The sequence below is a fragment of the Thalassospira sp. CH_XMU1420-2 genome, assembly GCF_037029325.1.
GTDB lineage: Bacteria > Pseudomonadota > Alphaproteobacteria > Rhodospirillales > Thalassospiraceae > Thalassospira > Thalassospira povalilytica.
Genome location: NZ_JAYMEG010000003.1, coordinates 689,635 through 804,977, shown reverse-complemented (window position 1 = coordinate 804,977; position 115,343 = coordinate 689,635). Strand labels below are relative to the sequence as shown.

Sequence of the window (115,343 nt, the reverse complement as noted above, 5' to 3'; positions counted from 1 at the left end):
TTTAACGCTGTCATCGATCAGGGCGGTGTGCGGTGCGCCGTCATAGCCGGTCGTATCGATACTGATCGAATAGCCCTTGCACGGGTAAATCGGCAAATTGATGCCAAGCGGCCTGACCAGAAGCGGACTGTAACTGCCAAGACTGACCAAAAAGGCATCAGCGTTAATCTGCCCCTGATTGGTCTGGACTGCCGTGATCTTGCCATTGTCATGGATCAGCCGGTCAATCGTGGTGTTGAATTTGAAATCGGCACCACGGGCACGGCAATGGCCGGTCAGTTGTTCGGTGAATTTTCGGGCATCGCCACTTTCATCATCGGGGGTGTAGCTGCCCCCGACAATCGGGGCCGTGCTTTGACGCAAGGCAGGTTCAATTTCGTAACATTCCTGCGTGCTGACCAGTTTTCGGCCAAGACCGAGTTCCTGCATCTGTTGGGTCGCACGCGCAACCGCAGCCATTTCGCCATCATCGCGGCAAATATGCAGGATACCCCGTTCGCTGTGATCGTATTGCAGGTCTAGCTGACCGCGCAACGCACGCAGGCAATCACGGCTATAGGTCGCAACCCGCAAGGCCTTTTCAAGATTGATCTGCGCACGTTTATCCGTGCAATTGGCCAAAAACCGCAATCCCCATGCAAACAGTTGCGGGTCAAAGCGCATTCTGATCAGAAGCGGCGCTTCTTCGCGACCAAGCCATTTCAGGATTTGCCCCGGCGTACCTTTGTTGGCCCACGGGGTTGCATGACATGCAGAAATCTGACCGCCATTGGCAAAGCTGGTTTCCTGCGCGCTGGCATGTTGGCGGTCAATTACCGTGACCTGATGACCATTTTGCAAAAGATACCAGGCCGCTGTCGTCCCGATGACGCCAGCACCCATAACGACAACATGCATGTGGGCAAAGCCTTGTTGCGGAAAGTGCGTGATCTTTGCAGACCAGAAAGATAACCCTATGTGCTAACTGTCTGATGTGCGAATTTTGGTGCAATATACTGTTACATCAGGAAAATGGCTACCGGTGACTTGCCATGTCCGGTGACCGGACAGGCAGGCGGCAATTCCGCCATGCGGGTTGATGCTGCCGCGCAAAGCTGACGGGGTGAAATGTTCGAAATTCTGACCACAGACCAGATGTATGAAGCAGATCGTCGCACCATCGATGGCGGGATTGCCGGTGATGTGCTGATGGAGAATGCCGGACGTGCGGTGTACGAAGAAATCGTGCGCCACTGGTCACCGCGATCGGTATCGGTTCTGTGTGGGCCGGGCAATAATGGCGGGGACGGTTTTGTCATTGCGCGTTTGCTGCGCGAGGCGGGCTGGTCTGTAAGGCTTGGGCTGATGGGGGATGTCGCGGCCCTTAAAGGGGATGCTGCACATCATGCCGCGCGCTGGGAAGGTGCATCCGAACGCCTGTCGCCGGCGCTGGTTGTCGGGGCGGATCTTGTTGTCGATTGTATCTTTGGTGCCGGGCTTGTCCGTGACATCACGGACGATATTGCGGTGCTTGTCACCACGATCAATTCAAGTACGGCTTCTGTGGTTTCGGTTGATGTGCCCTCGGGCGTTGATGGCAATACCGGCATGATCCGCGGATGTGCGATCAAGGCGGATCTGACGGTTACGTTTTGCCGGGCCAAGCCGGGGCACTATCTTTTGCCGGGGCGATTGATGTGCGGTGAACTGGCCATTCGCGATATCGGGATTTCCGATCAGATCATTTCGGAAATCCGGCCGAATTGCTGGCGCAATGATCCTGTTTTGTGGCGGGCGGGCATTCATTGGCCCGGTCTTGACGGGCATAAATATCATCGTGGTCATCTTCTGGCTTTTGGTGGGGCTGCCATGACCGGGGCGACCCGGCTTGTCGCGCGGGCCGCACGGCGGTCCGGTGTCGGATTGTTGACGGTGGTATCCGATCCCGCAGTCTTGCCGATATACGGGGCCGATAGCCCCGGCGTGATGACCGCACCGATCGGGCAGATCGAAACGCTTTTGAATGATTGTCGGCATAACGCCTTTGTCATCGGGCCCGGATACGGGGTTGGCGACGATACAAGAAGCCTTGTTCTCAAACTTTTGCATCAGTGCCGTTCAACGGTTCTGGATGCGGATGCGCTCACAAGTTTTGCCGATGATCCGTCTACATTATGTTTTGCGGTTCAGGGGCCGACGGTATTAACCCCGCATGAAGGGGAATTCGGCCGTCTGTTCCCCGACATCGAAGGTGACAAACTGACCCGGGCGCGGGCGGCGGCGAAACGAAGTGGTGCGACGGTTCTGATCAAAGGTGCCGATACGGTCATTGCCGCCCCGGACGGGCGCGCGGCCATCAGCGCCATTGAAGCCCCCTGGCTGGCAACGGCCGGTTCCGGCGACGTGTTGGCAGGGATTATTTGCGGGCTGATGGCACAGGGCATGGAAATGTTTGATGCGGCCTGCATGGGTGTCTGGTTGCATGGCCGGTGCGGTGCGGATATTGGCCCGGGGCTGATCGCCGAAGATATTCCGGACCATCTTCCCGTCATTCTGCGCGAATTGTGGCTGGCCTCGCGGAAGAAAGCCTGATCATTTCGCCATTGATCCGGGTGATTGCGCAAAGCGCGTTTTGCACCAAATTTGTGACAAGTACCAACAGGTGCTGGATGTTTGGTGCCTACCTTCCGATATAAATGTCAGACAGGCCGCATAAAGCCGCATAAAAAGTGATGCAACCGACATCTCCTGCATGTCTTACGTGGTGCGAAAAAACAACGGTCAGTCGTGGTCTGCCCGGATCATGGCCGGGCTGTCAAACTGCTGGATGTGGGGGACAATCATGTCTCAAACCTTTCTTGACAGAACCATCGATAACCTTCGTCTGGCCTGGCGTGAATTGCGCGACAGTTCGGTTGTGCGCAGTCTTGGTCTGGATGAAGGCCAAAGCCGTCAGGATCGCTGGCGCCGCCAGATCGCAGATTGTCTGGCCCGGCGCGGTGGTGCGGTATCGGCGCGATCACGTGCGGCGGAACTTGGACATGATTTTCTGCGCCTTGATGATGCGGGCAAACGTGCGTTTCTGCATTTGCTGGTCAATGAATTTGGCGTGGATCGCGATCATGTTTCGGCGGTCATGGCAGACTGGAGCATGGCTGATGATCTGGCTGAACAGGCGCTTCTGGAGGCGGAGCTCAGAACCGCACTTGTGCCGCCATTTCGCATGATCCTTAAGGAATTCAACTCCTTGCCGCAGGGGGTGAAGTTTCTGGTTGATCTGCGGGCTGATCTTTTGCGTTGGCGCAAGGAGGCACCGGGACTTGCGATTCTTGAACGCGATCTCAAGGAATTGCTGGCAAGCTGGTTTGATATCGGTTTTCTGGAATTACAGCGCATTACGTGGAATTCATCAGCAGCCCTTCTGGAAAAGCTGATCGCTTATGAGGCCGTTCACGCGATCCAGAGTTGGGATGATCTTAAGCGCCGGCTGGCCCCGGATCGCAGATGTTTTGCCTTTTTCCATCCGGGAATGCCCGATGAACCGCTGATCTTTGTCGAGGTCGCACTGGTTAACGGCATCGCCGGAAATGTCGATGCCCTGATCCAGGGCGATCAGGACGCACATGAACATCAGGACGATCAAGCAGGCGCGGTGGCCGATACCGCGATTTTCTATTCGATCTCGAACGCACAGGCCGGGTTGGCGGGGATCAGTTTTGGCGATTTCCTGATCAAGCGGGTGGTGGGTGAGTTACAGCGCGATTTGCCCGATCTTAAACAGTTCAGCACCCTGTCACCGATCCCGGCACTGCGCGGCTGGATGAACAAACAGCTTGATGCAATGGCGCAAAAACAGGAAATCGGCCTGCCCAAGGCGATCGAGGCGGCCTTGCGTGATTGTGATGACTTGATGGGGCCAAAGCCGCCTGCCAAACATCCCGACGAGGTAAGCGAACGCACGCGTGCCAATATCGAATATCTTGCCGCATGGTATTTGTTGAATGCCAGACGCCCGGAAACCGGGTCGGCATTTGATCCGGTGGCGCATTTCCACCTGACCAACGGGGCCCGGGTCGAACGGCTTAACTGGAACGGCAATGGCAAGGAAAACGGCTGGCTGCAGTCATTCGGTGTGATGGTGAACTATCTTTACGACCTTTCGATGATCGAAAAAAATCACGAAAGCTATGTCGGGCTGGGCAAAATTGCCGCATCTGGCGCGGTCAAACGTCTTTTGCGCTAGTTTCTTTTTTCACGCAAACCGTTGAAAGTCGCGCGATAGCGCCGCCGTTTGCCGGTTAATTTCGACAAGAATGCATTTGTCGAAAAGGCGATGCTTGCATGAGGTGAGCGAAGTTTGTATTAAGGCGCACTCATTCCGGTCTTACCGGCGTGATTTGCGTGCTTGTGTGCGGGCGTGGCGGAACTGGTAGACGCGCTGGATTTAGGTTCCAGTGGAGCAATCCGTGGGGGTTCGAGTCCCTTCGCCCGTACCACTTGCAGGCTTTAAAATTAGATCAGGTTTTATATTCGTTTAGTCATATTGACTTTCTGACGTCCGGACTGCGTCGCGTAACGGACATTATTCGAACCAAGCAAAAGAGTTATCTATGCAGGTTACTGAAACCAAAAACGAAGGCCTGGCGCGCGAGTTCAAAGTCGTCGTGCCCGCCGCACAAATCGAAGAAAAAGTCGTCGCCAAGCTTGACGAGATCAAAGACCAGGTTCGCCTGCCGGGCTTCCGTCCGGGCAAAATTCCGGCGAAACTCCTGCGTCAGCGTTATGGCCAGGCCGTCATGGGTGAAGTTCTTGAAGCTGCTGTGAACGAAAACACCGGCAAAGTTCTTTCCGACAATGACCTGCGTCCGGCTGTTCAGCCGAAAATCGAAGTCACCAAATTCGACGAAGGTGGTGATCTCGAGTTCGATATCGCTGTTGAAGTTATCCCGGCAATCGAAGCCATGGACTTCAAAAAGCTGAAGCTGACCCGTGAAGTTGTTGAACTTGACGAAGCCAAGGTTACCGAAACGCTTGAGCGTATTGCTGCTGCACAGGGCACCACCGAGCCGCTCGCACGCAAGCGCAAGTCGAAAAAAGGTGACGTTGTTGTCATCGACTTCCTCGGCAAAATCGACGGTGAAGCATTCGACGGCGGCAAAGCCGAAGATTACGAACTCGAACTGGGTTCGGGCTCGTTCATCGATGGTTTCGAAGATCAGCTGACCGGTGTGAACGCTGGTGACGAAGTTGTCGTCAAAGTGAAATTCCCGGAAGCTTACGGTGCGGCTGAACTCGCAGGCAAAGACGCCGAGTTCGACGTAACCGTCAAGGAAATCAAAGAAAAGAAACCGGCTGAGCTGGATGACGAACTGGCCAAGAAACTCGGTCAGGAATCGTTCGAAGCCCTCAAGGACGCGATCCGCAAGGATTACGGCCGCGAGTACGAATCGGTTTCCCGTCAGAAGCTGAAGCGTGAACTGCTTGACGCCCTTGCAGAAAACCACAGCTTCGAACTTCCGACCTCGCTCGTTGAAAACGAACTCGAAGGCATCATTGGTCAGATCAAACAGGCCCGTGAAGCTGGTCAGGAAGATGACGAAACCAAAGGCAAGTCCGAAGAAGAGCTGACCGAAGAGTTCCGCGAAATCGCAGAACGTCGCGTTCTTCTGGGTCTTCTGCTGGCAGAAGTCGGCCGTGCAAACGACATCCAGGTTACCCAGGAAGACGTGAACAAGGTCCTCGTTGCCGAAGCTCAGAAGTACCCGGGCCAGGAACAGCAGGTTATTGAATTCTATAAAAATAACCCGCAGGCCTTGCAGGCGCTTCAGGGCCCTGTATATGAAGACAAGGTCGTGGATTACATCGTCGAACTCGCCAAGGTTGAAGAAAAGACCGTTACGGTCGAAGAACTTCTGAAGCCGGAAGAGGAAGACGAAGCTCCGAAGAAGAAATCGGCTGCCAAGAAAGCACCGGCGAAAAAGGACGCAGAGAAAAAGGCTCCGGCCAAGAAAGCTGCTGCCAAGAAGCCGGCTGCGAAGAAAAAAGCAGCTGACAAATCCGACGAGAAGTAATCCGACCGGACACGGTTTAGGATAATGTAGGGAGTTGCAGTTGATGATTAGAGAACAGATGAATTCGCTTGTACCGATGGTGGTTGAACAGACCAGCCGGGGCGAGCGTGCCTACGACATCTTTTCGCGTTTGCTCAAGGAGCGTATCGTTTTCATCAACGGCCAGGTCCATGACGGCATGTCGTCGCTGATCTGTGCGCAGCTCCTGCATCTCGAATCGGAAAATCCGGACAAGGATATTTCGCTTTACATCAACTCTCCGGGCGGTGTTGTGACCTCGGGTCTCGCCATCTATGACACCATGCAATACATCCGTTGCGATGTTTCGACGGTGTGCATGGGGCAGGCGGCATCCATGGGATCGCTTCTTCTGATGGCCGGTGCAAAGGGCAAGCGTTATTGCCTGCCGAATGCACGCGTCATGATCCACCAGCCGTCCGGCGGTTTCCAGGGCCAGGCATCGGATATCGAAATCCATGCCCGTGAAATCCTGGCACTGCGTCAGCGTCTTAACGAGATTTATGTCGAACATACAGGCCGTGATCTCAAGACGATTGAAGATGCGATGGAGCGTGACAACTTCCTCACCCCGGATCAGGCCAAGGAATTCGGTCTGATCGACGAAGTGGTGACCTCGCGTCCGAAGCCGGAAGGCGATGAAAAGAAAGACTGATTGCCGTATCGCAATCGGTGAAAACGCCCCGGTCAATGGCCGGGGCGTTTTTTTATGTCTTGCCTCATGGCAGTTTTAAGTCATAGACAGGTAATTAGCGCGTGCGACAGGCCGACGTCTGGAACTTGTGGGTCGCTCGAACGTTCGGGTGATTAATGCAAGGGGTTTCGCAACCACGATGGCGGACCCATATCAAACATGACGCCATAACGTCGAAAAGCGCAGATTAAACGTTGAGATCGGTATCGTTTACCGGCTAACATGGCGATAAAAGATAACGTCAAACGTAATTGGGGTTTGTATGAGCAAATCGAATAGCGGGGACTCCAAGAACACTCTGTATTGTTCTTTCTGTGGAAAGAGCCAGCACGAGGTTCGCAAGCTCATCGCCGGTCCAACCGTATTCATCTGTGATGAATGCGTAGAGCTTTGCATGGACATCATCCGCGAAGAGCATAAAACCCATCTCGTCAAATCGGCAGACGGGGTGCCTTCTCCGCAAGAGATTTGCAAGGTCCTTGATGACTATGTCATCGGTCAGGGCCATGCGAAAAAAGTTCTCTCGGTCGCGGTTCACAACCATTACAAACGCCTGCATCACGCCAGCAAGAATGAAGACATCGAACTGGCGAAGTCCAACATCATGCTGGTCGGTCCGACCGGTTGCGGTAAAACGCTTCTGGCCCAGACCCTGGCCCGTATTCTTGATGTGCCCTTCACCATGGCGGATGCCACCACCCTGACCGAAGCCGGTTATGTGGGTGAAGATGTCGAGAACATCATTCTCAAGCTGCTGCAGGCTGCGGATTACAATGTCGAGCGCGCCCAGCGCGGCATCGTCTATATCGACGAGGTCGACAAGATTTCGCGTAAATCCGACAACCCGTCGATCACGCGCGATGTCTCGGGTGAGGGTGTGCAGCAGGCATTGCTCAAGATCATGGAAGGCACTGTTGCATCGGTTCCGCCGCAGGGCGGCCGCAAGCATCCGCAACAGGAATTCCTGCAGGTCGACACCACCAACATCCTGTTCATCGTCGGTGGCGCGTTCGCCGGCCTGGATAAGGTGATTTCACAGCGTGGCAAGGGCAGCGCAATCGGCTTTGGTGCCGATGTTCGCAGCCCCGATGACCGCCGTACGGGTGAAGTTCTGCGTGAAGTCGAACCGGAAGATCTTCTAAAGTTCGGTCTGATCCCGGAATTCATCGGTCGTCTGCCGGTTCTGGCAACGCTTGAAGACCTCGACAATGATGCTCTGGTCAAAATCCTGACCGAGCCGAAAAACGCACTGATCAAGCAGTATCAGCGCCTGTTTGACATGGAAGATGTGAAGCTCACCTTCCAGCCGGACGCGCTCAAGGCGATTGCCGACAAGGCAATCGAACGCAAGACCGGTGCACGTGGCCTGCGCTCGATCATGGAAGGTATCCTGCTTGATACCATGTTCGATCTGCCGACCATGGAAAGTGTCGAGGAAATCGTCATCAATAATGACGTTGTCGAAGGAAAGGCAAAACCGTTGCTGATCCATTCGGAGCGCCATGAAGGTGTCGAAAATACCGCCTGATCTTAAATCCCGCACCGGCATCCATTGCGGTGCGGGAATTTCAGCTTATCTAAGAAATGTTCGCGTTACTGGCGGGGCCTATGGCAGGACCCCAGCAACGTTTTTGGCTCAGAGTAGGGAATAGAACATAATGGTCGAATTGGCGCGTGGCGAAATTTACCCGGTGCTGCCGTTGCGCGACATTGTCGTGTTCCCGCACATGATTGTTCCGCTTTTTGTCGGACGAGAGAAATCGGTGCGTGCACTCGAAGATGTGATGCGCGAAGACAAGCAGATCCTGCTTGTTACCCAGAAGGACGCCGGTCTTGATGACCCGGCCGTCGAAGATCTCTATGAAGTTGGTACTGTCGCAACTGTCTTGCAGCTTCTCAAGCTGCCGGACGGCACCGTCAAGGTACTGGTCGAAGGCGGCAAGCGTGCCGAGATTTCCGGTTATGTCGATAACCCGGATTTCTTCCAGGCTTATGGTGCCGTGCGCGAGGACGCTGACGAAGATGACAGCGAACTTGAGGCACTGGCACGTTCTGTGGTCACACAGTTCGAGCAGTACATCAAACTCAACAAAAAAATTCCGCCAGAAGTCCTGGTTTCGGTCAATCAGATCGAAGAACCGGCAAAGCTTGCTGACACGGTGGCATCCCATCTGTCATTGAAGATTTCCGAAAAGCAGGAATTGCTGGAAACCAAGCTGGTTGGCGATCGTCTTGAGCGTATTTTCGGTTTCATGGAATCCGAAATCGGCGTGTTGCAGGTCGAAAAGAAAATCCGCAACCGCGTCAAACGCCAGATGGAGAAAACCCAGCGCGAGTACTATTTGAATGAGCAGCTTAAAGCCATTCAGAAAGAACTTGGCGAAGGCGAAGACGGCAAGGATGAAGCTTCTGAAATCGAAGAGAAGCTGAACAAGGCCAAGATGCCCAAAGAGGCAAAGGAAAAAGCCCAGGCAGAACTCAAGAAACTGCGCAATATGAGCCCGATGTCGGCAGAAGCCACCGTGGTGCGCAACTATCTTGACTGGATGGTGTCGATTCCGTGGAACAAGCGTTCGCGTGTTTCCCATGATCTGAAAAAGGCCAAGAAGGTCCTTGATAAGGAACATTACGGTCTTGAGAAGGTCAAGGAACGCATCCTTGAATATCTTGCGGTTCAGGCGCGTACCAAAAAAGTCAAAGGCCCGATCCTGTGCCTTGTTGGTCCTCCGGGTGTTGGTAAGACCTCGCTTGGTAAGTCGATGGCCAATGCCACGGGCCGCAGCTTTATCCGCATGTCGCTTGGCGGTGTGCGCGACGAATCCGAAATCCGCGGTCATCGCCGGACCTATATCGGTTCCATGCCGGGCAAGATTGTCCAGGGCATGAAAAAGGCGAAATATTCCAACCCGTTGTTCCTTCTCGACGAGATCGAAAAAATGGGTTCGGATTTCCGTGGCGACCCGGCATCGGCCCTGCTTGAGGTGCTTGATCCGGAACAGAACTCGACCTTTAACGACCACTATCTTGAAGTCGATTACGATCTTTCGGATGTGATGTTCGTGACAACGGCCAACTCGCTTCGTATGCAGCAGCCGCTGCTCGACCGTATGGAGATCATCCGGATCTCCGGTTACACCGAAGACGAGAAAGTCGAAATCGCCAAACGTCACCTGATCCCGAAACAGATCAAGGATAATGGTCTGCGCAAAGGTGAATGGAGCATTTCTGACGAAGCGCTTCGTGATCTGATCCGCTTCTATACCCGCGAAGCCGGTGTGCGTAACCTTGAACGCGAACTGGCCCGTCTGGCGCGTAAGGCGACCAAACGCATCATGCTTGAAAATATCAAGACCGTGCGTGTGACGCCGCGGACGCTTGGCAAATATGCCGGTATCCGCAAGTTCCGCTATGGCGAGACCGAGGGTGAAGACCAGGTCGGCGTTGTTACCGGTCTTGCCTATACGGAATTCGGTGGTGATCTGCTTCAGATCGAAGCCGTTACCGTCCCGGGCAAGGGCAACATGAAAACCACCGGCAAGCTCGGTGAAGTCATGACGGAATCGATCCAGGCGGCAACGTCGTTCGTGCGGTCGCGTGCAACGGAATTCGGCATCAAGCCGACCCTGTTCCAGAAACGCGACATTCACGTTCACGTGCCCGAAGGTGCGACCCCGAAAGACGGTCCGTCAGCTGGCGTGGGCATGGTGACTTCGGTTGTTTCTGTTCTGACCGGAAACCCGGTGCGCAAGGATGTGGCAATGACCGGCGAAGTTACGCTGCGTGGCCGTGTTCTGGCGATCGGTGGTCTGAAGGAAAAACTTCTCGCGGCACTGCGGGGCGGGGTCAAAACCGTTCTGATCCCGCAGGAGAACGAAAAGGATCTCGAAGAGATTCCGGACAACGTCAAACGTGGCATGGAAATCATTCCGGTGTCCCATGTTGATGAAGTTCTGAGCCATGCTTTGGTCAATCCGCTGGTCCCGATCGAGTGGGAAGAGCCCGATGATGATGTTGCCGTCAAATCAAAGGACGGTGAAGAATCGGAAATCGGCGGTGTGACGACTCATTAAGGTCCGTCACAACCGGCAGAAAACAAGGGGAGCGACCATGTCGCTCCCCTTTTTCTGTGGATAACTTTGCCCAAGAATCGGCGAAGGGCCATGTCGAGATTGGTGTAAAGCGCAAAAAAAGGAAAAAAACGTCAAAAACCGCAGAAAACTGCGTCTCTCGCATTGACGAGCTGTTTGCTACCTGCTTACACTGCCCATGCAACAGGTTTGGGGCAAACCAAATTTCCTCATAACTCCGAACGTCCAAACAAGGGGGCCAGGAAGTGAATAAAAACGATCTCGTTGGAAGTGTAGCTGCTAAAGCTGATCTGTCCAAAGCTGACGCTGCTAAAGCGGTTGACGCTGTTTTCGATTCCATCACCGATTCTCTGAAATCCGGCGACGAAGTTCGTCTGGTTGGTTTCGGTACCTTCGCTGTCGCTGCTCGCGCTGCTTCAAAAGGTCGCAACCCGCGCACCGGTGAAGAAATCGACATCCCGGCATCGAAACAGCCGAAGTTCAAGGCTGGCAAAGGCCTTAAGGATGCCGTCAACTAAGTTTGACGAAGTTCTTAGAAAAAATGCCGGTGACACACGTCACCGGCATTGCTTTTTGTAAAAACCGTGTTATGTTCCGCCCCGCTTCTGCAGGAAACAGCGCGGAAACAAATGGGTGATTAGCTCAGCTGGTTAGAGCATCTCGTTTACACCGAGAGGGTCGGGAGTTCGAATCTCTCATCACCCACCATGAAGAAGGCAGCCCTAAAGGCTGCCTTTTCTCGTATCTGGGCCGATTGCGAATCTGGTCGAATCATTTCCGAATCACTGCGAAATCTTGCACGGCATTGATTTGCCGAAATTATCGGGCGTTCAGGGATGTTTACGGGGAATTGTGGCGGGTTCAGGTTGACCAGTTGCCGTGGATAAATACCCTTGAAATAGAAGTTACATTTTTCTGCAATCAGGGCATTGCTTTTTGAAAAAACCATGGTAAGTTCCGCCCGCTTCCGCAGAAAACAGCGCGGATACGCAACGGGTGATTAGCTCAGCTGGTTAGAGCATCTCGTTTACACCGAGAGGGTCGGGAGTTCGAATCTCTCATCACCCACCATGAAAAAGGCAGCCCTAAAGGCTGCCTTTTTTCTTTGCCGGTTTTCCCTGATAGACATGAAATCAAGATCGTCATCTGCGCGTTTGGATGCGGGGTGATTTTGCGCTGCGTTACAGGGTGCGAAAAGGCCCTGTGTGGCGCATATGCTGTGTCATGACAAAGTGGATTGCTGCGTGTGCAACGGGACTCTGTTGCGGGTTTGTGCAGCTGTTGACGGCTGTTGTTTTCGGCATCCGGGTTTGTGGGTGGCTGACAGGTGTAATCCGTCCCATTGTGGTGGTGTGGTAAATATCTGTAAAAGTTGACGCTTGGGCATCTGCCGGGCAGTGTTAAGCGCAAGGCACCAGCCACTGGATAAAAGAATCGGAACCTGCACCATGAATGTTTCCCCGGCTGAACGCGTTTCAAACCTTGTCAGACGAATTCGCCGTTTGATGCTTGTGCTGTTTCTGCCGCTGGTTCTGGCAAGTTGCTATCTGCCGGACTCCTTTAATATCGACATTTCGATGGAACGTAATGGTGACTATCGCCTGAGCTATCGCGGGCTACTGGTGCAGCCAAACATTACCCAGGGGCTGTTGGACAACAGTCTTGATGAAGCCGGTGAAAAGGAAAAGGTCGCCAAGGTTCTTGCCGATCTGAAACGCGATTCGGGTGTGCGTCAGCTGACCTATAACGGTCGGGGCGTCTTCAACATGGTTTATGAGCGTCGCGGCAATATCATACGTGAAAAAAGCTTTGTGTTTGTGCGTCGGCAGTCCCGCATCCTTGAGATGTTCTTTCACAAGGATCGTAATACAGTCGAAATTCGCGGCGGCTTTGTGCCCGATCAGTATCAGGACCGTCTGAATGCGCTGGGTTATCAGATGACCGGCAAGATCGAGTTCCGGACCACAGCGGGCATCCGCAGCCATAACGCCGCCGAGTTCAAGGAAGTGGGCGGCCAGAACCGGCTACGCTGGGAAATCAGGTCAATCACCGATCCCGTCCCCAATGTGATTGTCGGTTAGGGCAGGGATCAAGACAGCATATGAAAAAAGGGACAGCTTTTGCTGTCCCTTTGAATTTGGATGGTCGTCATGCTGTGCTGGCGATTTAATAGACCATTTCGTCTTCGCCACTGCCTTCGGAAATGACGATCTGGCCCTGTGCGGCAAGTTCCTTGGCCAGCTGGACAATCATCATTTGCGATTCTTCGACATCGGACAGGCGGACCGGGCCAAGCGCATCCATGTCTTCTTTCATCATCTTGCCGGCACGTTCGGACATGTTCTTGAAGAACAGGTCGCGCATCTGATCGGTGGAGCCTTTAAGGGCCAGGGCAAGTTTGTCTTTTTCGACCTGACGCAGAAGGGTCTGAACGCCGTTATTGTCGAGACGGGCAAGATCCTCGAAGGTGAACATAAGAGCCTTGATCTTCTCGGCCGAGTCACGGTTACGTTCTTCCAGTGCGGTCAGGAAGCGATCCTGACTCTGACGGTCAAGACTGTTGAAGATATCTGCCATCAGTTCATGGTTGTCGCCGCGCGATCCGCGCGCAAGGTTCGACATGAACTCGGTACGCAGGGTTTTCTCAATATTATCAAGAACTTCTTTCTGGACAGCTTCCATGCGCAACATACGCATGATGACTTCCATCGAAAAGTTTTCCGGCAGCAACGACAACACGGAAGCCGAGTGACCCGGCTTGAGTTTTGACAGAACCACGCCGACGGTCTGCGGGTATTCGTTTTTCAGATAGTTGGCAAGGACCGCTTCGTTGACGTTGTTCAGCTTGTCCCACATGGTACGACCCGCCGGGCCGCGGATTTCTTCCATGATGCCGTTGACGCGGTCTTCGGGAAGAACTTTCGACAGCAGTCGTTCGGTCGTGTCAAACGAACCGACAAGAGAGCCGGTCGATGAAAGCTGGTCGGCAAACTCAACAAACAGACGTTCAACGATGTTGGCGCTGATGGTGCCAAGCCCGGACATGGTTTGGGAAATCTCTTTGATTTCCTCGTCATCCATCATGCTGAACATCTTGGTCGCGTGCTCTTCCCCAAGAGCAAGCATGAGAATCGCTGCCTTTTCCGGTCCGGCCAGTGATCTGTATTCTTCTTTAACGCGCCCCACGGGTGGTCTTCTCCGTCGTAATGACTCTGTCTTTCATTGAACCGACAATGCAAGAACGTGCCCCTATCGCACCGTAAGATAGGGGGAATTTGTCAACAATTCTATAAAAGCCGGCGCGTCTTTGCAAAGACCGACCGCACCTTGATGTGCAAAATGTACAGAATGGGTGAAATCGGTACAAATTCGGGCCGAAATTGCCTTTCAGCGGGTGATGTTGACTGGCGCAATTGTCGAAAGGGTTGAAAACACTGCTAGCTGCTTGACTTGGTTTGGGGGGTGGTCTAACAAAGGCCCGCCGATTGATGGTCATTTTGCGGGCGTAGCTCAGTTGGTTAGAGCGCCGGCCTGTCACGCCGGAGGCCGCGGGTTCAAGTCCCGTCGCTCGCGCCATGACCCATCATCTGTTGTCTTTTGTCGGGCGTTTCGTCTTTTCCGCGATCGCCTTTTCATGTGTTGCTTACACTGCATCGCAGGGCAGGGTCTTGATCATCTCGACATGCGCCCCGATATCGGACGGTAGTAAACGGTAAAAAGATTAGAAAGTTTCCGGTCTTAGAGCAGCTTAATCCTGCTTGAGGACTGGAACTTGTGCGGTGCATACGTTATGGTGCGCCGTAATGGGCCAGGTGGGGACCTGGTCGGGTCACAAGGCCTGTTCTTGAGAGGTCAGAGAGATGCAAGAGCTTCTTTCGGAATATCTTCCGATCCTGGTATTCATCGGGATCGCCGTCGGTCTTTCGGCGGTAATCGTCATCGCGTCGCTGGTTCTTGCCAAGCAGGCACCGGATGTTGAAAAACTGTCCGCATACGAGTGCGGGTTCGCGCCGTTTGAAGATGCGCGTATCAAGTTCGACGTCCGGTTCTATCTGGTCGCAATCTTGTTCATTATTTTCGACCTCGAAGTCGCCTTCCTGTTCCCGTGGGCTGTTACCCTCGGTGATATCGGGACTTTCGGCTTTGTATCGATGGTGATCTTCCTGGCTGTTCTGACGGTCGGATTTATCTATGAATGGAAGAAGGGAGCTTTGGAATGGGAGTGAGCACCAATACAGGCGCACCCCTGGCACCCGGTACGGATCAGGATGCACTGCTTAAGGGCGTGTTTGACGAGATGAATGACAAGGGCTTTGTCCTTGCCAATCTCGACAAGCTGGCAAGCTGGGCAAGCACCGGTTCCCTTTGGCCGATGACGTTCGGTCTTGCCTGCTGTGCTGTTGAAATGATGCATTCGGCTGCGTCGCGTTACGACCTTGACCGTTACGGTCTGGTGTTCCGCCCAAGCCCGCGTCAGTCAGACGTGATGATCGTTGCTGGTACGCTTACCAACAAGATGGCCCCGGCACTGCGTAAGGTCTATGACCAGATGGCAGAACCGCGCTGGGTTATTTCGATGGGTTCGTGCGCCAATGGCGGCGGTTACTATCACTATTCCTATTCGGTGGTGCGCGGTTGTGATCGCGTTGTCCCGGTTGACGTATACGTACCGGGTTGCCCGCCGACAGCCGAAGCGCTGATCTACGGCATATTGCAGTTGCAAAAGAAAATCCGCCGTACTGGTGTCCTGACACGCTGATCCGTAATAGGGGGCTTGCATGAGCGAACTGCTCAGCGATAACAGCGCCGCATTGAATGATCTTAAAGATCTTGTGGTGTCCCAGCTGGCCAACGAAATCCTCGAAAGCGAGATTCGTTACGGCGAGCTGACCATCGTCGCAAAGCGCGATGATATTCTTAAAGTTCTGACCTTCCTTCGGGATGATACCGGCTGCTTGTTCAAGCAGCTTATCGACGTTTGTGGTGCAGATTACCCGGAACGCCCGGAGCGTTTTGATGTTGTGTATCACCTGCTGTCGCTCAAACATAACCTGCGTATCCGCGTAAAGGTCCGCACCGACGAAGAAACCCCGGTACCAAGCTGTGTACCTGTTTTCAGCGCCGCCGACTGGTTCGAGCGCGAAGCATGGGACATGTACGGTATCTTCTTTGCCGACCATCCGGATCCCCGCCGTATTCTGACCGATTACGGTTTTGAAGGTCATCCGCTGCGCAAGGATTTCCCGCTGACCGGTTATGTTGAAGTTCGTTACGATGATGAGCAGAAGCGCGTTGTCTACGAGCCGGTAAAACTGGTTCAGGATTTCCGTAATTTCGATTTCGAAAGCCCGTGGGAAGGCATCCAGCATGTTCTTCCGGGTGATGAAAAGGCGGAGGGCAACGCCTGATGTCCGAACAAAAAATCAAAAATATGACCATGAACTTCGGCCCGCAGCACCCTGCGGCGCACGGCGTTCTGCGTTTGGTTCTGGAAATGGACGGCGAAGTCGTCGAACGTTCGGACCCGCATATTGGTCTTCTGCATCGTGGTACGGAAAAGTTGATCGAATATAAGAGCTATATTCAGGCGACCCCGTATTTCGACCGTCTCGACTATGTCGCGCCGATGAACCAGGAACATGCATATTGCCTGGCCATCGAGAAGCTTATGGGGATTGAGGTTCCCAAACGTGGTCAGTATATCCGTGTTCTCTATGCGGAAATCGGTCGTATTCTGAACCACATTCTGAACCTGACCGCGTTCGCGCTGGACGTTGGTGCGATGACCCCGCTTCTGTGGGGCTTTGAAGAACGTGAAAAGCTCATGGAATTCTATGAGCGCGCCTGTGGCGCCCGTCTTCACGCCAACTATTTCCGTCCGGGCGGTGTTGCGGCCGATCTTCCAGCTGGTCTTCTTGAAGACATTGATGCCTGGGCTGATCAGTATGACGTGTTCCTCAAGGACTTTGACCGCGTTCTGACCGGCAACCGTATCTTCAAACAGCGTACGGTTGATATCGGTACCGTCAGCGCGGAAGAGGCGCTTGACTGGGGCTTTACCGGCCCGAACATCCGTGCATCGGGTCTGGCATGGGATCTGCGTAAATCGCAGCCCTATGATTCTTACGAAGATTTCGACTTCGACATTCCGGTAGGCAAGAACGGCGATTGCTATGACCGCTTCCTTGTCCGCTTTGAAGAAATGTGGCAGTCGCTGAAAATCATCAAGCAGGCCATCAAGAATATGCCAGATGGTCCTGTTATTGTTGAAAATAACAAAGTGGCACCGCCGTCGCGCGCCGAAATGAAGCGTTCGATGGAAGCCCTGATCCATCACTTCAAACTCTTTACCGAAGGTTTCCACGTTCCGGCTGGCGAATGCTATGCCGCGGTCGAGGCACCGAAGGGCGAGTTTGGTGTGTATCTTGTTTCGGATGGCTCGAACCGTCCGTATCGCTGCAAAATTCGTGCACCCGGGTTCCCGCACCTTCAGGGTATCGACTTCATGTCCAAAGGTCACATGCTGGCCGACGTCGTTGCCAATATCGGGTCGCTAGATATCGTGTTCGGTGAGATTGACCGATGAGCCATTTGAGAAGACCAGCTCCGAAAGAGCTTCAACCTGTCAGCTTTGCTTTCACTCCGGAAAACCTGGAAAAGGCAAAGAAGATCATCGCCAAGTACCCGGAAGGCCGCCAGCAGAGCGCGGTCATGCCGCTGCTTGATCTGGCACAGCGTCAGACCGAAGGTAACTGGGTTCCGACCGTCGCAATGGATTACATTGCCGACATGCTCGAAATGCCGGCCATTCGCGTCTACGAGGTCGCAACCTTCTATACGATGTATAACCTTGCCCCGGTGGGCAAGAACTTCATCCAGGTTTGCACCACGACGCCGTGCTGGCTTCGCGGTTCTGCCGACGTTGTCGATACCTGCAAAAAGGAACTTGGCATCGGTGTTGGTGAAACGACCGAAGACGGTCAGTTCACCATGATCGAAGTCGAATGCCTTGGCGCATGTGTCAATGCACCGATGATGCAGATCAACGACGATTACTACGAAGACCTGACCCCGGAAACGACCAAGGCGATCCTTGATGCCCTTAAAAAGGGCGAGAAGCCGAAAGCCGGTCCGCAGAGCGGCCGTAAAGGTTGCGAACCGATGGGCGGTCCGAAGGTTCTGAAGGCATTCTGTGGCTGCGGCGCAGCTCCGCAGGACGCTGATGCAAGCGAAGGGGACGCCTGATATGCTGCAGGATAAGGATCGTATCTTTACCAACCTGTACGGTTTCCAGGATTTCGGCCTTAAGGGCGCGCAATCCCGTGGTAACTGGGATGGTACCAAGGCGTTGATCGAAAAAGGCCGCGACTGGATCATCGACGAGATGAAAGCATCCGGTATGCGTGGTCGCGGGGGCGCAGGCTTCCCGACCGGCCTGAAATGGTCGTTCATGCCCAAGGAATCCGATGGTCGCCCGAGCTACCTCGTCGTCAATGCCGACGAAGGCGAACCGGGTACCTGTAAAGACCGCGAAATCATGCGCAATGATCCGCATACCCTGGTCGAAGGTTGCCTTCTTGCCAGCTTTGCGATGAATGCGCATGCGGCTTACATCTATATTCGTGGTGAGTTCTATCACGAGGCCTCCAACCTTCAGCGTGCGATTGACGAGGCATATGATGCCGGTCTGATCGGTAAAAACGCGTGTGGTTCGGGTTGGGACTTTGACCTTTACCTGCACCTTGGTGCCGGTGCCTACATCTGTGGCGAAGAAACCGCCCTGATCGAAAGTATCGAAGGTAAAAAAGGTCAGCCGCGTCTCAAGCCGCCATTCCCGGCAAATGCCGGTCTTTATGGCTGCCCGACCACGGTCAACAACGTTGAAAGTATCGCAGCGGTTCCGACCATTCTGCGTCGTGGCGGTTCGTGGTTCTCAAGTTTTGGCCGTGAAAACAACCACGGTACCAAGCTGTTCGCCATTTCCGGTCACGTCGAAAAGCCGTGCACGGTCGAAGAAGCGATGAGCATTCCGCTGCGTGAACTGATCGAAAAGCATTGCGGCGGTGTCCGTGGTGGCTGGGACAACCTTCTGGCGGTTATTCCGGGTGGTTCGTCGGTTCCGTTGATGCCCAAAGACATTTGCGATGACGTCCTGATGGATTTCGACGGCCTGCGTGAAGTGGGCTCGGGTCTTGGGACGGCTGCTGTGATCGTCATGGACAAGTCGACCGACATTGTCTATGCGATCGCGCGTCTTTCGGAATTCTACAAGCATGAAAGCTGTGGCCAGTGCACGCCGTGCCGTGAAGGTACCGGCTGGATGATGCGTATGATGGCACGCATGGTCCGCGGCGAAGCCACGCTTGATGAAATTGATCTGTTGTGGGATGTGACGAAACAGGTCGAGGGCCACACCATTTGTGCGCTTGGCGATGCTGCTGCATGGCCGATTCAGGGCCTTATCCGTCATTTCCGTCCCGAAATGGAACGTCGGATCAAGGAATATCGCGCACGGATCGCGGCCTGAGAGGGGCCTGTTGAGAGGGATTGAGACATGCCGAAACTAACAGTTGACGGTATTGAAGTTGAAGTAGAAGCCGGGGCGACAGTCCTTCAGGCCTGTGAAGAGGCCGGTAAGGAAATCCCGCGTTTCTGCTATCACGAACGCCTGTCAATCGCCGGCAACTGCCGTATGTGCCTGGTTGAAATGGAACGCGCGCCCAAGCCGGTCGCGTCCTGTGCCATGCCTGCGGCAGACGGAATGGTGATCAAAACCGATTCCGACCTGGTCAAAAAAGCACGCAATGGCGTGATGGAATTCCTGCTGATCAACCATCCGCTGGATTGCCCGATTTGTGACCAGGGTGGTGAATGTGACCTTCAGGACCAGGCCATGGCCTATGGTTTTGATGCATCGCGTTACGCCGAGAAAAAACGCGCAGTGAAAGACAAGGAACTGGGCCCGATCGTCAAGACGATCATGACCCGTTGCATTCACTGCACCCGTTGCGTTCGTTTCTCCGAGGAAGTCGCCGGTGTCGGCACCATGGGTGCTGTCTATCGTGGCGAGGACACCGAGGTCGGACCGTATATCGAAGCTTCGATCAACTCCGAACTTTCGGGCAACCTGATCGATCTTTGCCCAGTTGGTGCCCTGACGTCCAAGCCGTACGCGTTCACCGCGCGTCCGTGGGAGCTGAAGAAAACCGACAGCATCGATGTGATGGATGCGGTTGGTTCGAACATTCGTATTGATGCCCGTACTGCCGAAGTTCTTCGTGTTCTTCCGCGTACGAACGAAGACATCAACGAAGAATGGATTTCGGACAAAACCCGTTACGCCATTGATGGTCTGAAGCGTCAGCGTCTGGATCGTCCGTATGTTCGCGTGAATGGCAAACTGACCCCGGCAAGCTGGGACGAAGCGTTTGCTGCGATCAAGGCGAAGGTTTCAGGCCTCGATGGCAAGAAGATTGCCGCTCTTGCCGGTGACACGGTCGATTGTGAATCCATGACCGCGCTCAAGGATCTGATGGGCAAGCTTGGCTCACCGAACCTTGATTGCCGTCAGGACGGTTCGAAGATTGGCGGCCCGCGTGCTTCCTATATCTTCAACAGCACGATTGCCGGTATCGACGAGGCAGATGCCTGCCTGATCGTTGGTGCCAATGTTCGTGCCGAAGCGCCGATCATCAATGCCCGTCTTCGCAAACGCTGGCGTTCGACCGCCGGTGATTTCAAAGTCGGTATCATTGGCGAAAAATGGGATCCGACCTACAAGAACGAGTATCTTGGCGCAGGCCCGGACACCCTTTCGGAAATTCTCGAAGGCAAGAACGAGTTCGCCAAAATTCTCGAAGCCGCTGAAAAGCCGATGATCATCGTCGGTATGGGCGCGCTGAACCGTGAAGATGGCGACGCCGTTCTGGCAACCACCCGCGCAATTGCCGAGAAGTTCGGCATGGTTGCCGGTGAATGGAACGGTTTCAACGTTCTGCACACCGCAGCATCGCGCGTCGGCGGCCTTGATCTGGGCTTTGTCCCGGGTGAGGGCGGTCTTGCAACCAATGACATTCTTGATGCCGCTGCCAAAGGCGACGTCGAGGTTGTCTACCTTCTTGGTGCAGACGAAGTCGACATGAGCAAACTGGAAAAGGCATTTGTCATTTACCAGGGTGCCATGGGGGATGCCGGTGCACAGGCAGCAGATGTTATTCTGCCCGGTGCGGCCTATACCGAAAAGAACGGCACGTATGTCAATACCGAAGGCCGCGCCCAGCAGGGCTGGCGTGCGATCTTCCCGGTTGGTGACGCGCGTGAGGACTGGGCGATTGTTCGTGCTCTTTCGGGTGCGCTTGACCAGACCCTGCCGTACAACAACATCGATGCCGTTCGCTCGCGGATGGTCGAACTCAGCCCGACCTTCGCGTCGCTGAACGTTCCGACCAAGGCGGAATGGACCGATTTCGGTAAAGCGGGTGACATGAAACCGGAAGGTTTCGCATCACCGGTTCGCAATTTCTATATGACCGACCCGATCAGCCGTGCATCGGTGACGATGGCCAAATGTACCGAGGCCTTCGTCAAGGATGCGGCTGCCGAGAAGGTTGCCTGAGTAAGATAGGCGGCGCACCGTCGTCGCCTATCCCACAAGGGGGTGTCCCAATTCTGGGACGAAACGCAAAAGATACGGTTTGACCGATGGAACTTCTTTGGGACGGATATATTGAACCGCTGGTCTGGATCGTCGCCAAGATTTTGGCGATTGTCCTCCCGCTGTTGGGTGCTGTCGCCTATCTGACCTACGCCGAGCGTAAGGTTATTGGTGCGATCCAGCTCCGCAAGGGCCCGAACGTTGTGGGGCCGTTTGGCCTTTTGCAACCGCTTGCTGATGGTTTGAAACTGTTTCTGAAAGAAACAATCATTCCAAGCAGCGCGAACAAGGGCGTGTTTATCATTGCCCCGATGCTGACTTTCATTCTCGCGATCATTGCCTGGGCGGTTATTCCGTTCGACGAAGGCATGGTTCTGGCGGATCTGAATGTCGGTATTCTTTATATTTTCGCGATTTCTTCGCTGGGTGTTTACGGCATCGTGATGGCCGGTTGGGCATCGAACTCCAAATACGCATTCCTTGGTGCGCTGCGTTCCGGCGCGCAGATGGTTTCGTACGAGATTTCGATCGGCCTGATCATCATTTCGGTCCTGTTGACCACCGGCTCCTTGAACCTGAGCGACATCGTCCGCGGTCAGACCGGCGGTATCTGGGAGTGGAACTTCGTTTATCACTTCCCGATGTTCATCATCTTCATCGTGTCCATTCTGGCAGAAACCAACCGCGCACCGTTTGACCTTCCCGAAGCGGAAGCAGAACTGGTTTCGGGTTACAACGTCGATTATTCGGCCATGACCTTTGCGCTGTTCTTCCTGGGTGAATACGCCAACATGATCCTGATGAGTGGCCTGTGTGCCATTCTGTTCCTGGGTGGCTGGAGCGCGCCGTTGCCGTTCCTCGAATTCATCCCGGGCGCGATCTGGTTCATTCTGAAGATCTGCTTCGTTCTGTTCATCTTCCTGTGGGTCCGTGCAACCTTCCCGCGTTACCGTTATGACCAACTGATGCGTCTGGGCTGGAAAATCTTCCTGCCGCTGTCCTTCGCATGGGTCATGCTGGTTGCCACGTTCCTCGTTGTTTTTGACAAGGTCCCGGCCTGATCGCCGCGCATCGGAAAGAGAGAGGTAAACGATGTCATTTATTGATCGGACGGCCCGGAGCTTCCTGCTCGCGGAACTCGTATCGGGTATGGCGCTCACCTTGAAATATATGTTCAAGCCGAAAGTGACGCTGAACTACCCGTATGAAAAAGGCCCGCTGAGCCCGCGTTTCCGTGGCGAACATGCGCTGCGTCGCTACCCGAACGGGGAAGAGCGCTGCATTGCGTGTAAGCTGTGCGAAGCAATCTGCCCGGCACAGGCCATTACCATCGAGGTAGAGCCGCGTGACGACGGTTCGCGTCGTACAACCCGCTACGACATTGATATGACGAAATGCATCTATTGTGGTTTCTGCGAAGAAGCCTGCCCGGTAGATGCGATCGTCGAAGGTCCGAACTTCGAGTTCGCAACCGAAAACCGCGAGGAGCTGTTCTATGACAAGGACAAGCTGCTGGCAAACGGCGAGCGTTGGGAAGCCGAGCTTGCTGCACGATTGGAGGCAGACGCACCTTACCGGTAAGTGTCGCGTCTGATCGTTAGAAAGAGAGTTCATGGGCCGTTGTCAGCCAGAAGGGCGGCAACGGTTCGCCAAGGGGGTACCTTATGGTCGTACAGGCTTTGGCTTTTTACCTGTTTGCTACCGTCGCGGTCCTGTCCGCGACTGCGGTTGTGACCGTTCGCAACCCGGTGCATTCGGTACTGTTGCTGATCTTGACATTCTTTAACGCAGCCGGACTTTTCGTCCTGCTGGGTGCCGAGTTTCTCGCCATGCTGTTGGTCGTCGTCTATGTCGGCGCGGTTGCAGTCCTGTTCCTGTTCGTCGTGATGATGCTGGACATCAACTTTGTTGAAATGCGCCAGGGTTTCCTGAACTACCTGCCGATCGGGGTTCTGATCGCTGTGGTTCTGTTCGTCGAACTGGCACTGGTTGGCGCTGGTTGGACCCTTACCGACGGGGCGGTTGCGGTTCTCGCACAGCCAACACCGGAAGGGGTGACCAATGTCGAAGCACTCGGTCATCTGATCTATACCGATTACGCATACATCTTCCAGGCGGCTGGTCTGGTTCTGCTTGTTGCGATGATTGGCGCAATTGTCCTGACGCTGCGTCACCGTGAAGGTGTCCGCCGTCAGAAAATCTCCGAGCAGGTCAAGCGTTCCCGCGCTGATACGCTTGAAATCAAAAAAGTTCCGGTCGGAAGGGGGATCTGATGGAAATCGGTCTTGCACATTATCTGACCGTCGCGGCGATCCTTTTCACACTCGGGATCTTCGGCATCTTCATGAACCGCAAGAACGTCATCATCATCATGATGTCGATCGAGCTGATGCTGCTGGCGGTCAATATCAACCTGGTCGCGTTCTCGTCGTTCCTTGGCGACCTCGTTGGACAGGTCTTTACCATCTTCGTTCTGACGGTTGCTGCGGCTGAAGCGGCAATTGGTCTGGCGATCCTGGTCGTCTATTTCCGTAACCGCGGCACCATCGCGGTTGAAGATATCAACATGATGAAGGGGTAAGGCAGATATGTATCCGTTGATTGTATTCCTGCCCCTGATCGCGGCTGCCATTGCCGGGACCATCACGCTGGTTGGCGCCATGTCGACCGCCAAAGATGCCCCGCATGACGCGCATGGTCATCACCATCATGGTGTTTCTTCGGCTGATCGTGTGGCACAGCTTGTCACCGTTTGCGGTGTTGTTATCGCCTTTATCATTTCGATCTTTGCCTTTGTGGACGTCGCGCTTGGCGGCAACCCGCAGACGATCGAACTGTTCACCTGGATTTCTTCGGGCAGCTTTGATGCATCCTGGGCCCTGCGTATTGATACGCTGACCTGTGTGATGCTGATCGTTGTGACCGGGGTTTCCTCGATGGTGCACATCTATTCGATCGGCTATATGTCGCATGACCCGGACAAGCCGCGCTTCATGGCGTATCTCAGCCTGTTCACCTTTGCGATGTTGATGCTGATTACCGCCGACAACCTGATCCAGCTGTTCTTCGGCTGGGAGGGTGTTGGTCTTGCATCCTATCTTCTGATCGGTTTCTGGTATTCCAAGCCGTCGGCATCTGCTGCTGCGATGAAGGCCTTTATCGTTAACCGTGTTGGTGACTTTGGCTTTGCCCTTGGTATCTTTGCCGTCTATGTGCTGTTTGACAGCGTTCAGTTCGACGTCATCTTTGGCAATGCCGAGGAAGTCGCTGGTGCGACGCTGATGTTCCTGGGCCATGAATTTTCGGCACTGGAAATTACCTGCTTCCTGCTGTTTATCGGCGCGATGGGTAAATCGGCACAGCTTGGTCTGCACACCTGGCTTCCGGACGCAATGGAAGGCCCGACCCCGGTTTCCGCACTTATTCACGCGGCAACCATGGTGACGGCCGGCGTATTCATGGTGGCACGTCTGTCGCCGATCTTTGAATATGCTGAAACCACCCTGATGATCGTAACCATTGTTGGTGCGACCACGGCTTTCTTTGCCGCAACGGTTGGCTGTGTTCAGAACGATATCAAACGCGTGATCGCATATTCGACCTGTTCGCAGCTCGGCTATATGTTCTTTGCGTGCGGCGTGTCGGCATATTCGGCTGGTGTCTTCCATCTGATGACGCACGGTTTCTTCAAGGCGCTTCTGTTCCTTGGTGCCGGTTCTGTCATCCACGCGATGTCTGATGAACAGGACATGCGCAAGATGGGCGGTATCTGGAAAATGGTTCCGCTGACCTTTGCTGTGATGATGGTTGGTACGCTTGCCATTACCGGCTTCCCGGGTCTTGCAGGTTTCTATTCCAAGGACCTTGTCATCGAAAGTGCCTATGCGGCGCATACCGGTGTTGGTCTCTATGCCTTCTGGGCCGGCATTCTTGCTGCTCTGATGACCTCGTTCTATAGCTGGCGTCTGGTGTTCATGACCTTCTTTGGTGCGCCGCGCGCCGACGAACGGACCATGGCACATGTTCATGAAAGCCCGGCTGTCATGACTGGTCCGCTGCTGTTCCTGACCATTGGTGCGGTCTTTGCCGGCTGGTTCGCCAAGGACTGGTTCGGTGGTGGCGACTATGAAGAAATGCTGTCCTTCTGGAATGGCGCCATCTTCATGGCCGAAGGTCACCAGGCGCTTGAACATGCACACCATGTTCCGGGTTGGGTCAAACTGGCACCGTTTGTTGCCATGGTTACCGGCTTTGTCATTGCGCTTGTGATGTACAAACTGGTGCCGTCGCTTCCGCGCACCCTGGCGAACACCTTCAACGGTCTGTATCGCTTCGCGCTGAACAAATGGTACTTCGACGAACTCTATGACAAGATTTTCGTCAAGCCGGCCTTTGCACTTGGCTATGGCTTCTGGAAATCGGGTGATGGTGCCATCATTGATGGTTGCGGTCCGGATGGTGTTGCTGCTGCTTGCCGTAACATCGCACGTCGCGTCAGCGCCATTCAGAGTGGTTTCGTCTATCACTATGCATTTGCAATGCTGATCGGTATTGCAGCGCTGGTCTCCTACACAATTTGGAAGATGGGTTAACGGGCGATGAGTGATTGGCCAATTCTTTCGATCGTCACCTTCTTGCCGCTGGTCGGTGCAGCTCTGCTGCTGCTGATCAATGGTGAAGAGGCGACTGTTGCCCGCAATTCCCGTTGGGTTGCGCTTTGGACCTCGGGGTTCACCTTCCTCGTCTCCTTGATGCTGTGGGTGAACTTCGATGCAACGACCGCAGATTTCCAGTTCGTCGAGCAGGCGGACTGGATGCCGGGTCTGAACATTTCCTATCACATGGGCGTTGACGGAATTTCGGTTCTGTTTGTGCTGCTTGCGACCTTCCTGACGCCGATCTGTATTCTTTCGGCATGGGAAGCAATCCAGAAGCGCGTGAAGGAATACATGATCGCCTTCCTCGTTCTTGAAACGATGATGGTCGGTATGTTCAGCGCCCTTGACGGTCTGCTGTTCTATCTCTTCTTCGAAGGCGTCCTGATCCCGATGTTCATCATCATCGGTGTCTGGGGCGGTCAGCGTCGCGTCTATGCGGCATTCAAGCTGTTCCTTTATACGCTTCTTGGCTCGGTCCTGATGCTGGTTGCGCTGCTTGCGATGTATTTCGAAGCTGGCACCACCGACATCCCGACCCTGATGGAGCACGGGTTCAGCTATAATATGCAGCTGTGGCTGTGGCTGGCATTCTTTGCATCCTTCGCGGTCAAGGTTCCGATGTGGCCGGTTCATACCTGGCTTCCCGATGCCCACGTTGAAGCACCGACTGCCGGTTCGGTTATTCTGGCTGGCGTGTTGCTGAAAATGGGTGGTTACGGTTTCCTGCGTTTCTCGCTGCCGATGATGCCGCTGGCATCTGAAACCTTCGCGCCGCTTGTTTTCACGCTGTCGATTGTTGCAATCATCTATACGTCTCTGGTCGCATTGGCCCAGCAGGACATGAAAAAGCTGATTGCGTATTCTTCGGTCGCCCACATGGGTATCGTGACCATCGGTGCATTCACCTTTAACCAGCATGGTATCGAAGGTTCGATCTTCCAGATGCTGAGCCACGGTGTGGTTTCGGGTGCGCTCTTCCTTTGCGTTGGTGTTGTCTATGACCGCATCCATACCCGTGAAATTGACGCCTATGGCGGTCTTGTTCACCGTATGCCGAGCTACGCACTGATCTTCATGTTCTTCACCATGGCGTCTGTCGGTCTGCCGGGGACGGGCGGGTTCGTTGGCGAAATCCTTGCACTGCTTGGTGCATTCGAAGCCAACACCTGGGTTGCGTTCTTTGCTGCAACCGGTCTGATCCTTGGTGCGGCTTATGCGCTGTATCTCTATCGCCGGATTATTTTCGGGGCACTCACCAAAGAGAACCTGAAAACCATCCTCGATCTGAGCCCGCGTGAATGGCTGATCTTTGCGCCGCTGGTGGTCATCGTTCTGTGGATGGGGGTCTATCCGGTCTCCTTCCTCGACATCATGCATGTTTCGGTTGAAAACCTCGTCAACCAGGTCGAAACGGCACAGGCTGCAGCGGCACATGCCGCCCAGCTGGCCGCGAATTGAGGGGAATGAACATGGGAGTTTCTATGCTCAACCTCGGGGCCGCACTGCCCGAAATGTTTATGGCAGTTTCTGCCTTGGCGCTGTTGATGCTTGGGGTTTTCGCCGGCAAGGACAAAGCGTTCCGTACTGTTTCCTGGCTGGCGGTTGCCGTTCAGGTCGTTGCCGTCATCCTTGTGATGACGGGCGAGGGCGGTACCGCGTTCTTTGGACAGTTCAGTGCTGATGCATTTGCCAAATTCTGCAAAGTCATGATCCTGATCGGTTCTGCAACCGGCATCATCATGGCGATGAACTTTGCCGAACGTGAAAATATGGCACGTTTCGAGTTCCCGATTCTGATCACCCTTGCCACCCTTGGCATGATGGCGATGGTATCGGCAACCGACATGCTGTCGCTGTATCTTGGTCTCGAACTTCAGTCGCTTGCACTTTATGTCGTTGCTGCAATTCGCCGTGACACCGTGCGTTCGACGGAATCGGGCCTGAAATACTTCATCCTTGGGTCGATCGCATCGGGCATTCTGCTGTATGGCATGTCGATGGTGTACGGTTTCACCGGTTCCACCAATTTCAGCGTCCTTGCAGAAATCCTGACGGCTGGCAACCTGCCGGTTGGTGCGATGGTCGGCATGGCCTTTATCTTTGCCGGTCTGTGCTTCAAGGTTTCCGCTGTTCCGTTCCACATGTGGACCCCGGACGTTTATGAAGGTGCGCCGACCCCGGTGACGTCCTTCTTTGCGGTTGCGCCGAAGATCGCCGGTCTTGCACTGTTCATCCGTGTCGCAATCGGCCCGTTTGGCGGTGTTGTCGAAGACTGGCAGCAGATCATCGTTCTGATTTCGATCCTGTCGATGGCTGTTGGTTCGTTCGCGGCCCTGCGTCAGGAAAACATCAAACGTCTGATGGCCTATTCGTCGATCGGTCACGTTGGTTTCGCGCTTGTCGGTCTGGCAGCAGGCACCAAGGATGGTGTTACCGGTATTCTGGTTTATCTTGGCATTTACCTTGTCATGAACCTGGGCACCTTTGCCGTTATCCTGTGCATGCGTCGTAACGACCGTATGGCCGAAGAGATTACCGATCTTGCCGGTCTTGCCAAAACCAAGCCGCTGATGGCGGCGATCACCGCGATCCTGATGTTCTCGATGGCGGGTATTCCGCCGCTGGCTGGCTTCTTTGGCAAGTTCTATGTCTTCAAGGCGGCTGTCGATGCCGGTCTTGTGACGCTTGCTGTTATCGGTCTCGTGACCTCGGTTGTCAGTGCGTATTACTATCTGCGCATCATCAAGGTCATGTATTTCGACGAGCCGGTTGAAGGGTTCGATCGCAATGGCACCGAGATGAATGTGATCATGGCTGTTGCCACGATCGTCATCCTGGCCTTTGTCTTCTTCCCGAACCTTCTGATGGACAGCGCAGCGGCTGCTGCGGCATCCCTGTTCGGAATGTAAGAATGACAGCGCGAACGATCCGTCTTCCCGAAGGGTTCCATCTTCATGAACTGGAAGCGATCGACAGCACAAATGATGAGGCCAAGCGCCTCGCAGACAAGGGCGCCCAGAGTGGCGCCCTTGTTATAGCAAGAACACAAACGTCCGGTCGCGGCCGCCGCGGTCGTGCATGGTCATCGCCGGTTGGCAATCTGTATTCATCCCTGTTGTTGCGCCCGACCTGTTCGCTGGCCGAAGCCGCACGGCTGACCTTCCTGATTGCGGTCTCGATGGCCGAGGCGGTCGAAATGGTGACCGGAAATCAGGTGCGCCCCGATTGCAAATGGCCAAACGATCTGATGGTCAATGGACGCAAGATTTGCGGTATTCTTCTGGAAAGTGCATCCAATCAGGGATCGGCGACCGACTATCTGGTGATTGGGACAGGGGTGAATGTTGCCTTTGCGCCCGATGATGCCGAACGGCCTGCCACGTCGCTTTCGGCGCTTGGCGCACCGGTTTCGGTAGACGAGCTTGTATCGACCTATCTGGCGCGGATCGCCCATTGGCTTCCAATCTGGGAAGACAAGGGATTTGGCCCGGTTCGGGAAGCCTGGCTGTCGCGTGGGTACGGGATTGGCCAGCCGGTCGTGGCACGATTGACCGAACGCGAACTTTCAGGAACGTTTGTCGGACTTGATGATGATGGTTCACTTGTCCTAAGAGAAGACAACGGAACCGAACACCGTATCGGGGCGGGCGAAGTTTTCTTTGCCACCGGATCTGAATGATTACCTTGCGATTTAGCGGAGGCCTGTAAGCATCATGTTGCTTGCGATTGACGCCGGGAACACCAACATCGTCTTTGCTGTTTTTGATGGCGATACCATCAAGGGACAGTGGCGCTGTTCAACCACCACCGAACGTACGGCAGATGAATTGGGGGTTTGGCTCCATCATCTGTTTGCACTGGCAAATGTGCCGGTTGATGCGATTACAGGTGCCATCATCGCAACTGTGGTTCCGGCTGCGGAATTCAGCCTCAAGACCCTGTGTCGCCGTTATTTCAGTGTCGAACCGATGGTGGTCGGCGATCCTGCGGTTGATCTTGATATGAAGATCATCATGGATCGCCCCAGCGAAGTCGGTGCCGACCGTCTTGTCAACGCGGTTGCCGCCCATCAATTGTTTGGTGGGCCGCTGGTCGTGCTTGATTTCGGGACGGCCACGACCTTTGACGTTGTTGATGGCAATGGTGATTATCTGGGCGGGGTGATTGCCCCGGGTGTTAACCTGTCGATCAAGGCATTGCATATGGCAGCCGCCCAGTTGCCGATGGTTGCCATCGAAGCCCCGCGCAATGTGGTCGGGAAAAATACCGTCGAAGCCATGCAGTCAGGTGTCTATTGGGGCTATGTCTCGATGATTGAAGGCCTGTTGGCAAGGATCCGGAAACAGCAAAATCTTGATTATATCAAAGTCGTGGCAACCGGCGGACTTGCGCCGCTATTTGCAAAGGCTGTAGACGAAATTGAACATTTGCACGGCGATCTGACCATGTTGGGTCTTTTGATGATTTATCGTCGCAACAGCGACAAGATTGCCAAACAGGCCTGATCAGACCCGATCAGGTTTGCGCCGGGGGCGGGCACGTTTTGCGCCCCTGATCTGAGCGTCGAAAATAAAGGATTACGGTCAGTGGATTTGTATTTGCCAAAAGACGAAGTGTTGTTCGTGCCGCTTGGCGGTTCGGGCGAAATTGGCATGAACCTGAACCTTTATGGCTACGATGACCAGTGGCTGATGGTTGACATGGGGGTTTCCTTTGGCGAGGAAGGGCTTCCGGGTGTTGATGTTGTCATGCCCGACCCGTCCTTTATCGAGGACCGCAAGGACAAGCTGCTTGGTCTTGTTCTGACCCATGCCCACGAAGATCACCTTGGGGCGGTGCCATATCTTTGGCCGCGGCTGAAATGCCCGATCTATGCAACGCCGTTTGCCGCCGAATTCCTTAAGGCCAAGCTTGCCGAAACCGATTTCGCCGATCAGGTGCCGATCCATGTGATCGAGCTTGGCGGCCGGTTCAAGCTGGGTTGCTTTGACATCGAATTTGTCACCATGACCCATTCGATCCTTGAACCCAATGCGCTTGCCATCCGCACGCCCAAGGGATTGATCGTTCATACTGGTGATTGGAAATTTGATCCCGATCCCCAGATCGGCGAAGCATCCGACGTCAAGAAGCTTGAAGCACTGGGCGACGAAGGCGTCATGGCGCTGGTGTGCGATTCAACCAATGTCTTTTCCGAGGGCAAAACCGGTTCGGAAGGTGAAGTCGCCAAAAATCTCTCGACCCTGTTTAAGGAACATCCACAGGGTCGTATTGCGGTTGCCTGCTTTGCGACCAACGTTGCCCGTGTTCAGTCGGTGATAGAAGCCGCGCATGAAAATGGCCGTTGCGTCGGACTTGCCGGGCGGTCGCTTAATCGCGTGACAGAAGCAGCCCGCGAAGTCGGTTACCTTACCGGCTATCCGAATCTGTTGTCCGACGAAGAGGCAATGGAAGTCCCCAAGGATCAGGTGCTTTTGATTTGTACCGGATCGCAGGGCGAACCGCGTGCGGCCCTTTCACGGATCGCCAAGGGCGACCATCCGACAGTGGAACTTGATCCGGGTGATACGGTTGTGTTTTCGGCCCGCGAAATTCCGGGGAATGAAAAATCCATCGGCTATATCCAGAATCTTTTGATCCGGCGCGGGATCAAGGTCATTACCGCCCGCGATGAGCCGATCCACGTATCTGGCCATCCGGGACGTGAAGACCTGACACGAATGTATCAATTGACCCGCCCGCAAATTTTGGTGCCGGTGCATGGTGAAACCCGCCATCTGTGCGAACAGGCGGCATTGGGGGCGGAATGCCAGATCCCCGAACAGGTCATTCCCCATGATGGTACGGTCATCCGGCTGTCACCGGGCAATGCGCATGTGATTGGCGTGGCGGATGCGGGAATTCTTGCCCTTGATGGTGGCCGGCTGCTGAAACGTGATGCCGATACCATCCGCAACCGTAACCGGATTGTCTGGAACGGGGTCATGTTTGTCACCGTGGTCCTGAACCAGTTTGGCGAGATGGTGAATGATCCGATGATCACCGCGCCCAGCCTGTTTGACGAACCCGATGACCAGACGCGGCTTGATCATTTTGCGGCGGAAATCGGCAACCGGATTGATCAGCTTAATGATGACGAGGTCCTTGATGATGCGGCGGTTATCCTTGCCGTCCGTCAGGCATTGCGTCGTCCGGTACGCCAGCGCCTTGGCAAACGGCCATTGATCGAAGTCCATCTGGTGCGGGTAACCGAAAAGGGCTGATGACCCAATCAATGCGACCCTGATCACAGTCCATTGGGCGGGCGCGCGGATAATAACCCTTTCGACGAAATGGGGAATTGTCTTTTGGCGTCTGCCTATCCTAGATTGTCGGTGATCGGGCTGATCATATTCGCAGGAGCAAGACCATGATTGGACGGCTGAACCATGTCGCCATTGCCGTACCGGACCTTGAAGCAGGGATCGCGCAATATCGTGATGTCCTGGGGGCCAAGGTATCAGAGCCACAGGACGAACCCGATCACGGCGTAACCGTTGTGTTTGTCGAATTGCCCAACACCAAGATCGAATTGCTGTATCCGTTGGGGGACAATTCACCGATCAAGGGATTTCTTGAAAAGAACGCGTCGGGCGGCATTCATCATGTGTGTTATGAAGTCGACGATATCCTGGCTGCGCGCGACAAGCTTCAGGCAAGTGGTGCGCGTGTGCTCGGTGACGGGGAACCGAAGATCGGCGCGCATGGTAAACCGGTGCTGTTCCTGCATCCCAAGGATTTCAACGGAACACTGGTCGAACTTGAACAGGTCTGAGCCCGCGTAATTCATCATTTGGCACCATCCGACCAATCGGGCAGGGCACATCCATCCTGCCCGTCCTATCGCACCACCATCAAAAGAGATCTTCATGAACTGGTTTTCGGGACTTCTGGTTTACATCGTTATCTGGTGGCTGGTGCTGTTCATGGTGCTGCCGTTTGGTGTGAAGCGGGCAGAAAATGTTGAACCGGGTCATGACAGCGGCGCCCCGCAAAAAGCCCATATGTGGAAAAAGGTGCTTGCAACCAGCCTGATTTCAGCGATCCTTTGGGTGGTTGCGGTTTTCGTTATCACCAGCGGCATGATCGAAGTTCGTCCGCCAAAATAATACCGGGTGCGGTCAAACCCACAAAACAGGCCCGCCAACAGAAAACCCCGCACGAAATGCTGCGGGGTTTTGTCATTTTATGCTGCAAGGGGCACCGGGATCAAAGCGGCGGGCAAAAAAAAAGCAAGATCACAAGGATCTTGCTAAGATGCTATTTTTATAGCTGTTTTCCCGTAATCTTTTTATGCTTCCTCCTAAGACCTGGGCTTCTTGGCACAGGTTTTAATTCGACGTCGCGCCTGCTTCTTGTATGCTTATTGGCAACAAAGCCTCCCGCAATTTTATGAGCGGCTGCGATACGCCTTCCGCAACGATCTTGCGTCGAAAGCGGAGGACTAAAAAGCCACATGTTTCAGTTTTATGCAAGCTGTTTTGACCAAACTTCACAAATGTTTCGATGCTGCAGTGCACACAGATAGGGTGAAACTAAGAGATGCATAATATTCCATTGGTCGAACCTATGTTAAGCCGTGGTTTTGGTCATAAAATCAGACTATTGGCGGCTGTCGCCGTATCATTGCTGGTGACGGGTCCGATATCTTCGGCATTGGCGCAGTCCGAATCCCCGCTGCCAACCAAACAGGATGAACCGGTATCGGGCGATGCTGACCCCGCGGGTGCCGGTACGGAAACCGAAAAGCCCAAAATCATTGTGTCGCGATCAGCCTGCAAGGCCCTAGTACAGCATGTTCCCGATGATGATGTTGCCTACAAACCCGGCGTCGATGTTCACGGCAACAAGGTTGTCGGTGCCGATCTGGACGGGGGCAGCGACATCACCAAATCCCTGCCCAAACAGATCGAATTTCCGGTTACGCTGGATTTCTTTGAATATAGCGGCATCGCAGTACCAAGCGGCATGAGCGGCGAGCAATCGGTCGGCAAAATCACCTATCGCAATGGCAGGGTGTATTTCAATGACCAGCCGCTGGGCGATAATGCCTATGATGATGAATTGATTGCGGCATGCCGTGCGGCGGGTTTCCGGTAAGCTGGTGATGTTGGAACTTTGGTCATCGCAGTTTTGCCATCATTGAAAATTAGGGTCCGCATTCAATTGCATGTGAACCTTATTTGGGCGGGGACCAGATAACCGAAGTTCCGGCTTGCGTTTCGGGCAGCTCTGTCGCATTTTCCGGGCAAGGTATTCAAACACCCAAATATTCAGATTTGATCATCACGAGGCATTGATGCGTCTTTCCCAGTTCTTCCTGCCGACCCTGAAGGAAACCCCGTCAGAAGCACAGATTGCTTCTCATCGTTTGATGCTGCGTGCCGGTATGGTCCGTCAGCTCACGGCCGGGATTTATTCATGGTTGCCGCTTGGTTACCGTGTTCTTAAAAAGATCGAGCAGATCGTTCGTGAAGAACAGGACGCCGTTGGTTGCAACGAATTGCTGATGCCGACCATTCAGCCGGCCGAGCTGTGGCAGGAAAGTGGTCGTTATGACGATTACGGTCTTGAGATGCTGCGCATCACCGACCGTCATGATCGCAAGATGCTGTTTGGTCCGACCAACGAGGAAGCGATCACCGATATCTTCCGCAAGGATATCCGCTCCTACAAGCAGCTGCCGCAGCTGATGTATCATATTCAGTGGAAATTCCGCGACGAGATCCGCCCGCGCTTTGGCGTGATGCGTGGTCGTGAATTCCTGATGAAAGATGCCTATTCGTTCGATATTGATTACGAAAGTTCGCGTCACGCCTATAACAAGATGTTCCTGGCCTATTGCCGCACCTTTACCCGTCTTGGTGTCAAGGCGATCCCGATGGTGGCCGATACCGGGCCGATCGGCGGTGATTTGAGCCACGAATTCATCATTCTTGCCGATACCGGCGAAAGCGAAGTCTTCTGCGACAAGAAGTGGCTGGACAAGGATCTGAGCGGCAAGGGCGTTGACCTTAATGACCGTACCGCACTTGAAAACTGGGTGCAGGGTACGCTGGTTGACTATGCCGCGACCGAAGAAAAGCATGATGCGGACAACAGCCCGATTTCCGGCGACGACCTGATTGCGACGCGCGGTATCGAAGTTGGTCATATCTTCCATTTCGGCACCAAATATTCTGAACCGATGGGCGCGACTGTTCTGGGCCCGGATGGCAAGGAAGTGCCGGTCATGATGGGATCGTACGGTATTGGCGTTTCGCGTCTGGTCGGTGCGTTGATCGAAGCATCGCATGATGAAAACGGCATCGTCTGGCCGGATGCGGTTGCACCCTACAAGGTTGGTCTGATCAACCTGCGTACGGGCGATGACGAATGCGATGCCGCCTGTGAAGATGCCTATGCCAAACTGACCAATGCCGGTATCGAGGTTCTTTATGATGACCGCGATATCCGTGCCGGCGGCAAGTTTGCCGACATGGACCTGATTGGTCTGCCCTGGCAGATCGTGATCGGTCCCAAGGGCCTTAAAAACGGTGTTGTCGAATTGAAAAACCGCAGAACCGGCGAAAAAACAGAAGTCACTTTCGAAGCGGCTCTGAACCAGATCAGCGCCTGATAGACCTTGCTCAAACGGGGCAGCGATTGCTGCCCCGTTGCCATTTCCGGTTCTGGATATATTTTAACCTGTTCAAACCGTTTCCCGACCCGCTTCCACAAGGATAGATTGCCCATGTTCAGTCCGTTCGAACGTATGGTGGCCTTCCGCTACCTGCGTCCACGTCGGCAGGAAGGCTTTGTTTCCGTCATCGCCATCTTTTCGTTGCTTGGCATCATGCTTGGTGTTGCAACGCTGATTATCGTGATGTCGGTGATGAACGGTTTCCGCGCCGAATTGCTTGGCCGTATTTTGGGGCTGAATGGGCATATTTCAGTTTATGCCCAGGGCAATGGCGGCATTGGTGATTATGCCAAGATCGAAAAGCAGATCGCGGAAAACGGCAATGTCATGATGACGGTGCCGGTGGTCGAAGGCCAGGTCATGGCGTCCAAGAATGGTCGCGCATCGGGCGCGATTGTGCGCGGCATGCGCCCCGAAGACGTCAAAAAACGCAAAACCATCGCCGACAATATCGTTTTCGGATCCCTTGATGATTTCAAGGGCGATGACACCGTGATCATGGGCGCACGTCTTGCCATGAAACTTGGGGTCGGGGTTGGCGATACGGTCAATCTGATATCGCCCAAGGGCAATGTGACGGCATTTGGTGCCGTGCCGCGGGTGCGTGCATACAAGGTCGCCGGCCTGTTTGACATCGGCATGTATGAATATGACAGCGGCTTTATCTTCATGCCGCTATCAGCAGCCCAGGTCTATTTCCGTCTGCCCGAAAAGATCACGCATTTCGAGGTGATGCTTGATGATATATCGGCGCTTGACGATACCATGGACCAGTTGCTGACAACTCTTTCCGGTGAAAGTTTGCGCCTTGTAAACTGGCAGCAATCCAATGCCGGATTCTTTAACGCGCTTCAGGTGGAACGCAATGTCATGTTCCTGATCCTGACGCTGATCATTCTGGTTGCGGCCTTTAACATCATTTCGGGCATGGTAATGCTGGTAAAGGACAAGGGGCGCGATATCGCGATCCTGCGGACGATGGGGGCAACCCGCCAGTCGATCATGAAGGTCTTTTTCCTGGCCGGGGCATCAATTGGTGTCTTGGGCACGATCAGTGGCCTGATCATCGGGGTTCTGTTCTGTCTGAATATCGAAAATATCCGTCAGTTCATCCAGAGCCTGACCGGAACCGATCTGTTTAATGCCGAGATCTATTTCCTGTCGCAGCTTCCGGCCGATATGGATGTTGGCGAAGTGGTAATGGTTTGCATCATGTCGTTGAGCCTGTCGTTCCTTGCGACCGTGTATCCGGCATGGCGCGCATCACGCCTCGATCCGGTGGAGGCCCTGCGTTATGAGTGATCTTATCAAAACCACTGCTGAACAGCGTTCGCGCAATGTCGTGCTGCGTCTGGAAAAGATTGATCGCATTTTCAATCAGGGGCCGGATCAGCTCGAAATTCTGAAATCGGTCGATCTTGAAATCCATCAAGGCGAAATTGTTGCGCTTGTCGGTCCGTCAGGTGCGGGCAAGTCAACGCTTTTGCAGATTGCTGGACTTTTGGAAAAACCCGATGGCGGGCTGGTTTCGATTGGTGGAAAGCGCAGCACGGATCTGTCGGACCTTGCGCGGACCGAAATGCGCCGGAACCATATCGGCTTTGTGTATCAGTACCATCATTTGCTGCCGGAATTTTCGGCCTTGGAAAATGTGGTCATGCCGCAAATGATCAATGGGCTGAAACAGTCCGAGGCCGAAGAACGCGGTCTCGAACTTCTGCGGTGCCTTGGTCTGGAAAAACGCGCCGATCATCGTCCGGCACGCCTGTCAGGTGGTGAACAGCAACGTGTTGCCATTGCGCGTGCGCTGGCCAATGTGCCCGATGTGCTGTTTGCTGATGAACCAACCGGTAACCTTGATCCGCATACTGCCGATACGGTGTTTGGCATGTTGATGGCACTGGTGCGTGAAACCGGTCTGGCGTCGCTGATAGCGACCCATAACCCGGAACTGGCGCGCCAGATGGACCGGGTTGTGACCCTGCGCGATGGTCATCTGATCGAACTTGACCGGGCTGAACTTTCCTAATCGGTCAAAATTCTTTAAGCTGATTTCCAGCGTCGCTTCGCATTCTTGCAAAGCGGCGCTTTACCTGCCTTTTGTCTTATTTTCCGGGGTTAGACTTCGATGGAAAACGGTTTCGTCCATCTTCGTGTTCACACCAACTATTCGCTTGCCGAAGGTGCCATCACGACGAAGGAGCTTGCCAAACTTTGTGCAGCCGATGGCCAGCCCGCCGTTGCGATGACCGATACCGACAATATGTTCGGTGCTCTTGACTTTGCCGGCGCACTGAGTGGTGGCGGTGTGCAGCCGATCCTGGGTGTCCAGATGGGGGTCGAACGGTTTGGTGACAAACCGGCCGTTGGCAAAATTGCCCGTGAACCGATGCCAGATCGACTGGTGCTGATTGCACAGAACAAGGAAGGTTATTTCAATCTTCTGAAAATCGTCTCACGCGCCCATATGACCTCCGAAGCCGGGAGCGAGCCCAAGGCACTTTATGACCATATTCGGAAATATTCCGGACATATCATCTGTTTGACAGGCGGCCCGACTGGTCCGCTGGCCCGCTTGCTGGCCGATGAACAGGTTGAAAAGGCCGAAGAATGTCTTGCGCAGCTCAAGGATATTTTTGGCAACCGGCTTTATATCGAACTGCAACGCCATGGCGAGGAACTGGAAGACCTGGTGGAACCGGGTCTGATCAAGCTTGCCTATGATCATGATGTTCCACTGGTTGCGACCAATAACTGCTACTTCCCGTCGGCAGATATGTATGAAGCCCACGACGTCTTCATCTGTATCGGGCAGGGGGCGGTTGTCGGTCAGGAAGATCGCTGGAAACTGACGCCCGATCATCGGTTTAAAACCGCAGCAGAAATGCGCGAACTGTTTGCCGATATTCCCGAAGCCTGTGACAACACGCTTCTGATCGCCAAACGCTGTTCCTGGCATGTCGAAAAAATTGACCCGATCCTGCCGCCATTTGATTGCGGCGAAGGCCGTACCGAGGTCGACGAACTGCGTCACATGTCCGAAGAGGGGCTGAAAGGCCGCCTTGAAAAATATGTCTTTACCGAAGACATGTCAGATGCCGAAAAAGAAGAAATCGCCAAACCGTATTGGGAACGTCTGGATTATGAGCTGGGCATCATCAACCAGATGGGGTTCCCGGGTTACTTCCTGATCGTTGCCGACTTTATCCAGTGGGCCAAGGACCATGACATTCCGGTCGGACCGGGCCGTGGTTCGGGTGCCGGTTCGCTGGTTGCCTATGCACTTTTGATTACCGACCTTGATCCTTTGCGGTTCTCGTTGCTGTTCGAACGTTTCCTTAACCCGGAACGTGTGTCCATGCCCGACTTTGACGTCGATTTCTGTCAGGACCGGCGCGGCGAAGTTATCGAATATGTGCAAAAGAAATACGGCCACGACCGTGTGGCCCAGATCATCACATTCGGTAAGTTGCAGGCAAAGGCAGCCGTGCGCGACGTCGGGCGTGTGTTGAGCATCCCGTATGGTTATGTCGATAAAATCTGTAAAATGATCCCGGGTGATCCGGCCAAACCGATCCCGCTTAAGGAAGGGATTGATATGGAACCGGATTTGCGGCGTATTGCGCGCGAAGACCCGGACATTGACCGACTGCTGTCGATCGCCATGCAGATCGAAGGTCTTTATCGTAACTCCTCGACCCATGCCGCCGGTGTTGTGATTGGTGACCGCGATCTTGACGCGCTGGTCCCGCTTTATCGTGATCCGCGCTCGGACATGCCGGTAACCCAGTTCAACATGAAGTTTGTTGAAAATGCCGGTTTGGTGAAGTTCGACTTCCTGGGTCTTAAGACGCTGACGGTGATTATCGAGGCCGTCAACCTGATGCGTCAGCGCAAGGATGTCCCGCAAAACTTTGATATCGGGGCAATTCCGCTTGATGACCGTGCGGCGTTCAAGCTTTTGTCTGCAGCCGAAACGGTTGGCGTGTTCCAGCTTGAATCCCAAGGGATGCAGGACGTGTTGCGCGGCCTGAAGCCAGATACGCTAGAAGACATTATCGCTGTTGTGGCCCTGTATCGTCCGGGGCCGATGGATAACATTCCCCATTACATCGCGCGTAAGCACGGTCAGGAAGAGCCTGACTATATGCATCCGATGTTGCAGCCGATCCTCGAAGAAACCTATGGCATCATGATCTATCAGGAGCAGGTCATGCAGCTTGCCCAGATCATGGCGGGTTATTCGCTTGGTGGCGCAGACCTGTTGCGTCGCGCAATGGGTAAGAAAATCGCCGAGGAAATGGAAAAACAGCGCGGGCTGTTTGTTGAGGGCTCCGAAAAGAACGGCGTCGATCGTGCGCAGGCGTCTGATATCTTTGATCAGGTCGCAAAGTTCGCATCCTACGGCTTTAACAAATCGCACGCGGCGGCTTATGCGCTGGTGGCGTATCAGACTGCCTATCTGAAGGCGAACTATCCGGTCGAGTTCATGGCTGCTCTCATGACGCTCGATATGCATAACACCGAAAAACTGGCGGTGTTCAAGCAGGAGGTCGAACGGCTTGAGATCGAAATTCTGCCACCATGTGTGAACAATTCCCAGGTGGCGTTTTCGGTTGAAAACCATGACGGGGTTCGCAAAATCCGGTACGCGCTGGCGGCGGTTCGAAATGTCGGTGATGCGGCGATGGAAAGCCTTGTCGCCGAACGCGAAGCCAACGGTCCGTTCAAGGACATTACCGATTTCGCATCACGCATCGACAGTCGCGCTGTCAATAAACGTCTGCTTGAAAACCTTGTGCGGGCAGGGGCGCTTGATTGTCTGACGCCCAACCGCAAGGTCATGTTTGAAAATGTCGATAAGGTGATTGCCGTTGCGCAGCGTGAAATGCAGGCGCGCAATGATGACCAGATTTCGATGTTTGGTGACAGCAGCGGCTTTGGTAAGGACAAGATCCGCCTGCCTGATGATCGTGACTGGGTGCCGATGGAAAAACTGACCGAGGAATTTTCCGCCATCGGTTTCTATCTGTCAGCACATCCGCTTGATACATTTGGCAAAAGCATCCAGCGGATCGGTATTGCCCCGATCAAGGAGCTGCCCGCGCGCATGCGTGCCCAGAACAAGGGCGCCATTCGTCTTGCCGGGACATTGATCAATGCGCGTGAAATGATTTCAAAAAAGAACGGGTCAAAGTTTGCCTTTGTCATGTTCTCGGACCCGACCGGAAGCTTCGAGGTTGCCTTCTGGGCAGAAGCATGGGCGGCTTATAAGGAAATCATCAATGCGGGGCGGCCCGTTCTGTTGATTGTGGCAGCAGAAATGCGCGAAGGACAGTTGCGCATTCAAGGACAGCGCGTTGAGGATCTTGAACAGGCTGTTGCTGGCGCGGCCGAGGGTATCCGTATTCGCCTAAACCGTCCTGACCCCGTACCGGAAATTTGCCAGCTTCTTGCCGATGCCGGCAAGGGACGGGGGCTTGTGACGCTTTCATCTGTCTGCGATGACGGTCGCATGGCCGAAATTGAACTTGAAGACAAATACAAGGTCGGGCCGTCACTGATCGGTGCGATTGGCGCAATTCCGGGTGTGGAATTCGCCGAAGAAATCTGATGATTTGACGTCGAAACTGTCTGCGTGTCGGTCAAAGGTTCCCGGATCGCGCAGAAATGCGTACTTTAGGGCTTGCATTCTTGTCGGGACGGGATTAAAACCCGCCCCGAACATCGCACGCGAAAGAGCGGCGACTGCCGTCATATGGCAACTCGTCCATCCGGTGTTTCATGCATGAGGCATGAGATTCCCTTTCGCGGAGGTATTAACCGGAAAAAGGTAGGAACTATTATGGCATTGCCAACCTTTACCATGCGCCAGCTCATGGAAGCTGGTGTCCACTTTGGTCACCACACCCGCCGTTGGAACCCGAAGATGAAAAAATTCATCTTTGGTGCACGTAACGACATCCACATTCTGAACCTGCAGGAAACCGTTCCGATGCTGCATCGCGCGATGCAGGCAGTTCGTGACGTTACTGCTTCTGGTGGTCGTGTTCTTTTCGTCGGTACCAAGCGTCAGGCTTCCCCGATCATCGCAGACGCTGCAAAGCGTTGCGGCCAGTACTATGTGAACCATCGCTGGCTCGGCGGTATGCTGACCAACTGGAACACCGTTTCCAACTCGATCAAGCGCCTTAAAGAACAGGAAGAAATCCTGTCTTCTGGTGCAGAAGGTCTGACCAAAAAAGAAATCCTGAACCTGACCCGTTCGCGCGACAAGCTTGAGCGCGCGCTTGGCGGTATCAAGGACATGGGTGGTCTTCCGGACATCATCGTCGTGGTCGACACCAACAAAGAATCTCTTGCCATCCAGGATGCCAAGAACCTGAACATTCCGGTCGTTGCAATCCTCGACTCCAACTCTGACCCGGCAAACATCCAGTACCCGGTTCCGGGCAACGATGATGCGATCCGTGCGATCCAGCTGTATTGCGACCTGTTCGTCGGTTCTGTTCTGGACGGTATCCAGGAAGAAATGACTGCTTCTGGCGCAGATCTCGGCGAAGCGGAAGAAGTTCCGGCCGAAGCAGCTGCCGCAGCTGACGCTGCAGAAGAAGATTCCGCATAAGTTTCATTTTGTACCTGATGAAACGGCGGCTAGCATGCCGCCGTTTTGTTAGGTGTTCACCTGATCGCGTAATAGGGGCTTAAAAAATGGCTATTACCGCTGCTCTCGTAAAAGAGCTTCGCGAAACCACCGGCGCTGGCATGATGGATTGCAAAAAAGCGCTGTCTGAAACCGATGGCAACCTTGAAGCAGCTGTTGACTGGCTGCGTACCAAAGGTCTTGCTGCTGCTGCCAAGAAAGCTGGCCGTGTTGCTGCCGAAGGTCTGGTTGCTGTTGCTGTTGACGGCACCAAAGGTGCAGTTGTCGAGCTGAACTCGGAAACCGACTTCGTTTCGCGTAACGAAGACTTCCAGAAATTCGTCAGCGAAATCGCAGTACAGGCTGTTTCGGCAAATGGCGACATTGATACCCTTAAAGCTGCTGCTTTCCCGGGTACGTCGCGTAACGTCGAAGAGCAGGTTACCCACATGATCGCCACCATCGGCGAAAACATGTCCCTGCGTCGTTCGGCTGGCCTGTCGGTGGAAAAAGGCGTTGTTGCGTCCTACATCCACTCGGCTGTTGCTGCAAACCTCGGCAAGATCGGCGTTCTGGTTGCTCTGGAATCAGAAGCTGATGCTGCTGTTCTCGAAGGCCTGGGCAAACAGATTGCAATGCACATTGCAGCAACCAACCCGGCATCGGCAACGGTTGATGATCTGGATCCGGAACTGGTCGAGCGTGAAAAAGCCGTTCTGACCGAGCAGGCCAAAGAATCCGGCCGTCCGGCAGAAATCATCGAAAAGATGATCGAAGGTCGTATCCGTAAATATTACGAGCAGGTTGTTCTGGTTGAGCAGACCTTCGTTATTGACGGTGAAAGCAAAGTCAAAGCCGTGATCGAAAACGCTGCCAAAGAAGCTGGTAAGCCGATCACCCTGAAGGGCTTTGTTCGCTTCGAACTCGGTGAAGGTATCGAGCGCGAAGAAAAAGACTTTGCTGCTGAAGTTGCTGAGCAGCTGAACAAATAAAACATCTGATCGGAATGGTGCGTTCGTCATCATTTCGTGTATGATCCAGACCGGCGAGGTCGGCAGCGCATATCCGCCCTGTTACTCGCCGGTCTTTTTATATCTGAATTTTGCATTTCCCGATCCGGGGCAGTGCGCTACATCGGCATTTAAGAGGCATTGAGATATGGCAGAAAACGGCCAACTGAAATTTCGCCGCGTTCTTCTTAAGCTCTCGGGTGAGGGGCTTTTAGGGAAACAGCAATACGGAATTGATCCTGAAACGGTTGACCGGATTGCCAGCGAAATCAAAGCCGTTCATGACATGGGTGCCGAAGTTTGCATGGTGATTGGCGGCGGGAATATTTTCCGCGGCGTCAAGGGCGCCTCACAAGGGATGGAACGCGCAACCGCCGACTATATGGGCATGCTTGCGACCATCATGAATGCGCTTGCGGTTCAGAACGCGCTTGAGCGCCACGGGGTTCAGACCCGTGTGCAGTCCGCGATCCCGATGTCCTCTGTTTGCGAACCCTATATCCGCCGTCGTGCTGTTCGTCACATGGAAAAGGGCCGCGTCGTCATCTTTGCTGCCGGGACGGGCAACCCGTTCTTTACCACCGATACCGCTGCTGCTTTGCGTGCGGTTGAAATGGGCTGTGATGCCCTGCTTAAGGGGACGCAGGTTGACGGTGTTTATACCGCAGACCCGAAAACGGACCCGACTGCGGAACGCTATGATCAGCTGACCTATATGGAAGTTTTGTCCAAAGATTTGCGTGTGATGGATGCATCGGCTATTTCTTTGGCACGCGAAAATGATATTCCGGTTATCGTATTTTCTTTGCATAATCCGGGTGCCTTTGCAGACGTTGTTACTGCGAAGGGGACGTTTACGATTATTTCGAATGGAGACTGAACGTGTCTGACGTTGCTGGCCTAAAAAAGGACCTGTCCCGCCGTATGGAAGGGGCTGTCGAAGTGTTGCACAAGGAATTCACCGGTTTGCGGACCGGACGTGCCAGTGTGAGCCTTCTTGAGCCGGTCATGGTTGAAGCCTATGGCGTTCCGACCCCGCTGAACCAGGTGGCGTCTGTTAGCGTTCCCGAGCCGCGTATGCTTTCGGTTCAGGTATGGGACAAATCCATGGTCAAATCCGTCGAAAAAGCCATTCGTGATTCGGGTCTTGGCCTGAACCCGGCTGCTGACGGAACTCTCGTGCGCGTGCCGATTCCGCCGCTGAACGAAGAACGTCGTGCTGAATTGTCCAAAGTTGCTGGCAAATACGCTGAACAGGCCAAGATTTCCGTACGTAACGTCCGTCGTGACGGTATGGATCAGCTCAAAAAATGGGAAAAAGACAGCGAGATTTCCAAAGACGAGCTGCACAGCGAAGAAAAAGAGATCCAGAAGCTGACCGACAAGGTCATCGGTGAGATCGACGAAGCGCTGTCGCACAAAGAACAGGAAATCATGCAAGTCTGATTATGGCTGTGCTTTCTTCGCAAACCCAACCGTCAGATACGCAAATTGTTCCGCGTCACGTTGCCATCATCATGGATGGCAACGGGCGCTGGGCGCGTAGCCGCGGGCGCCCTCGCACAATGGGTCATCGCGCCGGGGTCGAGGCCGTGCGTCGCACGATCGAGGCATCTGTCGAACTCGGTATCGAGTATCTGACGCTGTACGGTTTTTCGACCGAGAACTGGAAGCGCCCGGAAAGTGAAGTAAGTGACCTGATGGGCTTGCTGCGCCTGTTTATCAAGCGCGAGCTTTCCACCTTGCAGAAAAATGGTGTGAAAATCCGGATTATCGGTGACCGGTCGCGGTTTGCAGATGATATCCGTGCTTTGCTTGATAAGGCCGAAAGCGCAACCAGTGGCAATTCGCGGCTTAATCTTACAATCGCACTAAGCTATGGCGCGCGTGCCGAACTGACCCAGGCGATGCGTGAAATTGCCAAAAAGGTCGCATCCGGGGAAATTTCGGCAGACGCGATTACCGAAGATCTGATTGAACAGAACCTGTCGACAGTCGGGATTCCTGATCCTGATTTGTTGATCAGGACCAGTGGCGAACAGCGTATCAGCAATTTCCTTTTGTGGCAGTCCGCCTATACAGAATTCGTTTTCGAAGACGTATTGTGGCCGGATTTCGACCGTAACCATCTGGAAAAAGCCATTGACAACTTTGCCGGACGGGAGCGGCGTTTTGGTGCAGTCATCTGAAACCGAACGTCTCAAAGATAATAATTCCGGATTGAAGCCGCGCATTCTTTCTGCGCTGGTTATGACCCCGGTGGCTGTTGCCGCTGTGTGGTTTGGATCACCATATTTCGATATTCTGCTGTTTGCTTTTTGCGCGGGCATGATGTGGGAATGGTCGCGCATGTGCGCGCCGGCAAACTATAATGGCATTTCGGTTGTTGCAGCTGTGGCACTTGGTGTTGCGATGTTGATGCAAATGACCGGCCAGGAAGAATATATCGTGATGCCGCTTGCCATCAGCGTCATTATTGGCGCTGCCCGGTCGGGCAAGAACTGGTTCCTTGCCGGTTTTGGCATCCTGTATGTGTCGCTTGCTGCATTGGCGGCACTTTGGTTGCGCAATCAGGATCATGACGGATTGCTGACCATCATGTGGTTGTTCTTCCTTGTCTGGGCCACCGATACGGGGGGCTACGCTTTTGGAAAGATGATCGGCGGGCCAAAGCTTGCACCGCGTTTCAGTCCGAAAAAGACGTGGGCGGGGCTGATTGGTGGTATGGTATGTGCGGGTTTGATTGGCGCAATTGTCACCTATTTCAGTGCCGATGCAATCAACTGGATGATTGTTGGTGTCAGCATGTTGCTTGCTGTAGTCGCACAGATTGGCGATCTTGGTGAATCGGCGCTCAAACGTCGGTTTGCAGTCAAGGACAGCAGTAACCTGATCCCGGGTCATGGGGGCTTGCTTGATCGCGCTGACGGGATGCTGTCGGTATTTCCGGTTGCCTTTGTTATTATCTGTTTCGCAGGGCTTGCGCTGCGATAGGGCGGTTGAACCAGCGACCGCTTTTTTTACAGGTGTTTGATGAGTTTGAAGAAATCCGTCAGTGTTTTTGGCGTGACCGGTTCAATCGGGACCAGCACGGTTGATATTCTCAAAAGCCATGCGGACAAATATAGCGTCGATGCAGTGACAGCACACCGCAATGTTGAGGCCTTGGCACAAATCGCCAGGGATCTTTCGGCAAAATTCGCGGTGATTGGCGATCCTGACCTTTATGATGAGCTGTGCGATGCGCTTGCCGGATCGGGTGTCGAAGCCGGTGCAGGTGAAAGTGCCCTGATTGATGCCGCTCAGCGCCCGTCCGATATTGTTATTGCTGCTATTGTTGGTGCTGCCGGCTTGAAGCCGACATTGGCGGCGATCCGCCGCGGGGCACGTGTCGGGTTGGCCAACAAGGAAACCCTTGTCTGCGCTGGTGCCCTTATGACGGCAGAAGTCGCGCAACATGGGGCGACACTCATTCCGGTTGATTCGGAACATAGTGCTATTTTCCAGGTTCTAGAAGACCGTCCGGAACACCAGGTTGATCGCATATTGCTGACGGCTTCAGGCGGACCGTTTCGCGAATGGTCCCTGGACAACATGAAGTCGGTGACCCGTGCACAGGCGCTTGCCCACCCAAATTGGGATATGGGGGCGAAAATCTCAATCGACTCTGCGACGATGATGAACAAGGGGCTGGAGCTGATCGAAGCCTGGCATCTTTTCCCGGTACCGGAAGACAAGATCGAAATTGTTGTTCATCCTCAATCGGTTGTGCATAGTATGGTCGAATATTGCGATGGTTCGGTACTTGCGCAACTCGGTTCACCGGATATGCGAACCCCGATCGCCTATGCGCTGGCATGGCCGGAAAGGATCAAGGTCGATGTACCTCGTCTTGATTTTGCCACGATCGGGGGGTTGAACTTCCAACAACCGGATACAGAACGCTTTCCTGCATTGCGTTTGGCACGCCAGGCCTTGCAGGAAGGTGGTACACTGCCTACTGTCCTGAACGGCGCAAATGAAGTTGCGGTTGAGGCCTTCTTGCGCGATCAGATAGGGTTCCTGGATGTTGCGGGAATTGTCGAGACTGTGATGAACAAGATCGGCAGTCATCGATTGACCGATCTGGAACAGGTGTTTGAGACAGATGCGATGGTGCGCCGTGAAACGGCTGCCTGTATCGCTGCTGTTTAAGTTGAAATTTCCGGTTTTTCCGGACAAGGGACGTCTTGATGGAAACCTTACTTGCCTTTCTTTTTGTTCTGTCGGTTCTCGTGTTCGTTCACGAATACGGTCACTATTGGGTCGCCATCAAGAACGGGGTCAAAGTCGAAGCATTTTCCATTGGTTTCGGGCCGGAATTGTTCGGCTGGAAAGATAAAAAAGGCACGCGCTGGAAAGTAAGCCTGATACCGCTTGGCGGTTATGTGAAGATGTTTGGCGACATGAACCCGGCAAGTGCCGGTCAGCGCGATGATCTTGATGCCGAGGAAGAAAAATACGCCTTCCATCACAAAAGTGTTGCTGCACGCGCCGCCATCGTGTTCGCCGGGCCGTTTGCAAATTTCATCTTTGCCATCGTTGTCTTTACATTTTTGTTTGCCGCTGTTGGCCAACAGCGCGCGCTGCCGGTTGTTGGGGATGTGCTTGACGACAGTCCTGCTGCGACCGCCGGCTTGCTCAGTGATGATCAGATTACGGCAATTGATGGTGAAAGCGTTCAATGGTTCTCTGAGTTGTCGGAAATCGTTCGCGCCCATCCGGCGCAAACACTTTCGGTTACGGTTCTTCGTGATGGCCAGCAGCTTGACCTTTCTGTAACGCCAGAGGCAATCACTGCTGATGAAAACGGTCAAACTCAGACCTTTGGGCGTTTGGGCATTACAGCAGGGGCCTTTGACACCAGTCGGGACGGTGTGATCGATGCCGTAAGCCGGGCGTTTGAGACATTTTATTCACTGACAACGCAAACTTTTGCCGCCCTTGGTGAAATGATCAGCGGAGACCGCGATAGCTCCGAGCTTGGTGGGCCGATCCGGATTGCACAGATGTCGGGGCAGGTGGCCGAAGGGGGCCTGGGACCTCTTCTGTTCTTTATGGGCTATCTTTCAATCAGTCTTGGGTTGATCAATCTGATGCCGGTACCTGTTCTTGATGGCGGGCATCTTGTGTTTTACGCGATCGAGGCAATTCGCGGTAAGCCATTGGGGGCAAAAGCACAAGAATATGGTTTCCGTATCGGCGCTGGTTTGGTATTCAGCTTAATCATTTTCGCAACGTGGAACGATTTGACGCAATTGGGTGTCTTCAGTTTCCTCAAAGGACTTGCTGGCTAATGAATGACAGCAACAGGGGGGTTAACTTGCTGCGTAAGGTAAAAGCGGCCGCACTGGCTGCGGCACTGCTTGGCGGTACAGCGCCAATTGTTATTCCGGTGGCAGCATATGCCCAACAGAATTCCGGCCTGATTCGCGAAATTCAGGTTGAAGGCAATAATCGAATTGAAAGCGGTACCGTCAACGCGTATCTGACCGTTGCGCCCGGTGATTCCTATGACGCCCGCCAGATCAATGATTCCCTCAAGGCATTGTTCTCGACTGGTCTGTTTGCAGACGTGTCGTTCAGCTTCAACCAGGGTGTGTTGAAGGTAAACGTTGTTGAAAACCCGATTATCAACCGCATTGCCTTTGAAGGTAACAATCGTCTGAAAGACGACGTTCTCAGTGCCGAGTTGCAGTTGCGTCCGCGTGTTGTTTATACCCGAACCAAGGTTCAGGCAGATGTCCAGCGTATTCTTGAATTGTATCGCCGAAGCGGGCGTTTTGCGGCAACTGTCGATCCCAAAGTCATTCAGCTCGACCAGAACCGCGTTGATCTGGTCTTTGAAGTTGATGAAGGCGAAGCAACCGGTGTTCGCAAGATCAATTTCGTCGGCAACAAGGCGTTTGATGACGGTGAGCTTTCCGATGTCATCCGTACCACCGAAAGTGCGTGGTGGAAAATTCTGACATCCGATGACAACTACGATCCCGATCGAGTGACCTTTGACCGTGAATTGCTCCGTCGCTTCTATTTGTCGGCGGGGTATGCCGATTTTCAGGTTCTGTCATCTGTGGCGGAACTGACGCCGGATCGTTCCGATTTCTTCATCACCTATACGGTGAGCGAGGGACAGCGATATCGTTTTGGCGATGTAAAGATCGTATCGCAGATCGACAAAATCGATGCGGACTCCCTGTTGCCATTGGTCGAGATCGAAAAAGACGAATGGTATAACGCGACCATGGTCGATGATGCTGTTGATGCATTGACCAACAGTGTCGGCGATCAGGGCTATGCCTTTATCGATATCCGCCCGAGTGTTCAGCGCAACCGCGAAACCGGTACCATCGATTTGACCTTCACGATTGCCGAAGGACCCAAGGTCTATGTCGAACGGATTGATGTTGTCGGCAACGTCAGGACGCTTGATGAAGTTATTCGACGTGAATTCCGTCTGGTTGAAGGCGACGCATTCAGCAGTTCGAAAATGAAGCGTTCAAAGCAGCGTATTGAAAACCTGAACTTCTTCAAATCGGTTGATGTCAAAACCCTTCCGGGCCAGACGCCGGATCAAACCATCCTTGAAGTCGATGTTGAAGAAAAATCGACCGGCGAATTTTCGATCGGGGCAGGTTACGGCACGGATAACGGTGCTTTCGGGCAGTTGGGTATTCGTGAACGCAACCTTCTGGGTAAAGGCCAGGATCTGCGACTTAACTTCACTTTGGGTTCCACGGATCAGCAAATCGATTTGTCCTTCACCGAGCCTTATTTCTTGGACCGTGAAGTCGCCGCCGGTTTCGATGTTTATCGTCGTGAAGAGGATAACCAGGACGAAAGCTCGTACGATGAAGAGCAGACTGGTGGACGTCTTCGTGCCGGTTTCAAATATACCGAAGACCTGTCTCATTCGTTCCGCTACACGCTTGAGCAAAACAGCTATTCCGACATCGACGAAGATGAAGCATCCCGGCTGCTGTTGGCAGAAGAAACCGAATTCGTTGAATCCGCAATTGGTCACACGCTGACTTATGACAAGCGTGACAGCGCCGTCGCCCCGACCGAGGGCTATTTTGGGCGCCTGTCCAACGATTTTGCGGGCCTTGGCGGGGACGAGACCTATCTCCGTACCCGACTTGAGGGCGGTTATTACTATCCCCTTGATCGCGAGCACGAATGGGTTCTCTCGACCCGTGCCGGTACCGGTTATATCTTTGGTATCGGTGATGACACCCGCATTTCCCAGCGCTTCATGGTTGGTGGCTCCAACCTTCGCGGTTTCGAATCCGCTGGTGTAGGACCGCGTGATATCGCAACGGGTGACTCCCTTGGTGGCAAGATGTATTACACCGGGTCTGTCCAGATGGACTTCCCGCTTGGTTTGCCGTCCGAGTTTGCCCTGAAAGGGCGCGTATTCAGTGACTTCGGCTCATCCGAAGGCGTTGACGGTGCGCGTGCCGGTGAAATTTATGACACCGGGTCCATCCGTGGATCGGTCGGTGTCGGTGTTGGTTGGGAATCGCCGTTCGGCCCGATCGGTGTCGATCTTTCCCAAGCCATCCTGAAAGAAGACCACGACAAAGAGGAAGTGTTCCGACTTAACTTCGGAACCAGATTCTAATGATGAAAAAGTCGTTCCAGAAAATTCTCGTTGCGTCTGCACTCGTTTTTGGTGCCGCAATGGTTCCGCAGGCCCAGGCGCAAGAAACGCCAAATCCGGAAACCGTCGCATCGGTCATGATTGTCGATTATGCGGGCATCATGCGTGAAGCATCGGCCATGCAGGACGTGAAAAAACAAATTCGCGAGCGTCAGGTAACCTATCAGCAGGATATCGAAACGCGTCAGCAGGCGCTGCGCGAAGAGGAAAAGCAACTGGCGCAACAGCGCACTTTGCTTGCCGCTGACGTCTATCAGGAAAAGCAAAAGCAGTTCCAGCAAAAGGTCGCGGCATTCCAGAAGTTTGCCCAGGGACGCAGCCGTGTACTTGATCAGGCTCTTGCTGAAAGTCAGGCAACTTTCCAGAAAGCATTGAACGAGGTTATTGCCGGTCTGGCTGAAGAGCGCCGCGCAACTCTCGTCCTGCATCAGGCACAGGTGATTATCTTTGCCAATGCAATGAATGCCAGCAAGGAAGTGTTTGATCGGATCAATAAAAAAGTGCCGACGATCAAGGTTGAGTTCAAGGAAGGCTCCTGATGGCTGATTCCCGTTTCTTTAGCCGCAAAGGACCATTCAGCGTCGCGCAAATCGCCGAGCTGACGGGGGCAGATGTTGTAAATGCTCCTGATCGCGACCGGTTGTTTGATGATGTTTCGCCGCTGCAAAATGCCGACAGCACGATCCTGAGCTTCTTTGATAACCGCAAATACATTGATGCGTTTATCAATAGCAAAGCCGGCGCGTGCTTTGTCCGGCCCGAGTTTGCCGACCGTGCACCAAAGGATATGGTCCTGTTTACGACCAACGATCCGTATCGGGCCTATGCCAAGGCTGCGACGGCGTTTTACCCGTTCGAGACCGGAAATGGTTCCATTTCCGAGTTCGCGGTTGTTGACCCGTCTGCCAAGCTTGGAAAAGGTGTGCAGGTCGATGCCGGCGCAGTTATCGGTGCGAATTGTGAAATCGGTGATGGAACCATCATCGAAGCCAATGCGGTAATCGGCAAGGGTGTGGTTATTGGTGCGGGATGCCGGATCGGGGCAAATGCATCAATCAGTCACAGCCTGATTGGCAATCTTTGCCTGATTTATCCTGGTGCGCGTATCGGTCAGGATGGGTTTGGCTTTGCCATGGGTCCGCAAGGGCACGTAAAAGTGCCACAGCTGGGCCGCGTTGTAATTGGCAATGATGTTGAGGTCGGGTCGAATTCCACGATTGATCGTGGTGCGGGCCCGGATACCGTTATCGGCAATGGTTGCCGTATCGACAATCTGGTGCAAATCGGCCATAACGTCGAAATGGGTATGGGATGTGTTATCGTATCCCAGGTCGGCATTTCGGGATCGACCAAGCTTGGCAATTTTGTGGTTCTTGCCGGGCAGGCCGGGATCACCGGCCATCTTGAAATTGGCGATGGCGCCAAGGTTGCTGCCCAATCGGGTGTCATGAAAAATATCGGGCCGGGGGAAACAGTTGGCGGAAGTCCTGCTGTTCCGGTCATGGAATATCATAAACAGACGGTGGCCTTGTCCCGTCTGATACGAAAAAAGAAATAAGGGCTACACACATGACCGAATTGGTAAGTGTTGATATTCAGCGCATTCTGGAAATGATTCCGCACCGTTATCCGTTCCTGTTGATCGACAAGGTTGTCGATATTGCCGAGGGTGAATCCGCAACCGGCATCAAGAACGTAACGATGAACGAGCCGCAATTTACCGGTCATTTCCCGCAGCAGCCGATCATGCCGGGTGTTCTGATCGTTGAAAGCATGGCGCAAACTGCGGCCATTCTGGTTGTTCAGACCCTGGGTGCGGATGCCGAAGGCAAACTTGTCTATTTCATGAGCATCGATAACGCCCGTTTCCGCAAGCCGGTTACACCGGGTGATGTCATGCATATTCATGTCACTAAAAAACAGAGCCGCGGACCGGTCTGGAAGTTCGAAAGCCAGGTCAAGGTTGACGGTCAGGTCGTTGCCGAGGCCACCATCGCCGCGATGATCCGGGATAACTGATAATGTCAAAAGTGCATCCAACCGCCGTTGTCGAAGATGGCGCGCAGATTGGTCAGGATGTCGAAATCGGGCCGTATTGCGTTATTGGTCCGAATGTTGTCTTGGGTGACCGTGTCAAGTTGCACAGCCATGTTGCGATGGCCGGGCACACGACCCTTGGCGAGGAATGCGAAGTCTATCCGTTTGCTTCGGTCGGTCATGCGCCGCAGGACTTGAAGTTCAAGGGTGAGCAAAGCCGACTTATCGTCGGCAAGCGCACGAAAATTCGTGAAGGTGCGACCCTCAATCCCGGTACCGAAGGTGGCGGGATGGAGACCACCATCGGCGATGACTGCCTTCTGATGACCGGGGCCCATGTCGGGCATGATTGTCACGTTGGAAATCATTGCATTCTGGTCAATAACGGCACTTTGGCCGGGCATGTTGTGGTTGAAGATTTCGCGATTGTTGGTGGATTGTCGGCTGTGCATCAATTTGTGCGTATTGGCAAACACGCCATGATCGGTGGCATGACCGGTGTCGAAAGCGATGTGATCCCTTATGGGTCGGTGATCGGTAACCGTGCTTATCTGTCGGGCCTGAACATTGTCGGCCTGAAACGGCGCGGATTTGATCGTGAAACCATCCATTCCCTGCGCAAGGCATACCGTTTGCTGTTTGCCCAGGAAGGGACGCTGGCCGAGCGTGTAGAAGAAGTTGCCAAAGACTTCGAAGGCGTTGGTCCGGTGATGGAAATCATCAACTTCCTCAAAGCGGAAAGCATGCGTTCCGTATGTACGCCGAAATATGACAGCTCCGCAGGATAATCCGCTACCGAAACTGGGGATTATTGCTGGGGGCGGGGCGCTTCCGGCCCGCTTGGCTTCTGCTGCGCAGACAGCCGGGCGGGCAGTTTTCGTTGTGAAACTTGACCGCCACGCCGATGACCCCGAACTCGACCAATATCCTGGAATAACGGCAAGGCTGGGGGCTGCTGCCAAGATTCTGGACGCCATGCGTGACAATGCTTGTCAGGATGTCGTCCTTGCCGGCAAGGTCGCCCGTCCAAGTTTTACGGCCATTCGGCCTGATTGGCGCGCGGCCAAGCTTTTGATGAAAGTCGGCATGAAGGCGCTGGGTGATGACGGATTGCTGCGTCTGGTCGGTCAGGAGCTTGAACGCGAGGGCTTTCGACTGGTTGGTGCGCACGAAATTCTGACAGATATTGCTGTTTCAGAAGGCGTTCTTGGCACCATCAAGCCCGATGATCAGGCATTAAGCGACGCCAGACATGGCTTGCGGGTTGCCCGTATCCTTGGTCAGGCGGACGTCGGGCAGGGATGTGTCGTGCAACAGGGGCTTGTTCTGGCACTCGAAGCGATCGAGGGCACGGATGAAATGGTGCGTCGATCAGCCAATTATCGTCGTGACGGCGTTGGCGGTGTTCTGGTCAAATCATCAAAACCCCAGCAGGACAAGCGCCTTGATCTTCCGGCCATCGGTCTGACGACGGTGGAAGAAGCCCATAAGGCTGGTCTGCGTGGTATTGCACTTCTGGCTGGCGGGACAATGATCATTGACCGGTCGGCTGTGATTGAGCGCGCGGACAGGCTCGGGATGTTTGTCATTGGCATCCGTCCTGACGATGACGGGGATTCCGAAAATGACTGATGATGCCCCGGCAACCGGGCCTAAAATCATGCTTGTCGCGGGCGAGGCATCCGGTGATCAGCTGGGTGGGCGTCTGATGGCGGCAATTAAACGTCAGGAACCGGAAGCCCGTTTCATCGGTGTCGGTGGCCCGCGCATGGAAAGCGAGGGCCTTAAAAGCCTGTTTCCGATGAATGAGATGTCCGTCATGGGACTGACCGAGGTCGTGCCCCATATTCCGCATCTGCTTAAACGGATCTCGCAAACGGCGGAATTTGCCAAAACACAAAGGCCCGACGCCGTCGTTACCATAGATGCCCCGGATTTCAGTTTTCGCGTTGGTAAAAAACTGAAGGGCAAAGGCATTCCCCTGATCCATTATGTCGCACCATCGGTGTGGGCCTGGCGGGAGGGACGGGCAAAGAAGATTGCCGGATTTCTGGACCATCTTCTCGCGCTATTGCCGTTTGAGCCGCCATACTTTGAAAAAGAAGGCCTTCCAACCACCTTTATCGGCCACTCAGCGGTCGAAGAGCGTCATGACGGTAATGCTGAACGGTTTCGGGCCAAACACGATCTGGACGCGGATAAACGGCTTTTGGCGGTATTGCCCGGCAGTCGCAATTCCGAGGTAAAGCGTCTGTTGCCGATTTTCCGCGAGGTCATCGACGCCATCGCTGCAAAATATCCCGATACCCGCATTGTCGTGCCGACGGTCAGCAAGGTGGCGCAAACGGTAACCGACGAAATGCAAGACTGGCCGTTATCGCCGATTGTCGTTACGACCGATCAGGAACGGCATGATGCGTTTGCAGCGGCCAATTGTGCCCTTGCCGCATCGGGCACGGTATCGCTTGAGCTGGCGATTGCCGGTGTGCCGCATGTCATTGCCTATCAGGTCAATGCGATTACGGGCTGGATCGCCAAACGCCTGATCAAGATTGACACCGTCACCATTGTCAATCTTGTCCTGGGGCGGAAATTGATCCCCGAATTTCTTCAGGACAAATGCCGGGCAAAGGCGATTTTGCCTGCGCTTGAAGATTTGCTGAATGCGACCCCGGCACATGAAGAGCAAAAGGCCGGATTTGACGAGGCATGCCAGATGCTTGGTTTCGGGGATCGCGCGCCCAGCGAAAAAGCAGCCGAACAAATTCTGGCAATTATCGCTAAAAAATAATGGCTAACGACTGGCATCGGTCGTGAAATGCATTTAGTTTCAGGTCATTGATCAATCCATGACGGAGACATTGCTATGCGTTATTTGCACACGATGGTGCGTGTCGAAAATGTCGATGAATCGCTGAAATTCTATTGCGATCTGCTTGGCATGAAAGAGACCCGCCGTATCGAGAGCGAGCAGGGGCGTTTCACCCTGATCTATCTGGCTCCGCCGGCTGATATCGAAAGTGCCAAGGCAACCAAGGCCCCGGAACTTGAACTGACCTATAACTGGGATCCGGAAAGCTATACCGGTGGGCGTAATTTCGGCCATCTCGCCTATGAGGTCGATGACATCTATGCGACCTGTCAGAAGCTGATGGATGCCGGTGTTACCATTAACCGTCCGCCGCGTGACGGCCGCATGGCGTTTGTGCGTTCGCCTGACGGAATTTCGATCGAATTCCTTCAGAAGGGCGGCAACCTTGAGCCGGCCGAACCATGGGTAAGCATGGAAAATACCGGCAGCTGGTAACACGCTATATCTGGCGAACAGCCAAAACCTGTTCACCGGAATTGAAATGCAAAAAGGCCCGGATTTCTCCGGGCCTTTTTTTTGATCTTGTTCAGATCGTCGTCGGTACGACTTAGCGTTTGTCGACCGGAACGAACGGACGTTCTGCGACGCCGGTAAACAGCTGACGCGGACGACCGATTTTCTGCGACGGATCTTCGATCATTTCTTTCCACTGGGCGATCCAGCCGACGGTACGTGCAACCGCGAACAGCACGGTAAACATGCTGACCGGGATACCCATCGCCTTGAAGATGATGCCCGAATAGAAGTCGACGTTCGGATAGAGTTTCTTCTCGATGAAGTACTCGTCTTCACGTGCAATGCGTTCGAGTTCCTGAGCAACGTCAAGCAGCGGATCGCTGATGTTGAGTTCCTTGAGAACTTCGTGGCAGGTTTCCTGCATGACTTTGGCGCGCGGATCGTAGTTTTTGTAAACGCGGTGACCAAAGCCCATCAGACGGAACGGATCGTTCTTGTCTTTTGCTTTTGCAACGAATTCCGGAATGTTTTTCACATCGCCGATTTCGTTAAGCATCACCAGAACCGCTTCGTTCGCACCGCCGTGTGCCGGGCCCCACAGGGACGCGATACCAGCAGCAATACAAGCGAACGGGTTCGCACCCGAAGAACCGGCAAGGCGCACGGTCGAAGTCGAAGCATTCTGTTCGTGGTCGGCATGCAGGATCAGGATACGATCCATTGCCTTGGCCAGAACCGGATTGACTTCGTATTCTTCGCACGGGTTGCCAAACATCATCTGAAGGAAGTTTTCAGCAAAGCCCAGCTTGTTGTTCGGGTAGCGGAACGGCTGGCCGATCGAATACTTGTATGCCATCGCTGCGATGGTCGGCATTTTCGCAATCAGGCGATAAGCCGAGATCAGACGCTGCTGCGGATCATTGATGTCGGTGCTGTCATGATAGAAAGCAGACATTGCGCCAACGACACCGCACATGATGGCCATCGGATGCGCGTCACGGCGGAAGCCGTTATAGAAATTGCGCATCTGCTCATGCACCATGGTGTGCATGGTGATGTCGTTTTCGAACTGTGCCTTCTGGGTGGCGTTCGGGAGTTCCCCGTACAGCAACAGATGGCAGACTTCCAGGAAGTCGGAGTTTTCTGCAAGATCGTCAATCGCATAACCACGGTGGCGCAGGATCCCTACGTCGCCGTCAATATAGGTCAGCTCGGACTGGCAGGAGCCGGTCGAAGTGAAGCCCGGATCATAGGTAAAATATCCAGTTTCAGCGTACAGCTTGCGAATGTCGATAACAGACGGGCCTACGCTACCCTCAATCACCGGCATCTCGAACGACTTGCCAGTGGCATTGTCGGTCAGTGTTACGGTGTGGGAAGTCTTGGAATTCTGAGCCATGACTTATTTTTCCTTCCCTGTTTGAACGAACACGGTTTCAAGTTGGGTGCAGCATAATGCTGCGGCGCATTAAGCGCAAACAGACTATTAGTTTTTTATAATTCGCTGTTGTTATGCATCGAAATGTCGGATGCGTTTCAGCGTTTGCTCTTTGCCAAGCACGATCATTACTTCGAAGATGCCTGGTGAAGAATTGGAACCGGTAAGCACCGCCCGCAAGGGCTGCGCAACTTTTCCGAGTTTAAGATCAAGTTTCTCGGCAGTTGCACGAACACATGCGTCAACGTTCTCTTCGGTCCAGCTTTCAAGCGCTTCAAGACTGTTGGCCAATTCTGCAAACAGACCTTCAGGTGCGCTATCGATCAGGGACTGAGCTTTCTCGTTAACGGACAATACGCCGTCAGTAACATAGAAGGCCGAAGATTCGGCGAGCTCGATAAGTGTCTTGGCCCTTTCTTTAAGGCCTGACATGCCATTGATCAAGATTTCTTTTTGCGCTGCATCAATTGCATCGGTTCCAATAATGGCCGCAACCCGTTGGGAAATCTCGTCTACAAGCCGTTTATCGTCGGCCTGACGCATGTAAATGCCGTTAAGGTTTGTCAGCTTCGCAAAGTCGAAACGTGCCGCACCCTTGCCAACATCCTTGATGTCGAACCATTCGATGGCCTGTTCCTGGGAAATGACTTCATCATCGCCATGACCCCAGCCCAGACGCAGGAGATAGTTGTTCACGGCTTCCGGCAGGAAACCCATCTCGTCGCGATAGGAGTCAACACCCAGCGCACCATGACGTTTCGACAGTTTCGCACCATCCGGCCCGTGAATAAGCGGAATATGGGCAAAGGTCGGAACATCCCAGCCCATGGCGTCATAAAGGGCCTTCTGGCGGAACGCGTTGGTCAGGTGATCGTCACCGCGAATGACGTTGGTAACGCCCATATCATGGTCATCAACAACAACCGAAAGCATATAGGTCGGGGTGCCGTCACCACGCAGAATGACATAATCGTCAAGCTGTTCATTGGCGACACGGACTTCGCCCTGGACCTGATCATTGATCACGGCATCGCCATCCTGCGGTGCCTTGAGACGCACGACAGGTTTTACATCTTCCGGGGCTTCTGACGGATCGCGATCACGCCAGGTGCCGTCATATTTCATCGGGCGACCTTCGGCGCGGGCCTTTTCACGCATCGCGGTCAATTCTTCGGGCGTGCAATAGCAATAATATGCCTTGCCGGCATCCAGCAATTGTTGTGCAACTTCGGCATGGCGGTCGCGACGGGCGAACTGGAAGGTCGGTTCATCGTCTGCGGTCAGGCCAAGCCAGTTGAGCCCGTCAAAAATGGCTTCGACGGCCTCGGGCGTTGAACGTTCGCGATCGGTATCTTCAATACGCAGCAAGAATTTGCCGCCGGTGTGTTTGGCATAAAGCCAGTTATAAAGGGCGGTGCGTGCGCCGCCGATGTGTAAAAACCCGGTCGGAGACGGGGCAAAACGGGTAACAACCGTCATTCAATCTATCCGCTATCTGGATGTTGTCGCTTGTCGTATGGACTTTTGGCGTGCAGGCTATAGCACAAATGACACGCTGTTGCACCACAGCCGATGTTAGATAGAAACTAAGCTTAAGGCGGGCTATTGGACATTCGTCGCAATACTTTTACAAGAAGTATTAAAAAACAAAGGCTTGCGGGGTTTTTCTCGCAAGTCATATTTGTTGTTACAAGCCAAAGAAATAAATGGTTTCTGTCCTCTGTTATCTTCTTTGGGTTGGGATGTGCCCTTTATTTCTTGCTTCCTGCGCGCATTTCCGTTGCAGAGATTTCAGTTACCGTGATTCTTTCGGTCTGCGCGTTCTGGATGGTTCGCAGCAAAGCCTGGCTGGCATTTTTGATGCAACTGATGGCCAGTATTACAGCAGGTTGTTTGATCAGTGCCTTGCATACGGAACTGGGACCGGAAAATATCCCGACCAGAACCCTTTATTCGACCGAAATCACCGGAACTGTCATCGGTATTGAACCCCGCGGCAGTCGCATGCGCGTTACCCTTGATCCGACAAATATTCAGGGTCTTTCCAATGATCAGATCGGCTGGAATATCCGGCTCAGTTTTCTCGGTGACAGTGCGCTTTCGATCGGTGATGAGGTGCGCGTAAAGGCACGGTTGTTTCCCCTGCGCCCGCCGTCGGTTCCCGGTGATCCCGATTTCGCGCGCAACCTTTATTTCAGCCAGATCGGCGCAACCGGGTTTGCATTCGGCCGTCAGTTCGAAGTGTTGAGCGAGAAGGGTGCATATGAAAACAAAGGGATAAGGGCCGTCGTTGAACACCTGCGTCAGAAAATATCCGACGTGATCAATCGATATGTAACCGTGCCCGAGGCCGGGATTGCCAAAGCATTGATCATCGGTGAGCGCGGCGATGTCACTGCTGAAATTGCCGAGGATCTGAGAAAATCCGGGCTGGCCCATCTTTTGGCAATTTCCGGATTGCATATGGGGTTACTGTGCGGAACCGTTTTCTTTCTGGTGCGTCTGGGGTTGGCTGCGATACCGGGGATCGCATTGCGCTATCCGGTCAAAAAATGGGCGGCACTCGCGGCCGCCGGGGCGGGGTTCATTTATCTCGGATTGTCGGGGGCAACAGTGCCGACGCAGCGGGCCTTTGTGATGTTGCTGGTTGTATGGATTGCTCTGTTGCTTGATCGCCGTGCCATATCGTTACGGCTGGTGGGGGTGGCCGCACTGGTTGTTCTGGTGTTAAGGCCCGATGCGGTGCTTGGTGCCAGTTTTCAACTTTCCTTTGCGGCTGTCGGGGCACTTGTTGCCTTTTATGACGGGCCCGGCCGCCGTTGGCTTGACCGTCATGGCGGACGTCCGTGGCATGAACGTCTTGTGATCTATATGGCGGGGCTTTTGATCACCAGTGTCATTGTGACGGTTGTGACGGCACCTATTATCGGATTTCATTTCGGGCGGATATCGGTGCTTGGCATTGTTGCCAATCTGGTTGCCATTCCGATAATGGCATTCTGGGTGATGCCGTTAATTGTCCTGACGCTGGCATTGATGCCATTCGGGTTGGCGGGCGGTGTGCTTGCGCTGATGGCGCCCGGATTGACTGTTCTGATCAAAACAGCATCCCTTGTCGCCGCCCAGGAATGGGGATTGTGGTATGTGGCCGGGCTCGGTGATGTGGCAACCGCCTGTTTGTTGCTGGCAATTGCGTGGGCCGTGATCTGGCGCGATCAGGTTGCCCTTGTGGTGTCCGGGCCGCTTTTGATCATCGCCATCATTGCGCAGGTGACCCATCAAACGCCGGATGTTCTTGTATCGGGTGATCAGGAAAGCTGGGCCGTTTATGACAGGGAACAGGAAATCCTGCATGTGGCGGACGGGCTTGGTGATTTCCAAAAATCCCTGTGGATGAGCCGTTTTGGCATCCGTCCGGAAGATGAAGCCACAAGAATAAGGCATTGTAACAACGATCCCTGTCTTGTGGTCACTGGCGCTGGTGATAAGGAAACTAGGACCATTGTTGCAACCAGTCTGGCCAATCCGTTCTATGCCTGTCGTAATGCCGATCTTGTGATTACGCTAAAAAATGATTTGCCAATCCGAACCTGTCGCCAGGCCGGGGCGCGGGTGATGATTGATGATGACGTTTTGTGGTGGCAGGGCGGTGTGGCCCTTGATACGGCTAAACTTGATCAGGGAAGGTCGTCATTTGAGACCGTGCGGGCAATATCCGGTCACTGGCCATGGATTGTGATTGGCGGTAAAGCTGCTCCATCGCAACGGTAATCAGTGGTCGTACCTGGACCGGGTCGGATGCACTGATCCCGAATACAGAAAATCGCCTGTGTGAAAATCACAGCGGGCGATTTTGTGTGTGTAGTTGTCGGTGGCTTAATACTGACGCAGCAACCCGACCAGGCGGCCCTGAATGCGGACGCGATCCGGTGACAGGGCGCGGGTTTCATACCGGGCATTGGCCGGTTCCAGAAGAACCTCACCGCGCCCGCGTTTAAGGCGCTTAAGGGTCGCTTCGCTGTCATCGACAAGGGCAACGACAATCGTGCCATCATGGGCCTGCTCGCACCGCTGGATCAGGACGGTATCACCATCAAGGATGCCGGCCTCGACCATGGAATCACCCGATACTTCAAGTGCATAATGATCGCCTGATCCCAAAAGGGCAGCGGGCACCTGAACCATGGTGCTTTGATCACGCAATGCCTCGATCGGGGTACCCGCAGCAATGCGACCATAAAGCGGAAGCGAAATGGCTTCGCCGGTTTCGGCAAAGGCCGTGGGCACGGTTGCCGGACGATGGGGGGCTTTGCGCGCACTGGCAATGGATGTGACGTTGTTCGGGGTTTCGGGGGTGTCATCGTCGCTGTTCTCCGGAAGCCGGATGACTTCCAGGGCACGGGCGCGATGCGCAAGACGGCGGATAAAACCGCGTTCCTCAAGCCCGGTAATCAGACGATGGATCCCTGATTTGGATTTAAGGTTCAGGGCCTCTTTCATTTCATCGAAAGAGGGCGAGATACCGTGATCGCGAAGGTAATTGTCAATATAGACCAGCAACTCATATTGCTTGCGCGTCAGCATGATATTTCCCGAACCTGTAGCAAGAACAAAAAGGATACATAAATGTTCTACTTTAGTTCTTTTGTCGGGTCAAGCGCATCGGGCCAAAAACAACGGATTGACCGTAATTCAGGCAATAATTGCGGGTTTTGAATGGTAGCCGCCCGCCCGCAAACACCCTAATCGGCGATGAAAGTCCCCGATTTCCCGCCTTCCTTGCGGGTGACGCGGATATCGGTAATCTGCATGGCCTTGTCGACAGCCTTGCACATGTCAAATACGGTCAAGGCGGCGATAGAGGCCGCGGTCAACGCCTCCATCTCGACACCGGTCTTGCCGGTGGTCTTGCAGGTCGCAGTGATATCGACCCCGTCAACATCATCGGCCAGTTCAAGATCAACCGTCACCGATGTCAGGGGCAGGGGATGGCATAGCGGGATCAGATCGGGGGTCTTTTTTGCTCCCATGATCCCGGCAAGCTGTGCGATGCCAAGAACATCACCCTTTTTGTGGCCACGATCGGCAATCAGCTTTGCCGTTTGCGCAGACATCAATACCCGCGCCTTGGCAATGGCAATGCGGGTGGTATCGGCCTTGTCCGAAATGTCCACCATCACGGCGTTGCCACCGGCATCAATATGGGAAAGCTTGTCTGTCATGTGCTTTGCCAGTCCCAGGTCAGGCCGCAAGACCAAGGAGGTTGCGGGTTGCCGCAGTGACGTCGTCCTGACGCATCAGGCTTTCCCCAATCAGGAAGCACTGCGCACCAACCTTGGCCATGCGTGCAAGGTCTTCGGGCGTGAACAATCCGCTTTCGGCGACCAGAAGACGGTCGCTATCGACCATGCCAGCCAGTTCCTCGGTCGTGGTCAGCGAAATTTCCATGGTCTTGAGGTTACGGTTATTGACCCCGACCAGACGCGATTTCAGTTTCAGGGCACGTTCAAGTTCCGGCGCGTTGTGAACTTCGATCAGAACATCCATGCCAAGGCTGTGTGCCGCATCTTCAAGTTCGGCAGCCAGTTCGTCTTCAAGGGCTGCCATAATCAAAAGGATGCAATCGGCCCCCAAGGCGCGTGCTTCGGTGATCTGATAGGGATCAACCATGAAATCCTTGCGCAATGCCGGAAGGCCAACCGCCGCGCGCGCCGCGACAAGATAGCTGTCATCGCCCTGGAAATAGGGCACATCGGTCAGAACCGAAAGGCAGCTTGCCCCGCCAGCCTGATAGGCCTTTGCCAGTTCCGGCGGATTGAAATCGGCGCGGATCAGACCCTTGGACGGGGACGCTTTCTTGATTTCGGCAATCAGGCCATAACGGCCATCGGCAACACTGGTTTCAAGGGCCTTGATAAAGCCGCGTGGCGCTGATTGGGCTTTGGCTTCGGCTTCAAGCGTGGCAAGGCTTTTGCGGCTCTTGCAGGCGGCAACGTGTTCGCGTTTGTCGTCGCAGATTTTCTTAAGAACGTCGCTCACGCTGCGTTTCCTTCGTTGGTAATGGTGACAAGACCCTGAAGCGTTTCTGCGGCCTTGCCGCTATCAATTGCTTCGGATGCCTTTTTGATGCCATCGGCAAGATCGCTGGCAACGCCGGTCACCACAAGTGCCGCCCCGGCATTCATCAGAACGATATCGCGATAGGCATCTTTTTTCGCTGCCAGAAGGTCAAGAATGGCCTTGGCATTCACATCCGCATCGCCGCCCTTAAGGTCATCAAGCGTTGCTGTCTCAAACCCGAAATCGCCCGGGGAAATTTCAAAGGTCCTAACATTGCCGTCTTTGACTTCGGCGACAAAGGTCGGGCCCGTGGTCGAGATTTCATCAAGACCGCTGTGGCCATGAACCACCCATGCATGAACCGACCCAAGACGATTGAGCACATGGGCAACCGGTTCGACCCATTCCTTGGCAAAGACGCCAAGAACCTGGCGTTTGGTCTTTGCCGGGTTGGCAAGCGGACCCAGCAGGTTAAAGATCGTGCGTGTGCCCATTTCAACGCGGGTCGGCATCACGTGACGCATCGCCGAATGGTGACGGGTCGCCATCATGAAGCACAGCCCAATCTCGCGGAGGGCCTTTTCCAGCAATTTCATATCGGCATCAAGATTGACACCAAGCGCCATCAAAACATCAGCCGAACCCGATTTCGACGATGCCGCGCGGTTGCCGTGTTTGGCAACGGTCGCACCTGCAGCGGCGGCAACAATCGCCGCACCGGTTGAAATATTGAAGGTTCCACTGCCATCACCACCTGTGCCACAGGTATCAACCGCATTTTCCGGGGCAATGATGCCGGTGGCCTTTTCACGCATGACACGTGCCGCACCGGTAATTTCGTCAACGGTTTCGCCCCGAATGCGCAACCCCATCAGGAAAGCCCCCATTTGCGACGGGGTTGCCTGACCCGACATCAGCACGTTAAAGGCCTGTTCGGCCATGCTTTCGGTCAGCTTTTCACCATCTGCGACTTTGGCCAGAATTGGCTTCAGATCATTATCAGTCGACATTCGGGTTTCCTCGGTTTGCGGTCCGGTGTGGTTTCAGGCGCCGGTAAAGTCGATAAAATTCTTTAACAATGCGTGGCCATGTTCCGATGCGATGCTTTCGGGATGGAACTGAACGCCATGTATCTGATGGGTTTTGTGCCGAACGCCCATGATCAGACCATCCGCGCTTTCGGCCGTGATTTCAAGACTGTCAGGCAAAGTTTCGCGTTCAATCACCAAAGAATGATAACGCGTTGCTTCAAACGGGCTTGGAAGACCGGCAAAGACGCTGGCGCCTGAATGGTTCATGGCATCGGTTTTGCCATGCATGCATTCGGGGGCGCGAACAACCTTGCCGCCAAAAGCCTGACCAATCGATTGATGGCCAAGGCACACGCCCAGAAGTTTGACTTGGCCGGCTGCTTCCCTGATCAGATCAAGACAGATACCCGCGCGTTCGGGATCACAGGGGCCAGGTGAAATCACAATGCCTTCGGGCTTGAGAGCAAGCGCATCTTCAACGGAAATCTCATCATTGCGGCGCACTTCGACCTCGGGGCCGAGTTCGCGCAGATAATGCCACAAATTGAATGTGAAGCTGTCGTAATTATCGATGAGGAGATACATCGGAAAAGGCGCCTGTGCACATGAAGGTCGGCAGAGAATAAACGCCCTTGCCGCTACGTCAAGCGGAAGCAGGGTAAGGGTTTTTTCCTACAGCCGGTTGTTGTCGCCCGCGCATAAAGGATCTCTTAACCCGGTGCTAACCAGCACCGATTTAAAACATCCCGACAATATCCGACATGATCGGTCTATAATCACCATATGGGAAGGAGCTGCGAAGGTCATCTTCGCAGAGCCGACGAGCGACCCAGAAAACGATACTGGAGACCACCGCGTGGCACGCCGGGCAACGACCGCCAAACGAAAAAAGGCGGCACCCAAAAAATCCAACCGCAAAAAAGCTGCACCGAAAAAGAAATCGGGTGGCATTGGCCGCCTGATGCTGGGGGGTGCCTTTGTTGCGGGAACGCTGTCGGCCATTATTGCCGTTGGCAGCATGCTTGAACTTGACCGGGCGTCCGACGAGTTCGGCCGTGCATCCGATCAACGTGCACCCGACTACACACTTGCGGCACCCGAAACAAAGCCGATGCTGCGCAAGGATTATCAGCTTCCCGACACACCGCCCTCGGGTATTCAGGGGCGTACAGGCTATCTGATTGATGAAAACGGGCGCCAGACGGCAAATCAGACCAAAAATCAGGGGCAGGGTGGGCAAAACCTGTCCGATTTCGTCGAAAACCCGAAACCAGACTCCAAAACATCGGTCTTGCCTGGTGAAAGCGGTACGGATAGCCCGGCGCTGACAACTGCTACGCCGACAGACAATTCTGTGCCCTGGCGCAAATTTGCGGCCCTTGCCCCCGATGCCGGGCAGAAACCGGTCATTGCAATCGTGATTGATGATGCCGGTCTGGACCAGCCGCGCACCGCGCGCACGGTCAAACTGCCCGGACCGATCACGATTTCCTATTTGCCCTATGCTCGCGATTTGCAGCCGCAAGTCAATGCCGCACGCACTGCCGGGCACGAGGTCATGCTTCACATGCCGATGGAACCGTCATCTGCTGCGGTGGATCCGGGGCCGCACGCGCTGCTTGCGACCTATGATCGTCAAAAAATCCTCAGTGAAATGAACTGGATGCTTGACCGGTTTGACGGTTATGTCGGTGTGAACAACCATATGGGCAGCAAATTCACATCCGATCCGGAACGGATGCAGATCGTGATGGAAGTCATGAAGTCGCGCGGATTGATGTTCCTTGATTCGCGTACAAGCGCCACATCGGTCGGCTATTCGACCGCCAACAAATTCGGCGTTCCCGCCATCACACGTGACGTTTTCATCGATGATGCGGATGATGCGGAAAAAATCGCAGAAATGCTTGCGCGCACCGAACGTGTAGCTGCCAAACAGGGATATGCGATTGCCATTGGTCATCCCCGTGACCTGACGATCAGTGCCCTTCAAAAATGGATACCCGAAATCGAAGCACGCGGCTTTGTGCTTGTACCGGTCACGGATATCTTGCGCCGGTCATCACAAAGCGTAACCGGTTAGTTCAATATTCTGAAAAATGCAGACATAAAAGGGGCCGCAAATGATTGCGGCCCTTTGGTATTTGATCAGTTTGGATATTACGCAAATCGGTATGCTTCGCGGGCCGCGGCCATCAGTGCGCCAGCCTTGTTGCGGCATTCCTTGTGTTCAAGTTCCGGTTTGCTGTCGACGACGATCCCAGCACCAGCCTGAATATGGATTTTCTCGTCCTTGATGACGGCGGTGCGCAGCGCGATACAGGTATCCATTGATCCGTCGGCCGAGATATAGCCGATACATCCGGCATAAATACCGCGCCGTACCGATTCCAGTTCATCAATGATTTCCATGGCCCGAACTTTGGGGGCACCCGATACGGTTCCGGCCGGGAAGCCGGCCTTGAGCGCATCCATCGCGTCATATTTCGTTTCGTCAATCTGACCGACGACATTGGAAACGATATGCATGACGTGGGAATAATATTCGATCTGTTCGCGATCCGTGACGCGCACTGTGCCCGGTTTCGACACGCGGCCGACATCATTGCGACCAAGATCAAGCAACATCAAATGCTCGGATCGTTCTTTCGGATCATCCAGAAGGTCCTGGGCCATGACCTTGTCGTCTTCTGGCGTTTTGCCGCGCCGGCGTGTACCGGCAATCGGGCGAATGGTGACTTCGCCGTCGCGCAGGCGCACCAGAATTTCCGGGCTGGCGCCGACCACCTGGAAACCACCAATATCAAGATAGAACATGAAAGGTGACGGGTTGATCCGGCGCAGCGCACGATAAAACGCAAAAGGCGGCAACTGATAGGGCAGCGTATAGCGTTGCGACAGCACCACCTGGAAAATATCGCCAGCCCGGATATATTCCTTGGCCTTGTCTACCATGTCATAAAATCCGGCTTCATCCACGCTGACCTTCGGATCGGGCAGGGTATCGGGCACGGATTTGGAACGGCGATCGATGAACAGATTGCGCTGGAACTGCATGACCACGTCATTCAGACGCGCACAGGCCAGATCATAAGCCGCATTGGCATCAATGCCGTCTTCCGGGCGGACCGGGGTGACGACGGTTACAGTATCTTCGATGGTGTCAAAGCTTGCCGTGACGGTAGGGCGAATGAAAATGCCATCAGGTACGCCAAGTTCATCCTTGTTGCTGTCTGGCAGCTTTTCCATCAGGCGCACTGTGTCATAGCCCATATAGCCAACCAGACCAGCACTCATTGGCGGCAGGCTGTCGGGCAGTTCGATATGGCTTTCGGCAATCAGCTTTTTCAGGCTTTCAAGCGGGGCTTCGCCTTCGTCGACGAAGGCGTCGGCATCAGCCATCGCACGGCGGTTCAGTTCGGCCTTGTTGCCAAAACACCGCCAGATCAGGTCGGGTCTAAGGCCCAGAAACGAATACCGACCGCGAACAGCGCCGCCTTCAACAGATTCAAGCAAATAGGTATTGGGCATGCCTTCGGCGATCTTGAGGAAAGCCGAAACCGGCGTATCCAGATCTGCTGTCAACGCGGTCCAAAGAACCTGTGAGACGCCGTTATCGTAATTTTGCTTGAAGCTGTTGAAATCCGGTTTGATTTCCATGGTCTATCCAAATGTTGGTCTTGGTCGTAAATGTCATAAAAGAAAAAGGGCGACCGGATCAACCGGTCGCCCTTTTGTGTGGCTGTCAGTTTGCAGCGGACGGGGCGTAAAGCCCGTTGATCACGCTGTTATTGACCGTGACCGAGATTTCATCACGCAGATAGTCAAGATACTGCGACAGGATATCTTCATTGATTGCCTGTTTGAGTTCATCATTGACCGGCTGGGCATCAGCGGTTTCGACATTGGCTTGCTTGATTTCGTCAAGACGCACAACCAGGACGTCTTCACCGGTCTGGATCGCCTTGGCCTTGCCGTCTTCAAGCGTGAAGAGGGCTGCTGCAACCGCCGGATTGACATCGGCACCAAGGCCCTGTCCGGTCCGCTTGGTCAGGCCGCTTTCCTTGACCGATGCGCCATTTTCCGATGCAACTGCTGAAAGGTCGGCACCCGATGTGTTGACGCTGTTGGCAAGTTCTTCGGCCTTGGCAACCATCAGTTTCTGGCGTTCTTCGGACTTCCAGGCGGCAATGACATCTTCGCGGACATCTTCGAACGGGCGCAGTGCCGACGGCGTTACATTTTCAACCCGGACAACATAACGGGTGCCCGATGCGGTTTCTTCAAGGAAGCTTTCCTCGCCGTTTTCAAGCTCGAAGATCTTTTCATTGATCTCGTCAGCCCCGTCGATGTTTTCGCCGGCAAGACCTTCGCCACGGACAATACCGTTAAGCTTGTAGGTCTTTGCACCGACATCGCGTGCAGCGTCTTCGATCGGGGTGCCAGCACCCAGTTCTTCGTCAAAATTGGCCGCCAGATCATAGATCGCGTCTTCGGCCTTGAACTGTTTGATGCCGTCGACAATCTCGTCGCGGACTTCGTCAAGCGACTGAACGCTGCCCGGCGTTACCGAGGTCACACGCAGGATATGCCAGCCAAGTGCTGTTTCAACTGGTTCGGAGAAACCGCCTTCCGGCAGGGCAAAGGTCGCTGCACTCAGGTCAGGCAAAATGTCGTTGGCGGTGAATTCGCCAAGCTTGACCATCGACTCATCCATGCCGGCTTCCTTGGCCGTTTCCATGAAATCGGCACCGCCCTGAAGGCTTTTGTAAGCTTCGCGTGCGGACTGTTCATCACCCGGCGCAAACAGGATTTGCTCGACAACGCGCTTTTCCGGGGTCTGGAATTCGGCTTCGCGCTGCTTGTAGGACTCCGCGATTTCGTCTTCGGTAACAGTGACCGTCGCAATCAGGTCCGCAGCACTCAGCGTTGCAAGCGTTACATCACGGCTTTCCGGTGCCGTGAACTGCGCTGCATTGTCTTCGTGGAATTTGCGAAGGGTGGCGTCATCTGCAACGGCGATATCATCGAACTCTGCACCATTCAGGGCAAAGAACGACCCGCGACGCTGTTCATTACGATAGGCAACAATCTGCTTTGCCAGCATTTCAGGAACAGCCGCCGTGCCGGTCAGGCTGCCGACAACCTGCTGGCTCATCAGATCACCACGAACACCTTCGATGAATTCCTGTTCGGTGTAGCCCGCAGTGTAAAGAGCCTGAAGGAAACGGTCGCGGCTGAACTGGCCGGTGGTCGGGTCCTTGAAGTTGTCCGACGCAAAGATGGTATCGCGGACTTTATCGTCGCTGATGCCGATCCCCATATCCTTGGCGTCTTCACGCAGCACCTTCTGCGAGACAAGCGACTGAACCGTATTGTTCAGAAGACCCATCTGGACAGCTTGTTGCTGGTTGAAATTCGGGCCGAATACATTTCGCATATTCTGCACGCTGCGCTGGAAGGCGCGTTCCAGTTCGACCGGGGTGATCTTCTGGCTGCCGATTTCGGCAACTTCACGCGATGTGCCAAGATTCAGCATCGATGCGTTCAGGCCCCAGATAACGAAGCTCAGTGCAATCACGCCAAAGATCACTTTGGCAAAGATTGATTTCGAAAATGTGCGAATGCCAGCAAGCATATGATAAGCCTAACAATTCGTGGTTTGGTGTCGATATAATGTATCGACAGCTTTTAATTATGATCGCCCAGGGACGCAAATCCCGACGAAATTGCCGGGCATCTTAATGGCGAGAGGTAACAGCGGCAACAGCCGATTGCATAGAAGATCATTGCAATTCCAAACGAAATGCATGAACGCGTGTTTTCCGGGACTTGGCCCGGTGCGGTGGACATGCTAAAAGCCGCTTCGAAATTGATCCTGTAACAATTCGTAACGATTGCCATTGATGCAATATCGAATTGTTATCAAAGGAATTTATCTGAAATCGACCAGCACGAGGTAGCTTCCCATGACCCAACGCCGTCCCCTGATCGCCGGAAACTGGAAAATGAACTGTTTGCGTGCGGATGGTCTTGCGCTGGCATCCGGACTTGCTGCAAAGGCATCCGAAAAGGGAACTCTGGGCTGCGATATTCTTGTTTGTCCGCCCGCGACACTGCTGTCTGATGTGGTTGGCGTCACCAAGGATAGTGCAGTTGGCGTTGGTGGCCAGGATTGCCACGCAGCCGTATCGGGTGCGCATACCGGTGATATTGCTGCACCCATGTTGGCTGATATCGGTGCTGGGTATGTTCTGGTCGGTCATTCGGAACGTCGTGCTGATCATGGTGAAAGTTCGACGGATATCCGTCGCAAGGCCATCGCCGCACATGATGCCGATCTGGTTGCTGTTGTTTGTGTCGGTGAAACCGAACAGGAACGCGATCTTGGTGCGACCCTGTCTGTTGTAAACGGGCAGGTGGCTGTTTCGGTTCCGGACGGGGCAACCGCAAAGAATACCGTGATCGCCTATGAGCCGGTCTGGGCAATCGGAACCGGACGCACCGCAAGTGTTGCCGAAGTCGCCGAAGTTCACACCGCGATCCGTGCCGAGCTTGTCAAACGCTTTGCCGATGGGAACGAATTCCGGATTCTTTACGGTGGTTCGGTCAAGCCGTCCAATGCGGCGGAATTGCTTGCCCTTGAAGATGTCGATGGCGCGCTTGTCGGCGGGGCGAGCCTCAAGCTTGAAGATTTTTGGAAAATTATTGAAACTTGCGCCTAGCCAACAGCCATAAAACGCGTTAAATACGCATCAAATTTATGCCCGATCCGGGCCAAATTGCGTTCGGATCGGAAGTTAGGACAAGAGTTTCGAGACCATGCAAACAGTCATTCTGGTAATCCACCTTCTTCTTGCGCTTGGCTTGATTGCCGTCATTCTCGTGCAGCGCAGCGAGGGCGGTGGGCTTGGTATCGGCGGTAACAGCGGCGGCGGAGGCGGTGGCTTCGGCGTGATGAGTTCACGCGGCGCTGCGAACCTGCTGACCCGTACCACTGCGATTCTGGCAGGTGCATTCATGATCACCAGCATCATTCTTGCACTGCAGTCCAACAGCCACACCAAGCCAGCTTCCATTCTGGAACAGGCACCGGCTTCGGCCCCGGCGGTTACTGAACCCGCCGAGGATACCGGGCCCGCGGCTCCGACCCGCTAAACAAATTAACCGACGACACGAGGCGGCAAACTTGCCGCCTCAATTTTTGATTGTTGTATTCCCCGGTTCGTGATGCACTAAACGGCATTGAACCGAGGCTTTGTGCTTTGAGATGAGGCAAAGAAATGACTCGTTATATCTTTATTACCGGTGGCGTTGTTTCTTCGCTGGGCAAGGGCCTGGCTTCCGCTGCTTTGGGTGCTTCGTTACAGGCACGCGGCTTTACAGTTCGTCTGCGCAAGCTTGATCCGTATATCAACGTTGATCCGGGCACCATGAGCCCGTACCAGCATGGCGAATGCTATGTGACCGAAGACGGTGCCGAGACCGACCTTGATCTTGGTCACTATGAACGTTTTACCGGCGTTTCTTCGCGCCGTTCCGACAACGTGACCACCGGGCGCATCTATTCGAACGTGATCGCCCGCGAACGCCGCGGTGATTATCTTGGCGGGACCGTCCAGGTCATTCCGCACATCACCGATGCGATCAAGGAATTCGTTCAGTCTGACGCGACCGAGGATTTTGTGCTTGTCGAAATCGGCGGCACGGTTGGCGACATTGAAAGTCTGCCATTCCTTGAAGCGATCCGTCAGATGGGCAACGACCTTGGTGATGGTCGCACGCTGTTCATGCATCTTACCCTGGTGCCCTATATCTCGACCGCTGGCGAGCTGAAAACCAAACCGACCCAGCATTCCGTCAAGGAACTGCAAAGTGTCGGTATTCAGCCTGATATTCTGCTTTGCCGTTGTGATCGTGAAATTCCGATCAATGAACGCCGCAAGATCGCGCGTTTCTGTAATGTCCGCGAAGCAGCAGTCATTCCGGCCTATGATGTCGATAACATCTATCAGGTGCCGATCAGCTATCACCAGTATGGTCTTGATAGCGAAGTTCTCCATCACTTCGGTCTTCAGGCCCAGGACCCGGATCTGGCACCGTGGGAAAACATCTGCAACACCATCCGCAACCCGGAAGGTGAGGTCACCATCGGTATCGTTGGCAAATACATCCAGCTTCCCGATGCCTACAAATCCCTGACCGAAGCCCTGACCCATGGCGGTATCGCCAACAAGGTCCGCGTCAATCTGGAATGGATTGCGTCTGACGAGCTGGAAAAAGAAGGCAACGTCAACGAAATCCTGTCCAAGCTTGATGCGATCATGGTTCCGGGCGGCTTTGGCGAACGTGGCGCAGAAGGCAAGATTGCCGCAGCACGCTACGCCCGTGAAAACAAGGTGCCGTATTTCGGCATCTGCTTTGGCATGCAGATGGCTGTTCTGGAAGCAGCCCGCAACCTTGCCGGTCTCAAGGACGCATCTTCGTCCGAATTCGGCCCGACCAAAACCCCGCTTGTTGGTCTGATGACCGAATGGGCAAAGGATGGCGGTTCGGTTGAACGTCGTACCGGCGAAGATGATCTTGGCGGCACCATGCGTCTGGGCAATTATGAGTGCAAGCTGGTTGACGGCACCCGTGCACGCGACATCTATGGCAGTGAAACCGTTCTGGAACGTCACCGCCATCGCTATGAAGTTAACGTAAACTTCATGTCGCAGCTTGAGGAAAAAGGTCTTAAATTCTCGGGCTTGTCGCCGGATGGTCGTTTGCCGGAAATCGTTGAATACCCGGATCATCCGTGGTTCATCGGTGTCCAGTTCCACCCGGAACTGCGTTCGCGTCCGCTCGACCCGCATCCGCTGTTCGTGTCTTATATCAAGGCCGCCAAAGAGCGCAGCCGTCTGGTATAATTGACACGCAGTCTGATTGCGCGAATGGCCGCGTGCTGTATGCGTGAATGGCCGAATGCTTGAATGAAAGTCATCGCAATGACCGAAATTAAAACTGTCAAAGTCGGCAATATCGAAATCGCCAATGACAAGCCCTTTGCCGTTCTGGCCGGGCCGTGCGCGATCGAAAGCCGTCAACATGCACTCGAAATGTCCGCAGCCCTTAAGGAACTGTCCGAAGGGCTCGGCATCGGTCTGGTTTACAAAAGCTCGTTTGACAAGGCGAACCGCACCAGCACCACATCCAAGCGCGGTGTAGGTCTGTCCGAAGGTCTTGATATCCTGGCAGAGGTCAAATCGGTCACCGGTCTTCCGATCGTGACGGATGTGCATTTGCCGGACCAGTGTGCGGCGGTTGCCGAAGTTGCCGATATTCTTCAGATCCCGGCATTCCTGTGCCGTCAGGCGGATCTGTTGCAGGCGGCGGGCAAAACCGGTCGTGCGGTCAATGTCAAAAAGGGCCAGTTCCTGGCACCTTGGGACATGGCCAATGTGGCGAACAATCTTGCCGCGACCGGCAATGACAATATTATGCTCTGTGATCGTGGGACCAGCTTTGGCTATAACACGCTTGTCACGGACTTCCGCGGACTTCCCACCATGGCCCGTCAGGGCTATCCAGTTGTTTTCGATGCAACCCATTCGGTTCAGCAGCCAGGCGGGCAGGGCACGTCGTCCGGCGGCCAGCGTGAATTCGCGCCGGTTCTGGCCCGCGCAGCCGTTTCGGTTGGTATCGCAGCACTGTTTATCGAAACCCACGATAATCCGGCAACGGCCATTTCGGATGGCCCGAACCAAATCCCGTTGAACAAATTACCCGAAGTTCTTTCGGTCCTGATGGAACTGGACAAAGTGGCAAAAGCCAATCCGGTTCGTCTGGATATGTTTGACGCATGATTTTCAAATGCCGCCAATCGTCATTGGCGGCATTCTTTTTTGCTGTAACCTGCATGCCTGACAAAAAGGCATGGTTCCTACCAGTGAGGAGAACGTTTCTGTCATGACCGCTATTATCGATATTCGCGGCCGCGAAATCCTTGACAGCCGTGGTAACCCGACGGTCGAAGTTGATGTAACTCTGGAAAATGGCGCCTTTGGTCGTGCAGCCGTTCCGTCGGGTGCATCCACCGGTGCCCACGAGGCTGTTGAACTTCGCGACAAGGAAGACCGTTATCTTGGCAAAGGCGTGACCAAGGCTGTTGCTTCGGTCAATGGTGAGATTTTCGAAGCGCTTGTCGGCATGGATGCCGAAGACCAGGTTGCTGTCGACAATGTCATGATCGAACTCGACGGCACGGATAACAAGTCCCGTCTGGGTGCCAATGCCATTCTTGGTGTTTCACTTGCGACCGCAAAGGCGGCTGCTGAGGACGCAGGTCTTCCGCTTTACCGTTATGTTGGTGGTGCCTTTGCCCGTACGCTTCCGGTCCCGATGATGAACATCATCAACGGTGGCGAGCACGCCGATAACCCGATCGATGTTCAGGAATTCATGATCATGCCGGTGTCGGCAGAGACCGGTTCTGACGCGATCCGCATGGGTGCGGAAATCTTCCACAACCTGAAAAAGGCACTGTCGGCAGATGGTCTGAACACCAACGTCGGTGACGAGGGCGGCTTTGCGCCGAACATCGCATCGACCGAAGCTGCCATCAGCTATGTCATGAAATCGATCGAAGCTGCCGGCTACCGCCCGGAAGAAGACGTCGTTCTGGCCCTTGATGCGGCATCGACCGAATTCTACAAAGACGGCAAATATGTTCTGGCGGGCGAGGGCAAGACCCTTGATTCCAGCGGCATGGTAAAATATTGGGCCGACCTTGTTGGCAAATACCCGATCTTCTCGATCGAAGACGGTATGGCCGAAGACGACTGGGATGGCTGGGCTGAACTGACGGCCGCCATTGGTGCCAAGACCCAGCTTGTCGGTGATGACCTGTTTGTCACCAACCCGAAACGTCTGGCTGATGGCATCAAAAAAGGCGTGGCCAACTCGATCCTGGTCAAGGTGAACCAGATCGGTACGCTTTCTGAAACGCTGGAAGCTGTCGAAATGGCTCATCGTGCCGGTTACACCGCGGTCATGTCGCACCGTTCGGGCGAAACCGAAGATTCGACCATTGCTGATCTTGCTGTTGCGACCAACTGTGGTCAGATCAAAACCGGTTCGCTGTCGCGTTCTGACCGTATGGCAAAATACAACCAGCTGATCCGCATCGAAGAGATGCTTGATGCCGGTGCCTACTATCCGGGTCGTTCGATCCTGAAATAACCGGAACGGGTGATTTCATATCACCGGATTTCTGCGGGATGCGCCATGTGCTGGTGCATCCCGTTTTTCGTTTCGATGGCGTTTTGCGGGCTGACTGACAGTGGAAAACAGTAAATCAGAACTATCTGATTGACCGTAAATTGCGGTGCTTGAGGGTGCCGTTTAACGCTATTTTTACCAATGTCTGTGTTACTTGGTGCGTAATATTGGCCGATCTATGACTTTGTTCTAAGGCAAGTTTCTGAAGACAAATGGAAATGACGTATGTTGTTTTCTTGTTTTGGTTTCAAAATGGTCAGTGATGCGGTCAAAGTCGCGTTTCCGCGCAAGGGGCAAGGGTAAATGTCGTCACACTCACCGGTTTTTCGTCGTCTGCAACAGGCAGTCGCGCCGGTCATCGCATTTACAGTCATGGCATATTTCATCTTTCACAGTGTGGAAGGTGAACGTGGTCTGCTGACCTACTGGTCGATGCAGGACCGGGTGACCGAAATTGCCAAGGTGCTTGATGAAACGACCGAGCGCCGCAAAAAGCTTGAACAACATGTCATTTCCTTGCGCGCCAATCATCTTGATCCCGATCTTCTCGATGAACGCGCGCGTGCGATGTTGAATGCCGCACATCCCGATGACGTCATCATCTTTCATCATGACGGTTATCAGGACATGACCACCATCGCTGCCCACACCAACTGATCTGTTCCCGAACTGCGGGTCGCATCCGCCCAGAGAATCCGGGGGCATGGTATCCCGTGTTTGGGCGGGGCAATTGGCCGTTGCGGCGCGCTGTCACATCAAAAATCAAAGAAATTCCTGGTTGTGAAATCTGGTCAGCAATGATCGTTTGCCGGTAAGGTATTGTTTAAACTGACTTCTGGTTTATAGTCGGAAAACTGGCCGGATCGGTTGATTGCATTGATAATGAATGCATTCTTTGGGTTGTTTTCGATCTAGAACGGCTATGCGGTATTATCGTCATAAAAGCATAGCATTTGTGACACAGGGGAATGAACGAAATTTAACGCATTCGCCCAAGTCGCTGAAAATACTCAATCTCTGTATATTTGCCAAAATGCACAAATTAACTGAAATCAAGTTTATTTGTGATTGTGCGTTGCAAAACAACAGTTTATTCGGCGTTTGATTGCTTGCCCTTGGAGGTCGTTTTAGGTAGTCATTTCGGTGGTCCAGTACCGAATTAAGCGCTCATACATGATGCTTAAGCGATAGCCATCCACCGGGAGGAAACATGGCGACCACGAAACGCAAACGCGCCACTACGCGCGCCGACAACCAGGCGAGCAGTGACGATCTCCTCAAATATTACCGTGAAATGCTGCTGATCCGCCGCTTTGAAGAAAAAGCCGGTCAGTTGTATGGCATGGGTCTTATTGGTGGCTTCTGTCACCTGTATATCGGGCAGGAAGCCGTTGTTGTCGGCATGCAGTCTGCCATCACGGGTGATGATGGTGTGATCACCAGTTACCGTGATCACGGCCACATGCTGGCTTGCGGCATGGATGCCGGTGGGGTTATGGCCGAACTGACGGGCCGCGAAGGCGGTTATTCCCGCGGTAAAGGCGGCTCCATGCACATGTTCTCCAAAGAAAAGAACTTCTATGGCGGCCACGGGATCGTCGGTGGCCAGGTGCCGCTGGGGACCGGTATTGCCTTCAATTACAAATATCGCGGTGAAGACCGTGTTTGCCTGACTTATCTTGGTGACGGTGCCGTCAACCAGGGTCAGGTCTATGAAGCCTTTAACATGGCCGCTCTCTGGCAGCTTCCGGTGGTTTATTGCATCGAGAACAACCAGTACGCCATGGGCACCTCGACCCAGCGTCACTCGTCCAGTCCGGATCTTTATCAGCGCGGTATGGCCTATGGCATTCCGGGCGAACAGGTCGATGGCATGGACGTTCTCGCGGTCAAGGAAGCCGGTGAACGTGCCGTTGCACACTGCCGCGAAGGCAAAGGCCCTTATATCCTTGAGCTGAAAACATACCGCTATCGCGGTCACTCGATGTCGGACCCGGCGAAATATCGCACCAAGGACGAACTCGACAAGATGCGCAAGGAACACGACCCGATCGATATGGTCAAAAAGCTGCTGATCGATGGCAATATCATCGACGAAGCTGGCCTTAAGGATATCGACAAGGAAGTGAAAGCCGAAGTCGCAAAAGCGGCCGAGTTCGCGCAGAACAGCCCGGAACCGGATGTTTCTGAACTGTTCACCGATATTCTGATCGACGCGTGATCGCGACTTTCGCGAACCGCTTTTGACCGATTTTTCCCGGGAGAGAGGGAACAATGCCGATTGAAGTTTTGATGCCGGCCCTGTCGCCGACCATGACCGAAGGCACGCTTGCCAAATGGAACGTCAAGGAAGGCGACACGATCGCATCCGGTGACGTCATCGCAGAAATCGAAACCGACAAAGCAACGATGGAAGTCGAAGCTGTCGATGAAGGTACTGTGGGCAAGATCGTCATCGCCGAAGGTACTGAAAATGTCGCAGTGAATGCTGTTATCGCCTATATCCTCGAAGAAGGCGAAGACGCATCCGCGCTTGATAACGTTTCTGCATCGTCTGGCGGCGCTGCACCGGCTGCCGAAGAAAAACCGGCTGCACCGGCCGAAGAATCAGCACCCGCTGCAAGCACGGCAAGTGCCGCACCGGTTGCGGCCAGCGGCGCAATCGAACGTTCTGACGCCGAGCCGCGCGCCATGAGCGTGATGAACGCGACCCAGGACGAAAAGACCTATACCAGCTTTAAAACCCAGACCGTTCGTGAAGCCCTGCGTGATGCAATGGCCGAAGAAATGCGCGGTGACGAAAACGTCTTCGTCATGGGGGAAGAAGTCGCACAGTATCAGGGTGCCTACAAAGTCACCCAGGGGCTGCTTGACGAATTCGGTGACCGCCGTGTTGTCGATACCCCGATTACCGAAATCGGTTTTACCGGTATGGCAACGGGTGCGGCATTCATGGGCCTCAAGCCGATTGTTGAATTCATGACATTCAACTTCGCCATGCAGGCCATTGACCACATCATCAACTCTGCGGCCAAGACACTTTACATGTCCGGTGGCCAGCTTGGTTGCCCGATCGTCTTCCGCGGTCCGAACGGTGCTGCTGCCCGTGTTGGCGCACAGCACTCGCAGTGCTATGCATCCTGGTATGCACATTGCCCGGGTCTCAAGGTGATTGCACCGTGGTCGGCAGCTGACGCAAAAGGCCTTCTTAAGGCCGCGATCCGTGATCCGAACCCGATCGTCTTCCTTGAAAACGAAATCATGTATGGTCAAAGCTTCGAAGTTCCTGACGATGACGATTTCGTTCTGCCGATCGGCCAGGCCAAAATCGAACGCGAAGGGACCGATGTCACCATCGTTGCTTTCTCGATCATGGTTGGCAAGGCGCTCAAGGCGGCTGAACAGCTGGCAGAGCAGGGCATCTCGGCCGAGGTCATCAACTTGCGTACCATTCGTCCGCTCGATGTGAACACCATCATTCGCTCGGTAATGAAGACCAACCGTCTTGTTACCTGTGAAGAAGGCTGGCACTTCGCCGGTATCGGTTCGGAAATCGCATCTGTGGTCATGGAACATGCCTTTGACTATCTCGATGCACCGGTTGCCCGCGTGACCGGCGAAGATGTTCCGATGCCGTATGCTGCAAATCTCGAAGCGCTTGCGCTTCCGCAAGAGCAGCACATCGTCGATGCGGCCAAGGCCGTTTGCTATCGCTAAGTGATACGGACAGGGGCAGGTGCCGTCCAATGTGCGCCGCCCCGTTACCGGGAGAATGTGTTCATGCCTGTAAAAGTATTGATGCCGGCCCTGTCGCCGACCATGACCGAAGGCACCTTGGCAAAATGGCACGTCAAGGAAGGTGACACCGTTGAATCGGGCGATGTCATCGCAGAAATCGAAACCGACAAAGCCACGATGGAAGTCGAAGCCGTCGACGAAGGCAAGATCGGTAAAATCCTTGTTGCCGAAGGCAGCGAAGGCGTTGCTGTAAACGAAGTCATCGCGCTTCTGCTTGAAGAAGACGAAGACGAAAGCGCGCTTGATGGTGCCGATACGTCTGCTGCGGGTGCAGCCCCGGCGGCCGAAGCGCCGTCCGAACCCGCATCTTCGTCGGCACCGGCCCAGTCAGATGCACCAGCAAAAGCCAGCCCGGCCCCGGCCGCACCGGTTTCGGGTGGTGATCGGATCAAGGCAAGCCCGCTTGCGCGTCGCATTGCCGCCAATGACGGTGTTGATCTTGCCGCGGTGACCGGTTCAGGCCCGCGTGGCCGTATCGTCAAACGCGATGTCGAAGCCGCCAAATCGGCAAAACCGGCAGCAGAATCCACATCCACTGAAAAAGCAGCACCGTCTGCACCGGCTGCGGCAGCCGCACCGGTCGCTTCGGGCTGGAACCCGGATCTTACCGGTTTGCCGGAATACGAGGAAATCCCGAACAGCGGCATGCGCAAAACCATCGCGCGTCGTCTGACGGAATCCAAACAGCAGGTTCCGCATTTCTACCTTACGGTCGATTGCGAACTCGACAATCTGTTGGCAACCCGCAAGCAGCTGAATGAAAAGGCCGGCGACGGCGTCAAGATTTCGGTCAATGACTTTGTCATTCGTGCGGTGTCGCTGGCGCTTAAGAAAGTCCCGGCTGCCAACTCCATCTGGACCGACAAGGCGACCCTTCAGTGCAAGAAACAGGATATCTCGGTGGCGGTTGCCATTGATGGTGGCCTGATCACGCCGGTTGTCCGTGATGCCGGTTCCAAAGGTCTTGCTGAAATCTCGTCCGAGATGAAAGCACTGGCTGGCAAGGCCCGTGATGGCAAGCTGATGCCCGAAGATTACCAGGGCGGGACCTTCTCGGTTTCCAACCTTGGCATGTTTGGCATCAAGGAATTTTCTGCCATCATCAACCCGCCGCAGGGCTGCATTCTGGCCGTTGGTGCCGGTGAACAGCGCCCGGTCGTCAAGGATGGCGCACTTGCCATCGCGACCGTCATGAGCTGCACGCTTTCTGTTGACCACCGTGCGGTCGATGGTGCGGTCGGTGCCCAGTTCATGGCCGAATTCAAAAAGCTGATTGAAGACCCGCTGAGCATGCTGCTCTAACGGTCCAAAGTTGCGCGGGGACTTTCGAAAGTCCCCGCAAGCATTTGAATTTTAAGACCTGTGACCGGATACGGGCAGGCGAAGGAGATCCTACGATGGCGGATAGCAATTTCGACGTAATCGTGATTGGTGCAGGTCCGGGTGGTTATGTAACCGCAATCCGTTCTGCCCAGCTAGGCCTGAAAACGGCCGTTGTTGAACGTGAACATCTTGGTGGCATTTGCCTGAACTGGGGCTGTATCCCGACCAAGGCGCTGCTGCGTTCGGCCGAAGTTTATCGCAACATGAAACACGCCAAGGAATATGGCCTGTCCTGCGAAAAACCGTCCTTTGATCTTGATGCAGTCATTCAGCGTTCGCGCGGCGTGTCCAAGCAACTTGCTGGTGGCGTTGGTCATCTTCTGAAAAAGAACAAGGTCACCGTGATCAACGGCGAAGCCAAGTTTGACGGTCCAAAAAAGATCGTTGTAACGGGCAAGGATGCCGGCACTTATACCGCGAAAAATTACATCATCGCGACCGGTGCGCGCGCCCGTTCGTTGCCCGGTCTCGAAGCCGATGGCAAAGTTGTTTGGGACTACAAAAAGGCGATGACGCCTGACAAAATGCCCAAAAGCCTTGTTGTTGTCGGCTCGGGTGCGATCGGGATCGAATTTGCCAGCTTCTATCACACCATGGGTGCGGATGTGACCGTGGTTGAAATCATGCCGCAGATCATGCCGGTCGAGGACAAGGAAGTCGCAGCCCTTGCTCAGAAGATGATGACTAAGGACGGGATGAAAATCCTGACCGAAGCAAAGGTCGCCAATCTCAAACGCAATGCAGACAATGTTGTTGTGACGGTCGAAACCAAAGACGGCAAGAAACAGGAACTCACCGTTGATCGCGTGATTTCGGCTGTTGGTGTGATCGGCAATACCGAAAATCTTGGTCTTGAAACCACCAAGGTCAAAGTTGATCGCAACGTCATTGGCACCGATGAATATTCCCGCACGGCAGAACCGGGCATCTTTGCCATCGGTGACGTTGCCGGCCCGCCGATGCTTGCCCACAAGGCCGAGCATGAAGGCGTGATCTGTGTTGAAAAAATCGCGGGCGTTAAAAATGTCCATCCGATTGATCCGCTCAAGATCCCGGGTTGCACCTATTGCCACCCGCAGGTCGCAAGTGTCGGCCTGACCGAAGCCAAGGCCAAGGACGCGGGTTACGACGTCAAGGTCGGTAAATTCCCGTTCATCGGCAATGGCAAGGCGGTCGCATTGGGCGAGGCCGAAGGTCTGGTCAAAACCGTGTTTGATGCCAAGACCGGTGAATTGCTTGGTGCGCACATGGTTGGCGCCGAAGTGACCGAACTGATCCAGGGCTTTGTCGTTGCGATGGGCCTTGAAACGACCGAAGAAGATCTGATGCATACGGTCTTCCCGCATCCGACCCTTTCGGAAATGATGCATGAGTCGGTCCTTGACGCTTACGGGCGTGCGATCCACTTCTAAAATATTGCGTTTTACCGGGCGCACATGCCCGGTATGACCATTTTTGACGAATGTCGGTTTGACAAATGCGTGACGTGGCGGCAAATTGCCGCCCGTCCAATCCTTCGGAGGTAACTCTATGTCGACGGCGCGCAACGAAGCAAAAGCACTTCGTCACCCGGAAAAACAAAAACGGCCTGATCGTCCTTCCGGACGCAAGCCGTCCTGGATTCGCGTCAAGGCGCCAACCTCCAAGGGCTATCAGGAAACCCGCGAACTTGCGCGTGGCCTGAACCTTCATACGGTTTGCGAAGAAGCCGCTTGCCCGAATATCGGGGAATGCTGGCAGAAGAAGCACGCATCCTTCATGATCATGGGCGATACCTGCACGCGTGCATGTTCGTTCTGTAACGTGAAGACCGGCATGCCAAACGCGCTTGACCCGTTCGAGCCGGAAAACCTTGCAATGGCCGTTGCCGACATGCAGCTCAAGCATGTTGTCATCACCTCGGTTGACCGTGATGATCTTGCCGATGGCGGGGCGGCGCATTTTGCCCGCGTGATCGAAGCCATCCGCTACAAGTCGCCGGAAACCACCATTGAAATTCTGACGCCGGACTTCCGTGACAAGCCAGGTGCCGTTGAAATTGTCGCCAAGGCCCGTCCGGACGTGTTCAACCACAACCTTGAAACGGTTCCGCGTCTTTACACCAACATCCGTCCGGGCGCGCGTTATTACCAGTCGCTGCGTATCCTTGATCGCGTCAAGCAGATTGACCCGACCATCTTCACCAAATCCGGCCTGATGGTTGGCCTTGGCGAAGAACGCAAGGAACTGGCACAGGTGATGGATGACTTGCGTGTGGCGGATGTCGATTTCCTTACGATCGGTCAGTATCTTCAGCCGACGCTGAAACACGAACCGGTGCATCGCTTTGTCACGCCGGACGAGTTTGACGAATATGCGTCGATGGCACGCGGCAAGGGATTCCTGATGGTGTCGGCAACGCCGCTGACCCGTTCGAGCTATCACGCTGATCGTGACTTCGAACAGCTGCGTGAAGCCCGCGAGAAAAAACTCGCCGCCGCAGAAGAAGCAAAAGCCAAGGCAGCACGCGCAGAAGTCGCTGCCCAGTAAACCTGAAACGATACGCGCGACGACAAGGGGAGATACGAGTGCCGACGCATGCAGAGCGCAGGAAACTGCCCTATACGCCGGAACAGCTCTTTGAACTCGTCGCGGATATCGATTCCTATTCCGAGTTTCTGCCGTGGTGCGTTGCATCACGGGTGCGCAAGCGTGATGGCGATGTCTTGCAGGCCGATCTTGTTATCGGCTTCAAGATGTTTCGCGAAAAATACACGTCCAAAGTCACCCTTCAACGCCCCCATCGCGTTGATGTCGAATATCTTCAAGGGCCGTTCAAATACCTCAATAACCATTGGGTATTCGAAGAAGACGAAGATGGCGGGACCTGGCTTGATTTCTTTGTCGATTTCGAATTCCGCTCGGCATTGCTGCAAAAGATGATCGGTGTCGTCTTTAACGAAGCAGTCAAGCTGATGGTTGGCGCATTCGAAAATCGCGCCCGCGAAGTCTATGGGGATCCGAACACCGGTTCTTCGCAAAGCTGATAATGCGATAAGGCGTGCTTTAACAGGGCCGGGCAGGGTGCTTTAACCGCCCAGGCCCTTTTTCTGATCAATCATCTCGGCGATCAGTGCAAATGCCTTAAGAACTGTGGCCTTGCGAACAGCGTGACGGTCACCGGCAAAAACTTCGTGATAGGCAACCGTCTGGCGTCCTTTGCCTACACAACCAAAATGAACCAGCCCGACGGGCTTGGTTGCCGTTCCGCCGCCCGGGCCGGCAATGCCGGTCACTGAAACAGCAATGCTGGCATTGGGTGCACGGTCAAGTGCGCCTTCGCACATGGCGCGTGCAACCGGTTCGGAAACTGCGCCATGTTGTTCAAGTAACGCTGTTTTTACGCCAATCAGTTCATGTTTGGCTTCGTTGGAATAGGTTACGAACCCGCAATCAACAACGGACGAGCTGCCATCCACCCCGGTCAGCGCCCCGGTAATCAAACCACCGGTACAGGATTCGGCCGTGGCAATCATTTCGCCATTTGCAGCGCATTTCGCAATCAGCGCGCTTGCCGCAGCAAGAATGTCCTCATCGATTTGCATAACTCATCCACCCGTCAGGTAAACCACGCCCGCCAGCACGATCATGGCAAAGATACCGGCCAGAACATCGTCAAGCATGATGCCGAAACCGCCACCGACCCGACGGTCGACCCAGCGGATCGGCCAGGGCTTGGCCACATCGAATGCACGGAACGCCACAAAGGCCACAAGAAGCCACACAATGTCCATCCAGTCGGCTGCCAATGGCACGACAAGCAGGCACATCCACTGGCCAACGACTTCGTCAATTACAATTTCACCGGCATCATGAATGCCAAGCAAGTGACTGTATTGATGGGCAACCCAGATACCGATCGCAAAAATAATGATGCTGGCGATAATCAGCGCCTCATTGCCGCCGTAAATCCAGATCATCCAACCAAAGGGTAGGGCGGCAAACGATCCGGCTGTTCCCGGCGCCTTGGGGCTTTTGCCGCTATAGAACCAGGTTGCCAAACATGTGATCAGAAAACGGGAAAAAGCCATGGATCAGATACGTATGAGCTGTGAAAGATGGCCATAGGTAACACACCAAAGTGCCCGCACGGTGAAATTTTTACCCTTAAGGGTGTGTTAACACACTTGCCTGCGTGCAAAGTTACAGGTAGCGTAAAGAAAAAGATTAATAAGTCGCAGGCGGGGTCAAAGAAACTCTACGCAACCGGGATACCCGGGCGTGAATACGGGCAACTAGGGGTTAGACACTGAATATGTCGGCGTTTCAAGGCATGCGTCGCTTGGTGGATAAATGGTTTCCTGACCGGCAAATTCTTGTTCGGTCCAATGATTCTGTTTACCAGCTTCGTCTTGGAAAATATGGACAGCTTGCGCTGGCTTCGTTCGGAGCCGCGGCCATTATCTGGTCGGTGGGTGTAACTGGTTATAGTTGGTACCTCGATCAGCGTCTTGCAACGCGTGAGGAACAGCTTTTCCGCAGCGAGCTTTCCTATAATCGTCTGATTGCGCGTGTGACCGAAAGTCAAAGACGTTTCGGCGAAATCACCGCACAGATGGAAGATACCCATCGCAATTTGCTGTCGATGGCTGAAAAGAACCTGCAGCTTCAGGCGCGGGTACAGGATTACACTTCCAAACTCGCCAGCAGCGAGAAGGAAAAAGTCCGGATTTCGGCCCTTCGCACATCGATGGATAACCAGATGAACGCGCTTCAGGGGCAGATTGACGGGATTACCAACCGTAACCTTGCGCTGCGCGATGAACTCGAAACCGTTGAAACCGTCATGTCGCGTGTGATGCGTGAACGTGATCAAGCCCTGCAACGGTCCAAAAAACTTCAAAGTGAACTCAGCGATGCGCGCCAACGCATTGCCGATTTGCACACGGTCCAGCAACAGGCCATGCAGCGTGTCGCCGAAACGGCCGACAACACGATCCTTGAGCTGGAAAACGTTCTGGAAATGACCGGTTTGCAGCCGGAAACCTTCATTCTTCCGCCGATGAAGCCCCAGGAGCCGGGGGTCGGTGGTCCGTTCGTGGCGTTCGAACCTGAACATCCCAAGGACGAGGAATTTGTAAATGTGGCGATGGCGCTCAGTGATCGTATGGATCAACTCGCCAACCTGCATGACAGACTGAAAAAGACGCCAATCGGGGAACCTGCCGCGTCTTATTATCTTTCGAGCTCGTTCGGTAAACGAAAAGACCCGATCAATGGTCGCTGGGCTTTTCATTCCGGTGTTGATCTTGCCGGGCCGATCAGAACACCAATTCTGGCAACTGCACCGGGTAAGGTGGTGCATGCAGGATGGAGTGGAAAATACGGGAAGATGGTCGAACTCGATCACGGGAACGGCATTAGAACCCGTTATGGACACTTATTTAAGGTCCTCGTCAAGAAGGGCGACGAAGTGCGTTACCAGGATCAAATAGCGTTAATGGGAAGTACCGGACGAAGCACGGGCAGCCATGTACACTACGAGGTTTTGGTCCATGACAAGCCGGTCAATCCCCTAAAGTTTATTGAGGCGGGACGTTATGTTTTCAAAAACGAGCAAGACGACACAAACAACTAAAAGCGGCAACCCGGTTGCAGAAAAAAAGGGTGGCCTTTCCATTATCAATGCGGATCTCCGGGTTACCGGTGATCTGATCTCGGAATCGGATGTTCAGGTCGACGGTTCTGTGAATGGTGACATTCGCACCCGTACCCTTACCATCGGTCAGCATGGCGAAGTGCGCGGCGAAATTGTCGCTGACAAGATCCGGATTTGCGGGGCGGTTATCGGCCAGGTCCGTGCACGCGATGTTTCGCTGTCTGAAACCGCACGTATGATTGGTGATATTCTTCACGAAAGCCTTTCAATCGAACCGGGCGCCCATATCGAAGGGCATTGCCGTCGTATTGAAGGTGTGTCTGAAGAAGGCGGTCTTACCGTCATTCAGGCCGGCCAGGTCGTTGCGGCCAACGTGAAAAAAGAACACAAATAATCATCAAAAAGATGGTGCTGATGGTGCCGCGATGACGGGTCCGGTTATCGCAAAACCACACAGATACGCAAAAAGGCAGGTCTGATTGGACCTGCCTTTTTCAATTGTATTTGCAAAACTTGCCCGGTTACCGGGCCGCATCACATGATCTATGCCTTTTCCGAGCTGGACAACAGCGGCAACAATTCGTCAAGACCACCCAAAACCACGTCCGCCTCGTGCGACAGCCGTTCTTTGGGTTGCTTGCTTCTGTTGACCCAGGCGGTGCGGAAACCGAAATGCCCGGCCCCGGCAATATCCCAGCCATTTGACGACTGGAACGAAATTTCGGCCGGCTCCAGTTCAAGCTTGTCTGCGGCCAGCTGGTAAACATCGGGATGGGGTTTATAGGTCTTCAGGTCGTCAACACAGATGATCTGGTCAAACAGCGACAGAATTCCTGACGATTTGGCAGCTGAAATCAGCATATGTTTTGCGCCATTTGACAGAATGGCAAGCTTGTGTCCCTGCGCCTTGAGGGTGTTGAGCGTTTCGACCACCTCGGGAAAGGTATCAAGCGACAGGTATGTTTCCATCAGTTTGGCGCGCAGAACCGGATCTTTCTTGCCGGTCTGGTCCATCGCGTAATCAAGCGCATCGCCTGTCACGGTCCAGAAATCGGCAAAATCCCCCATCAGGGATCGAAGCCAGGTATATTCAAGTTGCTTCTGACGCCATAAAGCGGAAAGGCGGTCTGCCTCGTCACCGACGGCATCACGCAGTTTCGCAACCGCCGAACCGACATCAAACAACGTTCCATATGCATCGAAAACAAATGCGCGGCAGGAAGACAGTACATTCTCGGACATATTGCTGACCTTTTCTGACAAGCAGTATTGATCAAATATGGGCAATCAGGCCAAAAGCGCAAATGAAGCCCCGGGCAGGTCAATCCCGCCCGGGTGTCTCATTCTGACCCATTGCAATCTCATCGCGGGCAAAACGCCGACGATAGACATAGGTTCCCTCCATTACGCGCTGTACGTAATTGCGGGTTTCGCTATAGGGAATCATTTCGATCCAGTCGACCAGATCAACTTCCGGATCACGGGGATCACCATATTCGTTGATCCATTGGCGGACACGGGTCGGACCGGCATTGTAGCTGGCAATCGTAAGGGCCTCTGCGCCATCCCAACGATCAAGAAGCCTGCTGAGATAGGCGCGTCCCAATGTGATGTTGAAGGACGGGTCATCGGTCAACCGGTCGGTTTCATATTCAAGGTCAAGCGACTTTGCCATGCGTTTGGCCGTGGCCGGCATCAGTTGCATCAAACCACGCGCACCTGCGGATGACACGGCCTGCGGGTTGAACAGGCTTTCCTGACGCATGATGGCATGAACCAGTGCCGGATCCGGCGCATGGCCAAGCGGCACCTGTTCATGGATCGGGTAGGCGGCATCAAGATAACCGCTGCCGGTGCGAATGCTGCGCTTGGCGGCAATGATGCCAAGGTCGGCACGGCCATATTCGCGGGCAAGGTCGGTCGCCATCGCAAGGTATTCCGGCTCGTCATGTTCATAGACCAGCGCCATGATGAATGGCCGGATAATATTGCCAAGCCCGATGGCGCCAAGCTTGCGCACGACCTGAACCAGTTCCTGATTTTCAAATGCGGCGCGCTGTTCCGCTGTCGGCACCGGTTGTTCAACCGAATAGGACGGTTTCAGGCCAAGCGCATCAATGGCAAGCTGCCCATAGAATGTGTGCGCATGCTGGGCGGCGAGTTCATACCATTCCTTGGCCCGTTTTTCATCGCCAAGCGCCGCATTGGCACGACCGGCCCAATAGGCCCCGCGCGATAGGCTGATCGGGTATTGGACGACGTCATACAGATTTTGGAAATGGGTCAGTGCAATGTCGGCATCGCCCAAAAATTCAAGCGCGATCCAGCCCGCATACCATTCGGCTTCCGCAATATCGCCCGGATCGGTTTGCCCGTGATTGGCAACCAGACGATAGGCGTCGGTGATATGGCCCTTTTGCAAGGCACGCCGCGCCAAAATGGCCTTTTCAAGCCACCAGTATTGCGGGCGGATCGAGATATAGGCAAGGTCGTTTGCCTGCGACAAAAGCAGATCGCGGGCTTCCTGATCGCGGTCCTTGACCCGGCGCCAGCGCACGCGTTCATAAATCAGACCCGGATCATTCTGATATTTCTTCGGAACCCGATTGATGGCCGCATCGACACCGCCAGTCATTGCGCGCAGGGCTGCGCGGGCTTCTGCCAGCAGGCGATAGTCATTGCTGACATATTTCATCGTGCGTGACGCGGTAGTCAGGCGACCTTCCCACAACAGACGGTCAAGACGCTGCTGATGGGTTTCCTGATCGATATATTTGCCATATCGGTCCAGAAATCTTTTTTCCTGCCCGCGACCGAAATTCTCGTTGATCCAGCTGGTCCGGACAAGGGCAATGGCCGCCGATTCCTGACCCGCGCCCAAAAGCGCCTTGATCTGGCGGGTTGCACCATCGGCCGTAACCGGGGCAGACCGTTTGAACCATGCCAGAATTTCATCATCGGGCACGGCGTCATTCATTGCCTCTTCGGCACGCTGACGCAACAGGGCCTGACTTGGCCAGGTCGGGTGGGTGTCGATGAAATTTGTAATTTCTTCAAAGCTGCGGCCGGAATTCGGCGACGTCAGCAACATCCATTCGGCTGCCTTTTGCAGCAACGGATCGTCGAAATTGGGCAGAAGCTTTTCAAAGCTTTCGGTACGACCATCTTCGACGGCATCAAGGAATGCGTTCAAACGCGCGCGACTGACAGCCGAATAGGTCGGCGAGGGCGGCTGCATCAGAAGAATGCTATCTTCGTTTGCTGCGGCCTGTGCCAGATGACCTGTTGGCATCAATATCGAAAAGCCCAGTGCCAATGCGCAGACTGAAACTCTGCGGAAAGACGCTTGCGCCATGTAATTGTCCCCTTTGCCTGACGGCAGCGAATGCACTCTAGACCGGCGCATTATGACAGTGAAATCCGGAAAAGCCAAACAGTCCTGAAGGGAAATTGCAACCCCGATTACAGTTCCTTTCGATTAATGTATACAGTGCTTGCGGGATTGGCGAACAGCCGCTATTTTCGCGACCGCTTTCAATATATCCAATGTTTGGAGATCTCCATGTTTAAGGGTTCAATCACAGCTTTGATCACACCGTTCACGCAAGATGGTGCGATTGATGAAAAGGCGTTCCAGTCTTTTGTGGATTGGCAACTTAAACAGGGCACGACAGGTGTGGTGCCTGTCGGAACCACTGGTGAATCCCCGACGCTGAGCCATGCTGAACATCATCGTGTTGTTGAACTGGCACTCGAAGTTGCCAAAGGCCGCGGCCCGGTAATTGCCGGAACCGGTTCCAACTCGACCGCAGAAGCCGTTTCGCTGACGCGCCATGCGCAGAATGCCGGTGCGGATGCCGCACTTGTTGTAACGCCTTATTATAACAAGCCGACCCAAAAGGGCCTGTATGCGCATTACAAGGCCGTTCATGATGCAACCGATATCCCGATTGTCATCTATAACATTCCGGGTCGCTCGATTGTGGATATGAGCGTCGCGACCATGGCGGAACTGGCAAAACTGCCGCGTATCGTTGGTGTCAAGGATGCGACCAGCGATCTGGAACGTCCGGCACTGACCCGTTTGGCGGCCGGTGCTGATTTCTGCCAGCTGTCGGGCGAAGACGGCACCATCGTTCCGTTCCTTGCGCAGGGTGGGCATGGCTGCATTTCGGTCACGTCGAACATTGCGCCGAAACTGTGTGCAGAACTGCATGCGGCCTGGGCTGCCGGGAACATTGCCAAGGTTCAGGAGTTGAACTACCGTCTGATGCCGGTTCACAAGGCAATGTTCTGCGAAGCAAGCCCGGGACCGGTCAAATACGCGGCTGAATTGCTTGGCCTTTGTGGCAGCCACATGCGCCTGCCGATGGTCGAGATCGCCGATGAATCCAAACGCAAGGTCGAAGCCGCGCTTAAGGGTGCCGGACTGCTCGGCCACTAAGCGATAATTAGCGTCTTATGGCACCGAAGAAAGAAACAGATAACAATAAGGTCGTTGCGCAAAACCGACGCGCGCGCTTTGACTATTTCCTGACGGAAACATTCGAAGCCGGGATCGTTTTGCGCGGGACCGAGGTTAAATCGCTCCGCGATGGCAAGGGCAATATTCAGGAATCCTATGCCGAAGCCAAGAATGACGAAGTCTGGCTGATCAACGCATATATTCCCGAATACCAAAGCAAGATGCCGTTCGGCCACGAAGAACGCCGTCCGCGCAAATTGCTGCTGCATAAACGCGAAATCGCCAAAATGCATGATGCCTTGAACAAAAAGGGTTTTACCCTTGTTCCGGTCAAATTGTATTTCAATGAACGCGGGATCGCGAAGCTGGAACTCGCCATTGCCGAAGGCAAGAAAAAGGCCGACAAACGCGAAGCGGTCAAGGAACGTGACTGGCAACGTGACAAGGCGCGTATTATGCGCGACTTCGGCTAATTGCCGAACAAGGCCCGGTTTATCGCGGGGAAGTGAATTGCCTTTTCTGCCCGGTTTTATGATTAAATGGCGTTGTCATGGTGAACATGTCAGCGCCATTTTTCGTATCAGCTTGTGACAAGGGAGAAAGCGGTGACGCAAAGTTTTTCTGGAAAAATCAAAGACAAGCTGATCGAGGCCAAGCGCAAATGGGCCAAAGATGGTCGTTTGCTGACCGGGACATCCGATGCCGCACGCGAAAACCGTCTGCCGCCGGGGCAGCGGCTGGTAAAGGATTGGCCGGTGCTTGATCTGGGCATCACGCCCCATGTCAGTGCTGATGACTTCAGGCTTGATATTACCGGGTTGGTTGAAAATCCTCTGTCGCTTGGGTTTGTCGATCTTCTTGATTTGCCAAATGTCCGGGCGCGCAATGACATTCACTGTGTGACCAGCTGGTCGCGATATGACAATGACTGGCAGGGCGTGTTAGCGCTAACATTGGCGGAAATGGTCAAGCCGCATCCCGATGCCAAACATGTCCTGTTTACCGCACATGACGGTTACACCACAAATGTGAGGATTGATCAGTTTCTTGATGAAGACGTCCTGATTGCCCATCACTGGAACGACGAACCGTTAAGCGAAGAGCATGGCGGTCCGGTCCGAGTTGTCATTCCCAAGCTGTATTTCTGGAAAAGCACCAAATGGGTGCGCGAAATCCGGTTTGTCAAAGAAGACGCACCGGGATTCTGGGAAGAACGCGGATATCACAATAATGCCAATCCCTGGACCGAGGAACGATATGGCTAGGTATTTTCCTCAAATTGAAAAGGGTCGGCATTTCACTGTATTATGCGTGCTTGCAGTGATTGCGGTCATTTTTTCCTGGAGAGGAACCATGGCATCGGAAGATGCAAAAACGGCGTATGACTTTTCATTCCCGTCCATCATTGGCGGGGAACTTCATCTTGCCGATTATCAGGGCAAGGTCATCCTGTTGGTGAATACGGCATCAATGTGCGGGTTCACCCCGCAATATACCGGCCTGCAAAAATTGTGGGATGATTACCGCGATGACGGGCTGGTCGTGATCGGTGTGCCATCAGGCGATTTCGGCGGTCAGGAATATGCAGAAGATGCCGCCATTCAGGAATTCTGCGAAGTCAATTTTGATGTCGATTTCCCGATGACATCAAAAACCACGGTGTCCGGGGCCGATGCACATCCATTTTACAAATGGGCGATCGATGTGCTGGGCGCGGATAAGGCGCCAAACTGGAACTTTCACAAATATCTGATCGGGCGAAACGGGGAACTGGTGGCCAGTTTTGATACACGCGTGAAACCGGGCGATGATGTGATTGTTGACGCCATCAAAGCACAGCTGTCAGGGCACTAGGGCCTGATGCCAAATTTTCGGGCGGCTGTTAGCGCCGCCCGTCCATCACATCAAGAAACGCCAGCCCATACTGGTCGAGTTTCTTTACCCCAACCCCGTTAATGGATGCCATGTCTTCGAGTGTGCGGGGTTTGAAGCGCACCATTTCCCAAAGTGTCCGGTCGCTGAAAATGACATAGGGCGGGACATTCTGGCTGGTGGCCAATTCGCGGCGCATGGTGCGCAACCGTTCCCAAAGATCGCGGTCTTCCTCGTTTTCAAATTCGGTATCGAAATCGCGCAGACGCCGCGTCATGGCGCGTTTGCTTTCGCCCGGGTCCTTGCGCATTTCGACAACTTTTTCACCGCGCAGGACCGGTCGCGATTCCTCGGTCAGGTAAACACCGCCATGCCCTTCGACATCGACCTGCAAATATCCCATGGCAAGAAGCTGACGGAAAACCGATCGCCATTGCGGTTGTGGGATATCCTTGCCAATTGCATAAACCGAAAGCTGATCATGGCCGTTCTGGCGGATTTTTTCAGTTTTGCGGCCCATCAGAACTTCGATCACATGAGCCGGGCCAAACCGTTGACCTGTCCGATAGACCGCCGAAAGCGCCTTGCGAGACGCATCGGTGGCATCCCAGGTATCGACCGGCTCAAGACAGGTATCGCAATTGCCACAGGGCTGATGTTGATCTTCGCCAAAATAGGACAGAATGACCTGGCGGCGGCATTTGGTGGTTTCTGCAAGTCCGACCAGCGCATCAAGCTTGCGCGATTCAATGCGTTTCTGGGCTTCGGGCGCGTCGGAACTTGCCACCATGCTGCGGATCGAAACAATGTCTGAAAGGTCGTAATTCATCCAGGCATTGGCCGGAAGTCCGTCACGGCCCGCACGCCCGGTTTCCTGATAATAGGCTTCCATGCTTTTGGGCAGGTTCAAATGCGCAACAAAGCGGACATTGGGTTTGTCGATGCCCATGCCAAAGGCCACAGTCGCACAAATGATCATGCCGTCTTCGCGCAGGAAGCGATCCTGATGGAGTTGGCGTGTTTCCTGTGTCAGGCCCGCATGATAGGGCAAGGCGGGGCGACCGTTATCGGTCAGCCATTGTGCGACATCTTCGGTCTTGCGGCGTGACAGGCAATAGACAATCCCGGCATCTTCGGCATGTTCACGATTGAGGAACGACAGCAGGCGCTGCTTGGCGTTGCCCTTGGTTTCAATGCGATAGGTGATATTGGGACGGTCAAAGCCGGTAATGAAGCATTTGGCATCGGTCAGATGCAGGTTTTCGGCAATGTCCTTGCGGGTCGGCGTATCGGCAGTCGCGGTAAGGGCGATGCGCGGCACATGGGCAAAGCGCGTCGGCAAAAGATCAAGCCGACGGTATTCCGGGCGGAAATCATGCCCCCATTGCGAAACGCAGTGTGCCTCGTCAATCGCAAACAATGAAATGCTGATACGATCAAGCAGATTAAGGAACCGGTCGGTCGCAAAACGTTCCGGTGCGACATAAAGAAGATCAATATCGCCATCAACGGCCCGTGCCTCGATCTCGCGGGCGGCCTCGGGGGCCAGGGTCGAATTGATAAAGGCCGCCTTGACGCCAAGCTGATTAAGGGCGTCGACCTGATCCTTCATAAGCGCGATCAGTGGTGACACCACAACAGCGGTACCCGAACGGCACAGGGCAGGGACCTGATAGCATAATGATTTGCCACCACCCGTGGGCATCAGTACCAGTGCATCATTGCCGGCAATCACATGATCAATGATTTCAGCCTGTTGGCCGCGAAAGCTGTCGTAACCAAACACCTCGCGCAGGACGTCTATCGGCAGACGTTGTACGGGTCGGTCGAGCAGGTCGTTCATGGGCGATGTATCAGGCAAATTAACCGTCCAGATGTGCGCGAATGTCGGCAAAGACGTTTTCAAACATCTCTGGCGTCAGGCGATAAGTCTGGGTGTTGTAGCGCGAACAGTGATAGCTATCAAACAATGTGATGCCATTTTCCATTTTATGCGATGCGCCATGGCCAAATTTAAGCGATGAAAGTTTAAGTCCAAATGTCCTGAGCATCGCCTGATGGGCAACCTGACCAAGGCACAAAATGGCCGAAAGGTTTTCCATCGCATCAAATTCGCTGATCAGAAAAGGCCGACAGGCATTGGCTTCCGGTCCGTTCGGTTTGTTTTCCGGCGGGACGCATTTCACCGCATTGGTGATGCGACAATCAAGCAGTTCAAGCCCGTCATCAGGCCGCTTGTCATAGGTGCCCCTGGCAAAGCCGAACTTTTTAAGCGTGTCATACAAAAGGTCCCCGGCATAGTCGCCGGTAAACGGACGCCCGGTGGCGTTGGCCCCCTTAAGACCCGGTGCCAGTCCGACAATCAGCAATCGCGCATTCAAGGGGCCAAACGGGCGGACCGGGCCATTATAGAAATGCGGAAACTTTTCCTGATTGGCGCGCCGGAATTCGACCAGTCGCGGACAAAGCTGACAATCAATGTCGGGTTGCTGATAGGCGGTCATGGCAAGTCTGACATGCTTGCCGGTTACGGTTCGGACCGTAACCGGTCGTGATCACGTTGGGCGTATTTCCGGGCTTGTTTCCGGGCGAATTCGGGTTTTCTTACTCGAAATCGAAATCGTCAAGTTCAGGGTGATCGGGGTGATCGTCGATATCGGGATGATCGTCATCGCGGCGTTGCTGCACCTTGCGCGCGATCGTTCCTTCGAGTTCGGTCAGCTCGATAAAGTTGTCGGCTTGGCGGCGCAGCTCGTCTGCGACCATCGGCGGATTGGATTTGACCGTCGATACGACCGTGACGCGAACGCCTTTGCGCTGTACGGCATCAACCAGACGCCGGAAATCACCGTCGCCCGAGAAAATGACAACATGATCAAGGTGTTGCGCCATTTCCATGACGTCAATTGCCAGCTCGATATCCATGTTGCCCTTGATCTTGCGACGACCGGCAGCATCGGTGAACTCCTTGGTCGGTTTGGTGACCATGGTGTAGCCGTTATAATCAAGCCAGTCGACAAGCGGACGGATCGGGGAATATTCCTGATCTTCGATAAGGGCGGTATAGTAGAAGGCCCGGATCAGTTGACCTTTTTGGGCAAAAAGATCGAGTAAGCGTTTGTAATCAATATCAAAACCAAGAGACCGCGCCGCGGCATAAAGGTTCGAGCCGTCAATGAACAGCCCGATGCGTTCCTGCGGGTAAAAAATCATCCTGAAATTCCTCAAACATCAAATTTAATTATGCAGTTCCAAAAATACGGAACTCTCAATATCTACCGTGGGCAGAGGGACAAAGAAAGGCGAAAATATCGTAGACAGAGTATGATGGCTCCCTTAGATATGCCGTCTTTCGCGCAGCTGGCGAACAAGCCGTTGCTCGTTGAACCAACAAATATCCACCGAACTGAAAGTCTGCCTTGTGAGCACGCTGTCACCATCGACCACCAGCACACCGTCGGATGACGCCATTCTGATTGCGTTTGGTGCCAATCTGCCTACGGAAGAATATGGTGCGCCTGCACAAACATTGAAAGCCGCGTTGCAGCGTTTAATGCAGGATGGTGATATTTTGATCGATGCGGTGTCATCCTTTTACGAGACGGCACCCGTTCCGATCTCTGATCAGCCCTGGTACGTGAACGGGGTGGCAAGAATTTCGACAAAGCTTTCCGCCCATGATCTGTTGGCGCGTCTTCATGAAGTCGAGGCCGAATTCGGTCGGGTGCGCCGCGAACGCAATGCGGCGCGTGTGATTGATCTTGATCTGATTGCCTATGGCCGCGAACAGGTTCGTGAGGAGGGCGGCATTCAGGTTCCCCATCCCCGGATGGCGGAACGCGCCTTTGTTCTGTTGCCTTTGCGCGATGTTGCGGGTGACTGGGTGCATCCGGTCATCGGGCGCACGGTAGAAGATCTGATTTCGGAACTGCCCGAAGATCAGCAGATCAGAAAGCAGGTGGGCTGACGAAAAAGCGTGCGAAAACCTGCGCCAATAAGCGGTTTCGCTGTTGCAACACAGAAGATCCGGCGTTATATAGGTCGGTCTGGACACCCCAAAAGTATTTCTGGAGACATTTATGGCGCGCGTTACCGTCGAAGATTGCGTTGACAAGATTCCGAACCGCTTTGAGCTTGTTATGCTTGCAGCTCAGCGTGCACGCAACATCTCGGCCGGTGCAGAACTGACCATTGATCGTGATAACGACAAGAACCCGGTTGTTGCGCTGCGTGAAATCGCCGAAGAAAAAGTCGATTTCGACGATCTGCGCAACGGCATGGTGCAGGGTCTGCAGCGGCATGTTGAAACTGACGAGCCGGAAGAAGCCGAAGATGATTTCGGTCCGAAACTGGTCGCAGAAGCTGTCGAAGACGCATCGGTTGGTGTTGTGCTTCCGTCAGAAGATGAATAAGGCCAGATTGATATTGATCTGAGCCCGTTTGAAAAGAAAAGCCACGGTATTCATCTTCCGTGGCTTTTTTTTGTCTAAATCGTACTATCTTATGTAAGGGCTCGGTCATGAGCCCTGCTTGGACTATACGGAGATGCCCCTGAATGATGCGCCAATACGAACTTGTTGAACGGGTGAAAGCCTATGATCCGGATGCGTGTGAAACAACGCTGAACCGGGCATATGTTTATGCAACCCAAAAACACGGTTCGCAGAAGCGTGCGTCCGGCGACCCGTATTTTTCCCATCCGATCGAAGTTGCGGGCATTCTGACCAATTACAAGCTCGACTGTGACACGATCATCACAGCATTGCTGCACGACACCATCGAAGATACCGATGCCACCCCCGAAGAGATCACCAAGCTTTTCGGGACCAACATCATGAAGCTGGTCGATGGTGTGACCAAGCTGACCCAGATCGAGCTGAAATCGGCAGATTCCAAACAGGCAGAGAACTTCCGCAAGTTGTTACTTGCGATGTCGGAAGATATCCGTGTTCTTCTTGTGAAGCTGGCGGACCGTCTGCATAACATGCGGACCCTGCATTATATCTCGAAGCCGGAAAAACGCGTGCGTATTGCGGCTGAAACGCTTGAGATTTATGCACCGCTTGCCGAACGTATCGGTATGCATGACATCAAGGAAGAGCTCGAAGATCTTGCCTTCCAGCATATCAACCCCGAGGCCCGTGATTCCATTCTGGCGCGTTTGGAATTCCTGCGCGAAAAGGATGACAATGTTGTCAGCCGCATTGTCTCCGAGCTCAAGGAAGTCATTTCGCGGCAGGGATTGAAGGTCGATATTTACGGGCGTGAAAAACGTCCGTATTCGATCTGGCAAAAAATGCAGCGCAAGAACATCACGTTTGGCGAGCTGTCCGACATCATGGCATTCCGTGTCCTGGTTGATGACATGCCCGAATGTTACGAAGTTCTTGGCTATATGCATGCCAATTACAAGGTGGTGCCCGGTCGGTTCAAGGATTACATCTCGACACCAAAGCCCAACGGGTATCGTTCGATCCACACCACGGTTCTCGGACCGGAAAACCATCGGATCGAGGTGCAAATTCGTACCCGCCAGATGCACGAGGTCAACGAAAACGGTGTGGCCGCGCACTGGGCCTATAAGCAGGAAGCCCCGACAGGACAGCAAAAAGAAGGTGTTCAGTACCGCTGGCTGCGCGACCTTCTGGACATTCTTGAACATGCGTCGGAACCCGAAGAATTCCTTGAACATACCAAGCTTGCGATGTTTCAGGATCAGGTCTTCTGTTTCAGTCCGAAGGGCGATGTAATCGCCCTGCCGGCACGCGCGACCCCGGTTGATTTCGCCTATATGATCCATACCCATATCGGGGACACCTGTGTGGGGGCCAAGGTCAATGGCGCAATGGTGCCGTTGCGCACCGTGCTCAATAACGGTGATCAGGTCGAAATCGTCACATCAAAGGCGCAAACGCCGAATCCGACCTGGGAACGGTTTGTTGTTACCGGGAAGGCACGGGCGCGCATTCGCCGCTTCATCCGTCAGCAGCAGGAAGACCAGTACAAGGATCTTGGCAAGGCGATCCTGCAAAAGGCATTCCGTCAGGAAGGCTATGATTATTCCGACAAGGCGATTGAAGGCGTTCTCAAGATCTTCAAGCAGCCATCTGTCGATGCGCTTCTGACGCTGGTTGGTGCGGGCCACCATACCGGGCGCGAAGTTGTTCATGCGGTCTTCCCGGGCTCCAAGGACAAGGAAACCGCACGCAAGGTTGTCCCGCTTGAAAAGGTCCGGGCGCGCAAACATGACCACGCCATTCCGATCAAGGGCCTTATTCCCGGGATGGCTGTGCATTATGCCGGCTGCTGTCATCCGTTGCCCGGTGACCGCATTGTCGGAATTGTTACAACCGGCAAGGGCGTGACAATCCATACGATTGATTGCGATACGCTTGAAACATTTACCGAGCAGCCGGAACGCTGGCTTGATGTTGGTTGGGACAATGACGGTGAACCCGAACATTTCATCGGACGTCTGGGCTTGACGGTCGGGCACGAGCAGGGGGCGCTCAGTTCGATTACCAGTGTGATTGCCAAGAACCATGGCAACATTACCAATCTTCGCTTTACCAATCGCACGACGGACTTCTTCGAAATGCTGATTGATATCGACGTTGTCGATGTCAAACACCTGACCAATATCATCGCAGCCCTGCGGGCGACACCGGTGGTAAATGCTGTTGAGCGCGCGCGCGGATAATGGCGGGCTGTGAACCCAATCATCTTTTAGGTGAGAAACGCGTAAAAACCTTGCCAAGCGCGCAGTCAGCACTTACCCATATGCCTCGACTTTTTATTGCGTTACCTGATTTGTTCCAGAACTGACCCGCATGTTTCGGCGCCGCATTAAACCATCATCTTTGCAACGAGTACGTAACGTAGTCTGGCCGCGTGGCGGGTGGCGTCGTTCTTCACAGTATTTTGCACATCGTGTCGCACGTTTGCCCGGAACGCCTTACAGCATTGCGTCGGGCTTTGCGATCGGTGCGGCTGTGTCCTTTACGCCGTTTATCGGGTTCCATTTTGTTGTTTCGGCCCTGATCAGCCTGTTGACGCGCAGCAATGTGGTTGCGTCCCTTCTGGGGACGGTTGTCGGGAACCCCTGGACATTTCCGTTTATCTGGTTGTGGCTGTATACCTGCGGCAACTGGATGCTGGGTGTTGATGAATCGAGTGTCGCTGTTCATTTCGATATGGCCGTTCTGTGGGACTTTGTGGTTCTGGGACTTAGCTATGTCGGGGGCGGGCTGATCTTCGGGCATTGGGATCCTGCGGATCATCAGACGCTTGGCCAGCTTTGGAGCAGCATCGTTGATATCATCTGGCCGATGCTGGTGGGATGTGTGCCGACCTCAATCGTGGTCTGGGCGCTGTTCTATTTCCCGGTGCGTCGGGCGGTTATCATTTACCGACACAACCGGATTTTGCGCCGGATGAAAAAATCGGAGCGGCACGGGATTGGTCCCATGCTTGAAAGTGCCAAGGAAAAAATTGGCAGTGCTGCAAAGAGTGCCACCAAAAAGCAGGATGAAACCCCATGAGTTCGAAACTTCGGCTCGGCGTTAATATCGATCATGTTGCGACCATTCGAAATGCGCGTGGTGGCAATAGTCCTGATCCCGTGCGGGCCGCCGCCTTTGCAAAGGCTGCTGGTGCCGATGGCATTACCGCGCATTTGCGCGAAGACCGCCGCCATATCCGTGACGAGGATATGAAGCGACTTCGCAATGAAATTGACCTGCCCCTTAATTTTGAGATGGCGGCAACTGACGAAATGCTGGCGATTGCGCTGGCGACCAAGCCGCATGCTGTATGTCTGGTGCCGGAAAAGCGTGAAGAACGAACGACAGAAGGCGGTCTGGATGTTGCCGGCGGCCACAATCACCTTAAACGGTTTGTGTCGGAACTGGGTGATGCGGGTATCCGTGTGTCGCTGTTTATCGAAGCGTCCAAAGATCAGCTCGATGCGGCCAAAAGTCTTGGCGCGCCGGTTGTCGAAATCCATACCGGCGCCTATTGCGATGCTGAAAATGGCGCAGACCGTGCTCATGAACTTGAACGTATCCGCAATGCCGTGACATACGGGGCAGGGATCGGGCTTGAAATTCATGCCGGGCATGGGCTTAACTTCGAAACGGTCGAACCGATTGCTGCAATGCCCGAAATTGCCGAACTGAATATCGGGCATTTCCTGATTGGCGAAGCAGTGTTTGTCGGGCTTGAGGCGGCGATTACCGAAATGCGTCGTTTGATGGATGCCGCACGCGGTCAGACGAGTAATGTGAAATGATCATTGGGATCGGCACGGATTTGTGTGATATCCGTCGAATTGAAACCGCGCTGGAACGCCATGGGGAGCGTTTCATGAAGCGTGTTTTCACCGACGTTGAAATTGCCCGCGCAATTCGAAAGCCGCATCGGACCGCATCATCGTTTGCGATGGCGTTTGCTGCAAAGGAAGCCTGTTCAAAGGCACTTGGTACCGGGTTTCGCCGGGGTGTTTATCACAACACGATGGGTGTGGTACATCAACCAAGCGGCAAGCCTGACATGGTCCTTGTTGATGGGGCGCTGGCGCGATTGAACGAATTAACCCCGGACGGGAAAACTGCTTCGGTGTATGTGACCTTGACGGACGAATATCCCCTGGCGAATGCCGTTGTGGTAATTTCGGCCGACTGACAGATAAATTGATTGGTTAAAAACGGAATGGAAAAGCTTGTGCAGAAAAAGAAAACGGGTGGCCTTTTTGACACCTTGAAGACCGTTTTCTGGGCCATTGTCATTGCACTTTTGGTTCGGACATTTGCCTTCGAACCGTTCAATATTCCGTCTGGTTCTATGATCCCGACCCTGCTGGTGGGGGACTATCTGTTTGTGTCGAAATTCTCCTACGGGTATTCGAAACACAGCATGCCCTTCAGCCTGCCGGTCATTCCGGGCCGTGTATTTGAAACCGAACCGGAACGTGGTGATGTGGTGGTTTTCAAACTGCCGTCCGACACCACCCAGGACTATATCAAACGCGTGATCGGCTTGCCCGGTGATACCGTTCAGGTCACTGACGGGCGCCTTTATATCAACAACAAGCTTGTTGAACGTGAACGGATCGAAGATTACATCCTGACCGATGGTACGGGCCGTTCCGCGGCGGTTCCGCAATATCTTGAAACGCTTCCGAATGGCAAGGTGCATCGTATTCTGGAACTGTTTGGTGATCAGGGTCCAAGTGACAATACCGAAGCCTTTACCGTGCCCGAAGGCCATTACTTCATGATGGGTGACAACCGCGATAATTCGGCAGACAGCCGTGCTTTCCCGTCGCGCTTCCGTTTTGTGCCGATCGAAAATCTGGTCGGCCGTGCCGAATTCCTGTTCTATTCCAAGGACAGCTCGCAGCCGGTCTATGATCTGGGCAGTATCCGGTTTGATCGCCTGTTCCAGGGGGTCAACTGATGAGCGACGGCATACCGGTGATCGCCGAGATTGATCACGGTTTTTCCAATCCTGACCTGCTGCGTGTGGCGCTGACCCATCGTAGTGCGGCAAAGGGCAAGGATGCGCTAAGCGGTGGGAACGAGCGCCTTGAATTCCTGGGTGACCGGGTTTTGGGGCTTGTTGTGGCCGAAATGCTTTACACCCGGTTCGGGCGTGAGCGCGAAGGTGCGATGGCCAAGCGTTTCGTCGCATTGGTGCGTCGTGAAACTCTTGCGCGTGTGGCCAACCAGATCAATCTGGGTGACCATATCCAGATGGCAAAGGGTGAACGCGCTGCCGGGGCGGACGCCAATCCGGCAATTTTATCTGATTGCATGGAAGCCGTGATTGCCGCACTCTATCTTGATGGTGGACTTGAACCGGCGCGCCGCTTTATTGAAAAGCTCTGGACGCCGCTGCTTGATGAAGACAACAAGCCGCCGCAAGATGCGAAAACGCAATTGCAGGAATGGCTTCAGGGGCGGGGCAAGCCGCTTCCGAAATATGAAATGGTCGGACGTGAAGGTCCGGCACATGCACCGATCTTTACGATCGAACTGACCACCAGTGATGGCGATCGTGTCAGTGCAGAAGGAAAATCGAAACGTGAGGCGGAACAACTCGCCGCCCGCATGATGTTGGACAAACTAAGCGATGAATGAGGTTCCCACACCGGTGGCCGAAGACAGATTACCTTATCAGCAGCGTTGCGGCTTTGTTGCGCTTGTTGGCGCGCCAAATGCTGGCAAGTCGACGCTTCTGAACCAGCTTGTCGGCACCAAAGTGTCGATCGTCTCGCCCAAGGTTCAGACGACGCGTACGCGTGTGCGCGGCATCGTCATGACCGAAGACGCGCAGATTGTTTTCATTGATACCCCGGGTATTTTCGCACCCAAACGCCGTCTGGACCGCGCGATGGTCAAGGCCGCCTGGAATGGTGCGGATGATGCGGATCTGGTGGTTCTTGTCATTGATGCCGGTACCGGCATTACCGACGAGGACCTTGCCATCATCAATCAGCTCAAGGATCAGAACCGCAAGGCTATTCTGGCCCTGAACAAGGTCGACAAGGTCGCAGACAAGGAAAAGCTCCTGCGTCTGTCGCAGGATCTGTTTGCCCATGATGTCTTTACCGATGTCTTTATGATTTCGGCCAAAAAAGGTGCCGGCACGCAGGACCTTGTGAACTTCCTGGCCGCAAAAATGCCCGACGGTCCCTGGATGTTCCCCGAAGATGACGTTTCGGACATGCCGTTGCGTCTTCTGGCAGCCGAAATCACCCGCGAAAAGCTTTATTATCAGCTTCAGCAGGAACTGCCGTATTCCGCAACGGTCGAAACCGAGTTGTGGGAAGAACGCAAGGACGGATCGGTCAAGCTTGAACAGACAATTTTTGTCGAGCGCGAAGGCCAGAAGGCCATCATTCTTGGCAAGGGCGGAAAACGGATCAAGGCGCTTGGCAGCGAAGCCCGCAAGGAGCTCGAAGCCATTTTCGAACGCCGGGTGCATCTGTTCCTGTTCGTCAAGGTTCGTGAGAACTGGGGTGATGATCCCAACCGCTTTGCCATGTGGGGCCTTGATCCCAACGCATAACCGTGCGCGTTGCGCAGACAGATTATCAATTGCCGGGTAGATAATGGAAATCGGATCATTCTGGGGTGTCGTGATGATTGTTGTTGGCGCTGCTGCCGCGATGATTGTTGCCCGTGTGGCCAGACGACCGTTCCGTAACCGCCGCGATTATAACGCTGTGCAACGCGAAAAATCCTTTTTGCATCGCCCGCTTAATCTGATTGCGCTTCTGGTTGCGCTTGGCATCTTTGTGCTTGGCCTGTTCTGGAAAATGACGGGCGGAGGACCAAACTGATGACGCCAAATTCAATCGATCCGATCGATCAGGCCATAGACGAGGTCGAAAACCGTTCATGGCTGCGTAAAGTGGTGTTCGGTATTGCGATCTTTGCACTTTTTTCCTGTCTGTTGGGCATGTTCTTTCTGGTGACCCGTCTGATCGTGCCCAGCGGTTATTTCTAAGAGACCGCGATGGATTGGCGTGATGATGGCATCGTTCTTTCGACACGCAAACTGGGCGAAAGTTCGGTCCGGTTATCCGTCCTGACACGGGATTATGGTCGCCATGCCGGTATGGTCCGTGGCGCCATGAGCAAATCAATGCGCGGCACCCTGGAGCCGGGCAATGAAATCAGGGTAGGGTGGTCGGCCCGCCTTGCCGAACATCTGGGGCAGTTTCGTTGTGAACTGACCGGCGCACATGCCGCGGATCTGTTGTTGCAGCCGGGCCCGCTGATGGCAATGAGTTCTGCCTGTGCGATGCTGGATGCAACATTGCCCGAACGCGAAGCCCATCCCGATCTTTATCATGGCACGGTGGCCCTGATGGCTGCTCTTAAGCTTGACCAGTGGTTGCCGGCCTATATCCGCTGGGAAGTGGGGCTTTTGGAAGAACTAGGCTATGGCCTTGATCTTCAAAGATGTGCCGCGACCGATCTTGCCAGTGACCTTGCCTATGTTTCCCCGAAAAGCGGCCGAGCAGTTAGCGAGGCCGCCGGGCAGGCCTATCGCGATCGTCTTTTGCCGTTGCCGGCGTTTCTTGCCCTTGGGCGGGCGTCGGGACCACGCGCGGATGCCGATATGCTTGAACAGTTGCGTGACGGGTTGAAGTTGACCGGTTTTTTCATTCACCGCGATATTTTCGAAGCCAAGGGCATAAAACCGGTGGCCGCGCGCGACCGGCTGGTCAGCCATGTCTGGCGGCTGTCAGGGGATGATGAAAAATAAATTGGTCAATTTGGTTCGCATCTGTTGACCAAGCCTATGCCCAGCGTAGTATGTTGCCAATATCGCAAGACATTCGGGGTTAGAATGCCCTTGCACCTGTCCATTCTGCCAAGCAACAAGAAAAATCGTTCATGAGCACCAAGACTTCCGAACCGGCCGGCGCCGGTCAAATCAGGGAAACCCGACTTGCTGATGCGCTAAGCGAACGGTATCTCGCATATGCGATGTCGACAATCATGTCGCGTTCCCTGCCTGATGTACGTGACGGCCTTAAGCCCGTGCATCGTCGTCTTCTTTATGCCATGCGTCAGCTCAAGCTGAACCCGGAACAGGGGTTCAAGAAATGTGCACGTGTGGTTGGTGACGTGATTGGTAAATATCACCCGCATGGTGACCAGTCGGTCTATGACGCACTTGTCCGTCTGGCCCAGGATTTTGCGGTACGCTATCCGCTGGTCGATGGTCAGGGCAACTTCGGCAACATTGACGGCGATAACGCCGCGGCAATGCGTTACACCGAAGCGCGCATGACTGCCGTTGCCGCCGCCCTGATGGACGGTCTGGACGAGGATGCAGTCGATTTCCGCCCGACCTATGACGGGGAGGAGCAGGAACCCGTTGTCATGCCGGCAGCGTTCCCGAACCTTCTGGCAAACGGGGCCGCGGGCATTGCGGTTGGTATGGCGACCAATATTCCGCCGCACAATGTCGGTGAAATCTGTGCGGGCCTGATCAAGCTGATCGACAAGCCCGAAACATCGATTGCCGAACTGGTGCGTTGCGTGCCGGGGCCGGACTTCCCGACAGGCGGGGTTCTGGTCGAGCCGCATGAAAATATTCTTGAAGCCTATGCCACCGGGCGCGGATCGTTCCGACTGCGCGCGAAATGGGAAGTCGAAAAACTGAGCCACGGTCTGTATCAGATCGTCGTGACCGAGGTTCCCTATCAGGTGCAGAAGGCCAAACTGGTTGAACGTATCGCCGATTTGATGGTGGCCAAAAAGCTGCCGCTGCTTAATGACGTGCGCGATGAATCAACTGATGTCATCCGTCTGGTTCTTGAACCGCGTACCCGTGCGGTCGAACCGGAACATCTGATGGAAATGCTGTTCAAGAATACCGAACTGGAAATCCGGTTCGGCTTGAACATGAACGTTCTGGATGCCGACAATACGCCGCGGGTGATGAACCTGCGCGAAGTGTTGCGTGCGTTCCTTGCCCATCGTCAGGATGTGCTGATCCGTCGTTCAAACCATCGTCTGGCAAAGATCAATCATCGTCTTGAAGTTTTGGAAGGCTATCTTGTTGCCTATCTGAACCTTGACGAAGTGATCCGCATCATCCGGTTCGAGGATGAACCGAAAAACGCGCTGATGGCGGCCTTCAACCTGACGGAAGTTCAGGCTGATGCGATCCTGAACATGCGTCTGCGGTCGTTGCGCAAGCTCGAAGAGATGGAAATCAAGAACGAGCATGCCAAGCTGACCGAAGAAAAGCAGGGGCTTGAAGCACTTCTTGCCAGCGAAACGCTGCGCTGGGAGAAAATCCGCGATGAAATCGAAGTAATGCGCGAGAATTTCGGCAAGAAAACCGCGCTTGGCAAACGTCGCACGGAAATTGGCGATGCCCCGGAAGAAATCGAAGTGCCGCTTGAAGCACTGATCGAACGTGAACCGATTACGGTGATCTGTTCGAAAATGGGCTGGATCCGTGCCCTCAAAGGGCACACTGCCGATATCAGTGATCTGAAATTCAAGGATGGCGACGAACATCGCTTTGCCATCAAGGCCTTTACGACAGACAAGCTTCTGATCCTGTCGACGGCGGGGCGTTGCTATACCATGTCTTGCGACAAGCTTCCGGGCGGTCGTGGTCATGGCGAACCGATCCGTCTTTCCATCGATCTGCCCCAGGAACATGACATTGTTTCGATGGTGGTTCACAAGGAAGGCCGCAATCTTCTGGTGGCAAGTTCTGCCGGACGCGGCTTCCAGGTCGCGGAAAAAGACGTTGTTGCCCAGACCAAAAACGGCAAGCAGGTCCTGAACCTTGGAACCGGTGAAGTGGCCAAAATCTTCATCCCGGTTGAAAAGGACCATGTTGCGGTTCTTGGTGATAACCGCAAATTGCTGATCTATCCGGTTGATGAAGTGCCGGAAATGACCCGTGGCCGCGGCGTCATCTTGCAGAAATACCGTCAGGGCGGTCTTTCTGACCTTATCCTGTTTAATCTGGAAGACGGTCTGAGCTGGGCAATGGGCGGCAGCGAAGGGCGGACCCGAACCGTCACCGAACTTGCCGAATGGACCGGCAAACGCGCCGGTGCCGGGCGACTGCCGCCAAACGGGTTCCCGCGTTCGAACAAGTTCGAATAACGAAAACAGACCCGAATTAATGCATCAAAAGCCGGATGGAATATCGCCATCCGGCTTTTTTTATGCCTGAAACCGGCCCGCGAAGATGCAAACAACATCATATGCTGAGAATTTGGCGAGAAATGGCGGAATTGCGTGCCAAAAGATATGGCGTTTTGGGTGGTTAAAATGTAACTTCGCAACCTGATTAACAGGAAGCCCGCAATATTCCTGTGTGATTCAATAAGGGCTTGGGAGTGAAAAGTGAGATTTCTGGGAAATTTCGTCCACGCGATAGACGGTCTGAATGACTGGATCGGTCGCGGGATAGCCTGGCTGGTAATCCCGATGGTCGTAATCACGTTTCTGGTTGCGACATTGCGTTACGGCTTTGCGGTTGGCTGGGTATCGATGCAGGAAAGCTATATGTGGCTTTACGGCATCATGTTCATGGTAGGGGCGGGATACACGCTTTTGCACGGCGGCCATGTTCGGGTGGACGTTTTCTATCGTCCGGCTTCGGCACGATACAAGGCATGGGTTGATCTTTTCGGGTCCCTGTTCCTGATGACCCCGGTACTGGTCATGATCCTGATGTACAGCTATCCGTATGTTGCGACGAGCTGGCACCGTCTTGAAGGATCTCACGAGACGGGCGGTCTTCCGGGGCTGTTCCTGTATAAATCGGTGATTTTGGTGTTTTGTGTGCTGATGCTGCTTCAGGGGCTTTCGCTTGCTGCGCGCAGTATTCTGGTACTTGCCGGTCACAAAGAATTTGAAATCAAAGAAGAAGAACACGAGGGCGTTTGATGACGGGTGAAATTCTTAGCCTGGTGATGTTCGCCGTGGCCTGCGGCGTGCTTCTTCTTGGTTTTCCGGTTGCTTTCTCGCTTGCGGGCACCGGTCTTGCTTTTGCCCTTATCGGCAATGCGATGGGTACATTCGACATGCCGCTTCTGGGGTCGTTGCCGTCACGCTATTTCGGTGTGATGACCAACGAACTCTATGTGGCAATTCCGCTGTTCGTGTTCATGGGGGTTATGCTTGAACGCGCGCGGATCGCCGAAAAGCTTCTGACCACCATGGGTATGCTGTTTGGCACCATGCGCGGCGGTCTTGGCATTTCGGTGGTGATTGTCGGCATGTTGCTGGCAGCATCGACCGGTATTGTCGGTGCGACTGTTGTGACGATGGGCCTGCTCAGCCTGCCTGCGATGCAGAAGGCCGGTTACGATCCGAAACTGTCGACCGGTGTGATCTGTGCGTCCGGTACGCTTGGTCAGATCATTCCGCCGTCAATCGTTCTGGTTCTTCTGGGTGATATCCTTCAGGGCGCTTATGCCGAAGCACAGCGTGCGATTGGCAACTGGGCACCCGAACCGATTTCGGTGATGGACCTGTTTGCAGGTGCCTTCATTCCGGGACTGTTGCTGGTCGCACTTTATATCACCTGGATCATTATCAAGTCGCTGATTGATCCCAAGGCAGCCCCGGCACTGGTCGAAGGCAAACGTCCGGAAGGCCTGTGGGGGGAAGTTCTGCGTGCCTTGCTGCCTCCGGGACTTCTGATTGTTGCTGTTCTTGGCTCGATCCTGACCGGTATTGCGACGCCTACTGAATCTGCTGCATTCGGCTCGATCGGTGCGATTGTCCTGGCGGCATTCTACAAGCGCCTCGATATGGCGGTTCTGCGCCATGTTGTGCGCCAGACCGTTCAGGTCAGCGCGATGGTGTTTGTCATTCTGCTTGGCGCGTCAGTGTTCTCGCTGGTGTTCCGCGGTCTTGGCGGGGATCATCTGGTTGAAGAATTGCTGCATAACCTTCCGGGTGGCGTTTTCAGTGCCATGCTGGTGGTCATGCTGCTGATGTTCTTCATGGGCTTCTTCCTCGACTTTATCGAGATCGTGTTTGTCGTGATCCCGATTGTCGGCCCGATCCTGCTTAAGATGGATATCGATCCGGTCTGGCTGGGCGTGATGATCGCCATCAACCTTCAGACCAGCTTCCTGACACCGCCATTCGGCTTTGCGCTGTTCTATCTGCGCGGAGTGGCACCGGCAGCGATCAAGACGCTTGATATCTATCGCGGTATCATTCCGTTTGTGATGATCCAGATGCTGGGCCTTTGCCTTGTCGCGGCATTCCCGTGGCTGGCAACCTGGCTGCCAAGTGTTCTGTTCTGATCAGATATCAGATGACCATTTCAAAGAAAGGCACCCGAACGGGTGCCTTTTTTTATTGCGCAATCCGAGGATCGAGGAGGGGACACGTCTGGGAATTCCAGCCGTCTTCTCATGTGCAAGAGGCAAAGAAAAAGGGCCGGCAAATTGCCGGCCCTTGATCGTTTCCAGAAATGGAAGACTTAGTATTTGAACGGCAGAACACGTGCCTGGGCAAATGCCGATTCCGAGAATTTCGACCATGCGATCGACTGGGTACGGAAGGCGATCAGGCTTTCGAAGACTTCCTGTGACAGCGGGTTCGAAGAAACCAGGTCACGCAGAACCTCACCCGAAAGTTTGCCAAGGCCGGTCAGAATGTCGTCAGAGAACGGACGAACATCGACATTATGCTTGTTGCGCAGGGTGTCGAGTGCCTGAACGTTACGAGCGGTGAATTCCGACAGAACCATCTGGTTAACAGCGCGGTTTGCCTGTTCGACAATGGCCTTCAGATCATCCGGAAGCGCATTCCATGCATCCAGGTTGATGAAGTTGTCAAGAACGGTCGCCGGCTCGTGCCAGCCCGGGTAGTAGTAATATTTCGCCGATTTATAAAGACCGAATGCCAGGTCGTTATACGGGCCAACCCACTCGGTCGCGTCAATCGCACCGGACTGAAGTGCCGGCGGGATTTCGCCACCCGGAAGGTTCACAACGTTTGCGCCAGCCGCTTTGACAACTTCGCCACCAAGGCCCGGAATACGCATTTTCAGACCCTGATAGTCTGCAATGGTGTTCATTTCCTTGTTGAACCAGCCACCCATCTGCGTGCCGGTGTTCCCCGACGGGAAGAACTTACAGTTCAGTTCGGCATAGACCTTGTCAGCAAGTTCCTGACCGCCACCCCACTGGAACCACGCATTCTGTTCCTGAGCGTTCAGACCGAACGGCATTGCTGCGATATACTGGGTCGCGTCAACTTTGCCTTTCCAGTAGTAAGGCGCACCGTGGCCCATTTCGACGGTGCCGTTGCCAACAGCGTCAATGGCTTCGAATGCCGGGACGATTTCGCCCGCACCGAAAACGGTAACTTTCAGGCGACCATCAGATGCCTTGGTGATGTATTCAGCAAGAAGGTTCGCACCGGTACCAAGACCCGGGAAGTTTTTCGGCCAGGTGGTGACCATACGCCATTCACGGACGTCCTGGGCAAGTGCCGGTTTGGCAAAAGTGGATGCGGCAGCAGTCGCACCTGCTACGGCAGCGCCAGAAAGAAATTGGCGACGTTTCATTAGTTACAGCCTCCCAAAGATGCAAGCTCATGATTTATATGTATCAAAGCCGGTTAACCGGCTTTGTAAGGAGCTTATATGCGTCTTTGGATGCAGGCAACCGGGGATCGAGCTGATTTCTAGGACTTTAGTCTAATGTAGAATGATACGAAAGAAGGATAGCCCATCCTATGCACAGGTATCGGGTCCGGTGTCGCTCATCGACACCCATTGCCCGTCCCGGAACCCTTCAAGCGGCTGAAAGCGCATCTTGTAGGACATCTTGCGACAGTCACCGATCCAGTAACCCAGATAGATATGTGGCAAATCAAGAAGTTGTGCTTCTTCGATCAGGTCAAGGATGATGTAGGTCCCAAGACCGCGTTTGTGTTCTGCCGGGTCAAAAAAGCTGTAAACCGCGGATAGCCCATCGGCAAGATTGTCCACCAGTGCAACGGCAATCAAACTGTTGTCGGCGCGACGATATTCATAGATCGATGTATCAATCGTGCTGTCTTCGATCATGGCGCGATAGTCGCGCGCATCCATCCGGGCCATATCGCCATTGCCATGGCGGGCATCCTGATAGGTGCTGAACAGCTGGTACTGTTCCTGTGTGGCTGTCGGCGGCAGGATGGAACGCGTAAGGTCACTATTCTTGTTCTGGATGCGGCGGAATGACCGACTATGTTCAAAGTCCGGGCATCTTACCCGCACCGGAACACAGGCATTGCAATCGCTGCACGCCGGAAGATAGGCGATGGAATGGCTGCGACGGAAACCGGCGCGCGACAGCAGATCGTGAATATTGTTGGCCTCGGGGCCACGCAATTCGGTCACCAGCTTACGTTCAAATCGTCCGGGCAAATAGGGACACGGCATCGGGGCCGTCATGAAGTAATGCTGCGTAAGGCGGCGCTGGTTGACTGTCATCTGGTATTCTCAATCCCGATCACACGCGATCATCTATATTATGAGATTAAGTGCTGTTTGTGACAGTTTAAAGGTCATGCAGCCAAAAGGGCATTCAAATCTGTGACATCGCCACATGTTTATGGTTGTGACGGCACGCCGAATGTCGGACGACGCGGGGCAGCACCATTGGCCGGTGTCTCGGATTGCTGGGCCGGGGATGCACCGTTAGCAGGGGTGCCAGTGCCATTGCCATTCGGTCCATCTGATCCCAGTTCGGCGCGTTCACCGGTACCACGCAAAAGCGTGATGCTGATGCGACGGTTTCTTTCATTTTTGGGATCATCAGGTACCAGCGGATCGGTATCCGAAAGACCGGCGACTTTGGCAAAGCGGGCGGTTTCCAGACCCAGGTTCTGAAGGGCGCGACGCGTGGCCAGTGCACGGTCTGTCGACAGTTCCCAGTTTGAATAACCGTCAAGGCGGTTAAACGGTACCGCGTCGGTATGGCCTTCGATCGAGATATCCTGGGGCATTTTTTCAATGACCTCGGTAACCTTTTCGAGAAGAAGCCGCGTATGTTCAGCCATATCGGCACTGCCGCTCGGGAACATGGCGGTCCCGTCTTCATCAAGGATCTGGATCCGAAGACCTTCGTCGGTTTCCTCGATCCGGATGTTCTTTTCAAGACCCTGAAGTTCCGGGCTTTCATCGATGGCCTTCAGGAGTTCTTCCTTGGCCTCGTTGAATTCCTGTTCTTCCATCTGGGCAACACGGATGGCTTCGCGTTCGTCGGGGGACTGCTGAGGCGGGATGTCCATGCTGACAGTTGGCATGCCGAATTCGGAGCGCAATGCGCCTTCTTCTGCAAGGCTGGTCCCGCCGAGCAAGCCGCCCGAACCAGAATCATTCTGTGATATGGTTTCAGGTGTGAAATACATCGACACACCCTGAAGCTGTTCTTCGGTCGCGCTTGAAAGCAGCCACAGCAACAGGAAGAATGCCATCATTGCCGTCACAAAGTCGGCATAGGCAACTTTCCAGGCACCGCCATGGTGCCCGTGCCCACCTTTTTTGATCTTTTTTATAACGATATCGGGCATGTGCTGCGTTGTCCTCTAAACCAAAGCTCCCGGCTCAAGATCAAGCTGTGGGCGCATCTTGCAGCGCTTCGTCAAGTTCCTTGAAGCTGGGCCGAAGGTTATGGGGAAGGGTCTTGCGCGCGAATTCCACCGAAACCTGTGGGGCGTAACCCTGCATGTGACCGATCAGTGCGGCTTTGATACAGCCATAATATTTGCCATCGGAATCAACCGTGTTCTTGATGATCGATGCGGTCGGGCCAACAAAGCCGTATGCGCCAAGAATACCAAGGAACGTACCGACAAGGGCCGCTGCGATCAGGCCGCCGAGAATTTCAGGCGGTTCGGTCACCGAGCTCATGGTCACAATCACGCCAAGAACCGCGGCAACAATACCAAGTGCCGGAAGGCCATCGCCCGCGGTCTGAACGGCCGATGCAACGGCGTGTTCTTCTTCGTGGTGGGTGTCTAGTTCCTGATCCATCACCGCCTCGAGTTCATAGGCGTTGGTGGTTCCCAAAGTCAGCAGACGCAGATAATCACACATGAATTCCATCGCGTGATGATCTTTCATCAGATTCGGGAAGTTGGAAAACAGGCTGGAACTTTCCGGGTTCTCGACATGGCTTTCAAGCGCCAGATCACCCTTGGATTTGGCCAGACGGAAAATGGCATAAAGGCATATCAGGAGTTCCAGATATGCGGCCTTTTTCTTGGGGCCCTTCATGGCGCGCAGGGTATAGGTGAATGATTTTTTGACGATGCCAAGCGGGTTGGCTGTCAAATATGCACCGAATGCTGCGCCGAAGATGATCAAGACTTCAAGCGGTTGTACGAGAATGCCAAAGTCGCCATGCGGCAGATAGCCACCCAGGACAGAGCCGATTACGACGATATAGCCAATGATCAAGAACATTCTTTTTTCTTCTCCGCTAGCCCAAGCCAGATACCTGAACGATCAACCCCGAGTTCATTGAAACATCTGTCATCTGCGGCACTGCAAAACATGTTTCTGATATCTGTATGCTCTTATTAAGTTTTAATCTTATTAACATCGCGTTTAAATTAGCTGCGAGTTAGGTTTGACAGCGGGATGATTAGACGCCATTTTCCCCAAGCTCCATTCAGCGTGCGTCAACCATCCATATTTGTATACGAGAGCTGCCTTCAATATGTCTTTCTCTGCGCGCGATTTTCGCGATTGCCTTGGTCAATTCACAACCGGTGTTGCTGTGGTAACCACCCGCGCTGCAGACGGTGCAAAAGCCGGCATTACCATCAACAGCTTTGCTTCGGTCTCACTGGATCCGGCACTGGTTCTGTTTTCGGTTGATCACCGTGCGGCAACGCATGCGCTGTTTACCGGGGACGCAAAGAGGTTTTGCATCAATATCCTGAGCCAAAGCCAACAGCAGGTCTCCGAACTGTTTTCCGCGCCGGGGCAGGATGGCTGGGATCGCGTGGCCTATGAAGATGACAGTCTTGGCATGCCGCGCCTGACAGGAAGTGTTGCGGCACTGACCTGCGAACGTCATGCCCTTCATGAAGGCGGCGATCACAGCATCATCGTCGGTCATGTCCGCGAACTGGTGATGGGCGAAACCGGTGCGCCGTTACTTTATTATGGCGGTCGGTATCGCAGCCTGGGTGACTGATCTGCTGGCGATCATGTGATCGGGTTTACACAGAAAAAGGGCCGCGGTGACATACCGGCGGCCCTTTGTCGTTTGGCAGTC

The 115,343-nt window shown here is 54.1% G+C and carries 106 protein-coding genes and 4 tRNA genes (1 of these 110 running past the window's edge); 88 read left to right on the top strand and 22 right to left on the bottom strand.

Annotation, left to right across the window (positions count from 1 at the left end; translation table 11 throughout):
* On the bottom strand, positions 1-897 hold the 5' portion of the coding sequence (locus WA429_RS13440; RefSeq protein WP_287464931.1) for a D-amino acid dehydrogenase. Its footprint begins 369 nt before the window's first position; 897 of the gene's 1,266 nt are visible here — the first part of the coding sequence; it begins with the start codon at positions 895-897; its stop codon lies beyond the left edge, outside the window.
* 210 nt (positions 898-1,107) lie between these two features.
* Here WA429_RS13440 and WA429_RS13435 point away from each other — a divergent pair, with 210 nt between their 5' ends.
* The 11 genes from WA429_RS13435 (at position 1,108) to WA429_RS13385 (ending at position 12,931) form a co-directional block, all read left to right on the top strand.
* A complete protein-coding gene (locus WA429_RS13435) occupies positions 1,108-2,571 on the top strand; it encodes an NAD(P)H-hydrate dehydratase (RefSeq protein WP_287464932.1) in 1,464 nt (487 codons plus the stop codon).
* Positions 2,572-2,821: 250 nt separating this feature from the next.
* The gene (locus WA429_RS13430) at positions 2,822-4,222 is read left to right on the top strand and encodes a malonyl-CoA decarboxylase (RefSeq protein ID WP_287464933.1); all 1,401 of its coding nucleotides are present in this window, start codon (positions 2,822-2,824) and stop codon (positions 4,220-4,222) included.
* A gap of 168 nt (positions 4,223-4,390) precedes the next feature.
* Positions 4,391-4,475: transfer RNA gene (locus WA429_RS13425), tRNA-Leu, on the top strand.
* A gap of 114 nt (positions 4,476-4,589) precedes the next feature.
* The gene (tig, locus tag WA429_RS13420; protein ID WP_068518905.1) at positions 4,590-6,050 is read left to right on the top strand and encodes a trigger factor; all 1,461 of its coding nucleotides are present in this window, start codon (positions 4,590-4,592) and stop codon (positions 6,048-6,050) included.
* Between the two features lie 43 nt (positions 6,051-6,093).
* The gene (clpP, locus tag WA429_RS13415; protein ID WP_068518906.1) at positions 6,094-6,723 is read left to right on the top strand and encodes an ATP-dependent Clp endopeptidase proteolytic subunit ClpP; all 630 of its coding nucleotides are present in this window, start codon (positions 6,094-6,096) and stop codon (positions 6,721-6,723) included.
* Between the two features lie 301 nt (positions 6,724-7,024).
* The gene (gene clpX / locus WA429_RS13410) at positions 7,025-8,290 is read left to right on the top strand and encodes an ATP-dependent Clp protease ATP-binding subunit ClpX (RefSeq protein ID WP_068518907.1); all 1,266 of its coding nucleotides are present in this window, start codon (positions 7,025-7,027) and stop codon (positions 8,288-8,290) included.
* Between the two features lie 130 nt (positions 8,291-8,420).
* Positions 8,421-10,832 (top strand): endopeptidase La, encoded by a 2,412-nt coding sequence (gene lon / locus WA429_RS13405; protein WP_068518908.1) that lies wholly within the window; start codon positions 8,421-8,423, stop codon positions 10,830-10,832.
* 263 nt (positions 10,833-11,095) lie between these two features.
* Positions 11,096-11,368: an HU family DNA-binding protein gene (locus WA429_RS13400; RefSeq protein ID WP_008891813.1), complete on the top strand. Its 273-nt coding sequence runs from the start codon at positions 11,096-11,098 to the stop codon at positions 11,366-11,368.
* Between the two features lie 113 nt (positions 11,369-11,481).
* Positions 11,482-11,558: transfer RNA gene (locus WA429_RS13395), tRNA-Val, on the top strand.
* 286 nt (positions 11,559-11,844) lie between these two features.
* A tRNA-Val gene (locus WA429_RS13390) sits at positions 11,845-11,921 on the top strand.
* A 377-nt stretch (positions 11,922-12,298) separates the two neighbouring features.
* Complete coding sequence (locus WA429_RS13385; protein ID WP_287464934.1) at positions 12,299-12,931, top strand: hypothetical protein; 633 nt, start codon at positions 12,299-12,301, stop codon at positions 12,929-12,931.
* Positions 12,932-13,016: 85 nt separating this feature from the next.
* On the opposite strand, the gene fliG is transcribed toward WA429_RS13385, so the two are convergent.
* Positions 13,017-14,036 (bottom strand): flagellar motor switch protein FliG, encoded by a 1,020-nt coding sequence (fliG, locus tag WA429_RS13380; protein WP_068518909.1) that lies wholly within the window; start codon positions 14,034-14,036, stop codon positions 13,017-13,019.
* Between the two features lie 313 nt (positions 14,037-14,349).
* Between fliG and WA429_RS13375 the strand changes: the two genes are divergently transcribed.
* The 41 genes from WA429_RS13375 (at position 14,350) to WA429_RS13175 (ending at position 56,582) form a co-directional block, all read left to right on the top strand.
* Positions 14,350-14,426: transfer RNA gene (locus WA429_RS13375), tRNA-Asp, on the top strand.
* 284 nt (positions 14,427-14,710) lie between these two features.
* Positions 14,711-15,076 (top strand): NADH-quinone oxidoreductase subunit A, encoded by a 366-nt coding sequence (locus WA429_RS13370; protein WP_008891231.1) that lies wholly within the window; start codon positions 14,711-14,713, stop codon positions 15,074-15,076.
* Entirely contained in the window at positions 15,067-15,609 is a 543-nt protein-coding gene (locus tag WA429_RS13365; protein ID WP_068518911.1) for a NuoB/complex I 20 kDa subunit family protein, read from the top strand. Before WA429_RS13370 ends, WA429_RS13365 begins: the two co-directional genes overlap by 10 nt.
* Positions 15,610-15,628: 19 nt before the next feature.
* On the top strand, positions 15,629-16,258 hold the full coding sequence (locus WA429_RS13360; RefSeq protein ID WP_068518912.1) for an NADH-quinone oxidoreductase subunit C: 630 nt from the start codon (positions 15,629-15,631) through the stop codon (positions 16,256-16,258).
* Complete coding sequence (locus WA429_RS13355; RefSeq protein ID WP_068518913.1) at positions 16,258-17,436, top strand: NADH-quinone oxidoreductase subunit D; 1,179 nt, start codon at positions 16,258-16,260, stop codon at positions 17,434-17,436. The genes WA429_RS13360 and WA429_RS13355 overlap by 1 nt, the downstream gene beginning before the upstream one ends.
* Positions 17,433-18,095, top strand: a complete 663-nt coding sequence (gene nuoE / locus WA429_RS13350) for an NADH-quinone oxidoreductase subunit NuoE (protein WP_068518914.1) — start codon at positions 17,433-17,435, stop codon at positions 18,093-18,095. The genes WA429_RS13355 and nuoE overlap by 4 nt, the downstream gene beginning before the upstream one ends.
* 1 nt (position 18,096) lies before the next feature.
* Positions 18,097-19,377 (top strand): NADH-quinone oxidoreductase subunit NuoF, encoded by a 1,281-nt coding sequence (gene nuoF, locus WA429_RS13345; protein WP_068518915.1) that lies wholly within the window; start codon positions 18,097-18,099, stop codon positions 19,375-19,377.
* Between the two features lie 27 nt (positions 19,378-19,404).
* Positions 19,405-21,465 (top strand): NADH-quinone oxidoreductase subunit NuoG, encoded by a 2,061-nt coding sequence (gene nuoG, locus WA429_RS13340; RefSeq protein WP_068518916.1) that lies wholly within the window; start codon positions 19,405-19,407, stop codon positions 21,463-21,465.
* A gap of 86 nt (positions 21,466-21,551) precedes the next feature.
* Positions 21,552-22,565, top strand: a complete 1,014-nt coding sequence (gene nuoH / locus WA429_RS13335) for an NADH-quinone oxidoreductase subunit NuoH (protein WP_068518917.1) — start codon at positions 21,552-21,554, stop codon at positions 22,563-22,565.
* Between the two features lie 31 nt (positions 22,566-22,596).
* On the top strand, positions 22,597-23,085 hold the full coding sequence (nuoI, locus tag WA429_RS13330) for an NADH-quinone oxidoreductase subunit NuoI (protein WP_068518918.1): 489 nt from the start codon (positions 22,597-22,599) through the stop codon (positions 23,083-23,085).
* Between the two features lie 83 nt (positions 23,086-23,168).
* The gene (locus tag WA429_RS13325) at positions 23,169-23,777 is read left to right on the top strand and encodes an NADH-quinone oxidoreductase subunit J (RefSeq protein ID WP_068518919.1); all 609 of its coding nucleotides are present in this window, start codon (positions 23,169-23,171) and stop codon (positions 23,775-23,777) included.
* Positions 23,777-24,085, top strand: coding sequence for an NADH-quinone oxidoreductase subunit NuoK (gene nuoK / locus WA429_RS13320; RefSeq protein ID WP_007089416.1), 309 nt, complete (start codon positions 23,777-23,779; stop codon positions 24,083-24,085). Before WA429_RS13325 ends, nuoK begins: the two co-directional genes overlap by 1 nt.
* 7 nt (positions 24,086-24,092) lie before the next feature.
* On the top strand, positions 24,093-26,096 hold the full coding sequence (nuoL, locus tag WA429_RS13315; protein WP_068518920.1) for an NADH-quinone oxidoreductase subunit L: 2,004 nt from the start codon (positions 24,093-24,095) through the stop codon (positions 26,094-26,096).
* 6 nt (positions 26,097-26,102) lie between these two features.
* On the top strand, positions 26,103-27,620 hold the full coding sequence (locus WA429_RS13310; protein ID WP_068518921.1) for an NADH-quinone oxidoreductase subunit M: 1,518 nt from the start codon (positions 26,103-26,105) through the stop codon (positions 27,618-27,620).
* Positions 27,621-27,631: 11 nt separating this feature from the next.
* Positions 27,632-29,071 (top strand): NADH-quinone oxidoreductase subunit NuoN, encoded by a 1,440-nt coding sequence (nuoN, locus tag WA429_RS13305; protein WP_443082682.1) that lies wholly within the window; start codon positions 27,632-27,634, stop codon positions 29,069-29,071.
* Between the two features lie 2 nt (positions 29,072-29,073).
* A complete protein-coding gene (locus tag WA429_RS13300) occupies positions 29,074-29,841 on the top strand; it encodes a biotin--[acetyl-CoA-carboxylase] ligase (RefSeq protein WP_287464935.1) in 768 nt (255 codons plus the stop codon).
* A 34-nt stretch (positions 29,842-29,875) separates the two neighbouring features.
* The gene (locus WA429_RS13295; RefSeq protein ID WP_068518924.1) at positions 29,876-30,667 is read left to right on the top strand and encodes a type III pantothenate kinase; all 792 of its coding nucleotides are present in this window, start codon (positions 29,876-29,878) and stop codon (positions 30,665-30,667) included.
* 81 nt (positions 30,668-30,748) lie between these two features.
* Positions 30,749-32,425 (top strand): ribonuclease J, encoded by a 1,677-nt coding sequence (locus tag WA429_RS13290; RefSeq protein ID WP_181848943.1) that lies wholly within the window; start codon positions 30,749-30,751, stop codon positions 32,423-32,425.
* A gap of 146 nt (positions 32,426-32,571) precedes the next feature.
* Positions 32,572-32,976, top strand: a complete 405-nt coding sequence (gene mce / locus WA429_RS13285) for a methylmalonyl-CoA epimerase (RefSeq protein ID WP_008891215.1) — start codon at positions 32,572-32,574, stop codon at positions 32,974-32,976.
* A 94-nt stretch (positions 32,977-33,070) separates the two neighbouring features.
* Positions 33,071-33,310: a DUF1467 family protein gene (locus tag WA429_RS13280; RefSeq protein WP_068518925.1), complete on the top strand. Its 240-nt coding sequence runs from the start codon at positions 33,071-33,073 to the stop codon at positions 33,308-33,310.
* 460 nt (positions 33,311-33,770) lie between these two features.
* Positions 33,771-34,301 carry a hypothetical protein gene (locus WA429_RS13275; RefSeq protein WP_287464937.1) on the top strand — a complete coding sequence of 177 codons (531 nt, stop codon included), beginning with the start codon at positions 33,771-33,773 and terminating at the stop codon, positions 34,299-34,301.
* A 199-nt stretch (positions 34,302-34,500) separates the two neighbouring features.
* Positions 34,501-35,820, top strand: coding sequence for a proline--tRNA ligase (gene proS / locus WA429_RS13270; RefSeq protein WP_206927682.1), 1,320 nt, complete (start codon positions 34,501-34,503; stop codon positions 35,818-35,820).
* Positions 35,821-35,934: 114 nt separating this feature from the next.
* Complete coding sequence (locus WA429_RS13265; RefSeq protein WP_068518928.1) at positions 35,935-37,185, top strand: lipoprotein-releasing ABC transporter permease subunit; 1,251 nt, start codon at positions 35,935-35,937, stop codon at positions 37,183-37,185.
* Positions 37,178-37,912 (top strand): ABC transporter ATP-binding protein, encoded by a 735-nt coding sequence (locus WA429_RS13260; RefSeq protein ID WP_287464940.1) that lies wholly within the window; start codon positions 37,178-37,180, stop codon positions 37,910-37,912. The genes WA429_RS13265 and WA429_RS13260 overlap by 8 nt, the downstream gene beginning before the upstream one ends.
* 99 nt (positions 37,913-38,011) lie before the next feature.
* On the top strand, positions 38,012-41,497 hold the full coding sequence (gene dnaE / locus WA429_RS13255; RefSeq protein WP_287464941.1) for a DNA polymerase III subunit alpha: 3,486 nt from the start codon (positions 38,012-38,014) through the stop codon (positions 41,495-41,497).
* A gap of 231 nt (positions 41,498-41,728) precedes the next feature.
* Complete coding sequence (gene rpsB, locus WA429_RS13250) at positions 41,729-42,508, top strand: 30S ribosomal protein S2 (RefSeq protein WP_287464943.1); 780 nt, start codon at positions 41,729-41,731, stop codon at positions 42,506-42,508.
* An 86-nt stretch (positions 42,509-42,594) separates the two neighbouring features.
* Positions 42,595-43,518, top strand: coding sequence for a translation elongation factor Ts (tsf, locus tag WA429_RS13245; RefSeq protein WP_068518932.1), 924 nt, complete (start codon positions 42,595-42,597; stop codon positions 43,516-43,518).
* A 166-nt stretch (positions 43,519-43,684) separates the two neighbouring features.
* Positions 43,685-44,416: a UMP kinase gene (pyrH, locus tag WA429_RS13240; RefSeq protein ID WP_068518933.1), complete on the top strand. Its 732-nt coding sequence runs from the start codon at positions 43,685-43,687 to the stop codon at positions 44,414-44,416.
* 2 nt (positions 44,417-44,418) lie between these two features.
* Entirely contained in the window at positions 44,419-44,982 is a 564-nt protein-coding gene (gene frr / locus WA429_RS13235; protein WP_068518934.1) for a ribosome recycling factor, read from the top strand.
* Positions 44,983-44,984: 2 nt separating this feature from the next.
* The gene (locus WA429_RS13230; protein ID WP_101246320.1) at positions 44,985-45,725 is read left to right on the top strand and encodes an isoprenyl transferase; all 741 of its coding nucleotides are present in this window, start codon (positions 44,985-44,987) and stop codon (positions 45,723-45,725) included.
* Complete coding sequence (locus WA429_RS13225) at positions 45,712-46,530, top strand: phosphatidate cytidylyltransferase (RefSeq protein WP_287464945.1); 819 nt, start codon at positions 45,712-45,714, stop codon at positions 46,528-46,530. The genes WA429_RS13230 and WA429_RS13225 overlap by 14 nt, the downstream gene beginning before the upstream one ends.
* 39 nt (positions 46,531-46,569) lie before the next feature.
* Positions 46,570-47,730, top strand: coding sequence for a 1-deoxy-D-xylulose-5-phosphate reductoisomerase (locus WA429_RS13220; protein ID WP_287464946.1), 1,161 nt, complete (start codon positions 46,570-46,572; stop codon positions 47,728-47,730).
* Positions 47,731-47,768: 38 nt separating this feature from the next.
* Complete coding sequence (rseP, locus tag WA429_RS13215; protein WP_287464948.1) at positions 47,769-48,872, top strand: RIP metalloprotease RseP; 1,104 nt, start codon at positions 47,769-47,771, stop codon at positions 48,870-48,872.
* A gap of 26 nt (positions 48,873-48,898) precedes the next feature.
* Positions 48,899-51,199: an outer membrane protein assembly factor BamA gene (gene bamA, locus WA429_RS13210; protein WP_336107460.1), complete on the top strand. Its 2,301-nt coding sequence runs from the start codon at positions 48,899-48,901 to the stop codon at positions 51,197-51,199.
* Positions 51,199-51,777, top strand: a complete 579-nt coding sequence (locus WA429_RS13205) for an OmpH family outer membrane protein (RefSeq protein WP_068518939.1) — start codon at positions 51,199-51,201, stop codon at positions 51,775-51,777. Before bamA ends, WA429_RS13205 begins: the two co-directional genes overlap by 1 nt.
* A complete protein-coding gene (lpxD, locus tag WA429_RS13200; RefSeq protein ID WP_228195572.1) occupies positions 51,777-52,796 on the top strand; it encodes a UDP-3-O-(3-hydroxymyristoyl)glucosamine N-acyltransferase in 1,020 nt (339 codons plus the stop codon). The genes WA429_RS13205 and lpxD overlap by 1 nt, the downstream gene beginning before the upstream one ends.
* A gap of 11 nt (positions 52,797-52,807) precedes the next feature.
* Positions 52,808-53,257, top strand: a complete 450-nt coding sequence (gene fabZ, locus WA429_RS13195) for a 3-hydroxyacyl-ACP dehydratase FabZ (RefSeq protein WP_068518941.1) — start codon at positions 52,808-52,810, stop codon at positions 53,255-53,257.
* A 2-nt stretch (positions 53,258-53,259) separates the two neighbouring features.
* Positions 53,260-54,063: an acyl-ACP--UDP-N-acetylglucosamine O-acyltransferase gene (gene lpxA, locus WA429_RS13190; RefSeq protein WP_101246314.1), complete on the top strand. Its 804-nt coding sequence runs from the start codon at positions 53,260-53,262 to the stop codon at positions 54,061-54,063.
* Entirely contained in the window at positions 54,044-54,907 is an 864-nt protein-coding gene (locus WA429_RS13185) for an LpxI family protein (RefSeq protein WP_114113323.1), read from the top strand. Before lpxA ends, WA429_RS13185 begins: the two co-directional genes overlap by 20 nt.
* Positions 54,900-56,066 (top strand): lipid-A-disaccharide synthase, encoded by a 1,167-nt coding sequence (gene lpxB, locus WA429_RS13180; protein ID WP_287464951.1) that lies wholly within the window; start codon positions 54,900-54,902, stop codon positions 56,064-56,066. Before WA429_RS13185 ends, lpxB begins: the two co-directional genes overlap by 8 nt.
* Before the next feature lie 75 nt (positions 56,067-56,141).
* Positions 56,142-56,582, top strand: a complete 441-nt coding sequence (locus WA429_RS13175) for a VOC family protein (protein ID WP_068518945.1) — start codon at positions 56,142-56,144, stop codon at positions 56,580-56,582.
* Positions 56,583-56,694: 112 nt separating this feature from the next.
* On the opposite strand, the gene WA429_RS13170 is transcribed toward WA429_RS13175, so the two are convergent.
* Positions 56,695-58,002: a citrate synthase gene (locus tag WA429_RS13170; protein WP_068518946.1), complete on the bottom strand. Its 1,308-nt coding sequence runs from the start codon at positions 58,000-58,002 to the stop codon at positions 56,695-56,697.
* 111 nt (positions 58,003-58,113) lie between these two features.
* The gene (gltX, locus tag WA429_RS13165; RefSeq protein ID WP_287464953.1) at positions 58,114-59,520 is read right to left on the bottom strand and encodes a glutamate--tRNA ligase; all 1,407 of its coding nucleotides are present in this window, start codon (positions 59,518-59,520) and stop codon (positions 58,114-58,116) included.
* Positions 59,521-59,646: 126 nt separating this feature from the next.
* Between gltX and WA429_RS13160 the strand changes: the two genes are divergently transcribed.
* Entirely contained in the window at positions 59,647-61,812 is a 2,166-nt protein-coding gene (locus tag WA429_RS13160) for a ComEC/Rec2 family competence protein (RefSeq protein ID WP_336107455.1), read from the top strand.
* Between the two features lie 105 nt (positions 61,813-61,917).
* Here WA429_RS13160 and lexA read toward each other — a convergent pair whose 3' ends face one another.
* The 5 genes from lexA to WA429_RS13135 all read right to left on the bottom strand — a co-directional run bounded on the left by lexA (position 61,918) and on the right by WA429_RS13135 (position 65,717).
* Positions 61,918-62,625 carry a transcriptional repressor LexA gene (gene lexA / locus WA429_RS13155; protein WP_101246310.1) on the bottom strand — a complete coding sequence of 236 codons (708 nt, stop codon included), beginning with the start codon at positions 62,623-62,625 and terminating at the stop codon, positions 61,918-61,920.
* Positions 62,626-62,783: 158 nt separating this feature from the next.
* A complete protein-coding gene (gene moaC / locus WA429_RS13150) occupies positions 62,784-63,263 on the bottom strand; it encodes a cyclic pyranopterin monophosphate synthase MoaC (RefSeq protein ID WP_287464956.1) in 480 nt (159 codons plus the stop codon).
* Positions 63,264-63,282: 19 nt separating this feature from the next.
* On the bottom strand, positions 63,283-64,080 hold the full coding sequence (gene trpC / locus WA429_RS13145) for an indole-3-glycerol phosphate synthase TrpC (protein ID WP_287464957.1): 798 nt from the start codon (positions 64,078-64,080) through the stop codon (positions 63,283-63,285).
* Positions 64,077-65,111 (bottom strand): anthranilate phosphoribosyltransferase, encoded by a 1,035-nt coding sequence (gene trpD, locus WA429_RS13140; RefSeq protein ID WP_068518952.1) that lies wholly within the window; start codon positions 65,109-65,111, stop codon positions 64,077-64,079. The genes trpC and trpD overlap by 4 nt, the downstream gene beginning before the upstream one ends.
* Positions 65,112-65,144: 33 nt before the next feature.
* Positions 65,145-65,717 (bottom strand): anthranilate synthase component II, encoded by a 573-nt coding sequence (locus WA429_RS13135; RefSeq protein ID WP_287464959.1) that lies wholly within the window; start codon positions 65,715-65,717, stop codon positions 65,145-65,147.
* Between the two features lie 271 nt (positions 65,718-65,988).
* Here WA429_RS13135 and WA429_RS13130 point away from each other — a divergent pair, with 271 nt between their 5' ends.
* Entirely contained in the window at positions 65,989-67,215 is a 1,227-nt protein-coding gene (locus WA429_RS13130; protein WP_287464960.1) for a divergent polysaccharide deacetylase family protein, read from the top strand.
* A gap of 77 nt (positions 67,216-67,292) precedes the next feature.
* On the opposite strand, the gene trpE is transcribed toward WA429_RS13130, so the two are convergent.
* Together trpE and WA429_RS13120 are read right to left on the bottom strand one after the other, a co-directional pair.
* Entirely contained in the window at positions 67,293-68,792 is a 1,500-nt protein-coding gene (trpE, locus tag WA429_RS13125) for an anthranilate synthase component I (RefSeq protein WP_287464961.1), read from the bottom strand.
* 85 nt (positions 68,793-68,877) lie between these two features.
* Positions 68,878-70,770 (bottom strand): peptidyl-prolyl cis-trans isomerase, encoded by a 1,893-nt coding sequence (locus tag WA429_RS13120; protein ID WP_228195559.1) that lies wholly within the window; start codon positions 70,768-70,770, stop codon positions 68,878-68,880.
* 331 nt (positions 70,771-71,101) lie between these two features.
* Between WA429_RS13120 and tpiA the strand changes: the two genes are divergently transcribed.
* The 12 genes from tpiA to WA429_RS13060 all read left to right on the top strand — a co-directional run bounded on the left by tpiA (position 71,102) and on the right by WA429_RS13060 (position 84,601).
* Complete coding sequence (gene tpiA, locus WA429_RS13115; RefSeq protein WP_101246304.1) at positions 71,102-71,857, top strand: triose-phosphate isomerase; 756 nt, start codon at positions 71,102-71,104, stop codon at positions 71,855-71,857.
* A gap of 97 nt (positions 71,858-71,954) precedes the next feature.
* Positions 71,955-72,290, top strand: coding sequence for a preprotein translocase subunit SecG (secG, locus tag WA429_RS13110; protein ID WP_068518958.1), 336 nt, complete (start codon positions 71,955-71,957; stop codon positions 72,288-72,290).
* Positions 72,291-72,415: 125 nt separating this feature from the next.
* Positions 72,416-74,044 carry a CTP synthase gene (locus tag WA429_RS13105; RefSeq protein ID WP_068518959.1) on the top strand — a complete coding sequence of 543 codons (1,629 nt, stop codon included), beginning with the start codon at positions 72,416-72,418 and terminating at the stop codon, positions 74,042-74,044.
* Positions 74,045-74,122: 78 nt separating this feature from the next.
* On the top strand, positions 74,123-74,980 hold the full coding sequence (gene kdsA, locus WA429_RS13100) for a 3-deoxy-8-phosphooctulonate synthase (RefSeq protein ID WP_068518960.1): 858 nt from the start codon (positions 74,123-74,125) through the stop codon (positions 74,978-74,980).
* A gap of 103 nt (positions 74,981-75,083) precedes the next feature.
* The gene (eno, locus tag WA429_RS13095; protein ID WP_068518961.1) at positions 75,084-76,355 is read left to right on the top strand and encodes a phosphopyruvate hydratase; all 1,272 of its coding nucleotides are present in this window, start codon (positions 75,084-75,086) and stop codon (positions 76,353-76,355) included.
* Between the two features lie 342 nt (positions 76,356-76,697).
* Entirely contained in the window at positions 76,698-77,051 is a 354-nt protein-coding gene (locus WA429_RS13090; protein WP_068518962.1) for an FtsB family cell division protein, read from the top strand.
* 553 nt (positions 77,052-77,604) lie between these two features.
* On the top strand, positions 77,605-78,615 hold the full coding sequence (gene pdhA / locus WA429_RS13085) for a pyruvate dehydrogenase (acetyl-transferring) E1 component subunit alpha (RefSeq protein WP_068518963.1): 1,011 nt from the start codon (positions 77,605-77,607) through the stop codon (positions 78,613-78,615).
* 53 nt (positions 78,616-78,668) lie between these two features.
* Positions 78,669-80,111, top strand: a complete 1,443-nt coding sequence (locus tag WA429_RS13080; protein ID WP_206927663.1) for a pyruvate dehydrogenase complex E1 component subunit beta — start codon at positions 78,669-78,671, stop codon at positions 80,109-80,111.
* Between the two features lie 63 nt (positions 80,112-80,174).
* On the top strand, positions 80,175-81,494 hold the full coding sequence (locus WA429_RS13075; RefSeq protein WP_287464965.1) for a pyruvate dehydrogenase complex dihydrolipoamide acetyltransferase: 1,320 nt from the start codon (positions 80,175-80,177) through the stop codon (positions 81,492-81,494).
* A gap of 95 nt (positions 81,495-81,589) precedes the next feature.
* On the top strand, positions 81,590-82,987 hold the full coding sequence (lpdA, locus tag WA429_RS13070; protein ID WP_068518966.1) for a dihydrolipoyl dehydrogenase: 1,398 nt from the start codon (positions 81,590-81,592) through the stop codon (positions 82,985-82,987).
* Between the two features lie 118 nt (positions 82,988-83,105).
* Positions 83,106-84,104, top strand: coding sequence for a lipoyl synthase (gene lipA, locus WA429_RS13065; RefSeq protein ID WP_068518967.1), 999 nt, complete (start codon positions 83,106-83,108; stop codon positions 84,102-84,104).
* A gap of 38 nt (positions 84,105-84,142) precedes the next feature.
* Positions 84,143-84,601 (top strand): type II toxin-antitoxin system RatA family toxin, encoded by a 459-nt coding sequence (locus WA429_RS13060; protein ID WP_068518968.1) that lies wholly within the window; start codon positions 84,143-84,145, stop codon positions 84,599-84,601.
* Positions 84,602-84,643: 42 nt separating this feature from the next.
* On the opposite strand, the gene WA429_RS13055 is transcribed toward WA429_RS13060, so the two are convergent.
* Both WA429_RS13055 and WA429_RS13050 read right to left on the bottom strand, forming a co-directional pair.
* Entirely contained in the window at positions 84,644-85,159 is a 516-nt protein-coding gene (locus WA429_RS13055) for a CinA family protein (protein WP_287464968.1), read from the bottom strand.
* Positions 85,160-85,162: 3 nt separating this feature from the next.
* Complete coding sequence (locus tag WA429_RS13050; RefSeq protein ID WP_068518970.1) at positions 85,163-85,645, bottom strand: phosphatidylglycerophosphatase A family protein; 483 nt, start codon at positions 85,643-85,645, stop codon at positions 85,163-85,165.
* Between the two features lie 242 nt (positions 85,646-85,887).
* On the opposite strand from WA429_RS13050, the gene WA429_RS13045 reads away from it, so the two are divergent.
* Positions 85,888-87,192, top strand: a complete 1,305-nt coding sequence (locus tag WA429_RS13045) for a M23 family metallopeptidase (RefSeq protein WP_250283667.1) — start codon at positions 85,888-85,890, stop codon at positions 87,190-87,192.
* Positions 87,155-87,607, top strand: a complete 453-nt coding sequence (locus WA429_RS13040) for a bactofilin family protein (RefSeq protein WP_068518973.1) — start codon at positions 87,155-87,157, stop codon at positions 87,605-87,607. Before WA429_RS13045 ends, WA429_RS13040 begins: the two co-directional genes overlap by 38 nt.
* A gap of 149 nt (positions 87,608-87,756) precedes the next feature.
* On the opposite strand, the gene WA429_RS13035 is transcribed toward WA429_RS13040, so the two are convergent.
* Both WA429_RS13035 and WA429_RS13030 read right to left on the bottom strand, forming a co-directional pair.
* Positions 87,757-88,455: a haloacid dehalogenase type II gene (locus WA429_RS13035; protein WP_287464970.1), complete on the bottom strand. Its 699-nt coding sequence runs from the start codon at positions 88,453-88,455 to the stop codon at positions 87,757-87,759.
* A gap of 79 nt (positions 88,456-88,534) precedes the next feature.
* Positions 88,535-90,568: a lytic transglycosylase domain-containing protein gene (locus tag WA429_RS13030; protein ID WP_287464972.1), complete on the bottom strand. Its 2,034-nt coding sequence runs from the start codon at positions 90,566-90,568 to the stop codon at positions 88,535-88,537.
* A gap of 207 nt (positions 90,569-90,775) precedes the next feature.
* On the opposite strand from WA429_RS13030, the gene dapA reads away from it, so the two are divergent.
* From dapA to WA429_RS13010, 4 genes are all read left to right on the top strand, one after another.
* Complete coding sequence (gene dapA, locus WA429_RS13025) at positions 90,776-91,657, top strand: 4-hydroxy-tetrahydrodipicolinate synthase (protein WP_068519201.1); 882 nt, start codon at positions 90,776-90,778, stop codon at positions 91,655-91,657.
* A 17-nt stretch (positions 91,658-91,674) separates the two neighbouring features.
* On the top strand, positions 91,675-92,151 hold the full coding sequence (gene smpB, locus WA429_RS13020; protein ID WP_068518975.1) for an SsrA-binding protein SmpB: 477 nt from the start codon (positions 91,675-91,677) through the stop codon (positions 92,149-92,151).
* 132 nt (positions 92,152-92,283) lie between these two features.
* Entirely contained in the window at positions 92,284-92,943 is a 660-nt protein-coding gene (locus WA429_RS13015) for a sulfite oxidase-like oxidoreductase (protein ID WP_287464975.1), read from the top strand.
* Between the two features lie 88 nt (positions 92,944-93,031).
* Positions 93,032-93,532, top strand: coding sequence for a glutathione peroxidase (locus WA429_RS13010; protein ID WP_287464976.1), 501 nt, complete (start codon positions 93,032-93,034; stop codon positions 93,530-93,532).
* 28 nt (positions 93,533-93,560) lie between these two features.
* On the opposite strand, the gene recQ is transcribed toward WA429_RS13010, so the two are convergent.
* From recQ to WA429_RS12995, 3 genes are all read right to left on the bottom strand, one after another.
* A complete protein-coding gene (gene recQ, locus WA429_RS13005; RefSeq protein ID WP_228195551.1) occupies positions 93,561-95,393 on the bottom strand; it encodes a DNA helicase RecQ in 1,833 nt (610 codons plus the stop codon).
* A 19-nt stretch (positions 95,394-95,412) separates the two neighbouring features.
* Positions 95,413-96,054 carry a uracil-DNA glycosylase gene (locus WA429_RS13000; RefSeq protein WP_287464978.1) on the bottom strand — a complete coding sequence of 214 codons (642 nt, stop codon included), beginning with the start codon at positions 96,052-96,054 and terminating at the stop codon, positions 95,413-95,415.
* Positions 96,055-96,154: 100 nt separating this feature from the next.
* Positions 96,155-96,763: a LabA-like NYN domain-containing protein gene (locus WA429_RS12995; RefSeq protein WP_068518980.1), complete on the bottom strand. Its 609-nt coding sequence runs from the start codon at positions 96,761-96,763 to the stop codon at positions 96,155-96,157.
* 208 nt (positions 96,764-96,971) lie between these two features.
* Between WA429_RS12995 and folK the strand changes: the two genes are divergently transcribed.
* The 15 genes from folK to WA429_RS12920 all read left to right on the top strand — a co-directional run bounded on the left by folK (position 96,972) and on the right by WA429_RS12920 (position 110,363).
* Positions 96,972-97,517: a 2-amino-4-hydroxy-6-hydroxymethyldihydropteridine diphosphokinase gene (gene folK / locus WA429_RS12990; RefSeq protein WP_287464980.1), complete on the top strand. Its 546-nt coding sequence runs from the start codon at positions 96,972-96,974 to the stop codon at positions 97,515-97,517.
* Positions 97,518-97,629: 112 nt separating this feature from the next.
* A complete protein-coding gene (rpoZ, locus tag WA429_RS12985) occupies positions 97,630-97,962 on the top strand; it encodes a DNA-directed RNA polymerase subunit omega (RefSeq protein WP_287464981.1) in 333 nt (110 codons plus the stop codon).
* A 143-nt stretch (positions 97,963-98,105) separates the two neighbouring features.
* Complete coding sequence (locus WA429_RS12980) at positions 98,106-100,250, top strand: RelA/SpoT family protein (protein WP_068518982.1); 2,145 nt, start codon at positions 98,106-98,108, stop codon at positions 100,248-100,250.
* A 130-nt stretch (positions 100,251-100,380) separates the two neighbouring features.
* Entirely contained in the window at positions 100,381-101,091 is a 711-nt protein-coding gene (locus WA429_RS12975) for a DUF2062 domain-containing protein (RefSeq protein ID WP_114113302.1), read from the top strand.
* Complete coding sequence (locus tag WA429_RS12970) at positions 101,088-101,840, top strand: pyridoxine 5'-phosphate synthase (protein ID WP_287464983.1); 753 nt, start codon at positions 101,088-101,090, stop codon at positions 101,838-101,840. The genes WA429_RS12975 and WA429_RS12970 overlap by 4 nt, the downstream gene beginning before the upstream one ends.
* Positions 101,837-102,232 carry a holo-ACP synthase gene (acpS, locus tag WA429_RS12965; RefSeq protein ID WP_068518985.1) on the top strand — a complete coding sequence of 132 codons (396 nt, stop codon included), beginning with the start codon at positions 101,837-101,839 and terminating at the stop codon, positions 102,230-102,232. Before WA429_RS12970 ends, acpS begins: the two co-directional genes overlap by 4 nt.
* A 27-nt stretch (positions 102,233-102,259) precedes the next feature.
* Positions 102,260-103,006 carry a signal peptidase I gene (lepB, locus tag WA429_RS12960; protein ID WP_068518986.1) on the top strand — a complete coding sequence of 249 codons (747 nt, stop codon included), beginning with the start codon at positions 102,260-102,262 and terminating at the stop codon, positions 103,004-103,006.
* Positions 103,006-103,689, top strand: a complete 684-nt coding sequence (gene rnc, locus WA429_RS12955) for a ribonuclease III (protein WP_101246294.1) — start codon at positions 103,006-103,008, stop codon at positions 103,687-103,689. The genes lepB and rnc overlap by 1 nt, the downstream gene beginning before the upstream one ends.
* Complete coding sequence (gene era / locus WA429_RS12950; protein WP_101246293.1) at positions 103,682-104,620, top strand: GTPase Era; 939 nt, start codon at positions 103,682-103,684, stop codon at positions 104,618-104,620. The genes rnc and era overlap by 8 nt, the downstream gene beginning before the upstream one ends.
* 43 nt (positions 104,621-104,663) lie before the next feature.
* Positions 104,664-104,894: a hypothetical protein gene (locus WA429_RS12945; protein ID WP_068518989.1), complete on the top strand. Its 231-nt coding sequence runs from the start codon at positions 104,664-104,666 to the stop codon at positions 104,892-104,894.
* A complete protein-coding gene (locus WA429_RS12940; protein ID WP_156480870.1) occupies positions 104,894-105,061 on the top strand; it encodes a hypothetical protein in 168 nt (55 codons plus the stop codon). Before WA429_RS12945 ends, WA429_RS12940 begins: the two co-directional genes overlap by 1 nt.
* Positions 105,062-105,070: 9 nt before the next feature.
* Entirely contained in the window at positions 105,071-105,826 is a 756-nt protein-coding gene (gene recO, locus WA429_RS12935; RefSeq protein ID WP_068518990.1) for a DNA repair protein RecO, read from the top strand.
* Positions 105,827-105,957: 131 nt separating this feature from the next.
* On the top strand, positions 105,958-108,201 hold the full coding sequence (gene parC / locus WA429_RS12930) for a DNA topoisomerase IV subunit A (protein ID WP_068518991.1): 2,244 nt from the start codon (positions 105,958-105,960) through the stop codon (positions 108,199-108,201).
* Positions 108,202-108,444: 243 nt separating this feature from the next.
* Positions 108,445-108,990, top strand: coding sequence for a TRAP transporter small permease subunit (locus WA429_RS12925; protein WP_068518992.1), 546 nt, complete (start codon positions 108,445-108,447; stop codon positions 108,988-108,990).
* On the top strand, positions 108,990-110,363 hold the full coding sequence (locus WA429_RS12920) for a TRAP transporter large permease (RefSeq protein WP_068518993.1): 1,374 nt from the start codon (positions 108,990-108,992) through the stop codon (positions 110,361-110,363). Before WA429_RS12925 ends, WA429_RS12920 begins: the two co-directional genes overlap by 1 nt.
* A gap of 179 nt (positions 110,364-110,542) precedes the next feature.
* Here the strand turns inward: WA429_RS12920 and WA429_RS12915 are convergent, their stop codons facing one another.
* The 4 genes from WA429_RS12915 to motA form a co-directional block, all read right to left on the bottom strand.
* Positions 110,543-111,634 carry a TRAP transporter substrate-binding protein gene (locus tag WA429_RS12915; protein ID WP_068518994.1) on the bottom strand — a complete coding sequence of 364 codons (1,092 nt, stop codon included), beginning with the start codon at positions 111,632-111,634 and terminating at the stop codon, positions 110,543-110,545.
* A gap of 168 nt (positions 111,635-111,802) precedes the next feature.
* Positions 111,803-112,546 (bottom strand): arginyltransferase, encoded by a 744-nt coding sequence (locus WA429_RS12910; protein ID WP_228195547.1) that lies wholly within the window; start codon positions 112,544-112,546, stop codon positions 111,803-111,805.
* Between the two features lie 119 nt (positions 112,547-112,665).
* Positions 112,666-113,628, bottom strand: a complete 963-nt coding sequence (locus WA429_RS12905) for a flagellar motor protein MotB (protein WP_287464987.1) — start codon at positions 113,626-113,628, stop codon at positions 112,666-112,668.
* A 40-nt stretch (positions 113,629-113,668) separates the two neighbouring features.
* Positions 113,669-114,523: a flagellar motor stator protein MotA gene (gene motA / locus WA429_RS12900; RefSeq protein WP_068518997.1), complete on the bottom strand. Its 855-nt coding sequence runs from the start codon at positions 114,521-114,523 to the stop codon at positions 113,669-113,671.
* 256 nt (positions 114,524-114,779) lie between these two features.
* Here motA and WA429_RS12895 point away from each other — a divergent pair, with 256 nt between their 5' ends.
* Positions 114,780-115,262: a flavin reductase family protein gene (locus WA429_RS12895; RefSeq protein WP_068518998.1), complete on the top strand. Its 483-nt coding sequence runs from the start codon at positions 114,780-114,782 to the stop codon at positions 115,260-115,262.
* Positions 115,263-115,343 lie beyond the last annotated feature (81 nt).

Coding starts and splice junctions, on each gene's coding strand:
- dapA (WP_068519201.1), top strand. CDS start 90,776: ATGTTTAAGGGTTCAATCACAGCTTTGATCACACCGTTCACGCAAGAT.
- recO (WP_068518990.1), top strand. CDS start 105,071: ATGGATTGGCGTGATGATGGCATCGTTCTTTCGACACGCAAACTGGGC.
- WA429_RS12905 (WP_287464987.1), bottom strand. CDS start 113,628: ATGCCCGATATCGTTATAAAAAAGATCAAAAAAGGTGGGCACGGGCAC.
- tpiA (WP_101246304.1), top strand. CDS start 71,102: ATGACCCAACGCCGTCCCCTGATCGCCGGAAACTGGAAAATGAACTGT.
- WA429_RS13280 (WP_068518925.1), top strand. CDS start 33,071: ATGAACTGGTTTTCGGGACTTCTGGTTTACATCGTTATCTGGTGGCTG.
- WA429_RS13010 (WP_287464976.1), top strand. CDS start 93,032: ATGGCATCGGAAGATGCAAAAACGGCGTATGACTTTTCATTCCCGTCC.
- WA429_RS13355 (WP_068518913.1), top strand. CDS start 16,258: ATGTCCGAACAAAAAATCAAAAATATGACCATGAACTTCGGCCCGCAG.
- WA429_RS13205 (WP_068518939.1), top strand. CDS start 51,199: ATGATGAAAAAGTCGTTCCAGAAAATTCTCGTTGCGTCTGCACTCGTT.
- WA429_RS13170 (WP_068518946.1), bottom strand. CDS start 58,002: ATGGCTCAGAATTCCAAGACTTCCCACACCGTAACACTGACCGACAAT.
- WA429_RS13135 (WP_287464959.1), bottom strand. CDS start 65,717: ATGTATCTCCTCATCGATAATTACGACAGCTTCACATTCAATTTGTGG.
- WA429_RS13360 (WP_068518912.1), top strand. CDS start 15,629: ATGAGCGAACTGCTCAGCGATAACAGCGCCGCATTGAATGATCTTAAA.
- lexA (WP_101246310.1), bottom strand. CDS start 62,625: ATGCTGACGCGCAAGCAATATGAGTTGCTGGTCTATATTGACAATTAC.
- pyrH (WP_068518933.1), top strand. CDS start 43,685: ATGGCAGAAAACGGCCAACTGAAATTTCGCCGCGTTCTTCTTAAGCTC.
- smpB (WP_068518975.1), top strand. CDS start 91,675: ATGGCACCGAAGAAAGAAACAGATAACAATAAGGTCGTTGCGCAAAAC.
- WA429_RS13045 (WP_250283667.1), top strand. CDS start 85,888: ATGCGTCGCTTGGTGGATAAATGGTTTCCTGACCGGCAAATTCTTGTT.
- WA429_RS13430 (WP_287464933.1), top strand. CDS start 2,822: ATGTCTCAAACCTTTCTTGACAGAACCATCGATAACCTTCGTCTGGCC.
- WA429_RS13275 (WP_287464937.1), top strand. CDS start 33,771: ATGTTAAGCCGTGGTTTTGGTCATAAAATCAGACTATTGGCGGCTGTC.
- lepB (WP_068518986.1), top strand. CDS start 102,260: ATGGAAAAGCTTGTGCAGAAAAAGAAAACGGGTGGCCTTTTTGACACC.
- nuoN (WP_443082682.1), top strand. CDS start 27,632: ATGGGAGTTTCTATGCTCAACCTCGGGGCCGCACTGCCCGAAATGTTT.
- fabZ (WP_068518941.1), top strand. CDS start 52,808: ATGACCGAATTGGTAAGTGTTGATATTCAGCGCATTCTGGAAATGATT.
- WA429_RS12980 (WP_068518982.1), top strand. CDS start 98,106: ATGATGCGCCAATACGAACTTGTTGAACGGGTGAAAGCCTATGATCCG.
- WA429_RS12940 (WP_156480870.1), top strand. CDS start 104,894: ATGACGCCAAATTCAATCGATCCGATCGATCAGGCCATAGACGAGGTC.
- WA429_RS13325 (WP_068518919.1), top strand. CDS start 23,169: ATGGTCGTACAGGCTTTGGCTTTTTACCTGTTTGCTACCGTCGCGGTC.
- WA429_RS12975 (WP_114113302.1), top strand. CDS start 100,381: ATGTTTCGGCGCCGCATTAAACCATCATCTTTGCAACGAGTACGTAAC.
- nuoI (WP_068518918.1), top strand. CDS start 22,597: ATGTCATTTATTGATCGGACGGCCCGGAGCTTCCTGCTCGCGGAACTC.
- WA429_RS13035 (WP_287464970.1), bottom strand. CDS start 88,455: ATGTCCGAGAATGTACTGTCTTCCTGCCGCGCATTTGTTTTCGATGCA.
- WA429_RS12910 (WP_228195547.1), bottom strand. CDS start 112,546: ATGACAGTCAACCAGCGCCGCCTTACGCAGCATTACTTCATGACGGCC.
- kdsA (WP_068518960.1), top strand. CDS start 74,123: ATGACCGAAATTAAAACTGTCAAAGTCGGCAATATCGAAATCGCCAAT.
- lpdA (WP_068518966.1), top strand. CDS start 81,590: ATGGCGGATAGCAATTTCGACGTAATCGTGATTGGTGCAGGTCCGGGT.
- WA429_RS13260 (WP_287464940.1), top strand. CDS start 37,178: ATGAGTGATCTTATCAAAACCACTGCTGAACAGCGTTCGCGCAATGTC.
- dnaE (WP_287464941.1), top strand. CDS start 38,012: ATGGAAAACGGTTTCGTCCATCTTCGTGTTCACACCAACTATTCGCTT.
- WA429_RS13385 (WP_287464934.1), top strand. CDS start 12,299: ATGAATGTTTCCCCGGCTGAACGCGTTTCAAACCTTGTCAGACGAATT.
- WA429_RS13090 (WP_068518962.1), top strand. CDS start 76,698: ATGTCGTCACACTCACCGGTTTTTCGTCGTCTGCAACAGGCAGTCGCG.
- lpxB (WP_287464951.1), top strand. CDS start 54,900: ATGACTGATGATGCCCCGGCAACCGGGCCTAAAATCATGCTTGTCGCG.
- trpE (WP_287464961.1), bottom strand. CDS start 68,792: ATGGAAATCAAACCGGATTTCAACAGCTTCAAGCAAAATTACGATAAC.
- WA429_RS13365 (WP_068518911.1), top strand. CDS start 15,067: ATGGGAGTGAGCACCAATACAGGCGCACCCCTGGCACCCGGTACGGAT.
- rpsB (WP_287464943.1), top strand. CDS start 41,729: ATGGCATTGCCAACCTTTACCATGCGCCAGCTCATGGAAGCTGGTGTC.
- gltX (WP_287464953.1), bottom strand. CDS start 59,520: ATGACGGTTGTTACCCGTTTTGCCCCGTCTCCGACCGGGTTTTTACAC.
- acpS (WP_068518985.1), top strand. CDS start 101,837: ATGATCATTGGGATCGGCACGGATTTGTGTGATATCCGTCGAATTGAA.
- WA429_RS12995 (WP_068518980.1), bottom strand. CDS start 96,763: ATGATTTTTTACCCGCAGGAACGCATCGGGCTGTTCATTGACGGCTCG.
- WA429_RS13370 (WP_008891231.1), top strand. CDS start 14,711: ATGCAAGAGCTTCTTTCGGAATATCTTCCGATCCTGGTATTCATCGGG.
- secG (WP_068518958.1), top strand. CDS start 71,955: ATGCAAACAGTCATTCTGGTAATCCACCTTCTTCTTGCGCTTGGCTTG.
- WA429_RS13055 (WP_287464968.1), bottom strand. CDS start 85,159: ATGCAAATCGATGAGGACATTCTTGCTGCGGCAAGCGCGCTGATTGCG.
- mce (WP_008891215.1), top strand. CDS start 32,572: ATGATTGGACGGCTGAACCATGTCGCCATTGCCGTACCGGACCTTGAA.
- WA429_RS13080 (WP_206927663.1), top strand. CDS start 78,669: ATGCCGATTGAAGTTTTGATGCCGGCCCTGTCGCCGACCATGACCGAA.
- WA429_RS13220 (WP_287464946.1), top strand. CDS start 46,570: ATGAGTTTGAAGAAATCCGTCAGTGTTTTTGGCGTGACCGGTTCAATC.
- pdhA (WP_068518963.1), top strand. CDS start 77,605: ATGGCGACCACGAAACGCAAACGCGCCACTACGCGCGCCGACAACCAG.
- lon (WP_068518908.1), top strand. CDS start 8,421: ATGGTCGAATTGGCGCGTGGCGAAATTTACCCGGTGCTGCCGTTGCGC.
- WA429_RS12970 (WP_287464983.1), top strand. CDS start 101,088: ATGAGTTCGAAACTTCGGCTCGGCGTTAATATCGATCATGTTGCGACC.
- WA429_RS12920 (WP_068518993.1), top strand. CDS start 108,990: ATGACGGGTGAAATTCTTAGCCTGGTGATGTTCGCCGTGGCCTGCGGC.
- recQ (WP_228195551.1), bottom strand. CDS start 95,393: ATGAACGACCTGCTCGACCGACCCGTACAACGTCTGCCGATAGACGTC.
- WA429_RS13120 (WP_228195559.1), bottom strand. CDS start 70,770: ATGCTTGCTGGCATTCGCACATTTTCGAAATCAATCTTTGCCAAAGTG.
- WA429_RS13185 (WP_114113323.1), top strand. CDS start 54,044: ATGACAGCTCCGCAGGATAATCCGCTACCGAAACTGGGGATTATTGCT.
- nuoG (WP_068518916.1), top strand. CDS start 19,405: ATGCCGAAACTAACAGTTGACGGTATTGAAGTTGAAGTAGAAGCCGGG.
- WA429_RS12895 (WP_068518998.1), top strand. CDS start 114,780: ATGTCTTTCTCTGCGCGCGATTTTCGCGATTGCCTTGGTCAATTCACA.
- WA429_RS12915 (WP_068518994.1), bottom strand. CDS start 111,634: ATGAAACGTCGCCAATTTCTTTCTGGCGCTGCCGTAGCAGGTGCGACT.
- WA429_RS13265 (WP_068518928.1), top strand. CDS start 35,935: ATGTTCAGTCCGTTCGAACGTATGGTGGCCTTCCGCTACCTGCGTCCA.
- era (WP_101246293.1), top strand. CDS start 103,682: ATGAATGAGGTTCCCACACCGGTGGCCGAAGACAGATTACCTTATCAG.
- WA429_RS13050 (WP_068518970.1), bottom strand. CDS start 85,645: ATGGCTTTTTCCCGTTTTCTGATCACATGTTTGGCAACCTGGTTCTAT.
- rseP (WP_287464948.1), top strand. CDS start 47,769: ATGGAAACCTTACTTGCCTTTCTTTTTGTTCTGTCGGTTCTCGTGTTC.
- parC (WP_068518991.1), top strand. CDS start 105,958: ATGAGCACCAAGACTTCCGAACCGGCCGGCGCCGGTCAAATCAGGGAA.
- tsf (WP_068518932.1), top strand. CDS start 42,595: ATGGCTATTACCGCTGCTCTCGTAAAAGAGCTTCGCGAAACCACCGGC.
- WA429_RS13075 (WP_287464965.1), top strand. CDS start 80,175: ATGCCTGTAAAAGTATTGATGCCGGCCCTGTCGCCGACCATGACCGAA.
- motA (WP_068518997.1), bottom strand. CDS start 114,523: ATGTTCTTGATCATTGGCTATATCGTCGTAATCGGCTCTGTCCTGGGT.
- WA429_RS13175 (WP_068518945.1), top strand. CDS start 56,142: ATGCGTTATTTGCACACGATGGTGCGTGTCGAAAATGTCGATGAATCG.
- eno (WP_068518961.1), top strand. CDS start 75,084: ATGACCGCTATTATCGATATTCGCGGCCGCGAAATCCTTGACAGCCGT.
- WA429_RS13435 (WP_287464932.1), top strand. CDS start 1,108: ATGTTCGAAATTCTGACCACAGACCAGATGTATGAAGCAGATCGTCGC.
- nuoE (WP_068518914.1), top strand. CDS start 17,433: ATGAGCCATTTGAGAAGACCAGCTCCGAAAGAGCTTCAACCTGTCAGC.
- rnc (WP_101246294.1), top strand. CDS start 103,006: ATGAGCGACGGCATACCGGTGATCGCCGAGATTGATCACGGTTTTTCC.
- nuoL (WP_068518920.1), top strand. CDS start 24,093: ATGTATCCGTTGATTGTATTCCTGCCCCTGATCGCGGCTGCCATTGCC.
- rpoZ (WP_287464981.1), top strand. CDS start 97,630: ATGGCGCGCGTTACCGTCGAAGATTGCGTTGACAAGATTCCGAACCGC.
- clpX (WP_068518907.1), top strand. CDS start 7,025: ATGAGCAAATCGAATAGCGGGGACTCCAAGAACACTCTGTATTGTTCT.
- WA429_RS13030 (WP_287464972.1), bottom strand. CDS start 90,568: ATGGCGCAAGCGTCTTTCCGCAGAGTTTCAGTCTGCGCATTGGCACTG.
- clpP (WP_068518906.1), top strand. CDS start 6,094: ATGATTAGAGAACAGATGAATTCGCTTGTACCGATGGTGGTTGAACAG.
- lipA (WP_068518967.1), top strand. CDS start 83,106: ATGTCGACGGCGCGCAACGAAGCAAAAGCACTTCGTCACCCGGAAAAA.
- WA429_RS13295 (WP_068518924.1), top strand. CDS start 29,876: ATGTTGCTTGCGATTGACGCCGGGAACACCAACATCGTCTTTGCTGTT.
- proS (WP_206927682.1), top strand. CDS start 34,501: ATGCGTCTTTCCCAGTTCTTCCTGCCGACCCTGAAGGAAACCCCGTCA.
- trpD (WP_068518952.1), bottom strand. CDS start 65,111: ATGTCGACTGATAATGATCTGAAGCCAATTCTGGCCAAAGTCGCAGAT.
- WA429_RS13105 (WP_068518959.1), top strand. CDS start 72,416: ATGACTCGTTATATCTTTATTACCGGTGGCGTTGTTTCTTCGCTGGGC.
- WA429_RS13310 (WP_068518921.1), top strand. CDS start 26,103: ATGAGTGATTGGCCAATTCTTTCGATCGTCACCTTCTTGCCGCTGGTC.
- WA429_RS13230 (WP_101246320.1), top strand. CDS start 44,985: ATGGCTGTGCTTTCTTCGCAAACCCAACCGTCAGATACGCAAATTGTT.
- WA429_RS13000 (WP_287464978.1), bottom strand. CDS start 96,054: ATGACCGCCTATCAGCAACCCGACATTGATTGTCAGCTTTGTCCGCGA.
- WA429_RS13300 (WP_287464935.1), top strand. CDS start 29,074: ATGACAGCGCGAACGATCCGTCTTCCCGAAGGGTTCCATCTTCATGAA.
- WA429_RS12945 (WP_068518989.1), top strand. CDS start 104,664: ATGGAAATCGGATCATTCTGGGGTGTCGTGATGATTGTTGTTGGCGCT.
- lpxA (WP_101246314.1), top strand. CDS start 53,260: ATGTCAAAAGTGCATCCAACCGCCGTTGTCGAAGATGGCGCGCAGATT.
- nuoF (WP_068518915.1), top strand. CDS start 18,097: ATGCTGCAGGATAAGGATCGTATCTTTACCAACCTGTACGGTTTCCAG.
- tig (WP_068518905.1), top strand. CDS start 4,590: ATGCAGGTTACTGAAACCAAAAACGAAGGCCTGGCGCGCGAGTTCAAA.
- nuoK (WP_007089416.1), top strand. CDS start 23,777: ATGGAAATCGGTCTTGCACATTATCTGACCGTCGCGGCGATCCTTTTC.
- lpxD (WP_228195572.1), top strand. CDS start 51,777: ATGGCTGATTCCCGTTTCTTTAGCCGCAAAGGACCATTCAGCGTCGCG.
- nuoH (WP_068518917.1), top strand. CDS start 21,552: ATGGAACTTCTTTGGGACGGATATATTGAACCGCTGGTCTGGATCGTC.
- moaC (WP_287464956.1), bottom strand. CDS start 63,263: ATGACAGACAAGCTTTCCCATATTGATGCCGGTGGCAACGCCGTGATG.
- WA429_RS13040 (WP_068518973.1), top strand. CDS start 87,155: ATGTTTTCAAAAACGAGCAAGACGACACAAACAACTAAAAGCGGCAAC.